Source organism: Tomitella gaofuii (assembly GCF_014126825.1).
In the GTDB taxonomy this organism is placed as follows: Bacteria; Actinomycetota; Actinomycetes; order Mycobacteriales; family Mycobacteriaceae; genus Tomitella; species Tomitella gaofuii.
Window position 1 is genome coordinate 225,935 of sequence record NZ_CP059900.1, and the last position, 113,356, is coordinate 339,290.

A 113,356-nucleotide genomic window follows, 5' to 3' on the forward strand; every position below is an offset into this window, starting at 1 on the left:
TCCCGGCCTCGCGGGCTCGGGGAACTTCGGTCTGGCGGACCAATTCGCGTCGCTCGAATGGGTCCGGCGCAATGCTGCGGCCTTCGGGGGCGATGCGGGCAACGTCACGGTGTTCGGCGAATCGGCCGGCGGAATGTCGGCCTGCGCGGCGCTGGCCAGCCCGCGCGCGGAGGGGCTGATCGACAAAGCGATCATCTCCTCCGGCTCGTGCATGCTGGACTGGCCTGCGGGCACGCAGTTTCCCCGGTCGCCGGCGCAGCGGCCGTACGTCCCGGTCGCCCAGGCGCGCGCCGACGGACTGGACCTGGCGGGGCGGTTGGGCTGCACCGAGGACGTGCTCGCGTGCATGCGCGCGCTGGGCGTGGACGCACTGACGCCGCACACGCAGGAGTTCGCCAACCACCTGGCCTATGGGACGGAATTGCTGCCCGCCGACCCGGCGGAGGCTCTGGAGACCGGCGCGGTTCCGGACATCCCCGTGATCAGCGGCGGCAATCGCGACGAGGCCCGGCCCTTCGTGGCCGGTGCGATCATGTTCGACCCCACCACCATCACGGCGCTGACCTACCCGGATCTGCTGGCGCGCGCCTTCGGTGAGGATGCCGGCGCGGTGGCCGCCGAGTATCCGATCAGCCGCTATGGCAACGCGGCGCTGGCCTGGGCCACGCTGGTCACCGACGCGACCTGGTCCTGCCCCACGCTGCGGGGCGACCGTGCGCTGGCGCGGCGCGGCCCCACCTACTCCTACGAGTTCGCGGATCCGCACGCGCCCAACGTCAACTTCACGTGGGTCCCGCAGTTCCCGATGGGCGCCGCGCACGCCAGCGACCTGCCGTACATCTTCGACCTGGGCGGGCAGAACATGCTGCTGCCGGGCGGCCAGCAGGCGTTGGCGGACTTGATGGTGGGGTACTGGACGGCGTTCGCGCACACCGGCGACCCCAATCATGCGGGCGCACCACGCTGGGCGCCGGCCGCACCGGAAACGACCACTGTGCAGCAGCTCGCGCCGGGGGCCGTGGGCCCCGTCGACGCGGGGGCGGCGCACCGGTGCGCGTTCTGGGACGGTCTGGAGTAGGCGATGCACAGGGTGGGGCGCGAAGCGATCCTGGCAGCGGGGGCGGCGTCCGCGGCCGTCGCACTATCGGCGGCGACGGCGGGTGTCGCGCAGGCCGAGCAGCCGCGCGACACGGACCCCGGTGCGGCGGCGGAAGCGATCGTCGACGCGATCGTGCCCGGTCAGCTTGCCGACGACCGCATTCCCGGGGCCGCCGTGGCGGTGGTCGCCGACGGGCGGATCGTGTTCTCACAGGGGTACGGCCTCGCCGACGTCGAAGAATCGCGTCCGGTCGACGCCCAGCACACCGGGTTCTTCCCGGCTTCGGTGGCGAAGACTTTCACGGCCATGGCGCTGAGCCGGCTGATCGGGCAGGGCGCGCTGGACCCGCACGCGGACGTCAACCGGTATCTGGACGATTTGCAGGTGCCGGACACGTTCCCCGGGCAGCCTGTGACCGCGGCGGACCTGCTCACGCACACGGGGGGTTTCGACAACGACGTGGTCGGTCGCGCCTCCGCCAGCGGCGCGGGGCTGCCGTCGCTGGGCCGGAGCGTGGCCGACGCTCCGCCGGCCAGGGTGCGCGCCCCCGGCAGCGTCGTCGCGTACGACAACTACGGCTTCGCGCTGGGAGGCCACTTGGTGGAGGAGGTCACCGGGCGCCCGTTCGCTGAGTACGTGCGCGAGACGGTGCTGGCGCCCGCCGGCATGCATTCCACGACGCTGGCCCAACCTCATCCGCCGGCCGTGGACGAGTCGCTGGCCACCGGCTACCGCCCCGCCGGGGACGGCTACGAGGAGGCACGCGGGCAGTTCGGAGCCTGGACCCCGACGGGCGCCGGCGTTGTCACCACGGCGGCCGACGTGGGGCGGTTCATGCTCGCCCAGCTCGGCCCGGATCCGGCGCTGGGACGAGGTGTCACGGAACGCGTTCAACGGCAGCACTATGCGCAGGACGACCGCGTGCCCGGGATGGCCTACGGGTTCGCGGAACGTGCATGGTCCGGGCACCGCGTGCTGGTGAAGGACGGGGATCTGCCGGGCTTCCACAGCAATCTCGCGCTGGTGCCCGACGCCGGCGTCGGGGTCTTCATCACTTACAACGGCGACGGCGAGGACGGGGCCGCGTTCTGGGACGCCAAGGAGCTCACGCGCGCAGTCGTCCGTGGCCTGGTGCCGCCCGCGCCGGACCATGCAGGCGCGGGCGGCGCCGGTGCCGCGTCCGGCGCGCAGGTCGACGACACGTCCCGCTACGCCGGGACCTACCGCCCGTCCACGGTGAGCAGCGATTCGGTGATGCGGTTCGCCGGCCTCACCTCCTCGGTGCAGGTGCGCGCTGACGGCGCCGGGCGGATCACCACCACCGGGCTGTCGATGGACCCGTCAGTGCAGGAACAGCATTGGGTGCAGCAGACCCCGGGCGTGTTCACCGAGGAGGGCGGCCCCGGTCGGATCGCCTTCGACGACGGGGTCCTCGCGGGCGGCGGACCCGAGGCCACTGCGTACGAGCGGCTGTCCTGGTACGAGGATCCCGGGTGGCATCTGATCGCGATCGGCACCGCGGCCATCGTGCTTCTGCTCGCGGCCGCCGGATACCCGGCGGTCGCAGGGTGGGAACGATGGCGCCGCGCGAGGTCTCCGGTACCCGCCCGGATCGCGCGCGGTGCCATCTGCGCACGCCTGTCCGCGTGGCTCACCGGTGTGCTGGGCACGGCCTTCGCCTGCCAGTTCGCCGTGCTCGTCGCCGACGGCAACCTGCTTTCCGAGCGCGTGCTGCTGGGCTCGCCGCTGTTGACGTCGCTGCCGTGGCTGGGGGCCGCCCTGGTCCTACCGGTGGCCGGGACGATCGTCACGGCCCCGGTGGCCTGGATCCGCGGCTGGTGGACGGTGCCCGGCCGCGCGGCGTTCACCGTCGTCACGGTCGCGGGGACCGTGTTCGTGGCGGGCGCCGCCAACTACGGCCTGGTCGCGCTGCCCGGATGATGGGGCCGCCGCGTCACGACTCCCGGTGCGCGCGGAGCACGGCGTCGTGGACGGTGCACTCGTCGCCGTCGGCCCCGTGCTCGGTCCGTGCCCTCGTGGCGCAGGTGTCCACGACCCATCCCGACGGCAACGACTGCGCGAGATCCTCGGCAGTCCAGCCGATGTCGGCGAGGTCGGGCCGGTGCACCCCGGAGTCCGCGTCGCTCGGGTGGTGGCCCACGATGAGCAGGGTGCCGCCAGGGGCGACGGCCGCGGCGAGGCGGGCGAACAGGCGCGATCGCCTCTCGGTAGGCAAGTGCAGGTAGGAGGCGGTCACGAGGTCGTAGCTGCCGGGCACCGGGTCGCGGGTCAGGTCCACACGACGCCAGTCGACCGACACTTCCCGTTGTGCGGCGGCGTCCGCGGCGCGCTCGAGCGCGACGGCGGACAGGTCCGCGGCGGTCACCTTCCAGCCCCGCCCGGCGAGCCACAACGCGTCGCCGCCCTCGCCGGCGCCCGCGTCGAATGCGCTGCCGGGCTTCAGGTCCGCGAGCTCGTCGACCACCACGGCGTTGGGCCTGCCGCTCCACATCCGGCCGTGCGCATGACCGTCGGCGCCGTCGTCCCGGGTGTGATGGTGATGTGCGCCGTCCCCTCCTCGGTAGCGGTCGTCCCAGGCACGTCGGCCGTAGCGGTGTTCGTAGAGAGCGTCGTCGGCGTCGGCGGCGGCGAGGTCCGCGTTGATCATGGCGCCCGCCTTCAGGCCCGCTGCGGCGGAGGCGATCACCTGGGCGGAGGGGTCGGTGATGTTGCCCGCCGCCCACACGCCGGGCGCGTCGGTCTTACCGGTCGGATCGGCGGCGACGACCGTCCCCATGAGGGTGTCTCCGGCCAGGAAATCCTGCGGCTGCAGCCCAAGTGGGCGGAGGATCCCCGCGCGGGCGTGCGTCACCGGGGCGACGACCAGCGCGTCGAGCGCGACGACGGAGCCGTCGGCCAGGCGGATGCCGGTGAGCCCCGACGGCCCCGATTCGACGGCGGAGACGGGCCCGTCGACGACGGGGATGCCGAGGGCGGCGAACTGCTCGGACTGAGCGTCGTCGAACGGCGGCGCGCCGTGCAGGACGACGGTGACGTGCTCGCTGAGCTGCCGGAACAGCAGGGCCTGGTGGGCTGCCATCGGCCCCGTCGCCAGGACGGCGATCCGCTGGTCGCGTACCTCCCAGCCGTGGCAGTACGGGCAGTGCAGAACGCCGGAGCCCCAGTGCTCCGCCAGCCCGGGGATGTCCGGCAGCGCGTCGCGTGATCCGGTGGCGGCGAGCAGCCTGCGGGCGCGGACGGTGGCGTGGGCGTCGCCGTCGTCGTAGGTGACGAGGAAGTTCCCGTCGTCGTTGCGTGCCAGGTCGGTGACCTGCGCGGTGAGGATCGTGCCGCCGTAGCCCTCGACGTCCGCGCGCCCCGCCGCGTACAGCGCGGCGGGGGGAGTGCCTTCGCGGGTGAGGTAGTTGTGCACGTGCCCGGCGGCGGTATTGCGCGGCTCGCCGGCGTCGAGCACGAGGACGCTGCGGCGGGAACGTGCCAGGGCGAGCGCGCCGCTGAGTCCCGCGGCGCCGCCGCCGAGCACCACCACGTCGTACGTCGCGTCGCGACGTGCAGGGGTTTCCTGAAGTGAATCCGTCATGTCGCAAGGATGCGCGCCGCGCGCGGGGTTGACAAACAACGTTGCTGAAACGGCAAAATGGGGGCATGGACGACAGCGAGATCGACGATGCCCTGGAGCGTGTGGGGCCGCGGCTGCGGGAGGTGCGGGAGCGGCGCGGGGCCACGCTGGCCGACGTGTCGGCGGCGAGCGGGGTCTCGGTGAGCACGCTGTCCCGACTGGAATCGGGCAGTCGCAAGCCCACCTTGGAGTTGCTGTTCCGGCTGGCGCGGGCGCACGACGTGCCCCTCGAGGAGCTCGTGCACGGGGCGGCCACCGAGGACCCACGGGTGCGGGCGCAGCCGGTGAGCGCGGACGGGCGCACTTACCTGCCGCTGACCCGGCGGCCCGGCGGCGTGCAAGCGTTCAAGATGATCATCGGCCCGGAGGAGACGTCCGGCGAGCAGCGCAGCCACGAGGGCTACGAGTGGATGTACGTACTGAGCGGCAGGCTGCGGCTGCTGCTGGGGGAGCTGGACCTGGTGCTGGGTGCGGGCGAGGCGGCCGAGTTCGACACGCACACCCCGCACTGGTTCGGCAGCGCCGATGGGCGGCCGGTGGAGCTGCTGGTGCTCTTCGGGCCGCAGGGCGAGCGGATGCACGTGCGGGCCCGGCCGCGGAGGGCCGAGGGCTCCGGGCGGCGCGGGGGCAGTGCTTGACCGTCCGCGACCCCGCCGGGCCCGTCCTCGGGGCGGGCGGATCGACCCCGACGCGCGTACGTTGGCGTTCAGCGGCATGACCGTGAGCGCCCGGGACGCGCGTCCGCGGCGCGGGACGACCGACCTGCACGACGAGGAGGTTCTGATGGGAGTCCGGGACAAGTTTGAGAACAAGGCCGAGGAGCTCAGGGGGCGCGCCAAGGAGGCGGCCGGCGCGGCGTCCGGTGACGACGACCTCAGGGACGAGGGGCAGGCCGACCAGGCATCCTCGTCGGTGAAGCAGGGCGTGGAGAAAGCCAAGGACAAGGCTAACGAGATCGCCGACAGGCTCACCGGCGGCAAGGACGAGTGAAACGGCACCGGCAGCGCGTCAGCCCAGGCCCCGCCAGTCACGCGGCACCCGCGATGTGAACCGCGGCGGGCGGCGCTCGGCGAAGGAGGCGCCGCCCTCGCGTGCGTCCGCCGTGCCCATCACCTGCATGTGCCCCTCGGTCTCCAGTTCCGCCACGCGCTCCGGGGAGTAGCCGCGGCGCAGCGTGTCCCACAGCAGCCGCTTGGTCAGCGCGGCGGACAGCGGAGAGACGTTCGCAGTGATGTCGGCGGCGATCTCCATGGCGGCGGGCACGACGTCCGCGGCGGGCAGCGACCGGCCGGCCAGGCCCATGCGCTGCGCTTCGGGCCCGTCGAAGGTGCGGCCCGTCATCAGCACCTCGGCGGCCACCGCGGACCCGGCGATCTGCGGGACAGTCCAGTGCGCCATGGCGTCCGGCATCATGCCCCGGCGTACCTGGGGGATCGCGTACCGGGCGTCGTCGGCGACGATGCGGATGTCCGCCTGCATCGCGATCGTCAGCCCGATACCGATCGCGTGGCCGTTGACGGCGGCGATCACGGGGGTGTTCAATTCGAACGCGGGCGGGGCGATCGGCGACGCGGTGAATCCGTCACGCGGAGCATCGAACGTCGACCCCGCTGCCGACATGTCGGCGCCCGCGCAGAACGCCGGCGGGGTCCCGGTGACGACGATTGCCCGCACGTCGTCGTCCGCGTCTGCGGCACGGTACGCCTCGCTCAGGTCCACCCCCATCTCTTTCGTGAAGGCGTTGCGGCGCTCCGGGCGGTGCAGCGTGATGACGGCGACGCCGTCGGCGGTCTCGCACAGCACGGTGCTCATGCGGCCACCGCCGCTGCGAGGTCGGCGATGTGCGCGTCCGCGACGTCGTAGCCGGGGAAGTAGCAGCACACCCTGCCCGCGTGGTCGCCGAACCTGGCGATGATCTGGTCTGCGCACTCCTCGGGCGTCCCCTGCACCGACAGCGCGGCCGCCATTTCGTCGGTGATGAGCGCGCTCATCGCGGCGGTCTCGCCCGCTTTGATCAACGCGTTCAACCGGGGTTGCGTCTCGCCCCAGCCGTGCACGTCCAGGACGCGGCGGTACGCCGGCGTTGAGCCGTAGAAGGCGAGCAGCGACCGCACTCCGCGGCGGGCACGCTCCAGCTCGTCCGCAGTGCGTCCCATCGCAACCACCACCTGCGGGTAGATGGCGAACTGCCCGGGGGAACGTCCGCCGCGTCGCAGCCCTTCCTCGACCGCGGGCAGGGTGTGCTCCCGGAAGTGGCGTGCGGTGTTAAACGGCATGACCAGCAGGCCGTCGGCCACCTCGGCGGCGGTACGGGTCATGAGTGGGCCGAGCGCCCCCATGCAGACCTCCGGGCGCCCGTACGGGTTGGGGCCCGGATCGAACATCCGGGGCATGAAGGTGTGTCGGGTGAACTCTCCGTGGAAGTCCGGCCGGCTGCCGTGCTCCCACGCGTCGAGGATCGCGCGCACGGCGGCGACGGTCTCGCGCATGCGGGCGGCAGGCCGGGACCACTGCGCCCCGTACCGCTTCTCGATGTGCGGGCGGGTCTGGGCGCCCAGCCCCAGCCGGAACCGTCCCCCGCTGAGCGTGTGCAGGTCGTAGGCCATGTGCGCCAGGTGCAGCGGGCTGCGGGGCAGCGCTATGGCCACGTTCGTCATCAGATCCGCACGGACGGACTGCGTGGCGAGCGCGAGGGGCAGGAACACGTCGTGCGCGCCCTCGAAGCTGAACAGCCCGTCCACCCCGCACGCCACCAGCTCACATGCGCGCCGGGCGGAATCCTCCAGCGGCGCATCGAGTTGCACGTCCAGCTTCACGGCGGCTCCTGTCCGTCTACCTCACATGTCCACCCACTACTTCATAGCATCATCGGCCACGTGCGCACGGAAACTGCGCGGGACCACGAAGGTGAGGATGAGGGCCGTCGCGACGGCGGCGGCGAGGAGCCCGACGAAGGTGGCGTGGGTGGCGGCGTTCATCGCGATGGCCGGCGGGGCGCCCGCGTGGTCGCGGAGCACCGCGTTGGTGACGGCGCCGAACACCGCGGCACCCAGGCTCTGGCCCAGGTACCGCGCGAACATCGCCCCGCCGGTGATGGTGCCGCGTTCCGACCAGCCGACGGTGCTCTGCAGGCCCACCAGTAGCGGCGAGACGATCAGCCCCATTCCGGCGCCCATGAGCGCGCTGCCGAGCACCGCCTGCCACACCGGCGACGACACCGACAGCGTGCTGAACACGATCCCGGAGGCGACGGCGAACCCGGTGCCGATGAGCGCGGTGTTGCGGAATCCGATGCGCATGTAGAGGCGGGCGGACAGCCCCGAGGCGGTGGGCCAGGTGATGCTCATCGTCGCCAGCACGAACCCGGCGGCCACCGCGCCGAGTCCGAGCACCTGCTGGGCCCAGTTGGGCAGGTAGATCGACAGGCCGATCACCATCATCCCGGCGGTGAACGTGGCCGCGTAGGAGCCGGCGGGCAGGCGGCGCGCCCACAGGTGCAGCGGCAGGATCGGCTCGGCGGCCCGGCGCTCCACGAACACCACGGCGACCGCGGTGACCAGCGCAAGTGCGAAGACGGCGATGCTCGCTGCCGAGCCCCACGCCCACGCCGTGCCGCCCTGCAGCAGGCCGAGGATGAGCAGCGACGCGGAGACGAGCACCAGCCCGGCCCCGGCGAAGTCGATGCGGTGCCGGCGGCGCTCGACGTCTTCGTGCAGCAGTCGCGCGAGCAGCCCCAGCGCAAGCAGGCCGATGGGCAGGTTGACCAGGAAGATCCAGCGCCACGAGACGAACTCGGCGAACGCGCCGCCGATCGCCGGGGCCGTCACCGCGGAGACGCCCCACACGCTCGAGAGGTAGCCCTGGATGCGGCCGCGCTCCTCGACGCTGTAGAGGTCGCCGGCCACGGTGTTCACGGTGGCCCCGATGGATCCGGCCCCGAAGCCCTGCAACGCCCGGAAGATGATGAGCGCGAGCATGTTCCACGACAGCGCCGAGAGCAGCGAGCCGAGCAGGAACAGGCTGATCCCGAACAGCAGCACCGGCTTGCGGCCGTAGAGGTCGGCGAGCTTGCCGTAGACCGGGATCGTCACGGTCTGGGCGAGCATGTAGACGGAGAACACCCAGCCGATCAGCGAGAACCCGCCGAGATCGGCGACCACCTGCGGCACCGCGGTGGCGACGATCGTCGTGTCCATCGCGACGAGGGCCATCGACAGGACGAGGGCCAGCAGCACCGGCGTCCGCCTGTCGTTCCGCACACCCGCCATGGGTCAACCTTGGCACGTCGTCATGCCCCAGTGACTGGCACCACAGATTGATCAATGGTCAATTTGCGTCTACCGTGGCGGCATGACCTCGACACAGGGCGGGCCGCCGCGAGGCGGGTCCGTATACGGCGATGCGGTCGCGCGGCGTCGTGCCGTGCTGGATGCGGCCGTGGAGATCCTCGACGAGGGCGGATATCCGGCGCTCACCAACAGGGACGTCGCCAAGCGCGCCGGCATGAGCCCCGGGCTGATCTACCAGTACTTCGTCGACAAGCAGGACATCTTCATCACGCTGCTGCAGGAGGCGGAGACCGAGCTGGCGGAGTTCATCGAGGCGCTGCCCCGTGACAGGGGAGTCGCCGGTCTGCTCGCGGCGATCGTGCCGGAGGCGACGCGGCAGTGGAAGCGCGTCGGGTACCTCGCGTCCACGTGGCAGACGGTCGACGGGAGCGGGATGGAACGCGAGTCGGTGCGCGAGCTGCGCGCGTGCTCCGACCGCCAGTTCGCCGCGCTGCACCGTGCGCTCGCCGAGTCCGCGGACGCCGAAGGCCGCGCGCTGCGCGACGATCCCGCGATGGTGCTGTACGTGTGGGCGGGTCTCACGGGCATCGCGGACACCCTCACCAACAAGTGGCTGCGGGGCGGAGCGCGCGAGGAACTGGTCGCCTACTCCACCGCCGCGCTCGCCCGCTCCATCCTCGAATGACCGGAGACCCCCTCATGACCGACCTGGACCACCGCCCGCCGCGCGTCGCGGACGCCGCCGCGGCAGCAGAGTTCGCCGAGGCGGCGGGCGGCCTGCTGCTGCGGCTGCGCGCCGACGCGGGCACCGCGTTGGACGACGCGGAGCGCGCGGCCCTGCGGGACCGCGGCGACGCGCGCAGCCACGACGAGCTCATCCGCCTCATCGGTGCACGCTTCCCGGGCGACGCGGTGTTGTCGGAGGAAGGTGCCGACGACCGCGCCCGCCTGCACGCCGAGCGCGTGTGGATCGTCGACCCGCTCGACGGCACCCGCGAGTACGGCGAGCCGCCGCGGACCGACTGGGCGGTGCACGTCGCGCTCGTCGAGCACGGCGAGTTGGTGGCCGGCGCGGTGGCGCTGCCCGGGCTGGGCGTGACCTGTTCGAGCGCCGAGCACCCGGACCCGCTCGCGGTCCCGCCGCCGTCGTCGCCGCGGATCCTGGTGAGCCGCACGCGGCGTCCCGCGCCGATCCTGCGTCTCGCCGAGCCGCTCGGCGGAACCCTCGTGGAGATGGGGTCCGCCGGGGCGAAGGCGATGGCGGTGGTCCGCGGTGATGCGGAGGTGTATGCGCACGTCGGTGGTCAGTACGAGTGGGACTCCGCCGCCCCGGTGGCCGTCGCGCAGGCGGCCGGGCTGCACGTCTCGCGCATCGACGGCTCGCCCCTGCACTACAACCGCCCCGACCCGCAGCTTCCGGACCTGCTGATCTGCCGGCCGGAACTCGCGGCACGGACCCTGGAGGTGCTCGCCCGATGAACAACCCGACAACCGCCGCGCGGGGGCCCGCGAAAACCCTCACGCACCTGGAGCGCCTCGAGGCCGAGAGCATCCACATCATGCGCGAGACCGTCGCCGGCAGCGAGAACCCGGTGATGCTCTACTCGATCGGCAAGGACTCGTCGGTCATGCTCCACTTGGCGCGCAAGGCCTTCCACCCGTCGCGCCTGCCCTTTCCGCTGCTGCACGTGGACACCACCTGGAAGTTCCGTCAGATGTACGAGTTCCGCGACCGGATCGCCGCATCGGAGGACCTGGATCTGCTCGTCCACCGGAACCCCGAGTGCGTCTCGCGCGGGATCAACCCGTTCGATCACGGATCCGCGGTGCACACCACGATGTGGAAGACGGAGGGGCTCAAACAGGCGCTGGACAAGTACGGGTTCGACGCCGCGTTCGGCGGGGCGCGCCGTGACGAGGAGAAGTCGCGTGCCAAGGAGCGCATCTTCTCCGTCCGGTCGCCCGAGCACCGCTGGGACCCCAAGCGTCAGCGTCCCGAGCTGTGGCGGCTCTACAACTTGAACAAGGCCCGCGGCGAATCGCTGCGCGTGTTCCCGCTGTCGAACTGGACCGAGCTCGACATCTGGCAGTACATCCTGCGCGAGAGTATCCCCATCGTGCCGCTGTACTACGCGGCGCGGCGGCCGGTGGTCGAGCGCGACGGCACCCTGATCATGGTCGACGACGACCGCATGCCGCTGCGCCCGGACGAGACCCCGCAGATGCGCAGCGTCCGCTTCCGCACTCTCGGCTGCTACCCGCTCACCGGCGCGGTCGAGTCCGAGGCGGACACGCTGACCGGCATCATCCAGGAAATGCTGCTCACCACCACCTCCGAGCGGCAGGGGCGCGTGATCGACAAGGACGGCGCCGCGTCGATGGAACGCAAGAAGCAGGAGGGCTACTTCTGATGGCACAGGTATCCGAACCGGTCGCCCCGGCCCGCGCCGTGGACTCCGACCTCATCGCCGCCGACATCGACGCATACCTGGCGATGCACGCGAACAAGTCGATGCTGCGCTTCATCACCTGCGGCAGTGTGGACGACGGCAAGTCGACGATGATCGGCCGGCTGCTCTACGAGTCCCAGCTGGTGTTCGAAGACCAGCTCAGCGCCCTCGAAACGGATTCGCGCAAGTCCGGGACGCAGGGCGGCAACCTCGATTTCGCGCTGCTCGTCGACGGCCTCGCCGCCGAGCGCGAGCAGGGCATCACCATCGACGTCGCCTACCGCTTCTTCACCACCACCAAACGCAAGTTCATCGTCGCCGACACGCCCGGTCACGAGCAGTACACGCGCAACATGGTCACCGGGGCGTCCACCGCGGACCTCGCGGTGCTGCTCGTCGACGCGCGCAAGGGGGTGCTGCAGCAGACCCGCCGGCACGCGTACCTGGTGTCGCTGCTGGGCATCCGCCACGTGGTCCTCGCCGTGAACAAGCTCGACCTGGTGGACTACTCGCAGGACGTGTTCGACGCGATCGACGGCGACTTCCGCGAGTTCGCCGGGCGCATCGGCGCGGCGAATGTCGTCACGATCCCGATGTCGGCGCTCATGGGGGACAACCTCACGGGTCCGAGCCCCCGCACGCCCTGGTACACCGGCCCGTCGCTGATCGAGCACCTCGAGGCGGTACAGATCGAAGACGACCACCAGGCGCGACCGATGCGGATGCCGGTGCAGTGGGTCAACCGCCCGGACCACACGTTCCGCGGGTTCTCCGGGCAGCTCGTCTCCGGCACGGCGGCCCCCGGCGACGCGGTGCGGGTAATGCCGTCGGGGCAGACGAGCACGATCGGCCGGATCGTCACCATGGACGGCGACCTGGACCAGGCCGTCGCCGGGCAGTCGGTCACGCTCACCCTGGCGGACGAGATCGACGTGAGCCGCGGCGACGTGATCGCTGCCGCGGACGATGCGCCGGCGTTATCCGACCAGTTCGCCGCCCACGTGGTGTGGCTGGCCGAGCAGGAGATGATCCCCGAACGCCCCTATCTGTGCCGGATCGGCACCAGCGAGGTGCAGGCGCGGATCACGCGCCCCAAGTACACGATCAACGTCAACACCCTCGAGCACACGGCGACGACGACCCTCGACGTCAACGAGATCGGGGTGTGCAACGTGAGCTTCGACCGCCCGGTGCCGTTCGACGCCTACGCCGACGGCGGCGAGACCGGCGCGTTCCTCCTCATCGACCGCATGTCGGGGAACACGATGGGCGCCGGGATGATCGACTATGCGCTCCGGCGGGCCGACAACATCCACTGGCAGCAGGTGGACGTGGACGCGCAGGCGCGGGCGCGTCTCAAGGGGCACAAGCCGGCGGTCGTGTGGCTCACCGGCTTGTCCGGCGCGGGCAAGTCGACCATCGCCAACCTCGTCGAACGCGACCTGCACGCGCGGGGTGGACACACCTATCTGCTCGACGGCGACAACGTGCGCCACGGCCTGGGCCGCGACCTGGGATTCACCGAGGCCGACCGGGTGGAGAACATCCGGCGCGTCGCCGAGGTGGCCACGCTCATGGCGGACGCGGGTCTCATCGTGCTGGTCTCGCTCATCTCGCCGTTCCGGGCGGACAGGGAGGCGGCGCGCGAGACCATCGGTGCGGACCGGTTCTACGAGGTGTTCGTCGACACTCCGCTGGAGGTGGCCGAGGCCCGGGATCCCAAGGGGCTCTATAGCAAAGCCCGCCGGGGCGAGCTCGTGAACTTCACCGGCATCGACTCGCCGTACGAGGAGCCGATGGCGCCGGAGGTGCACCTGCACACCGGGGACGGCGCACCGGAGGACGCCGCGGCCGCGGTCGTGTCCGCGCTGCGCGGCGACGGCATCGTCGGATAGCCCCGATCGTTCACAGCCGCCGGATCGGTGCTGGGCCCTCAGGCGGATGCCGGGACCGGGGCCGACGAGTCGGGATCGTCGCCCTCGGTTTCGCCGCTGATCCGGCGCGCCGCCTGCACGAGCAGCGGGATGCACCATTCGCGGATCGGCACCGTGGGCCGCGCGTGAAGGGACACAGCGGCGGAGGGGCCCGTCGCTCCGAGGACGGGTGCCGCGAGGCCGACGATGTCGGACGCGGCGCTCATGCGGCCCGCGCCGGCGCCGAAGCCGGGGACCGTCGCCGCGCGCTCGACGGCAAGCCCGCCACGCCGCCGCACCCTGTCGAGTTCGCGGTGCAGCGCAGGCAGAGACGGCGGCGGCCCGCAGCGCCCGCCGCGCGGCGGCGCGGAGACCAGTTCCTCGACCTCCTCGGGCGTGAGGGCGGACAGCATCGCCCGGCCGCCGGCGGAGCGGTGCAGGGCGCCGCGCGCGCCCACCTCGAGGCCCGGCAACGCCGCGCGGCCGCCGCCCACCCTGTCCAGCACCACTGTGTCGACGCCGTCCAGGGCCGTGAGGAACACGGGCGTGCCGGTCTGCAGGTGCAGCGCGTGCAGGTGCGGTGCGGCGGTGGCGCGCAATGCGGTGTGGTCGACCGCCCCGCTGCGGAACCGCAGCCCGCGTCTCCCCAGGGCGTAGCCGAGGGGCGTCTGGTTGACCCACTCCAGCCGGATGAGCGATTCCAGAATGCGGTGGGTGGTCGAGTACGGGAGGCCCGCGCGGCGGGCGACGCTGCCGAGGGGCAAGATCTCGCCGGCACTGTGGAAGGCGTCGAAGATCAGCGTCACCCGCTCGATCATCGACGTCGCCGGCCCGGACGACGGGCCGGTGCGGTGAACGTGACTGTGCGGCAAAGGAACCTCCGGGCGCTCGGGTCCCGGACGGAACCGAGATTGGAGCAAGCGCTTGTTCTAGAATGAGGAAGATCACGTCGGAGCGCAATGCCAGTCCCACATCACACGGGGGATGGCGGTTGTCTGGCGAAGGCAGCGCGGTGGAAGGGGTTCGAGGATGGGGCCGACGACACGCACACCGACGCCTCCGCCGGTTCGCGACGAGGACGTGCGCGGAGTGCGGATGCCCGTGTTCGCCGATAGGGACCGCTCGCTGGTGGACATGCTCGAACGGTCTCGCGCGCACGGGGACGGCGTGTACCTCGCGTGCGAAGGCCGGCACGTCACCTTCGCGGAGCACCACCGTATGGTCGCCGCGCTCGCGGCAGAGCTCCGCGAGCGGTTCGGGGTGCGGCCCGGCGACAGGGTCGGCATCCTGGCGGCGAACAGTATCGAGTGGGTCGTGACCTTCTGGGCGACGGTCGCTGCGGGCGGCATCGTCGTCGCGATGAACTCGCACTGGGCGGTGGGCGAGATCGCCTATGCGTGCGGGCACGCCCGCCCGTCGGTGATCGTCGCCGACGGGCGGCGGCGCGAGCGTTTGGCAGAGGCGGCAGCGGTCGCGCCCGCGGCCCAGGTTCCGGTACTGCCGGTCGAGTCGGCGGCCGTCGACCTCGGCGCGGGCGGGGGCTCCGCAGAGCTCCCCGGCGTGCGTCCGGCGGAGGACGATCCGGTCGCGATCGTCTACACCTCGGGCACCACCGGGAGGCCCAAGGGGGCCGTGCATTCGCACCGCAACCTCATCGCAGCCCGCGACTTCCACCGGTACAACGACGCGGTGGCGGCCGCCGCGGGGGCGCCGCAGTACCCTCGCCGCTACCTGATGACCGGGCCGCTGTTCCACATCGCCGCCCTGCACAACATCGCGGTCCCGCGCCTCGACAGCGGCGAGACCGCGGTGATCGCGACCGGTCGGTTCGACGTCGGCCGAGTGCTGGAGCTCATCGAGCGTGAACGCGTCACCCACTGGACCGCCGTCCCCACCATGGCGCACCGGCTGCTGGATGAGGGCAGCGTCGCGGAACGGGACCTGACGTCGCTGCGTTCGCTCTCGCTGGGCACCGCACCCACGGCCCCCGCCATGCGTTCGGCGCTGCGCGAGCTGCTGCCGCAGGCGACGGCCTCGATGGTGGCCACGTATGGGCAGACGGAGTGTTCCACCGCCGCCACGATCGCGACTCCGGCGCAGCTTGCGGCCAACCCGCGCTCGGTGGGCAGCGCGGCGGTGAACACGCAGGTGCGGGTGTGCGACGCGGCCGGCGCGACCGTGCCGGACGGCGTCGAGGGCGAGGTGTGCGTGCGCGGGGCGATGGTGATGCTCGGCTTCTGGGACGACGACGAGGCCACGGCCAAGGCCGTCGACGTCGACGGGTGGCTGCACACCGGCGACCTCGGCGTGCTGCGGGACGGCGAACTCGAGATCAACTCGCGCCGCAGCGACCTGATCATCCGCGGCGGCGAGAACGTCTACCCGGCCGAGGTGGAGGACGCCCTGGACACCCATCCCACGGTGGCCGAGTCGATCGTCTTCGGCCGCCCCAGTGCGGAGTACGGGCAGGAGGTGTCGGCGGTCGTCGTGCTGCGCGAGGACGGCGCGGCCGACGAGGAAGCGCTGAGGCGGCACCTCGACGGCCTGATCGCCGGCTACAAGATCCCCTCGCAGTGGACGGTGACCACCGATCCGCTGCCGCGCAATGCGACCGGCAAGGTGATCCGCACCGGCTTCGCGTGACCTTCGGAAGGATGGCGCCATGACGAATCGTGACGACTGGGCGCCGCTACTCGGCGAACTGACACGCCGGCGCTCCACCGCCCGCGCGATGGGCGGCGAAGACAAGCTGCGCCGGCACCGGGCGGCGGGACGGGTGGACGCGCGCGAGCGCATCGCACGGCTGCTCGATCCCGGCACCTTCACCGAGATCGGGCTGCTCGCCGGGGCGCCGGACACGCCCGCCGATGCTTTCGTGACCGGGTCGGGCCTCATCGACGGGCGGCCGGTGTTCGTCGGCGCCGAGGACTTCTCGGTGTCGGGCGGATCCATCGGCACCGCGGCCGCGACCAAGCGGGCAAGGGTCGCCGCGCTGGCCGGTCAGGAGCGTGCGCCGCTGGTGCTCATGCTCGAGGGCGCCGGGCATCGCGCCACCAACATGCTCGAGCCGCAGCGGCCCGCCCCCAACGACCTGCAGCTGCTCGCCGACCTGGCCGGCACCGTGCCGATCGTCGCGATCGTCACCGGCCCGTCCGCCGGGCACGGGGCCCTCGCCGCGCCGCTGGCCGACTTCGTCGTCATGGTCGACGGCCTCGCGTCGCTGTTCACCGCGGGACCGCCGCTGGTGCGGGCCGCCACCGGTGAGCAGGTGACCAAGGAGCAGCTGGGCGGTCCGCAGGTGCACGCGGTCGTCAGCGGGGTCGCCCACAATGTGGCCGCGGACGTCGACGGGGCGCTGCAGCTGGCGCGTCGATACCTGTCGTACCTGCCGTCGTGCGCGGGCGACCCGCCGCCGTGCGCCGACACTGGTGACGGCGAGCGCGCCGTCGACGCATTGCTCGACCTCATTCCGCCGGACCCGCGGCGCCCGTACGACATGACGGCGGTGCTGCGCGAGCTCGTCGACGACGGCTCGCTGCTGGAGGTGCAACCCGCGCACGGGCCATCGCTCATCACCGCGCTGGCGCGCCTGGGCGGGCGGCCGGTGGCGGTGCTGGCCAACCAGCCGGCCGCGCTCGCGGGAGCCATCGATGCGGCCGCTGCCGGCAAAGCGGCCCGCTTCGTCGAGACGACGGCCGGCTTCGGCCTGCCGCTGGTGCAGCTTGCCGACAACCCGGGCGTGCTCTCGGGCGGCGCCTCGGAGCGGGCGGGGATCCTGCGCGAGGCGGCGCGGATGTTCGTCGCCCAGCACCGCGCACAGGTGCCCAAGCTGCACGTGACGGTGCGCAAGGCGTTCGGCTTCGGCAGCTCGGTGATGGGGCAGAACGCCTTCGGCGGGCAGACGGTCTCGCTCGCCTTCCCGGGCGCGATGCTGGGCGGCATCCCGGCCGCCGTGGGCGGGGCGACCTCGGGCGCCGACGACGACACGCGGCGCGCGTTGGTGGAGCACGAGGCGTCGGGGCCGTGGCAACTCGCCCGCACCGCCACCTACGACGATGTCATCGACCCGCGCGAGCTGCGCAACCGGCTGCTCGCCGCGCTCCGCACCGCGCGGGGGTGAGGGGCCCGGCGACAACTCGCCGAGCACCTTCCCGAGGCGCCCGCCTTCGCCGCGTACGAATTCATCACCGGAGCCTTGTTGTCGAATCCGGTCCGGGTCGGCAAGCGTCTCAAGGCTCCCCTCGACGACAGGTACAGCGCTCGTCGCGGCACGTATCGGGTGCTGTATCGCATCGACGACGCCGCCCGCACGGTGACGGTGCTCGACGTGGCGCACCGTCGAGATGCCTACCGCACGGGAAGTGCATGACCCGGCCGGCGGTCGGGGACGAGCAGGTCACCTACGGCGAGGTCGGCCTTGGTCCCGTACGGCAGCGAGTCCGACTCGTGCGCCTCGAACGGGATAGGGGCGTCCCTCACGCGGGATCCTTTCGTCGCGGGGCCTGCCCGACGGCCATGCCGCTGAGCAGGATGCCGGCCGATCATCTCACCCCCGCGCCGCTGCGTACCCTGACTCCATGACCACGACGCTCGGTGAGATCGGCTCGGCGAAGTACGCCCTGCTCACCACATTTCGCAAGGATGGCAGCGCGGTGCCGACTCCACTGTGGGCGGCGATGGACGACGGGGAACTGCTGATGTGGACCGTCACGGACTCGTGGAAGGTGCGCCGCATCCAGCGCACACCGCGGGTCACCGTTGCGGCCTGCGATGTGCGCGGCAATGCCCGAGGCCCCCAGGTCGAGGCGGTGGCCGAGGTGCTCGACGGCGCCGGCACCGACCGGGCCCGCGCCGTCATCGCGCGCAAGTACGGCGTCCTCGGGTGGATCCTCATCAAGGGCAGCCTGCTGCGGCGCGGTCGCGCCGGCACCGTGGGCCTCGCCGTGCGCGTGGGATGAGGGGCAGGCGCGGGGGAACCTTGGTGGTGGACGCACGCCGCGGCGGCCTTGCCGTACCCACCCCTGACGCGCTCACGCCTTCCAAGCATTGCCGAGCAGCACCATCGTGTTGGCTGATCCGACGACGCCGTGCACGTCCTGCAGCCAGGCGAGGTACTCGGGGTAATAGCCGTGCACCAGGAACGGCACATCCTCGTTGATCTGCCGCTGGATGTCGGCCATCGTCGCGCGCTGGGAGGCGGCGTCGGGATCGGCCTGGAACGCGTCGATGAGCGCATCCATTTCCGGGCTCGTATGCATTCCGTAGAGCTGCTTTCCGCCGCTGTGCATGGCCGACGACATCTTGGGGAACGGGTCGGGATCGCGCAGGCTCAGTCCCCACGACCCCAGGTCGTAGTCGCGTTCCGCCGCGATGCGCCGGATCTGGTCGCCGGTCGTCGGCATGATCTGCGAGTCGACGTCGAAGCCCACTGCGTCGAGCTGCGCCTGGATGGCCAGCGCCTGTTGCCCTTTGGCCTGCTCGGGACCGTTGACCATGACGAGCTGTCCGTCGAAGCCGTCGGCCTTCGCCTCGGCGACCAACGTGCGCGCCTCTTCTTGATCCTGCACCGGCGACGCGACGTCGGTGTGCCACCGGGAGTAGGCGCCGAAAAGCTCGCCCTCGGCGAATTCCGCAGTGCCATAGGCGCGCTGGGCGATGGCGTCGTTGTCGAGCGCCAGCTGCATCGCCTTGCGCAGGCGCGGATCAGCCCCGGGCCGGCCCGGGGCCGCATTGATGAGGGTGACATTGGCCGCCGCCGTCATGCTCACATACCCCGGCGTGTCCCGATCGAGCATCTTCTGCACGTCCTGCGGATAGCGGACATAGGTCATGTCGATGCCGCCGTTGAACATGGTCTCCATGGCGGTCTGCGTGGTCGGGAGATACACGATCTTCACCGCATCGAGCGGCGGCCGGCCGTCCCAGTAGTCGTCCCGGGCAGTGAGCGTCATCGCATCGCCCTGATGCCACTCCTGCAGCGTGAACGGGCCGGCGCCGATGGGCGTGAAGCCGTCGCCCGGCGTGCCGGCCGCCGGAGCCACGATCATCCCCGCTCCGGACGTGAGCGTGTGCGCGAATCCCGGCCAGGGGCGCGCGAGCGTGTAGACGACGGTGTGCGGGTCGGGCGCATCGATGGCGGCGACGTTGTCGTTCCACAGGGCGGCGTCGGGCCCGCCCGCCGCGCCGAACCGCTCCTGGCTGGCCTTGACCGCCGCAGCGTCCAGTGGAGATCCGTCCGAGAAGACCACCCCGTCGCGCAGGGTGAGCGTCCACGTCGAGAAGGCGTCGTCGTGGTCCAGGGCGGTCGCCATCTGCGGCACGACGGCGTCGGCCGCCGCGTCGTAGCGCATGAGCGAGCCGTAGATGTTGAGCATCTCCACGCCCCCGGTGGTCACCGCGGCGATCGTCTTGGCGGGATCGAGCGAGGTCGGCTCCGAGAAGGCGCCGTAGGTGAGCGTGCCGCCGTCGTGGGGCGCACCCTCATCCGCGGCCACGTTGATCATGCCGTCTCTCAGCGTGCCGAGGCCGGCCGCGTCGGTGCTTCCGTCGCCGCCGCCGCTCGAGCATGCGGCGAGTCCGATCGCGACGGCGGTGAGCACGGCGCCGAGTCGCAGGGGTCTGCGTGCAACGAATCCTGTCATGGTTCCCTTTCTCCGGGCGCGGAGGCGGCGAATCGGGCGACGCCGCGGGCCACCCCCGCCCAGCAGCGGTCCATCACGTCGTCGGTGATGCCCGCGATATGGGGCGTGACCACGACGTTGTCCATGGCCCACAGCGGATGTGCAGCGGGCAGCGGTTCGGGATCGGTGACGTCCAGGGCGACGTGCCCCAGCCGCGTGCGCGCGGCCTCGACCAGCGCATCCGTATCGACCAGCGGTCCCCGCCCCGCGTTGACGAAGACGGCGCCCGGGCGCATCCGTGCGAAGAAGCCGGCATCGGCCAGGTGCCCGGTCGCGGGCGTCAGCGGGACGGCGAGCACGACGATGTCGTAGCGGCCCAGGTTCTCGCGGGCCCCGCGCGTATCCAGCACACCTTTGCGGGCCGCTCTGCCGGCCAGGTCGGCTGCAGCGCCGAAGGTCGAGAGCATCGCGCGCAGGTGGGTGCCGATGTCGCCCGCCCCGAACACCAGCACGCGTGCGCCGGCGAGTGTGCCGGTGCGCTCCGCCCGCCAGTCGCGACGGCGCTGGGCCTCGGCGAAGCCCGGCAGGCGGCGGTGGTGCGAGAGCAGCTGCGCCATCACCCATTCGGCGACGGTCCGGCCGTGCACGCCGGTGACGCCGGCGACGCGCACGGTCGCGGGCGCGACGGCCTCCCAGCTGTCGGTGCCCGAGCTGAACAACTGGATCATCCGCAACCGCGGCAAGGCGGGCAGCAGCGCGGCGGTGGACGCGTCGGGGTGCCGGTCGACCACCAGGACCTGCGCGTCTTCCGCGCCTGCCGGCAAGGCCTCGGGCGCCTCCGGGGCGTACAGCATCACGTCGGCGTTGCAGGCCGCAAGCACCGCGTCGACGCCACGCGGCTGCGGCACGAGCACGCGGATCGGCCGGCCTGGCGTGGTCATCGGCGTCATCATCGCTGCCGCCCGAGCACCTCCGCCGCGAGTGCGGGTTCGTCCCGGAGGGCCTTGCGCACGGCCGCCTCCCAGAACCCGTGGTAGCCGTTGCCGTCGCTGTTGGCCTGCCGATCCATCCACCAGTCCGGCAGCGACGACTTCTCCGGGCCGCCCGCCACCCGCACCATCCACGCGTTCTTCGCCCGCTGCTCCAGCGCCACCGCGCGCAGGAATGCCGCCCGCGCGGTGTCCCCGATGACGAACACCCCGTGCCCGCCCAGGATCGCCCGATCGGCATCGCCGATCGCGCGCACCGCCGCATCCGCGGCCTCACGACTGTTCACGGCCCCCTCGTACTCGTCCACGAGCACCACCTCGCCGCCGCCGAGGCTCGAGCTCTGGTCGTACGCAGGCGGAACCGCCGTGAGGTCGCTCCACACCGTGCCGTACTCGGAATGATTGTGCACCGCGTACTGCACCTCGGGGCGGGCCACGTGCAGCGCCAAGTGCAGGGGGATCCCCAGCGGCACCGGCCAATCACCCTCGATGACGTTGCCGTCGAGGTCGATGCGCAGCACGTCCCCGGGCATCATCTCCTCCCAGGTGAGCAGCCACGGGTTGCACAGCAGCGTCCCGTCGCCCATGTTCACCGTGATGTGCCCGGCCAGGTGATCGCAGTACCCTTCCGCCCACAGCGTGCGGCCCAGCAGCACGATCTCCTCGCGCACATCGAGCTCCGGCATCAGCCGATCCCGGGCAGGGGTGAAACCATTCGACACGGCGACCACGTCAGCGCTCCTGCCCGTCGCGTGGCAGCACCGTCGCGGGAAGCGGATGCCGGTAGAGCTTCGCGGCGTTCTCGCTGCACATCATGCGCAGCTCGTTCGCCGGGATGCCCGCCCAGTACTTGTCGAGCACGTCCTGGGTGCCGGGCCAAGTCCCGTCGCCGTGCGGGTAGTCCGTCTCGAGCATGATGTTCTCCACCCCGATGACGTGCCGCAGGGCGATGGTGGACGGGTCGTCGAGGGTGCAGAACCAGAAGTTGCGGCGCAGGACGTCGGACGGTCGCTCGTCCCAGCCGAGGCCGTAGCCCGAGCGGTCGATGATGTTGTCGAGCCGGTCGATGAGCATGGGCACCCAGCCGATGCCGCCCTCGCTCATGGCGATCTTCAGCGCGGGGTTGTCCTTGGGGTAGCCCGACCACAGCCACTCCGAGCACGCGCCCAGTGACAGCTGGCCGAACATGGTCGCGCCCAGCTGCAGGCCGGGCGCCCCCTTCGGGTAGGCGTACATCCCCGAGCTGCCCACGTGCAGCGAGATGACGGTGTCGGTCTCGACGCAGGCCGCGATGATCGGGTCCCAGTGCTCGCGGTCCCATAGCGAGGGCAGTCCGATGGCGTGCGGGCGCTCGGGGAAGGTGACGGAGGTGAAGCCGCGCTCGGCATTACGGCGTATTTCCTTGACGGCCTCGACCGGGTCGGTGAGGTAGGTGATGCCGCCGGGGATCACCCTCTCGGGGTATTCGAGGTACCACTCGTTGTAGAGCCAGTCGTTCCACGCCCTGGTGGCGGCGATACCTACCTGGCGGTCCTTCGCGAAGGCGAATACGCGGCCGCAGAAACCGGTGATCTGCGACGGGAAGTTGAGCATGGCCCAGATACCGCCCAAGTCCATGTCCTTGACCCGGGCGTGGATGTCGTAGCAGCCGGGGCGCATCTGGTCGAAGCGGAACGGCTCGTACTTCACCGTCTCTTTGCGCCGGCCGGCGACAGCGTTCATTCCCACCTGCGAATAGATGTCGCCGTCGAACTCCCAGACCTGGGCGCCGTGCTCGTTCTGCACCATCTGCGGCCCGCGGTCGCGCAGGCTGGCGGGCATCCAGGTCTCGAAGAGGTGCGGCGGCTCCACGACGTGGTCGTCCACCGAGATGATCGTGTAGCGGGTGTCCTGCGGCTGCGGCTCGGGGGCGAACAGCGCGGGGTCGAGGTCTTCGGGGGTGAGCGTCATCGGATGCCTCCGGATCGTGTCGCGGGAGTTCGGGCGTCAGGGAAACGTGCATCGAGGGACATGTATCGAGAAATGTGTGAGTATCACTATGTGATAAGATCTATCACTTAGTTCAAGATTAGGAGTGATCCAGATCGCAGTCAAGACATCGGCGACGCTCGCGCGCGGCCTGCGCGTGCTGGAGGCCATCGCGGCGCGACAGCCGGCGGGCCTGGCCGAACTCACCGAGGCGCTGGGTGAGGACAAGAGCGCCCTGCAGCGCGCCCTCGCCACGCTGCACGACACCGGCTGGATCGCCCCGAGCGGGCCGGGCGTCTGGGAACTGACCACCCGCGCGCTGTCGATCGCGGGACACGCCGCCGCATCGTCGCCGGTGGTCGCGCGGGCCCGGCCGCTACTGGGCGCCCTGCGTGATGAGACCGGGGAGACGGCACACCTTGCCCTACTCGACGGCGCCGATCTCGTGGTGGTCGACATCGCCGAGGCCCGCCAGGTGGTGCGCACCGCGCTGTACCCGGGCCAGCGCATCGCCGCTGATGCCAGCGCAGGGGGGCGGGCGGTGTGCGCGGCCCTCGATGCGGCGGCGCGGCGGGCGCTGTTCGCCGATCCGTCCGGGCTGCTGCCCGACGCTGAATACGTGCGTATCGCTGCCCGCGGTTGGGCGGTGTGCGAAGGGGACGTGAAACCGGGGTGGACGAGCATCGCCAGCCCAGTCCGTACTGCGGGCGGGGCGCCGGTCGGAGCCGTCGTGACCAGCGGGCCGGCGCAGCGGCTCACCCCGGACCGCTACGACGGCATCGGTGCGCTGCTGCACGACGTGGCGCTCGAGTTGAGCCGCAGGTGACTTTGCTCGGCGCGTAGTCGGCCGTACGCCCCCGCCGAGTGGTGCAGAACCGGGTGCTCCTCCGCGGATCAGCACCCCGGACGGCCCCACTCGAGGAGCGCACACCCATGATCGACCCGTCACGCCCCGGATGGTCGCGGAGCCCCGCCGGCGCGGTGGCGCTCGACCCTGCGTTGTGGGCGGGCGGCACTTGCGCGACGGAGAACTCCGGGCGGTCTTGCACCCCGGGCGTCAGCACCCACCACGACCACGTACTGCCGGACACGATGCGGCGGTGAAGATCGGGGAGAGACTCGTGCCTGGAAGCCTCTTGGGGCGGACGCCGGCAGCGCCGAACCTGACGCCGGCGGCGCCGAACTTGATGCCGACGCCGCCGTCACCCGCGAGGACGTTCCCGGCCCGCCCTCACCGCGTGATCATCGACGCCATCATCTGCTCGAAGCCCTCGGGGTAGAGCGCGGCCGGCGGCTGCCCGGCACCGGCGGGCGCGTGGAACACCGTGCGCGCGTGGCTGAACTCCACGAATCCTTCGCGCCCGTGGTAGTGGCCCATGCCGGAATCGCCCACGCCGCCGAACGGCGCGTCCTCGAGCCCGGGATGCAGCATGAGGTCGTTGACGGTGACGCCACCGGACGTGGTGCCGTCGAGCACCGTCTGGAGCTCGTCGTCGTCCGTGCCCAGCCAGTACAGCGCCAGCGGCGCGGGCCGCTCGCCCAGGGCGCCGAGCACGTCGTCCACCGTGTCGTAGCCGAGGACCACGACGGCCGGGCCGAACAGCTCCTCGCGCATGACCGCCGTGTCCTCCGGCGGGTCGACCACGACGTGCAGCGGCGTGCGGCGTCCGTCGGGCTGCTCGTCGGGAACGGTTTCGATGCGGGCGCCGCGGGTGCGGGCGTCGTCGACGAGGCCGGCCACGCGCCGGGCATGGCGGTCGTCGACGATGCTGATCGCCCCGGGGTTGCCCTGCACGGTGGGTACGAGCTGCGAGTACGCGCCGGTGAGCGCCGTGACGAACGCGTCGACCGATTCGCGCGGCACGTACACCAGGTCCGGGCTCACGCACAGCTGCCCGCCGTTGCTCGATTTGGCGCCCGCCACCTTTCCGGCGGCTGCGGCCAGGTCCGCGCTGCGCGACACGAGTGTCGGCGACTTCCCGCCCAGCTCCAGCGTCACCGGCACCAGGTTCTCGGCGGCGCTGCGCATCACCGCCCGGCCCACCGACGTGCTGCCGGTGAACACGAGGTGCCCGAAGGGGCGCGTGGTGAACTGCTCGGCCACCGCGGGCCCGCCGGTGACCACGGCGACGTCGAGCGGGTCGATGCGCTCGGTGAAGAGCCGGGCGAGGGTCTCCGCGGTGCGCGGCACCACCTCCGAGGGTTTGAGCACCGCCCGATTGCCCGCGGCCAGCGCCGACGCGAGCGGGCTGAGCAGGGTGAACACCGGGGCGTTCCAGGTGCCCAGGATGCCGACGGTTCCCTTGGGGGTGTATCGGATCTCTGCGGTGGCGCCGTACTGGTCGTAAGGCGCGTACGCCTTGCGGTGTTCCGGTGCCATCCACTCCTCGAGACGGTCCCGCGAGGACTTCAGCGAGCCGAGGGAGCCGAGCACGTCGTTCATGATCGAGTAGCCGCGGTGGCGGCCGCCGAAGTCCTCGTCGACGGCTGTGACGATCGCGTCGTACTCGTCCACCAGAAGGTCGATCACGGCCTGGATGCGGGCGCGGCGCACAGCAGCGGACGGCATCCCCTCGGCGCGGCGCGCCGCGCGCTGGCGGGCGAGGACGTCGTCGAGCGCCGCGATGGCGGCTGCGGCGGAACCGGACTCTGCGACGGTGGTCATACGTGCTCCTCAACCTCGGGGTCGGACCGGTTCGACGCTAGAACGGCTGTGACCGACGCGACAGGGAATTCCTGCACAGTGGAACTGTGCTGCGGTGCAGGCAGATCGGGCCGGTAGACCTGGAGTACCGACTAGCCAGGAGGACACATGCGCACGCGGGGAGCAGTCATCAAGCAGGCGCCGGGGACGTTCGAGGTGGTGGACCTGGAACTGGACGAGCCGCGCCGCGACGAGATCATGGTGCGCATGGTCGCGTCGGGCCTGTGCCACTCGGACGCACACATCGCGGCGGGCGACCACGCGGTGAACAACTACCCGATATGCGGCGGACACGAGGGTGCGGGCGTCGTGGAGCGCGTGGGTCCGGAAACCGAGGGCTTCGCGGTGGGTGACCACGTGGTGTTCTCGTTCCTCGCCGCCTGCGGCAAGTGCCGGTGGTGCGCGTCGGGCATGCAGAACCTGTGCGACCGGGGCGCCGCGATCATGACGGGCGGCCGGCCCGACGCCCCGGACAGCCACCGCATGCTCCTCGACGGCGCGCCCGTGGGGCAGACGTGCGGGCTGGCGACCTTCAGCGAATACACCACGGTGCACGTGGACAACGCGATCAAGGTGCTCGACAAGTCCTTGCCACTGGACCGGCTGTGCCTGCTCAGCTGCGGCGTCGGCACCGGGTGGGGTGCGGCGGTGAACTCTGCGCAGGTGTATCCGGGGCAGACGGTGATCGTCATGGGCACCGGCGGCGTGGGCATCAACGCCGTCCAGGGCGCGGCGCACGCCGGCGCGTCGCGGATCATCGCCGTCGACCCGGTCGCATTCAAACGCGAGAGCGCGCTGCGCCTGGGCGCCACCCACGCGGTGGCCGGTATCGACGAGGCGGCCGAACTCGCCCGCACGTTCACCAACGGTCAGGGCGCCGACGCCGCGATCATCACCGTCGGCAACACCACCGGCGAGCACATCGCCCAGGCGTTCTCGTCGATCCGCAAGGCCGGGGTGTGCGTCGTGACGGGCCTGGGGAAGATGACCGACGTGGGCCTGCCGATCAGCCCGCTCGAGCTCACGCTCTACCAGAAGACGCTGGTGGGCTCGCTGTTCGGCGCCTCCAACCCCACCGCGGACATCCCCTGGATGATCGACATGTACACGGCCGGAAAGCTGGAGCTGGACTCGCTGGTCACCAGCACCTACACGCTCGACGAGGTGGCGAAGGGGTTCGAAGACATGGAGGCCGGGGTGAACCTGCGCGGCGTGCTGGTGTTCGACTGAGCGTTCCCCGCGGGTGGCCCGTCACCGGACACCCGGCTTTGGTGGACATTTGGTTGGAAATCGGCGGAATTTCGACCAAATGTCCACCAAAGCGCACGTGGGGACCGGCGCCGGCTCACAGCCAGTGCGCCAGCCCCACCGCGAACAGTGCGAAGGTGAGCAGTCCGATGGCGCCGCGGAGCGCGGCCGCCGACCGGCCGCCGCGCGCGACGTGGCCGTCGAGCGCCCCGCCGCTCTCCTCGGCCCGGCGGCGCAGCCGAGTCATGTTCCGGGCCTGCACGATCCCCCACGCCAAGGCCACCACGAGAGCGGCGGCGAGCACGGTGAGCGCGGTGCTCATGCCCGTCCACGGCGCCGTGCCCAGCAGCACCGCGCCGGCGATGAGGCCCACGAGCAGGTCGATCGTCGCGAAGATCCCGTAGGCGCGGCCGAACGCCCGGAAGAACGACACCCGCGCCATCGGCTCCAGTGTGGCGGAACTGGTGCGCGCGACGAACACCACCGTCACCATGCCCCCGATCCACAGGCATGCGGTGAGGATGAGGATGCCGGACAGGGTGCTTTCCGCGCCGGAGGACAGGCTGGTCATCGGATTCCGTTTCGCCGAGGGGGTGCGTCCGGTCTACCACCGGCCGGCCCGCGAGAGGCGCCCGGGCGGCCGCCGGGTCTGTTAGCGTCGGCGCCATGAGTGGGACAGCGAACAGGAAGGGCGTCCGGGCGGCCGCCGCGGTGATCGCGGTCGCAGCCGCGCTGGGCGCCTCGGCGTGCTCCTCGTCCGACGACGGCCAGGGCGATGCTGCGCGCACCGCGCAGACGGGTACCGCCCAGACCGGCGCCGCGCAGACCGGTACCGCGCAGACGGGTACCGCCCAGACCGGTGGTGCGACGGGGCAGCCGGCGCCGGGGGCCGGAGCGAGCGCCACCGTGACGTCGGTGGTGCTGAACGGCGCCCCGCAGGATGTCGGCTTCCCCGACGTGCGGTGCGACCACGAGCACGACGAGGGCTTTCCGCAGATCGATCTCGAGGCGCAGGACCGGGCGGCCGACAGGGAATTGCAGGTGGAGATCGTCCTCTCCGATCCGCCCAAGCTCGACGACTTCGAGCTTGAGCAGGGGCGCGACGAGTGGCAGGCCACCGACGCCGACAGGGCGGGCGCGCAGATCACCGTCGACGGGTCGCACTACCGCGTGTCCTCCGCGGTGACTCAGGACGACACCAAGGAACCGGGCCGCATGGAGGTCGAGTTCACCTGCCCGTAGGCCCGGCCCGGCGTGGCGGGCCCGCAGCGCATCATCCCGCCGGTGGTCCGATGCGGAGCATGCGCCCCACCGTTCCCTGCCAGTACACGCCGGGCCCGTCGCCGTCGCCGATGTTCGGTGCGACAGTCCCGGTGAGCTCCATCGGCTCGTCCACCGGCGCGGTGCCGACGAACGAGCGCACCACCTCGTCGCCGGTGTCCGCGTCGATGGCGGTGTAGAACACCGGACCGGTCTTCTGCGCGATACCGCTGGTGAGGACGTCTCCCAGCACGCCGGAGTCCGGCGCGTCGCCGTAGGACAGGCCGTGGATGAGCCTGTCGCCGGTGGTGGCCTTCGGCAGCGTTGCGGTGCGGGTGTTCGACGTCCACTGCCGCGTACAGCCGCTGCCGTCGGTGGCGATCGACGTCATGCCGCCCCGGTACGGTGCCTGCGCGGGCATCGCCGGTCCGTCGACGGCCATCGGGAAGTACTGGAAGCCGTAGGTGTTCGCGATGATGAGCGACCACTCGCCGCCGCCCGGGGATGCGAGCGCGATGGGGGAGTTCTCGGACTGGGCCGGGCCCTCGATGAGCCTGCCGTCTGGCGCGGCGGTCTCCGGGTGCAGGGTGGTCGCGAACGCGGGCATCGCGCAGCGCACGTCGCCGCTGGCACGGTCGAGGACGAACAGCGTCGACTGGTCTGCGGCGTCGAGGTAGGCGACGTAGTCGTCCTGGTTCGGCCCGAAGTACGTGGGCGTGGAGCCCGAGCCGTGGCTGAGCATCCCGGGGTGCCGGGCCGCGCCGGGATCGTAGGCCCGCCGCCACCGGATGTGCGGCTGACCGTCCTCACCCTGGTCCACCTCGTAGAGGGCGCGACTCGTCATCACCGAGGCGCCACCGGGCCGCACCGTGATGCCGTTGGACACGCGCTCGCCCGGGGGCTGCCCCGCGTCGGCGGGCAGGTCGAGGATCCGCGCCGACGCGGGATCGCCGGGGACCACCGTGCCGACCACCGCGTTCACGGTGACGAACCAGATGCGGCCGTCGACCCCCGGGGCGAGGCCCGTGACGTAGTCACCGTCGCGGATGAGCGGGCCCAGATCGGCGATCACCTCGTCGGTGAGGGTCCACGCACCGGAGGAGTCGCGGGCGTGCCCGACGGCGTGAAGGACGCCCGCGCCGTCCGCGACGACGACGCGGTCCTGATCGTCGAGGTAGCCGTACACGCCGCCGAGCAATGCGCCCTTCGCCAACTGCATGCGGGCGAGGGCCGCGGCGGTGGCGGGGTCGAGCAGCACGACCATGGGCGGTGTGGTCTCGAGCGGGTCGGTGCCGACGTAGGCGGTGCACAGTGCCACGGGCATGCCGTCGCTCCCGACGAACACCGACGAACATGTGCCGCCGGGGATCGACGCACGCACACCGGTCTGCGTGCCGGGGCCGACGCCGGGGATCGTGTCGGTGGAGTAGATATCGCCGTGCACGGTGGCGGTTCCGAGGGGGCCGAGGCCGGGTGTTCCCGGCACTGCCCCGGCGGGCGCGGCGACGGCGATCGCCGCAGCCAGCGCGCCCGCGCTCGCGATCGCCCCGCGGGTGACGGCTCCGGCGCGTCGTGTCATCTGTGGCTCCTGCATCCGGGTCCCGGCGGCCGCGCACGCATGGATCGGGCACGGCCGCCCCTCCGGCGGTAGTCGGTGCAGTTCGTAACGACAATGGTCGTGTCAGAATGTATCGACGAAACAATGCAAGTGCAACAGATCACAGGGGGTCGATGACCGATGCCAGTCGAGAGGACGCCCGCCGAGCACCCCGGGACGACCCCGCTGACAGGGGCGTCGTGGCGCACCGACCTGTTCGACATCCCCGGATGCCTGCGAACGATCGGGTTGGACGCCCCGGCCGGCGCAGAGCCGTCGATCGAGCTGCTCGCCGCGTTGCATGAATCGCACGTGCGCACATTGCCGTTCGCGAACACCGACGTTCTGCTGGACACGCACCCGGGGGTGGCGCCGGACGCCGTGCAGGACCAGCTGGTGCGGCGCGGGCGTGGCGGCTACTGCTTCGAGCACGCGCAGATCTTCGCGGCCGCCGCCGAGCACCTGGGCTTCACCGTGCGCAGGGCGCTCGGTCGCGTGCATTCCCTCACGAACACGCGCACGCACATGAGCGTGCAGGTGCGGGCCGACGGCCGGTGGTGGCTCTGCGACCCGGGGTTCGGGTACAGCCTCATCCGCCCGCTGCCGCTGGAGGACGGCGCGACGCAGGATCTGGGCGGGCGGACCGCGCGGCTCGACCGCGCCGACGACGACGGCGCCGCCGTGTGGGTGCTGAGTCGTGACGGCGCCGTGGAGCACTGCACCGACGGGCTGCCGGTGAAGCCGGCGGATGTGCGCACCGGGCACTTCATCACCTCATGCGAGCCGGACTCTCCGTTCGTCAACCACCTGATGGTCATGCGGCACATGCCGTACGGGCACGTGACGATCACCGAGGGTGCACGCACCGTGCGCTGTGCGGGCCGGCCCACCGAGCACTCGGAGATCTCCGTCGCCGAGGTGGTGGACGGAGTGCGCGAACTGGGGTTGCGCCTGGCCGACGGGGAACGGGATCTGCTCGCCGCGAAGGTCGGGGGACTGCGGCGGGGCGGCGCAGGCTCTGCGTAGAGGCCGAGGGCCGTCACGCCTGTGCCCATGCTTCTGGCCGGCTGTGGAAGTAGCGCCGCGGGGCGATGTCACGAACGGTCGGCCCGCCGCGGAGGGGCGTGTCGGCGATCGGCCGCTGGGCCGTGCGTGCGCGTTGACGACCGATGCGTGTTCCGGTGAGGCAGTCGGGAACGAGCGCTACGCGGGCCAGGCGGCAGACGCGTAGCGGGCTGCGTCCAACAGGCGGGCGCGGCCGGCGCCGTCGCGGGCCAGGGCGGCCATCCCGGCCAGTACGGTGTCGACGAATGCGGCCACGCCGTCGGCTTCGGTGACCGACGCGAGTTCCCCCTCGGCGGCGGCCCGGCGCAGACGTTCGCGGATCATCTCCCGTGTCTTGCCGCGTCGTTCGGCGAGGCGCGGTTCGCTCATGACGAGGCAGCCGGGGGGCTGGCCGGGGGCGGAGAAATGCTCGGCCGAGGTCCGCAGCAGGCGCTCGACCGCCTCGCGTGCCGTGGGGGCCGACAAGTCACTTTCCAGGCTCGCGTCCAGTTGCTCTGTGTAGAGTCCGCAGGCCTTGTCGAACAGCGCGACCTTGTCGCCGAAGGCCGCGTAGAGGCTGGGTGCGGCGATCTCCGCCTCTGCGCACAGCTGCGCGACGCTCACTCCGTCGAATCCGCGTTCCCAGAAGGCGCGCATCGCCATCCGGAGTACGGCGTCCTTGTCGAACGATCTGGGTCTGCCTGCCATGTCTCATAGTGTATCGCACACTAAAGAACGTGCTATCGTGATTATGTAACAACGACTAAACAATGCGGCGGCAGTGCTGAGGCATCCGCGCGGAGGAGTGCAGCAATGAGCTACGACGGCTACAAGTCCCTGGTGGTCCGCACGGAGGGTCGGATCGCCTGGGTGACCATCGACAACCCGCCGGTGAACACCGTCGACGCCACGCTGGCCGGCGATCTCCAGGCGTTCGCAGCCCGGATGGCGGACGACGAGGACATCGCCGTGATCGTCTTCCAGTCGGCCAACCCGGAGTTCTTCTCCGCCCACGCGGATTTCGAGTGGTCCTTCGATCCGGGCACCCTGGAGGCCCTGGCCGACCCTGACGCCGACGCGGACCTCAACCCGCTTCAGCAGCTCAACGAACGCCTGCGCACGTTGCCTCAGGTGACGATCGCGAAGCTGCGCGGCTACGCCCGCGCGGGAGGCGCCGAGCTGGCGATGTCCGCAGACATGCGATTCGCCGCCGCGGACCGGACCTGGATGTCCCAGCCGGAGTCCCTGATGGGCATCTTCCCCGGCGGGGGCGGCACGCAGTACCTCAACCGGCTGGTGGGCCGGGCCCGTGCACTGGAGATCGTCCTGGGCGCAGAATTGCTCGGCACCTCCGTCGCCGAGCGCTACGGGTGGATCAACCGCGCGGTGCCGGACGAGCACCTCGACGCGTTCGTCGATGCCCTCGCCCGCCGTATCGCCGGCCTTCCCCGGGGCGTGGCCGCCGCCGCGAAGGAGGCGCTGGACGCCGCCGAGGCGAGCGGACCCGTTCCGCGTCTTGCGGAAGAGGCCGCCGCCCACGCGAAGGTCTATCCCTCGCCGGACGACATCGTCCACCGACTTCGCGTGCTGATGGATCGCGGCGGGCAGACACGCGACGGCGAACTGGCATTGGAGCGTCTGCTCGAGTCCATCCCCTGGGCCCACCGCTCCTGAACGGTCGCCGGCCGCGTGCTCCGCAGGGGCGCGCGGCCGGTTCGCAGGGCGTCACGATCCCGGCGAGGTGCTATCGGACGAGAGCGTTCAGATAGAACTCGACGCACTCCACAGAGAGGTCGGCAGCGGAGTAGTCCTCGGACGGCGTGAACCATCGGCCGGTCAGCCAGATGCCGTCCTTGATCAGCTCGTATGCCGCGGCAGGGTTGATCGACGGCCGATAGGCGCCCTCGGCCACGCCGCGCTCGATGGAGGCCACCCACAGTGCGTGGTTGGCCGCCGCCAGTGCGCGGATCTCGTCGTAGCCGGCCAGGAGGCGGATGGCACCTTCCTCGTTGCGGCAGATCTGGGGCGAATACGGATCGCGCTGGACCAGGTCGAGCGATCTGCGGATGAGCTCGCCCAGTTCCTGTGCGGGAGGTAGAGAGAGCGTCACGACGTGCTGGAACTCCGTGTTCACCGCGCGAAGGTGGTGGACGATGATCTCCTGGAGCAGCGCGTCCTTCGACTCGACGTATTTGTAGAGGCTGCCCGGCTGGATGTCGATGCTCGTCGCGATCGTCCGCATCGACGTCGCCGCCAGGCCGTGCATCGCGAACAGTTCCGTCGCGGCCTGCAGCATCCGCTGCCGTTTCCGCGCGGCGTTCGTCGCTGTCTCCGTCGGCACGACCCCTCCATCGTCTTCCGTGCAGGCTGCACGATACACCGGTTCCGCCGGCGGGGCTTCCGCGTTCCGTCGCCACCGCGAACGCAGGGGCACCGCGTAGCGAGCGAACGCTCGGTTCCCGCAGGATGGGAGAAGTTGCAGCGGGGGTTCGCATGCCCGAGGCGTCATAACACCACATTGTCCGTCGTATTTCGCCAGAAGTGCGTCGGTCATCGCGGCCGGATGCGGACTTGACGTGTCAGGCGTCACCGCTCTAGCTTGCTAACAAGCAAATGCTTGGTTACGACCGAGGTCGTTGCTGGACCCGAACCTCGACGCCGGCCGGAACGGTCACGCGAGCCCGACTGATAGGTGGAGCAAGATGGAAGAACCCGGCCGGGCCTCCGGCAGCCCGGAGTCGTCGCGCGCGCAGCTGCGCAGAGTCGCGCTGTCGAGTCTGTTCGGCACCGTGCTCGAGTACTACGACTTCCTGCTCTACAGCACGATGGCGGCGCTGGTGTTCGGCGAGGTCTTCTTCCCGGGGGACAGCCGGGTGGTCTCGACGATCGCGGCGTTCGGCACCCTCGCGGTGGGGTACGTCGCCCGCCCGCTCGGCGGGATCATCTTCGGCCACTTCGGCGACCGGTTCGGCCGCAAGCACATCCTCATCGTCACGATGGCGCTCATGGGCGGCGCGAGCTTCCTCATCGGGCTGCTGCCCGGCTACGCGTCGATCGGCGTGGCCGCCCCCGTATTGCTGGTCGTACTCCGTGTCGCGCAGGGCCTGGCCGTCGGCGGCGAGTGGGGAGGCGCCGCACTGATGGTCGTCGAGCACGCGGACGCCGAGAACCGCGGAAAGTGGTCGGGCGTGATGAACCTGGGCTCGCCCATCGGGTTCCTGCTGTCGACGGTGGCGGTGGCGATCGTCAGCCTGCTGCCGGAGGAGAGCCTGCACTCGTGGGGCTGGCGGATCCCGTTCCTGGTGAGCGCCCTGCTCGTGGCCGTCGGCCTCTACATGCGCAGCAAGGTGGTCGAGAGCCCGGTGTTCCAGCAGGCGGCGGAGCGCGCGCAGGAGCAGAGCGCCGACCGCACCCCGCTGCGGGAGCTCCTCGCGAAGCCGAAGCCGGTGGTGCTCGCGTGCGCCGCGGGCATCGCGCCGTTCGCCCTCACCGCGCTCATGACGTCGCACATCATCGCGTATGCGACGGGCATCGGCTACGACGAGTCGACCGTGATGCAGGTGCTGGTGCTGCTGTCGGTGGTGTCGCTGGCCGCCATTCCGGCGGCGGCCACGCTGTCGGACCGCATCGGCCGGCGGTCCACGGTGCTCATCGGCGCCGTCGGGGCGGTCGGATTCGCCTTCCCGATGTACATGCTCATCAACACCGGCGACGTGTCGCTGATGATCGTGGGTCTGGTGATCGGGCAGGTGTTGCAGAACTTGATGTTCGCGCCGCTGGTGCCGTTGCTCTCGGAGATGTTCGGCACCACCGTCCGGTACACCGGAGCCTCTCTGGGCTACCAGGGCGCGAGCCTGATCGGCGCCGGGTTCACTCCGCTGATCGCCGCCAGCCTGCTCGCGGTCGCCGGCGAGTCGAGCTGGCCGCTGAGCCTGATCATCATCGTCACGGCCGCCGTCACGATCACCGCGCTCGCGATGATCACCGAGACGCGGGGCCGCGACCTCACCGCGGACGACGCCGCGCCGGCCCCGGCCCGTTCGGAAGGGTCCACCGCGTTGTGACGGTCCGGCGCCCGGTGCCGCTGCGGCACCGGGCGCCGGACCGTCGGACGGCTCTGCCGGCGCCTCACTGCGCCGCGGCGGCGATCCGTGCCTTGCCGGCCTCGGTGATGACGCGGTCGCCCTTCTCGGTGTCGAGCAGGCGCGGGTCGCCCTTGTAGAGCTCGGCCAACTTCTCGCGGCTGATGCCGAGCTCGCGTGCGGCCTGGTGCACGACAAGCTTGTGCATCCGGCCGCCAGGGGCTTCGGCGACGCGCCGCAGCAGCGCGTCCACCGGGTCCCCGGGTACGTCGCCGCCGGCGGGCTCGGCCGGCGTGATCTCGAGCAGCGCCTGCAGCTGCACGACGATCCCGGCGATGGCCGCCTTCATCTGCTCCACCTCGTCGCCCGCGGCGGCCGGCGCGCCGCCGGAGCCCTGCCACGTGCGCTTGGGGAAGCGGCGGATGTACTCCTGCTCCAGCTCGAGCATGCGGGCGGTGTGCGTGGCGAACTGCGCCGCCGTGCCGTGCAGGAACACCCAGTTGCGGGTGGCGTGCGCCTGCGTGCCCTGGTGCTCGAGCTCCTCGTCCGTCAACACCCGGGCCGGACGGCCCAGCGGGGCGGTCACAGCTCCGCCACCATCGGCGTGTCGACCCCGACCGGGCCGAGTTTGTGGGCTCCGCCGGGGGCGCCCAGCGGCTCGTCGCGGCCGGGCAGCACCGACTCGAAGAACTCGCGGTTGTTCGCGATGAACGCCTCCTCCTCGTCGGGGACGCGGCGGTCCTGGCTGATGGCCTCGACGGGGCAGACGGGCTCGCAGGCGCCGCAGTCGATGCATTCCTTGGGGTTGATGTAGAGCTTGCGGTCGCCCTCGTAGATGCAGTCGACCGGGCACTCCTCCGTGCAGGACTTGTCCATCACGTCCACACACGGGCTGGCGATGACGTAGGGCATGGTTCGCTCCTTTCGCGATGCGCACATGCCTGGCGCGGCAGCGGCGGGCCACGGGGCCGCGGATGCTGCTGATGAGTGGAAGGTTAAGCCGTCGCCGGCTGCGGCGCGGGCTGTTCGTCGGTCGAGTGCCCGGGGAAAAGCTGCGCGTCGGGGTCCAGGTGCACCGCGGCGTTGTTGACGGCCGTGGCGACCTCGCCGAACCCGACGGCGATGAGCCGCACCTTGCCCTCGTACTCGGTGATGTCGCCGCCGGCGAAGATGCCGGCGCGCGTCGTGCGCATGGCCGAGTCGACGACGATGTGCCGGTTGTCGCGCAGTTCGATGCCCCACTCGCGCAGTGGGCCGATGTTGGCGAGGAACCCCAGCGCGGCCACCACGTTCCCGCAGGGGACGACCTCTTCGTCGTCGGTGCCCTTGGACTTGACGTGGGCCTTGGCCAGCCGGTCGCCGCCCTCGAGGGACACCACCTCGGCGTCGGTGATCATCCGCACCGTCGACGCCTCCACCTGGGCGACGGTGGCGGCGTGGGCGCGGAACACCTTGCGGCGGTGCACCACCGTGACGGACCTGGCGTGCTCCTCGAGCATGAGCGCCCAGTCCAGCGCCGAGTCGCCGCCGCCGACGACCACCACGTCCGAGCCCGCATAGGGCAGCGGGTCGGGCACGAAGTATTCGAGGCCGCGGCCCAGATACTCCTCGCCGGCGGGGAGCTTGCGGGGCGTGAAGGTGCCGATGCCCGCGGTGAGCACGATCGCGCCGCAGTGCACCAGGTCCCCGGTGGAGGTGGTGACGGTGAACCGGCGCGCGCTGTCCCCGTCCGCGACGTCGTGTTCGACCAGCTCCTGCGCCTCCTGGCCCAGCAGGTAGACAGGGTCGGCCTGCGCCGCCTGGGTGGCGAGGGCGGTGACCAGGTCGCGCCCCTTGACCTGCGGGTATCCGGCGATGTCGAAGATCTGCTTCTCCGGGTACAGCGCGCTGACCTGCCCGCCCACCTCGGAGAGCGAGTCGATGACGCCGACTTTGAGGCCGCGCACGCCCGCGTAGTACACGCCGTACAGGCCCACGGGGCCTGCGCCGACGATGAGGATGTCGAGATCGTGTGCGGTCATCGGGCCTCTCCTGTCATTCCGGCGGGTTCCGGCTGGGGGGCGGTGAGCGCGCCGGCGAGCTGCTGCTTGACGCGGAACCGCTGGAGTTTGCCGGTGGCGGTCTTGGGGAGTTCGTCGACGAAGCGCACGGCGCGGGGCGCCTTGAAGTGGGCGAGTCCGTCGCGGCACCAGTCGATGATCTCGTGTTCGGTGATGTCGTCGTGCGGGGTCTTCAGCACCACTGCGGCGACGGGTTTGACCAGTCCCGCCTCGTCCTCGCTGCCCACGACGGCCGCCTCCAGGACGGCCGGGTGCGCGAGGATCCGGGCCTCCACCTCGCCGGGCGTGACCCAGATGCCGCCGGCCTTGAGCAGGTCGTTGGACCGGCCGAGGCAGGTGAAGACGCCCTCCTCGTCGCGCATGTAGGTGTCGCCGGTGCGCATCCAATCGCCCAGGAACACCGAGCGTTGCGCGTCGGTGCGCCGCCAGTAGCCGACGGCCAGGCTGGCGCCGCGGATGAACAGCTCGCCCGGTTCGCCCGGCGGGCAGACGTGCCCGTCGGCGTCGCGCACCTCCACGTCCCAGCCGGGGACGGGCCGGCCCGTGGTGCCGTGCCGGATGTCGTCAGGCACGTTGGAAAGGAAGATGTGCAGCGCCTCGGTGGATCCGATGCCGTCGAGGATTTCGAAGCCGAACCGCGCCAGCACCTTCTCCTGCAGGGCCTTGGGCAGCGGTTCGCCCGCCGAGACGCCCAGGCGCACCGACGCGAACGCGTCGTCCGGCACCCCGGAGTGGACCATCGCGTTGTAGAAGGTGGGAACGCCGAAGTACAGCGTGGGCCGCGCGGACAGGGCCCGCTCGGCGAAGACCTCGGGGTTGGGCCTCCGCGGCTCGAGGATCGTGGTGGCGCCGGCGGCCAGCGGGAAGAACACCGAGTTGCCGATGCCGTAGGCGAAGAAGATCTTCGCCACCGACAGGCACCGGTCCTCCGCGGTGATCCCCAGCGTCCGGCGCCCGTAGGTCTCGTAGACGTGGCGGATGTTGGCGTGCCGGTGCATCGCGGCCTTCGGCTTGCCGGTGGTGCCGGAGGTGTAGAGCCACAGCGCCCACGCGTCGTCGTCGGTGGGGGCCGGGTCCGGCATGGGGGCGGAGGGCGCGGAGGTGAGTCGGTCCCACCGGAGTACGTGCACCCGGTCCGGTACCTCGGCGGCGAAGTCGCCGGAGGTGATCAGGTGCTCCACCTCGGGCGATGCCGCGACCGCCGCGTTCACCGCGCCGGCGAACTCGGCGCTGCCCACGACGGCACGGGCGCCGGAGTCGGCGACGATCTCCGCCAGCTCGTGGCCCTCGTACATCGTGGAGATCGGCACCGCCACCAGGCCGGCGTGGAAGGCGGCCAGGAGGGTGACGACGAACTCCACGTCGTCGACCATGACGAGCAGCACGCGGTCGTCGGTGTGCAGACCCAGCCCGCGCAGGTTGGCGGCGGCGCGGGCCACGTCGTCGGACAGCTCGCCGTAGGTGCGCGTGCGCGTACCCTCCACGGCGGTCTTGGCCGCGAACCCGTCGCGGACCTGACGGTGCACCAGAAAATCTGCTGCGTTGAAAGGGGCCATCGGCTACACCCGCTTCATGTCGTAGTCGGCGCGCTGCCCGGTGCCGAAGCGGCGCAGTGCGCCCTCGGGTCCGGAAGCGTTGGGGCGGATGAAGATCCAGTTCTGCCAGGCGGTGAGACGGCCGAAGATCTTGGTCTCCAGGGTCTCGGGGCCGACGAACCGGTGGTTGGCCTCCATCCCGGTGAGGGCGTCGGGCGAGAGCGACGCCCGCTCTTCGAGGACGATGCGGAGCTCGTCCTCGAAGTCGATGTCGTCGAGGGCCATCGTGACCAGGCCGAGGCCGTCGGCGGCCGCGGCGTCCAGCGCGGTGTCCTTCTCCGCGGCGACGGCGTCCACCTGCTCGCCGTGGCCGTAGAACCGCGACTGCAGGCGGGTCAGCCCGTTGCCCATCGGGTACGGGCCGAAGTTCGAGTCGGTCAGCGTCACGCTCGCCGGCGTCGCGTCCGGGTCGATGTCCTCGTAGACGCCGTCGAGCATGTACTGGCGGTCCGAAGCCAGGGCGATCTCCGCGAGGAACCCGTCGAAGGCGCTGCCCGGCTCGATCACCGAGAACAGGCTGCGGCTCGTCACGTCGAGGCGCTTGAGCGTGCGTTTGAGGTACTGGTTGACCTCGTTGATGAACCAGTCCGCGGACAGTGCGCGCAGCTGCGCGTCGAAGGCGAGGGCCCGCTGGTGGTCGCCTCGCACGCGGAACACCCAGGTGCCGATCTCCTGCTCGTTGGTGCGCAGGCGCAGGATCGCGTCGTCCAGCTCGCGGGTCACGCGCAGCGGCCAGTACCCGGCGCCCTGTGCGAGCGCGCCGGCGGCGTCGGCGGGCGGCGCCTCGTCGGGGACGGTGATGACGATGTCGGCGCGGCGCCCGTCGCGGTCGAGGGCGACGGACACGCTGGAGTACTCGAGGGAGTCCGCGCCGACGGTCCGCTGCAGCGGGGTGAGGCGCACGCCCTGGGCGCCGCCGGGGCGCTGCGAGCCGGCGCCGGCGGCGAGGGCGCGTTCGCGGGCGTCGTCCATGAGCGCCGAGGCTTTGGCGAGCCCGTCGACGAGCCCCCAGTCCACCGCCGTCTGCCCGCGCACACCCTCCTGCCGGGTGGCGAAGATGTCGGCCCGGTCCTTGCGCACCTTGCGCTTGTCGACGACGCGGGTGAGGCCGCCGGTGCCGGGGAGCACGCCGAGCAGCGGCACCTCGGGCAGCGAGACGGCGGAGGTGCCGTCGTCGACGAGGAGGATCTGCTCGCACGCGGCGGCGAGCTCGTAGCCGCCGCCGGCGGACGTGCCGTTGACGGCCGCGATGTAGGTCTGACCGGAGTTCGCGGTGGCGTCCTCGATGCCGTTGCGGGTCTCGTTGGTGAACTTGCAGAAGTTCACCTTCCATGCGTGCGGCGAGGCGGCGAGCATCCGGATGTTGGCGCCGGCGCAGAACATGCGGTCCAGGCCGCCGGTGACGATCACCGATGTGACCTCGGGGTGTTCGAAGCGCAGGCGCTGCACCGCGTCGTACAGCTCGATGTCCACGCCCAGGTCGTAGGAGTTCATCTTGAGCTCGTAGCCGGGGACGATGCCGCCGTCGGGGTCCACCGCGAGGGTGAGCGTGGCGACGGGGCCGTCGAACTCGAGTCTCCAGTGGCGGTAGGCGGACGGTTCGGTGTCGAAGTCGACCACCGGGGCGTGGCCGCCGGCGGTGGCGGGGGCGTCGTTGTCGATGACGGTCATCGGGGGACCTCTCGTTGGTGGCGTGGCGGGCGCAGGGATGCGATGCACATCACTCTACACCGGACATAGGGAACGTCAAGAAAATGTAGAATAAGAACCGATGCGTTATCGTAGGACACGCGTCCTGCTCTGCCGGGTGACAGGGCGGTCGGGGTGCCCGGAAGTGCCTGGACCGCCGCGGTTCCGGCCACCGAAGTCCGGCGAAAGGAGCCGAGGTGTCCCTCACCGATACCGCGGGTGCGTCCCTCGCCGCGGCCCGTGCGGATCTCGGCGGGGCCAGCGCGCGCTCGCTGCTGCTCACCGTGCTGGGCGAGTTCGTCTACCCGCGCGGCACCGACGTGTGGACATCCACGCTGCTCGAATCCCTCGGCGCCCTCGGCGTGGAGGAGAAGTCGGCGCGCCAGGCCATCGCACGCGCCTCGGCGGAAGGGCTCCTGGAATCCACCCGGAACGGCCGCCGCACCCGTTGGAGTCTCACCTCGGCGGGCGCCGCGCTGCTGCGGGAGGGCACTGCGCGCATCTACACGTTCCTGGCCGACGAGCACGATTGGGACGGGTTCTGGCTTCTGCTGTCGGTGGCGGTGCCGGAGGCGCAGCGCAAGCTGCGGCACCGGCTGCGCACCCAGTTGACCTGGCTGGGCATGGGCTCGCCGGCACCCGGGCTGTGGGTGGTGCCGGACGCTGCCAAGCTCGACGAGATCGAGGGCGTGCTGGACGGACTGGGATTGCGCCGGACCGCGTTCGTGTGGACCGGGCGGTGGGCGGAGGTCGGCGAGCGCCAGGCGCTCATCGAGGCCGCCTGGAAGCTCGACGAGGTCGGTGGGAAGTACCGCGAGTTCGTCGACGTCTTCGTGCCGGAGGACGGGCTGGCCCCGGCGGACGCGTTCGCCGCGCAGGTGCGGCTGGTGCAGGCGTGGCGGCGCTTCCCGTTCCTCGACCCGGACCTGCCGGCGCGGCTGCTCCCCGACGACTGGCCGGGCCCCGCCGCCGCGCGCGCGTTCCGCGATTGCCACGCCGTCTGGCACGAGCCGGCGCAGTCGGCGTGGGAGGCCTGGGAGGCCGGCGCGGGATAGGCGCGTACCCGCGGCGGGGCGCGCTCACCGCAGGTGCGGCAGCACCCCGTCGCCGAACGTCGCGACGATCTCGTCGCGGCGCGTCCCGTCGCCGACGGGGGAGAACACGAGGGTCTCCGCGCCGGCGTCCCGGTACTCGCGGACCCGCGCGGCGACGTCGTCGGGCGTGCCGTGCAGCAGATAGCGGTCCGCGAGGTGTTCGAAATCCTGTTGGTAGATCCCGCTGACGGTGTCGACCACCTCGCGGCGGGAGCGCGCGCGGTCGGCGTCGTCGACCCCTCCCCAGCAGAACACCGCCCCGCGCACCGACGACGGGTCGCGGCCCGCGCGCTCGGCCTCCGCGCGCACCTGCGCCAGCGATACGGCCAACTGCTCGGGGCTGTACATGTAGGGGAACCACACGTCGGCGAAGCGGCCGGCCCTGCGCATCGCGATCGGCTTCCGCCCGCCCAGCCAGTCGGGCGGCCCGGGGCGCTGGACGGGCCGAGGCTGCAGCGCCTCGCCGCGGATGCGGGTGAACGCGCCGTCGAAGTCCACCGGTGCGCCGGTGAACAGCAGCTGCAGCACCTCGAGCGACTCGTCGGTGCGGCGGCCCCGGGTGCGCACGTCCACCCCCGCGGCCTCGAACTCGGCGGGGTACTCGCCGCCGACGCCAACACCCAGGTCGAGCCGGCCGTTGGACACCCGGTCGAGGGTCGCGGCCAGCTTGGCGGCGAGCGCCGGCGGATACAGCGGCAGGATCACCACGGAGGTGAGCAGCCGGATCCGGGAGGTGGCGCCGGCGGCCGCAGCGAGCGCGACGAACGCGTTGGGCGTGGCGCCGTGGAAGAACAGGTGCTCGCCCAAGGATACCCCGTCGAAGCCCGCGTCCTCCGCCGCTGCTGCGACGGAGGACGCGGACTCCTGGTCGGGGCCCAGGGTGACGTAGACGTCCATGGCGCCGGCCGTCAGGCCAGCCCCTCCTCGGCCAGGTGCACGTAGTCGAACTCCACCGGCTGGTCGTTAATGCCGGTCTGCGGCGGCGCGATCCAGCCGGCGAACTTTCCGGGCTCGTACTGGGGGACCATGAGCGCGGCCACCTTGGCGCGGGTCTCGTCCGACGGCAGCCACGTGCCGACGCCGGCGTTCCACTCCTCCTCGGAGATGACCTTGCCGTCGGGGCTGACGAAGTGGCCCGCGTAGTTGCCGACCTGACGGTTGAAACCCTCGTGCGGCAGGGTCAGCCGCTCGTCGAGGCCGGCGTCCTCGAGCGCCTGGTTCCAGCGGCGCACGCCGTTCTCGCAGTCGGCCGTGTACTCGTCGCGCAGGTCCAGGTTGAGCGCGGTCAGGTAGGGCACCTGCTTCTCGACGATCGCGCCGTCCTCGATCATGCGCACCGGGTAAGTGGCGTCGGTGAGCTCGTGGTCGTCCTTGCGGCGCGTCTCTTGCCAGCGGCCCTTGAGCCCGCCGGTGTAGTAGGCGGCGACGTTGGTGGACTGCTCGGAGCCGAACAGGTCCATCGACACCGAGTACTGGAAGTTGAGGTACTGCTGGATCACCTCGAGGGGGATGCCGCCGTACTGCCAGATGTCGTGGGTGCCGTGCTCCTTGATGAGCTCCGCCGTGCGCTCCACCGTGCGCTGCACGCCGGTGGTGCCCACGAACATGTGGTGCGCCTCCTCCTTGAGCATGAACTCGCAGGTGCGGGCCAGCGGGTCGAAGGCCGACTCCTTGAGCGTGCCCAGCTGGTACTTGCCGTCGCGGTCGGTGAAGTAGGTGAACATGAAGAACTGCAGCCAGTCGGTGGTCTCCTCGTTGAACGCGCCGAGGATGCGGGGCGAGTCGACGTCGCCGGAGTTGCGCTTGAGCAGCTGCTCGGCCTCCTCGCGGCCTTCGCGGCCGAAGTACGCCTGCAGCAGGTACACCATGGCCCACAGGTGTCGACCCTCCTCCACGTTGACCTGGAAGAGGTTGCGCAGGTCGTAGATGGACGGCGCCGTCATGCCCAGCACACGCTGCTGCTCGACGGAGGCGGGCTCGGTGTCGCCCTGCACCGTGATGAGGCGCATCAGCTCGGCGCGGTACTCACCGGGCACCTCCTGCCAGGCGGGCTCGCCCTTGTGCTGGCCGAAGTTGACCACGCGGTCCTCCTTGGCCTCGGCCAGGAAGATGCCCCAGCGGTACTCCTCCATGGGGACGAAGTCGAAGTGCGCCCAGCCGTCCCGGCCGACGGCCACCGCGGTGCGCAGGTAGACGTCTTCGGTGGGTAGCTGCGGGCCGAGGTTCTTCCACCAGTCGAGGAACTTGGGCTGCCAGCGCTCGAGCGCGCGCTGCAGGCGGCGGTCGCCGGCGAGGTCGACGTTGTTGGGGATGCGCTCGCTGTAGTCGATGGGGCTGAGCTTGCCGGTGGGTGCGGGGGCCGCGCCGATGCGGTCGTCCTTGACGGTCATGGTGAACTCCTTGCTGTGTGCGCTGTGGGGCCGTGTGCGCTGTCTGCCGGTTGTGCGGCGTCACTGCAGAGGCGGAGTGTGACGCCGGATACGCATAGTCTACAGAAGAATGACGTGACGTCTAGGAAAATGTAGAACGTTATGTGTTTGCGCTGGTGGCCGTGAGCGTGCCCCGGGCGTTGATGACGCCCTTGGGTGCGCCGGTGAAGCCGGAGGCGAAAGGGTGTCGCGGGGTGGCGTGGTGCCCTCGTGGGTCATGGTGGGCTCTCCCCGGATCGCGGTTCCCGTCACTCGCCTTTTGTTCTACGATTGTGTGACGACACGAGAACGACATGTAGCAGTATGGGCCGGTGGCACCGTGCCGGCCCGATCCGCCGCACACCGTGCTCGAAGGGAGCCCCCGATGACGGACACCAGCCCCGCCCCCGCCGCGATCCCGCCGATCGCCCTCGACACGGTCGACTGGATCATCGTGGGCTCCGGGGTGTACCTCGCGCCGCTGCACGAGATCGAGGAGGGTGCGGGCACGGCATTCCTGCGGTTCGACGAGGGCGCGGTGAGCCATCAGCACACGCATCCGGCGGGCGAGGAGATGTACGTGATCTCCGGCAAGCTCAAGGTGGGGGACGTGACCATCTCCGCCGGCGACTACCTGCGCACCCCGCCCGGGGTCGTGCATGAGGCGCGGGCGCTCACCGACGCGGTCACGCTCATCATCGTGCCGGAACCGCTCGAGTTCCTGTAGCGGCCGCTGCGCCCGACCTGCCCCGCCGAGTGGGGTGATTTTCGGTGCTCCATCCGAGCTCTGCCACCGAAGATCACCCCACTCGGGGTGCGCGTCAGCGCCCCACGAGGGCGCCGAGCAGTTGCGGTCCGCCCTGGACGGCGCTGCGCTGCAGGTAGTGGGGCAGGGCCCGCAGTCCGCCGAGTTCCTCGCCGCCGCCGGCGCGCCCCGGGCCGCCGTGCACGGCCTGGGCCAGGGCCGCGCCGTGCCCGGTGCTGTCGCCCGCGTTGTCCCGGTCCACCACGAGCATCCGGCCATGCCAGGGTGCCGTGGCCGCGACGAGCCCGGCTGCGAAACCCTCGTCCCCGGTGACGACAGATGCGACGAGGCTGCCGCGGCCGCGGGCGATCAGCTCCGCCGCCTGCTCGAGGCCGTCGTAGGGCATGAGCGTCGCGACGGGGCCGAAGGCCTCCACGCTGTGGAGCTCCTCGCGGTCCGGGTCGTCGGCCCGCAGCAGCACCGGCGACATGAACGCTCCCGCGTCGAAATCGGCATCGGCGGAGAAGTTCGCGGGGCGACCGTGCGCGTCGCCGAAGACGACCTTCGCCGCCGCCGCGAGCGTGTCGACGGACCGGCGCACATCGTCGCGCTGCGCCTGGCTGGCCAGCGCGCCCATGCGGGTGTCCTCGGCGCCGGGGTTGCCCACCTGCACCTTCGCGAGTCGCGCGGTGAGCGCGTCCTGCACGGCGTCGAGACGCTCCGCGGGGACGAACACGCGCCGGATCGCGGTGCACTTCTGGCCGGCCTTCTGCGTCATCTCGGTGGCGACCATCCTGACGAACACGTCGAACTCGGGGTCGCCGGGGGACACGTCGGGGCCGAGCACCGAGGAGTTGAGCGAATCGGCCTCCGCGGTGTAGCGCACGGCGTTGGCGACGACGGCGTCGTGCCGGCGCAGGGCGGCCGCGGTGTCCCGGGATCCGGTGACGGCCAAGGAGTCCTGCGGTCCCAGCTGGTCGATCAGGCCGTCGGGACGGGCGCACACCAGCTGCACCGCCCCCTCGGGGAGGATGCGGGACGCGACGATCTCGCGGAACACCATAGCGGTGAGGTAGGCCGTCTGGCTGGCCGGTTTGACGATGCTCGGGACGCCCGCCAGGAGGGCGGGCGCCAACTTTTCGAGCATCCCCCACACAGGGAAGTTGAATGCGTTGATCTGTACGGCGACACCCGGACGTGGGGTGAGGATGTGCTGCACACCGAAGGCGCCGCTCTTGCTCAGCGGCTCGAAGTCGCCGTCGGACAGCACGTTCGAGTCAGGAAGCTGCTTGACGCCCTTGCTGCCGTAGACGAACAGCGCGTTGACGCCGCCGTCGATGTCCACCACCGCATCGCGCCGGGTGGCGCCGGTGGACAGGGACAGCTCGGTGAACTCGGGGATGCGCGCGCTCAGGTGTTTGCCCAGCGCCTTGAGCATCTCGGCTCGGCGATGGAAGGTCAGGGCGCGCAGCGCGGGGCCGCCCACCTCGCGGGCGTGGTCGACGACGGGCCCGTAGTTGAGCGGGCGCGCGGAGATCCTGGCGATCGGCGCGCCGGTGGCCGCGTCGTGCAGCACGGTGCCCTCGTCGGCGGGCGCGAGCCAGGACCCGCGAACGTAGCTTTCCAGCGTCGTGATCATCGCTGCTCCTCAGTGTCTCGTGGTGTGGTCCGGTCGTGCAGGCGCCGTCCGCGCGGATGCTCCAGCGCCTCAGCGCTTCTTGCGTTCGAGGAAGTCGGTCATGCGCCGGTGCTTCTCGCCGTCCTCGAACAGCAGCGCCTGGATGGCGAGGTCGATCTGCGGATGCGCGGCCTCGTCGGCGTCGACGGCGAGCTTGGTCATGCGCAGGGCGAGGGTCGAGCTGCGCGCCATCGTCTGCGCGAGGGCGCGCGCCGCGTCCTGCAGCCCGGCCGGGTCGACGACGGAGTGCACCAGGCCCAGCGCCAGCGCGCGGTCGGCGTCGATCCACTCCCCGGCCAGCAGGATCTGCTTGGCCACGCTCTCGCCCAGCAGCCGGACCAGGCGGAAGGTGGCCCCGGCGCCGGCGATGATGCCCAGGGCCGGCTCCGGCTGGCCGAACTTCGTGCGCGGCGTGGCGATGCGCAGGTCGCAGGCGTAGGACAGCTCGGCGCCGCCGCCGAGCGCGTAGCCGTCCACCGCGGCGAGGGTGGGCATCGGCAGCGCGCGGATCCGATTGAACAGATGCAGGTTGATGCCGGCGAGGGCGTCGTCGCGGCCGCGGTCGCGCAGCTGGCCGATGTCGGCGCCGCCGGCGAACACCCCGTCGGACCCGCCGGTGAGGATCATGATCCGCGGCCGCTGCTCCAGTTCCGCGCACAGCGCGTGCAGGTCGGAGATCATCGCGGCGTCGATGGCGTTCCTGGTGTCGGGCCGGTCGAGGGTCACCTCGACGTGGTCGCCGTGTTCCTCGATGCGCAGAGTGGAGTGTTCGGGGCCTGCGCTCGTGGCGTCGTCCTGCATCGCGTCGGGCATCGTGCGGTTCACCGCCTGCGGATCTACAGCCCCACACGCGGGTACACGCGTGCGAGGTTGCCGGAAAGGATGTTGTCGAGGGTCTTGTCCTCCAGCCCGAGCCCGGCGAGCGCGCGCACGTTGTTGCGCGTGCCCGGCACTCCCGGCCAGTCGGTGCCGAAGATCATCTTCTGCGCGACGCGCTCGAAGGTGTAGCCGCTGTAGTACTCGGGCAGCTTCTTCGGCGGGAGCCCGGCCAGCTCCAGCCACACGTTGGGCTTGCTCTGCGCGAGGAACGCGGCCGTCTGATACCACCAGCCGCGGCCGCCGTGCGCGAAGACGAAGTCGAGCTCGGGGAAGCAGTCGATGGCGTCGAGATACAGCTCCGGGTTGCCGAAGCGGGTCTTGGAGCCGGGGAAGCTCGACGTGCCCGAGTGGTAGATGACGGGGATGTTCCGCTCGACGCAGCGGGCATAGACGGGGAAGAGCTCCTTGTCGCCGGGATCGAAGCAGCCGTGCACCGGGTGCAGCTTGAGGGCCACCGCGCCCAGGTCAAGCTGCCGCTCCAGCTCGTCTACGAGTGGGAAGTGCAAGTGCGGGTTGAGGTTCGCCACCGGATGGAAACGCCGCGGATTGTGCCGGACCAGCGGGAGCAGGTCGTCGAACGGCTGGATCCCGGTGGCGCGGGGGCTGTACTCGGAGAACAGCAGCGCGTGGTCGACGCCCTGCTCCTCGAAGAGCGCGTCGAGCAGTGCGGGGACGGGGGCGCCGGAATCGTCGAAGACGTCGCGCCACGGCTGCTCGCCGGAGAACGTGTCCGCCCAGTCCAGCCACGCCGGCCGCAGCGTGCCCAGGTGCGGTGCGTGCACGTGCGCGTCCACGACCACTCGTCCGTCGATCATCGGCTCCGCCCTCTCCTCGGATGTGCGGGCGCGACCGCCCGGCACCTAATACTCTACAATCGTACAACGTGTGATCGTAAAAATGTAGAGCAATGCGGTGCCGGGTGGCGGCATGGTCCGTGTCAGTCGGTGTGCCCGCGCTCCTCGACGGCGTCGAACTCGGCACCGTGCGGGGCGTGCTCGGGCTCGACGGCCCGCATCAGCCGCTCGTAGGCGAGGTAGTAGATGGGCAGGGCGGACGCCAGCGCCAGCCAGCCGACGGCCTTGCCGAGCCATGACACGTCGGTGTTGAGCAGGGCCAGGCCCAGGAACACCTCGAGGCCGATGAGGAAGATGAACGCCAGGATGATCGCTGTCGCCCGGGTGCGTACCGCGGGCACGGCGAGGAACAGCGATGGGATGACGAGGGCGAACGACCACCATGCGCGTGCGTTGGTGCTGCCGAGATCGTTGAGGGAGAGCAGGAAGAAGCCGATCAGCCAGATCCCGTAGGTGAGCAGCAGGTTGCCCAGGTAATTGTCCTTGCGCAGGATCGCGATGATGCCGCCGAGCGTTTGGCCGATGCCGCCGACGAGCAGTCCGAACACCAGCGCGCCCGTGGCGTCGTGGTCGACGACCTCCGCGATGAAGACCCAGGTGAGCGCGAGTCCGAAGGTGAACAGTGCGGCGCCGCCGGGGTCGCCGATGATGTGGCCGATCCCGTCGGGCCTGCGTGCGGGGGCGGGCGTGCGGGAGAGGGTGGGCGTGGTCATGGGGCGCCTCCTGGGTGCGCGCCGGCTGCGGGCGCGGCGTGGTCGAGGGGGACGTCACGGCGATTCCGGATGCGCGGTGCTGCGGTGCCCCGGGGGCGTGCCGCAGTCGGGTTACGCTACAAAACAATGACGTGACGAAAACTGAGTGTAGATCAACGCAGGTGAGATGTACACCACTTCGGGCGACGGGATGCGCGGTCACGCTGGCGGAACCTCTGCCGGTCACGTCCCGATTACCGGAAGGGGCCGACGGATGCGGGATCCGCGGTTGCACACTGCGCGGGTCCCCGCCGCCAGCACAGTGAGGTAGCCATGCCGCATCGCATCGACAGTTCCGCCATCGCCCACCGGAAGCTGCTGCGAGGCAGGAGGTTCATGTGCTGTGCGGCGGCCGTCGCAGTGACCGCCGGCGTTGCGGCGGCGTGCTCGTCGGGCGGTGCGCCGGGCACCGGCGGCGACAGTGATGTCGCCGCCGCACGGGCACAGGCGGCCGGCACGCTCCTCACTGCGGAACCGATCGCCACGGCGGCGGCGCTGCCCAGCGCGGAGAGCACCCGGATGGTCACATACATGTCCGAGGACGCCGCGGGGAAGCCGATCGTCGTGTCCGGCACGGTGTCCGTGCCGCGCGGACCCGCGCCGGACGGCGGATTCCCGGTGCTGAGCTGGGCGCACGGCACCAGCGGCTACGCCGACATCTGCGCGCCGTCGCAGGACACCGTCGACGGGCCGGACCACGACTACTTCGCGGGCGTCACCGCCGAACTGGACGAGTGGGTGCAGCGCGGGTTCGCGGTGGTGCAGACCGACTACGAGGGGCTCGGCACACCCGGCGGCCACACTTACATGAACGGCGACAGCGCCGCCCACACGGTGACCGACATCGTGCGGGCCGCGCGGCAGCTCGACGGGCGCATCGGCGGCGAATGGGTCGTCGCCGGCCACAGCCAGGGCGGCCAGGCCGCGCTGTTCACCGCGCAGAACGCGCCGGAGCGCGCGCCCGAGCTGGACCTGCAGGCCGCCGTGTCCATCGCCCCCGGCGGCACGACGCTCCGCGACACTGTCGACTACATCCGCGCGGGCGGCCCGGGGGCGGAGGCCGCCGAGGCGTTCGTGCCGATCATCCTGCTGGGCGCCGAGGCCGCCGACCCGGCCATCGACGCCGGGTCGCTGCTCACCGACACGGCGCGGCCCATGCTCACCGCGACCCGGACGGGATGCCTCGCCCAGATCCGCCAGGCGGAGACCGTCCCCCCGGAGCAGTTCTTCCGGCCCGACGCCGACCTGGCGCCGCTCACCGACTACCTGGCCCGCCAGGAGCCGGGCACGGTGGTGCCGGCCGTGCCGACGATGATCGCGCAGGGCGGCGCCGACGCGATCGTGCTGCCGGAGCGCACCGGCGAGCTCGTGGACCAGCTGTGCGACGTCGCGCCCGTGACCTATCGCCTGTACGAGGGCGAGGACCACCGCGGTGCCGTGCCCGCCTCCGAGGCCGACGTGCGCGGATTCGTCGCTGCGGCGATGGCGGGGGAGGCGACGCCGGGCTCCTGCGGATAGCGGCCGCGGGGCCGGCGGCGTCAGGCGGGGGTGCCGGCGGGGGCGGTGCCGGAGGCTGCCGGATCGGAGCGATCGAACTGCTTGCGCAGCTCCCGCTTGAGCACCTTGTGGCTGGGGCCCAGGGGAAGCGCGTCGACCACCTCGATCCGGCGCGGGTACTTCTGCTTGCCCAGGTGCTCGCGGGCCCACGCGTAGAGGGCGTCGGCATCGACGGATCCGCCGGGGCGGGGGACGACGATCGCACACACCTCCTCGCCGACGTCCGCGTCCGGAACGCCGATCACGGCGGCCTGGGAGACGGCGGGGTGCCGCATGAGCACCTCTTCGAGTTCGCGCGGGTAGACGTTGTATCCGCCGCGGATGATGAGGTCCTTCTTGCGGTCGACGACGAACAGGAACCCGTCGTCGTCCTTGACCCCGATGTCGCCGGTGCGGAACCAGCCGTCGACGAGCACCTCCGCGGTGGCCTCGGGCCTGCCGTGGTACCCGGAGAACACGTTGTGCCCGCGCACCACGATCTCGCCGCGCCGGCCGGTGTCGAGCAGCGCGATGCGGCCCTCCACGTCCGGATCCGCGATCTCGACGTCGACACCCCAGATGGAATGCCCGATGGACCCGGGGCGCACGCCGAAATCGGGCTGGTTCACCGAGGCCGTGGGCGAGGTCTCCGACAGTCCGTACCCCTCGTAGATCGTGGTGTGGAAAGCCTCCTCGAACGCGGACAGCGCGGCGACGGGCAGCGACGCGCCACCCGAGATGCACATGCGCAGCGACGTGACGGCCTCCGCATGCCGCGCCGCTTCGGTGAGGCGGATGAACATGGTGGGAACGCCGAAGAACGCGGTCACCGACTCGCTGCGCATGAGCTCGACGGCCTCCGCGGCGTCGAAGCGCGGCTGCAGCACCAGTGTGGCGCCGATGCGGAAGGTCGAGTTCATCGACACCGTCTGGCCGAAGGTGTGGAACAGCGGAAGGCAGCCGAGCACGATGTCGTCGCGCTCGAACGGGTTGGCGTCGATCGCATTGGCGGTGGCGCACATGACCAGGTTCAGGTGTGTCAGCAACGCACCCTTCGGCTTTCCGGTGGTTCCCGAGGTGTAGAAGAGGACGGCGACGTCCTCCGGGCTGCGGGTGGCGTAGGTGCTGACGGCCGGGGTGTCCGGCGGGCAATGGGCGGGAAGCACGGTGGCCCCGGTGCAGGCGGCCGCGGTGCGGGCCGTCTCGTCGGGGCCATCGGGCACGATCAGATGCCCCGCGCCGGAGTCGGCGAGCATGTACTCGACCTCCTCGGGGCGCAGCATCGTCGGCACCGGGACCACCACCGCCCCGGCCGCGAGCGCCCCGTAGTAGGCGCGGACGAACTCGATCGTGTTGGGGCACATGATCGCCACGTGGTCGCCGGGGGCCACGCCCTGGTCTGCCAGATACCGCGCATACCGCCGCGCCTGCAGCCACAGGTCCGCGTAGGTCACGCGGCGGTCCCCCTCGATCACGGCGGTCTTGCCGGGGAGGCGGCGGGCGGGCTCGGCGAGAACAGCGGCGAGCGACAATGTGGACATAGGTGCGGTGCCCTTCCTGATGCGGCGGTGACGGGGACCACTCCAGCATGGACCGCCCGCGCGCGCCTGCGCCAAGACCGTCGGCCTATGGCTGCCTTAGCGTCGCGACGATGGATCATCGGCACCGGTCACGCGACCGCCAGGGGTGCATAGTCTGCGGCTATCGGTGCATGAGCCTGCAGATCTTTGCCAGTGAGGCACGTCACGAGTGAGGATGGACACAGTCGACGGGGCACGGTGTGCCACGACATACGTCCCCCGGCTTCCGCGGCGCATTCGCCGAAGCGACCGCCGCCCCACCATTTCGACCACAGCGAGGTGCACGTTCATGACCATTCTCGACGAGACGACCCACTACGACGCCCGGCCGGGCGCCGAGGGAGGAGTCGGGCGAGCACCGAGTTCCCAGCCGACCGCCGCCGCCGGACGCGGGTCCGCCGCCGGACGGTTGAGCGGCCTGATCGACCCGACCCCTGTGGCGGTGGCGCTTCTGGCCGTGCAGTTGGCGGTCTTCGCGGTGCGGTGGCTGGGCGCCACCCCGGCGAGCCTCGGCAATGCGGCACTGGAGACCGCCCTGATCGTCGCGACTCTCGCCGCCGGCGGCGCGCAGCTCCTCGCCGGGATCTTCGGTTACCTGCGCGGCGACAAGTACGTCTCGCACGTCGCCGCCGTCGTGGGTCTGTGGCTGTTCGGGCTGTACTTCCTGACCAGTAACGAAGCGATGGAACCCGCATCAGTCGGCTGGTACAACATCTTCCTGGCCGTGCTGCTGGTGATCATCATGGTCCCCTCGGTCATCAAGCGCATGTACGCGTTCATCTGCGCATTCAGCTCGATCAGCGCCGTTCTCGTGCTGTCCGGCCTGGGATTCCTCAGCCTGCAGTCGGCCGAGGACGCGGAGGGGGCGGCCGACCTGTCGACCGCGGCCGGACTGTTGAGCGCGTCGGCGTGGTTCGCGTTCATCGGCGCTGCCAGCCTGCTGTGGATCCTGGCGAAGACGCTGTACGCGGAGTCGGGAGTGCTGGGGTTCGGCGGCTCCGAAGACGACTGAAAGACCGCGCCGACCCCGCGAGGGCGGAGCTCGGGCGTGCCGGTGCAGGATCCGGCACGCCCGAATCGTCATTCGAGATCGGATTCCCGCTGGCGCCGAAGGTGATCCCGGGTGAACTCGAGAAACGTCGCGCCGACGGGGGACAGGTTTCGCGGCCGGAACGCCAGCCCGAAGCTGCGCGCCAGCGGAGGGTCGGTGGGGCGCACCACGGCGTCGTCGGCCGCGTACTCGACGAGGGACCTCTCGAGCAGCGTGCCGCCGACGCCCGCGAGCACCAGGGCACCCCATGCTTCGCGGTGCGCGGCGAGCACCGCGACCGGCGGCCGGCGCCCGCCCCGGCGGATCGTCGCCGCGAACTCGTCGGCGACGGAGGATCCGCGCGGGGCGAAGATCATCGGAATGTCCGGCAGGTCCGCCAGCGGTACGGACCCCTCCGGCACCTCCGTCCCCGGCGGGTAGGCCAGCCAGTACTCCTGCAGCCCCAGCGGCAGCACCTCGACGGCGTCGTCTCCGTCGTCCACGGCATGCGCCCCGTCGCCGGTGCCCTGTCCCCGGCCGTCGGCCTCGAAGGAGTCCAGCGGCAGGTGCGCCGCGATGAACTCGCAGTGCCCCTCGCGCAGCAACCCCGCGGCGTCGTCCTCGTCGCGCAGGGCGCCGAAACCGATCGCCACCCGGGGATGCGCGCGCCGGAACCGGCCGAGGACGTCGACGATGAGCCCCGAGGCGATGGCGGGGAACGCGAGGATGTCGAGCCGACCGGTGAGCGGGCCGGAGCGCGGCGCCAGCAGGTCCTCGGCGGCGGCGGTGTCGCGGAGGATGCGCCGGGCCGGGCCGACCATGGCGCGGCCGGCGGCGCTGAGCATCATGCCGCGTCCCAGGCGCTGGAACAGCTGCACGGCCAGCTCCCGCTCCAGGCGGCGCAGCGATTGCGACACCGTCGGCTGGGAGACGCCGAGGGCGGCGGCCGCGCCGCCGATGCTCTCGTGCTCGACCACGGCGAGGAAGTACTCCACCTGACGCAGCTCCATCGCCTACCTCCCGGACCATGCGCGTGCGACGGAGGCGAAGGCGGCCGCCGCCGGAGAGGGCTTCCCCGCGCGGAGCGTGAGGCCTACCGCGCGCGCCGCGGGCGGTGACAGCGGGCGGTGAACGAGCTGCGCAAACGCGGCCCGGGCCACCGGGCGCGGCACGATCGTCGCGCCCGCCCCGGCCAGGACGAGCTCGCGCGTCGCGTTGGCGTGCGTGCAGTCGAGGACGGGACCGCCCCCGCGCACGCCGCCCGTGGCGACCAGTTCTGCGTAGACGGTGTCGGTGAGGTCTATGACCAGGGGAATGTCCGCGAGGGCGGCGCGGGGGACCGGGTTGGGGAGCCGGGTGGCGAGCGCCGTCGGGACAACGAGCACGAGCTCCTGATCGCACAGGTGGAGGGTTCGCTGCGCGCCGCGCGGGGCGTCTTGCACCGCCACCTCGGCGTCGCCGCGCCGCATGGTCGCGTCCACCTCGTCGGGGCCGGCCGCGTCGAGGACCCGCACGACGACCCCGGGGTGCCGCTGCCGGAAGCGGCGCAGGAGGTCGACGAGTGGATCGATGGCGAACGCGGGGTAGGTCACCAGGTCCACCCGCCCTGCCCGCAGCGCGCGCACCGCTTCGACCCGCTCCTTCGCGCGCTCGACGTCGGCGAGGATGCGCCGCGCCGCGGTGTCGAAGGCGCGGCCGTCCGCGGTGAGCTCCAGGCGTCCCCCGCGACGGTCGAACAGTGTCACCCCGAGCCTGCGCTCGAGCGTGCGGATCGATTGGGACAGCGACGGCTGCGAGATGTACAGCGACTCGGCCGCCCTCGTCACGCTCCCGCGGTCGACGACCGCGGCGAAGTAGGTGAGCGATTGCAGGTCCACGGACTCATGCTAAGACCACGGGTTCCTGCCGGTGCCGAGGCCGACGGATTCGGTGCAGACCCGATCAGCGGCCCGTGCCCTTCACGCGGTCCAGCGTTCGGGGCCGGCCTCGCCGAGACCCGCGACGCGGCGCGTCCGGCCGCGGTCGGCGAGGATGAGCAGGTGCGCGTCCGTCTCGCGGACGGCGAGCCTGCGTTGCTGCAGCCCCAGCGTGTCGAACGGGCGCGACCACCCGATACGCGTGCTGATCTCCCAGGCCGTCGATCCGGGATGAGCGGCCACGTCCGCGGCGATCTCGTCGAACCGCGCCTCGTGGTGTGCGATGAGCGCGCGGGAGCGCGCCGCGAGCCCGCGGAACCGGTACTCGTGCGCCGGCAGCACCTCCGCGTCCGGCAGAGTCGCCGTCGCGTGCAGCGAGAGCAGGTACCGGTGCAGTGGATGCTCGAGCTGGCCGGGGGCGGTGGAGATGTTGGGGCTGATCCGCGGCAGCAGGTGGTCGCCGCTGAGCACGACGCCCGCGTGCGCGTCGACGAAGCACGCGTGGCCCGCGGTGTGGCCGGGCGTCCACAAGGCGTGCAGGTCCCAACCCGGCAGCCCCAGCGGGTCGCCGTCGCCGAGGACCACGTCGACGTGCTCGCCGCGCGGCAGCCGCACCAGGTCCACCTGCGGCGGCGTCACCGCGGCCGGCGGCGCGCCCAGCGCGGTCAGCTGGCGGGCCCACAGCGCATCACGCTTCTGCGTCTGCGCGGCGGTGTGGTGTCCCAGCAACGCGGCGTCCGCGGCGTGGACGGCGAGCGTCGCGCCGGTGGCCTCGCGTAGCCGCGGCGCCAGGCCGAAGTGGTCCGGGTGCAGATGGGTGATCGCCGCGTAGCGGACGTCGGCGATGTCGTGGCCGGTGCAGCGGATGCCCGCCACCAGGGCCTGCCACGCGTCCTCGGTGGGCCAGCCGACGTCGACCAGCGCCAGGCCGTCGTCCAGGGCGAACGCGTACACCAGCACGTACCGCAGCGGATTGCGCGGCATCGGGACGGGGATCGACCAGAGGCCGGGGCGCACCTGTTCGACGGGCGGCAGCGTGCCGCGCACCCACGCCTCACGCTGGGCGACGCCCGTGATCGCGATCGGCGCCGCGTCGCGGGCGGGCATCGTGTCGGCATCATGCACTGCGGCGTGGGAAGTCACATGCCCATTCGAGCATCGGCCGGATCGGCCGGGCAAAGATTTTGCGCCACATGCTCCGATCACCGGGGCCTATGGGTACGGCTGCCCCGATGGCCGGAGTATCGGTTCTGGCTATGCGCCCGAGCGGGCGAAACGTATTGGACGACCCCGGCGGTGCACGGCAGGCTGAGGACATGACCACCACCGCGTCCGCATCGCATCCCGGAACTCTGCACTCCCCGTCCGCGGGGGAGCCCCCCGAGGTGGACGACGAGGACCTGCGGGCGATCCTTGCGCAGGCCCGCGACTTCGTCCGCACCGTCGTGGTCCCGCGCGAGCAGGAGATCGCCGACGCCGATGAGATCCCCGCGGACCTGCGCGAGCAGGCGAAGGCCATGGGCCTGTTCGGTTTCGCGATCCCGCAGAGCTGGGGCGGCCTGGGGCTCGATCTGGCGCAGGACGTGGAGCTGGCGATGGAACTCGGCTACACCACTCTCGCGCTCCGCTCGATGTTCGGCACCAACAACGGCATCGCCGGCCAGGTTCTCGTGGGCTTCGGCACCGAGGAGCAGAAGGTCCGGTGGCTCGAGCGGATCGCCTCCGGCGAGGTCGTCGCCTCGTTCGCACTCACCGAATCCGGTGCCGGATCCGACCCGGCCGGGCTGCGCACCACCGCGGTGCGCGACGGCGAGGACTGGGTGATTACCGGCGACAAGCGCTTCATCACGAACGCGCCCGTCGCGGATCTGTTCGTCGTGTTCGCCCGCACCCGCCCGGCCGACGAGACCGGGCCGGGCATCGCGGTTTTCCTGGTGCCGGCGGACAGCCTCGGGCTCAGCGTGGGGGCGAAGGACCGCAAGATGGGGCAGGAGGGCTCGTGGACCGCGGACGTGCATTTCGACGGCGTGCGGGTGCCGGGCGATGCGCTGGTGGGCGGCAGCGAGGACGTGGGGTTCCGCGCGGCGATGACGTCGCTGGCGCGCGGGCGGGTGCACATCGCCGCCATGGCGGTGGGGCAGGCGCAGCGGGCGCTCGACGAATCCGTCGCCTACGCTGCCGCGGCGACGCAGGGCGGCACGCCGGTGGGGGAGTTCCAGCTGGTGCAGGCGATGCTCGCGGACCAGCAGACCGGCGTGATGGCGGGACGCGCGCTGGTGCGGGACGCCGCGGCCAAGTGGGTCTCCGGCGAGGACCGGCGGATCGCCCCGTCGGTGGCGAAACTGTTCTGCACCGAGATGGCCGGGGATGTCGCCGACCTCGCGGTACAGGTGCACGGCGGAACCGGGTACATGCGCGACGTCCCCGTCGAGCGGATCTACCGCGACGTCCGTCTGCTGCGCCTGTACGAGGGCACCAGCGAGATCCAGCGGCTCATCGTGGGCCGCGGGTTGGTGCGCGCCGCGCGCCGCGGGCGGTAGTGCACGTGCGCCGCCTGCCGCTCAGGCGTTCTCCAGTTCGGCGATGACGATCTTCGTCATCGCCATCATGGCCTGGATCTGGGCGGGCCGGGCCAGCAGTGCGCCCATGGTCGCCGGGATGATCTGCCAGCTCACGCCGAAGCGGTCCTTGCACCAGCCGCACTGTTCGGACCCGGGCACGTGCGAGAGCGCCGCCCAGTAGCGGTCGATCTCGGCCTGGTCCGCGCACGTGACGACGAAGGACACCGCCTCGTTGAACGTGAAGATAGGTCCGCCGTCGAGGCAGACGAAGTTCACGCCGCGCAGCGTGAACCGCCCGTTGAGGACATTCCCGGACATCCCCCGGAAGTGCTCGTCGAGCGACTCGTCGGGGTACTCGATGACCTCGTCGATCCGCGAATCCGGGAACACGGACACGTAGTACTCCATGGCCTCGCGCGCCTGGTCGTCGAACCAGAGGCAGGGTTGGATTGCGGCGATCGCAGGTGTGTTCATGATGGTGCCTTCCTATGCGGGTCCTCGCACAGGAGGACCGCCTGCGCGGCACCGATTCATCGGCGCGCACTCATCGGCGCTGCGCACCGCGTATCCGCTGCGCACGGGTCTTTACCGGAGGCCGCGGACACGGCAGACTGGGAGCATGGAGGCCGCAGAGACCGCGACCGGGACGGTGGACCCTGTGACTGTGGAGCCTGAAACCGTGGAAGCCGAAGCGGCGAACCCCGCGAAGGCGGATTCCGCGTCGCCGGACTTCTCGGCCGTCGCCGCCAGATACCGGCGCGAGCTGCTCGCGCACTGCTACCGGATGACGGGATCCGTCGGCGAGGCCGAGGACCTGGTACAGGAGACCTACCTGCGGGCGTGGCGCGCCTACGACGGGTTCGAGGGGCGTTCGTCGGTGCGCACCTGGCTGTACAGGATCGCCACCAACGTCTGCTTGACCAACCTCGACGGCCGCGCACGTCGTCCGCTGCCCACCGGCCTCGGCACCGCCGATTCGCGGGCGGCGGACGAGCTTGTGGAGGACCACGAGATCCCCTGGCTCGAGCCGATCCCCGACGCCGCGGTGGCCGTGACCGAGCGCGAGTCCATCCGGTTGGCGTTCGTCGCGGCCCTGCAGCACCTGCCGGCGCGCCAGCGCGCGGTGTTGATACTGCGCGACGTCCTGCGCTGGACCGCCAAGGAGACGGCGGCGGCTCTCGGCACCACGGCCACCGCGGTCAACTCGGCGCTGCAGCGCGCACACCGCGAGATGAAAGCGGCGGGGCTCAGCGAGGACTCCGTCGTCGGCGAGCTCGACGATGCGCAGCGACGGATGCTCGACGCCTATGTGGATGCCTTCTGGCGCAAGGACATCGACGCCATTGTCGGAATGCTCACCGACGACGCCGTGTGGGAGATGCCGCCCTACACGGGCTGGTATGCGGGCCCGCAGCAGATCGGCGAGCTCATCGACACGCGGTGCCCCGGGGGACCGCGCGACATGCCGATGCTCGCCACGAGCGCCAACGGTCAGCCCGCGTTCGGGCTGTACATGGCCCAGCCCGACGGCACGTACACCCCGTTCCAGCTGCAGGTGCTGCGGCTGGATGGCGACAGGGTGGCGAAGGTGGTCGCATTCTTCACGCCGGGTCTGTTCGAGCGGTTCGGGCTGCCCGCCCGGCTGGACGCGCCTGCGGGGTGACGGCCAGGCGATGATTCCCCGGACGGGCGCGGTCTGCCCTGGGGTAAGGACTTGCAGCCATCGAAGGAACGGGATCCGTCATGTCCGAACTGAAGACCCTCTCCACCGTCGACAGCCTCGCCGCCGTCATGTTCACCGTCGCCGACCCGGACGCGGCGTGCGCGTTCTACACCGAGAAGCTGGACTTCAAGGTGCGCGCCGACGTGCGCTTCGGGGAGAACGGCGAGAACCGGTGGCTGGAAGTGCAGCGGTGACCGCCGGGCGGCCGCGTCACGACGCGCCCGGCGCGTCCGCGCCGCCCTCGTCGGAACGAGTCTCGCCCGTTCCGGCGGCCCTGCCCTCCGGGGCGTCGGCGGCATCGGCGCCCAGCACCCCGCGGGCGGCCTTCGCCGCGCCCGCCGTCGTTTCGCCCACACGCGTGGCGTGCGAGGCGACGGCGTCGTCGACGGCGGAGATGCCGGTGGAGCCGAACATCTTCTTCTGCGTGTCCATCGCGGTCTCGACGGACTTCTCGTAGGCGTCGACGCCTGCGATCCCGGCCTTCTTGCCCGCGCCGAGCGCGGCCGACCCGGCCTTGCGGCCTATCCCCACTGCGGTTGTGCCGGCCTTCCATCCCGCCCCGAGCGCCGCGACGCCGAGCCGCTTGCCCGTGTCGAGCGCTGCGGCGGCGGTGCCGTGCGGCTGCTCCTGGGCGGCCGGCGTCTCCGGGGACTGCGCCTGCGACGACGGTGTGCCGGTCCGCCGTGCGGTGTCGGCGGCCCCGCCGCCGGGGCGCTGCGATCCTGCGCCCCGGGCTGCGCGCTGTCGCCGGCGCCCTGCCCGGCCGCCCCGCGCGCGGCCCGCCGCCGCGCCCGTGCGTCGCCGACGTACTTGCCCACGCCCTTGATCGCCGGGCCAGCGGATGTCTTCGCCGAGCCCGCCAGCGAGGACAGGCGGGCGCGGGCGCGCGCCCCTTTGCCGTGGGCGTCGCCGCCCTCTGGGGCCTCCCGGGGTGCTGGATCCGTCATCGCAGACTCCTGACCGTGCGGTGTGCGCCCGGGCGGGCCGCCGGGGCGTGCGCTCAGCTGTGGACGTACGTGCCGGGTGCTGCCACCAGCGGCGGGTGCGTCGCACTGCCCATGCGCGGCGGGGCCTGCATCGCTCCTGCGCGCGCGGAGCCCCACTGCGCCCAATCCTCCCACCACGTGCGGTCGGTGCGGGTGGCTTTCTCCGCCCATCCCTCCGCGCTGTCGGGCAGCGGCTCGAGCGTGGCGGCGTCGGGGGCGCCGAGGGCCTTGCACCAGCTCTTCTTGCTGGGCGGGTTGACGATGCCCGCGATGTGCCCGCCGTTGGACAGCACGTACCGCGCGTCCTTGCCGAACAGCCGGGCGCCCTTGTACGACGATCGCCACGGAACGATGTGGTCCACGTCGGCGCCGACGATGTAGACGTCGCCGGAGAAATCGCGCAGGGAGATCGTGCGCCCGCAGATCTCGAACTCCTCCTTGCACAGCAGGTTCTCGCCGTACAGGTCGCGCAGGTATTCGGTGTGCATGGCCGCGGGCATGCGCGTGGAGTCCTCGTTCCACACCAGCAGGTCGAAGGCGGGCGGCGCCTCGCCGAGCATCCACCGCGACACCCAGTAGCCGAAGATGAGGTCGTTGGCGCGCATGAGGTCGAAGGTGGTGGCCATGTCCGTGCCCGGCAGGTAGCCCTTCTTGGCCATGAGCACCTCGACCTTGTCCAGCGTGTCCGGGTCGGTCATGAGACCGAGCTCGCCGGGCTCGCTGTAATCGAGCAGCGTGTTGATGAGCGTGAGGGTGCCGATGCGGGTGTCGCCGCGGCCGGCGAACAGCGCGGTGGCGATGCTCGCGAGTGCCCCGCCCAGGCACAGCCCCACGACGTCCACCGTGGGGGCGCCGGTGATCTCCTGCACCGCGTCGATGGCGGCGTCGATGCCGTCGGTGATGTAGTCGTCGAAGGTCACCGACCGCATGGAATCGTCGGGGTTGCGGTAGGAGATGACGAACACGGTGCGCCCGTGCTGGACGGCCCATTCGAGGAAGCTGCGGCCCGGGCCCAGGTCCATGATGTAGTACTTGTTGATCCACGGCGGGCTGGCGAGCATCGGAACGGCGTGGACCTCTTCGGTCTGCGGCCGGTACTGGATCAGCTCGATCAGCTCGTTGCGGAACACGACCTCGCCCGGCGTGGCGGCCATGTTCTCGCCCAGGGTGAAGGCGTCCGAGTCGACGCGCAGCGGGCGGCCTTTGCGCTTGAGCAGGTCGGACACCGCGTACCCGGTGCCGCGTGCGAGCGACTTGCCGCCGGATTCGATGGCGCGGGTGAGCACCTTCGGGTTGGTGACGGGGGTGTTGGTGGGGGAGGCGGCATCCCAGAACAGCTCGGCGAACTGGCGGGCCTTCGCCGAGGTGGGCCGATCGGCGTCGGCCGCGTCCACCAGGTCGAGCGTGAACGCGCGCGCGGCGAAGTACGACTGCACGAGCGCGAAGTAGACTGGGTTCTCCTGCCACGCCTTGTCGGCGAAGCGCCGGTCGCCGCGCAGCTCGGGCGCGCCGTCGACGTGGCCTCTGCCGAGCGCCACGCGTGCGGCGTCGCCGGGGATCTTGGCCAGGCGCGATGCGAGGTTCTCGGCGGCCGAGGCGATCCCCATCGGATTGCGTGCGGCACCCGCGGCCACCGTGGCCGTCGAGCCGAGCCAGCCGACCGGGTCGAGCTCGGCGGCGATGCGGGTCTTGACGGGGAATTTCGGCCCGGCGGCCTTCGTACCGGTCGTCGTCGTTGCGGCGCTGCCGTTCGTCTTCGTCGTGTCGGTTTTGTTCGTACTGTCGGTCATCGCCTTCGTCTTCTGCTGGTGGTTGAGGGTGCTGGTGGCAAGGGAAACGTCGATGGCCGCAGGTGCGGCCGGGGCGTCAGGAGTCGGTGTCGCCGAGGTAGCGCAGGATCATCCGGCACACGCAGACGGGGCGCTCGATGCCGGGCACGTCGAACACGAGGGACACGGCCACCTGGTAGCCGCCCTGGATGGGGTCGACCGCGTCGACGGTCGCGGTGGCGCCCACCTCGGAGTCCACGGGTACCGGCGCAGGGAAACGGACCTTGTCGAGGCCGTAGTTGATGACCTGCTCGGAGCCGGTGACCTCGAGGATGTCCCAGAACAGCTCCACGGCGAGCGAGAGCGTGAGGTAGCCGTGGGCGATGGTGGTGCCGAACGGACCGTTCTTCGCGCGTTCCGGGTCCACGTGGATCCACTGGTGGTCGCCGGTCGCGTCGGCGAAACCGTCGATGCGCTGCTGGTCGATGAGGACGCGGCGTGACGCGCCCAGTTGCCGGCCGGCGAGGGAGGGGAGATCGGTGAGACGGACTCGGCGCAGGGGCGATCGTGTGTCGGCCGGTGCGGAGGAGTGCGGGGTCATCATGTCCTTCGGGTGGTGGGCGGTCGGTGGGCACCGGCGCATCGCCGGGACGACTGCCGGTGTGGCACGCAGTGCGTGGCGGGAGAGCGGTGATCACGCGGTTCGGCGGAGCAGGAGCGGATGCGCGTGGACCGCGCGGAGGCGGTCACGGCTGCTTTCCCGGGCTTCGCGGACGAATCGGCATGCCGGCGGGGGCGGAAGTGCGACCCCGGGAATGCACTCTCCGGGGACGACGCATTCCATGCTAAATGTCATAACGAACGCAATCAATGGTGTGTGATCTAATTCATCACCGGCCCCGGAGTGCATACTCGCAGGTAACACTGCCTTCGATGGCGAATGAAATCAATTCTCGAATGCGCCATGTCCGCGCCGGCATCACTACCGGAAGGTAGGGTATCGCCGGATTTGGCGAAGGGGAATGGATTGGACGTCCGATAGGCAAAAATCGAATGGAATCGTCGCCCGAAAACGTGGACGAATCGGAAAGGGGGCGCGGAATCGCTCCGCTCAGAGGGTGGGCACGCCGTCGGCGAGCAGCGAGTGGACGGCGGCGTCGCAGATTTCGAGCATCCGGGCGCGGGTGATGCGCGACGAGCGGATGAGGGCCTGGATGGCGAGTCCGTCGAGCATGCCGATGAGCATCTCGGTGATGTCGGACCGGTCGAGGCCCGGACGGGTGAGGCCGGCGTCGCACACCGCGTCGACCGCGTCGCGCACGATCGCACGCCAGCTGTCGTACACGGCGTCGTTGAGCCGCTGCAGTTCCGGGCTGCCCAGTGCCGCGGCCCAGAGCTCGATCCACACACGCCACGCCGTAGTGGTGGCGGGGCCGTGGGGCAGGTAGGAGGCGAGCAGGGCGTCGAGGCGTCGCAGCGGGTCGGCGGGCGGATCGTGCATCCACTGGCGTCGGCGCAGCGAGCTGTCGAAGTTGAATGCGAACGCGGCGCGCAGCAGCGCGTCCTTGCCGTCGAAGTAGTAGTGCACGGTGCCGCTGCTGACGTCCGCGCGTCGGGCGACGTCCGCCACGCGGACGCCGCGGAAGCCGAGCTCGGCGATGGCCTCGCACGCGGCTGTGAGTATCTGCCGCCTGCGCTCCGCCTCGACACTGGGCCGTGCCATCGTCTCCGTCCCGCCTCTCCGTCCCCGCTTGTCCGCCCCTGCGGTCCCCAACCGGCGGCGGCGCCGGAGCCGGGGTCGAGGACCCTGGCCCCGGCGCCGCCTGCGCGCCGTGCCTCAGAGGTTGCGGGAGATCACCAGCCGCATGATGTCGGAGGTGCCCTCCTCGATCTCCTCGAGCTTGACGTCGCGCATCCACTGTTCCACCGGGTACTCGCGCGAGTAGCCCCAGCCGCCGAGGGTCTGCACCGCGGCGTGCGTGACGAACATGGCCGTTTCGGACGCGGTGAGCTTTGTCATGGCGGCGAGGCCGTTGACATCGTGCCCGGCGTCGAGCGCCCGTGCGGTGTGCAGCACCATCAGGCGCGCGGCAGTGATCCGGTTGGCCATGTCGGCCAGCCGGAACGCGACGGCCTGGTGCTCGATGATGGGCTTGCCGAACTGCGTGCGGGTGCGCGCGTAGTCCAGCGCGTACTCGTAGGCGGCGCGGGCGGCACCCACGGCGGCGGCGCCGAGCACGGTGCGCGAGATGTCGAAGGTGCGCATGAGCCCGTAGAAGCCCTGGCCCTCCTCGCCCAGGCGGTTCTCCTCGGGGACGAAGACGTTGTCGAAGAACAGCTCGCGGCACACGATGGCGCGCTGGCCCATCTTGCGCATCGGCTCGCCCCAGGTGAAGCCCTCGGTGTCCTTGGTGAGCAGGAAGGCGGTGACGCCCTTGGAGCGCTCGCTGCGGTCGGTCTTGGCGAACACCACGTACTGGTCGGCGGCGCCGGCGTTGGAGATCCACGCCTTCTGGCCGTTGATGCGGTAGCCGCCGTCGACCTTGTCCGCGTAGGTGACGATGGACGCGGCGTCGGAGCCGGAGCCCGGCTCGGTGGTGGCGAGCGAGGTCATCAGCGGCGAGGTGCCGGTGAGCGGGCGCAGCCACTTGTCCTTCTGCTCGTCGGTGCCGAGCGCCATGAGCGGGTCGGAGAAGAATCCGTTGGAGCACACCAGGTTGCCGATGCCCGGGTCGCCCCAGCACAGCTCCTCCTGGACGAGGCACTGGGTGAACACGTCGGTCATGCCACCGCCGCCGAACTCCTCGGGGATCATGAAGTCGGTGATGCCCACCTGGGCGGCCTTGGCGAAGATGTCGACGGGGGTGACCACGTCGGCCTCGTCCACCTCACGGCCGCGGGGGCGGATCTCCTTCTCGGCGAAGTCGCGGCAGAGCTTGACGATCTCGCGCTGCTCGGTGGTGAGGGGCCAGGGCTCGAACTCGAAGGCGTTCACGGGACGTCCTTTCTTGACTGACTGATTAATCAGTATTGTAGGCGAAGATGTAGTGCACGTCACTGGTGCGCGACGGGCAGCTCGGGATCGGGGGCGTGCGGGAGGCGGTGGCGTTCAGCGGATCATGACTGCACCGCCGTCCACTCGACGCACTCGTCGAGGCCTGCCCGGCCGAGCTCGCGGCCCAGGCCGGACGTCTTCCACCCGCCGAACGGCGCGTGCACATTGAACTCGGCGCCGTTGATGTCCACCTGGCCGGTGTCGATGCGCAGGGCCACCGACTCCGCGCGCGCCACGTCCGCCGACCACACCGCGCCGGCCAGGCCGTACTCGGTGGCGTTGGCCAGCTCCACGGCATCGTCGTCGCCGTCGTGCGCCTCGACCACGAGCACCGGGCCGAAGACCTCCTCGCGCGTGATCGGGTCGCCACGCTCGACGTCGGCCAGGACGGTCGCGCGGTGGTAGTGGCCGCCGGGGAACCCCTCGACGGGGGCGGTGCCGCCCGCGGCCACGCGCGCTCCGCGGGCGACGGCCTCGTCGACCATGGTGCGCACGGCGTCTAGTTGCGCCTTCGACACGAGCGGCCCCAGGTCGGTGGTGCGCTCCGCCGGGTCGCCCGGCCGCAGTGCGTCGGCCGCCTCGGCTGCGACGGCCACCGCTTCGTCGTACCGGTCGCGGGGGACCAGCAGTCGGGTCCAGGCGCTGCACGTCTGGCCGGTGTTGAGCATCGCCGACGCCACCGTGGCGCGCACGGCCGTCGGCAGGTCGGCGTCGTCGAGGACGACGGAGGCGGACTTGCCGCCGAGCTCCAGGCAGGCCCGCTTGATCAGTGCGCCGGCCTGCGCCCCCACCTGGCGGCCCACCGCGGTGGAGCCGGTGAAGGAGACGACATCGACGCCCGGGTGCGCGATGAGCGCCGGGCCCAGCACCGAACCGCGGCCCGGCACCAGGTTCACCGCCCCCGCGGGCAGGTCGGTCTCCTGGACGGCGTCGCAGAACAAGTAGGTGCCCAGCGGCGTGATCTCGGGGGGCTTGACCACCACCGTGCACCCGGCGGCCAGTGCGGCGCCGACCTTGGCGGCCAGCTGGTAGACGGGGTAGTTCCACGGGGTGATGCAGGCGATCACACCCGCGGGCCGGCGGGCCAGCGTGGAGTTGCCCACCTTCTCGTGCAGCGGGGTCTCGGCGGCGAGCCGCGCGAACGCGTCGATGATCGCGATGGCGAGGTCGATGTGCGCCTCCTCCGCCACCGTCACCGGCGCGCCCACCTCGGCGACCGTGGCGGCCACGAGGTCGGCGCGGCGTTCACGAAGCCGTTGTGCCAGCCCGGCCAGCGCCGTGCCGCGCTGCGCGGCGGTGCTGCGGCCCCACAGGGCGCCGGCGGACTGCGCGGCGGCGACGGCGTCGGCCGCGTCGGCCTCGGTGGCAACGGCGGCCCTGCCGATGATCTCGCCCGTCGCGGGGTTCTCGACGTCGACGGTGTCCGGGCAGTCCCGCCACCGGCCGCCGATGAGCACGGCGGACCGGTACCAGGCCGGTGATGTGGTTGTCATGCGGTTCCCCTCCTCGGAGGTCGCGGCGTGCGGGACGCCTGGGCCGGTCACGCGCCGGCGCCGGGGTCGGTGTAGATGGACTTGCCCAGCCACTGGCCACCATCGACCACGAGTACCTCGCCGGTGATGTAGGCGGCGCGGTCGGACAGTAGGAAGGCGGCCGACTCGGCGACCTCCTCGGGCGTGGTGAACCGCGCGGCGGGGACGCTGGAGAGCACGCGGGTGCGCGCCGCCTCGTCCGGCCACAGCGCGGCGCCGGCGCCCTCGGTCTCGGTGGGGCCGGGGGCGATGCAGTTCAGGCGCACTCCCCGCTCTGCCCACTCGACCGCGAGCGTGCGGGTCATCGCCACCACGCCGGCCTTCGCCGCAGCGCTGTGGACGGTGCCGGGGTGGCCGTGCCAGGCGTAGGTGGCGATGGTGTTGAGGATGGCGCCGCGCCCGGCCGCGAGCATGTGCTTCGACGCGGCGCGGGTGCCGTAGAAGGTGCCGTTGAGGACGATGTCGATGACGGCCTTCCAGCCGTTCGGCGACAGGTTCTCGCCGGGCACCACGAAGTTGCCGGCGGCGTTGTTGACGAGGGTGTCGATCCGGCCGAAGCGGTCGACGGTGCCGTCGATCGCCGCCTCGACGGCCGCGGGGTCGCGCACGTCGCAGGTCACCGCGACGCCCTTGCCGCCGGCCTCCTCGGCCAGGCGGACGGTCTCGTTGAGCGGCTCCTCGCGCCGGCCGACGACGGCGACGGTGCCGCCGGCGGCCGCGTAGCGCACGGCCACGGCGCGGCCGATGCCCGAGCCGCCGCCGGTGACGACGGCGACGCGCCCGGCGAATTCGGAGCGGGTGTCGGGTGCGGTCATGGTGGGGTCCTCCTGTGGTCTTCGTGTGCGGGAGTACGGGGGTGCCGGGGGGCGGTCCCGAGGCGGGGGTTATCGCCTGTCCGAGGCGATGACCAGGGCGTCGACGGCGACGACCCCGTCGGGGCCCACGCGCAGCGGGTTCACCTCGACGTCGTCGACGTCCGGCGCGGACACGGCCCGCTGCGACACCGCGACGATGAGGTCGACGAGCGACTCGACGTCGACGGCGGGACGTCCGCGCCAGCCCAGCAGCAGGGGACGGCTGACGAGCCGGCGGAGCATGCCGTGCGCGGTGGCCCGGTCGACGGGCGCCATCTCGACGGCCACGTCCTTGTACAGCTCGGCCTCGGTGCCACCGGCGCCGACGAGCACGACGGGCCCCATGTCCGGGTCGCGGCGGACGCCGAGGATCACCTCGACCACGTCGGAGCGTCCGTCCATCTCCTCGACCACGTAGTCGCCGTCGCCCAGCCGCGCGTGCATCGCGTTGAACGCGGCCGCGAGCGCGTGCGCGTCGGGGAGGCCGATCCGCACACCGCCCGACTCGCTCTTGTGCTCGAGCCACGAGGCCTTGAGCACGTAGGGCGCGGTGAGCACCGCCGCGGCCGCGGCGGCATCGGACTCGGAGTGCACCGTGCGCCCGGCGGGGAAACGGATCCCCGTCGGGGCCAGGAACTTCTGCGCGGCCAAGTACCCGGTGCCTTCGAGCTCCGCGTCGCGGGCGGGCGGTACCGCCAGCGAACGGGGCGGCGTGGACAGTCGCGCCGCTGCGGCCACGGCGCCCACCGCGGTCTCGATGCTGGGATAGGCGGGGAGCCCGTGCCGCCACATCGCGTCGATCGCCGGGCCGCCGGCGGCCATCGAGTGGATGACCAGGGGCTTGCCGGCCGCGCGCGCTGCGGCGGCCATCTGCTCGACGAGCGCGGTCTCCCGCTCGGCCAGCGCCGGATTGTCCACCGCGTAGCTGCCGAAGTAGCCGGTGAGGACCACCGCATCGGCCTCGTCGGACTCGAGCAGGTCGCGGACGATCCGCAGATAGTTCGCCAGGTCCTGCTCGCCGGCGCCGGCGAGGTCCACCGGGTTGGCGCAGGCCGCGCCCGCGGGCAGCTGCGCGGCCAGCCCGTCCGTGAGCTCGCGGGAGAACTCGGCCACCGCCAGCCCGGCGTCGTGCGCCACGTCGGCGGCGATACCCGTCTGGCCGCCGCTGTCGCCTACGATCGCGACCCGGCCGCCCGCGGGCGGCTCGGCGGTCATGAGCAGCCGCGCCACCTCGACGATCCGGCTGGGCGTGTGCACGCGGACGGCGCCCGCCGCGCGCGCCGCGGCGTCGACCACGTCGAGCGCCGAGGTCATCGACCCGGTGTGCGAGCGGGCCAGCCGGGTGCTGGCGTCGGACGCGCCGACAGTGAGCAGCAGCGTCGGCTTGCCCGCCTTGCGCAGGGCCGCGAGCGTGCGGATCATCTGCTCGCCGCCCGCGAAGCTCTCCAGGTAGAGCGCCACCACGCGGGTGCGTTCGTCGTCGACGAGGTCCTCGAGCAGCTCGGCGGCGATGACGTCGGTCTGGTTGCCGATGGAGATGAACCGAGAAATGCCCATCCCGGCCCGCTCGGCCAGGCCCGCGATCTCCGATCCCAGCTGCCCGCTCTGCGAGATCACCGCGATGCCGCCGGGTGCGAAGTGGCCCCACGCCAGCTGCAGGTCGGTGGACGCGTCGAAGATGCCGAGACTGTTCATGCCCACGATGCGGGCCCCGGCGGCGCGGATGCGCGCGGCGATGGCCGGCTCGTCGGCGACCCCGGCGGTGATGCCGAGGAACCCGCGCACGCCCATCGCCAGCGCCTCGTCGACCACGGCCGGCACCGCGGCGGGCGGCACGCACAGCGCCACCAGCTCCGGCACCGCCGGAAGGTCCGACAGCGACGGGTAGGCGGGCTCGCCCAGCACGGTGCCGCCGCCGCGGTTGACCAGGTGGACCTCCCGGCGGTCCCGGCCCTTGAGCGCCCCCTGGGCCAGCCAGTAGCCCCACTTGGCAGGGTCGTCCGACGCGCCGACCACCGCGACCGAGGCCGGGTCGCGGAAGGCGCGCAGGGCCCCGCGGCGCCGCGGTGACGGTGCCGCCGCGCCCGGCGCATCCCCGGGGGCGAGGGTGGTGGTGTCAATCATGATGGCGTCGTGTCCTTTGCACAGTGGTCTTGCGGATTGCTGCCGGCGGCCGTCGGGGGCGCTGTCGGCGGTCAGCCGGCGGCCTGTTCCCGCACGTGGATGAGGGTGGGGCGGTCCGCCGCGAGCGCCTCGCGGACGGCGGGGCCCACCTGGTCGTACGAGTCGACGGCGACGCCGCCGCAGCCCAGGGCGCGGGCGAGCGCCGGGAAATCAGGCGTGAGCAGGTCGACGGCGTGCACGTTGCCATCGCGGTCGACCATCTCGTTGCGGATCTCGCCGTAGCCGCCGTTGTCGACGATGACGAGCGGCAGCGCCAGCCCGGCCTCAGCGGCCGAGGCGAGCTCGGCGATCGTGAACATCACGCCGCCGTCGCCGAGCACCGCGACCACCTCGCGCTGCGGCTCGGCCAGCTTGGCGCCGATGGCGGCGGGCAGCCCGTAGCCCAGCGTGCCCAGGCCGGCCGGGTACAGGAACGACCGGGGCCGGTGCAGCGGCAAGCTGCCGAGCAGGCCGTAGTAGCAGGACATCGAGCTGTCGGCGGCGATCACCGCGTCGTCGCCCAGCGCCGCGTCCAGCGAAGCGCACAGGCCCAGGTAGGCGGCGCCGATCTCCCGCGCGTCGGCCTCCAGGCGGACGCGCCACTGCGCGGCGCGCTCGGCGCCCGCCCCCGACTGGGCCGCGGGCAGACGCTTGGTCAACGCCGCGAGGGCCGTCCCGGCGTCGCCGATGACGCCCACGGCGGGGCGTGCATTGGTGGCGATCGCGAGTGGGTCGATGTCGATGCGGATCAGCGGCGCCTCGGGCATGGGGCCCCACCACCAGTCCGCCGGCGAGAGCTCCGTGCCCACCGCGACGACGAGGTCGGCTTCGGGGACGATCTCGAGCAGCGATTGATGCTGCACGCCGGCACCGAGCGACAGCGGGTGGTCCTCGTCGAGCACGCCCTTGCCGTTGGCGGAGGTGACGACGGGCGCGCCGGCAGCCTCGGCGAAGGCCCGCAGTTCGCCCGACGAGGTGCTGCAGCCGCCGCCCGCGATGATGAGCGGACGCTGCGCCGCGCGGAGCAGGTCGGCGGCCGCGGCCAGCGCCGACTCGTCGGGCACGGTCAGGGCGTGGGCGACGGGCGCCTCGGCGGCCACCTCGGCCTCGGCCTCGAGCAGGTCCAGCGGCACCTCGAGGTAGGCGGGGCGGGGCCGGCCGTCTGTCATCGCGGCGAAGCACTGTGCGACGGCGTGCGGGATCTCCTCGACGCTCGTGACCCGCTGGGCGTGGCCGACGACGGCGCTCATCGCGTCGAACTGGCTCTTGACCTCGTGCAGCAGGCCGTTGTGCCCGCCGGGGTGCGCCAGGGGCATGCCGGGGGCGATGAACAGGACGGGGATCGAGTCCGAGTACGCCTGGGACGCGGCGGTGGCGGCGTTGAGAATGGCCGGCCCGGTGGTGGTGACGACCACGCCGGGGCGCCCGCCGGCCCGGGCGTACCCGTCGGCCGCGTAGCCGGCGCCCTGCTCGTGGCGGGGCGAGACGTGCCGGATGGGCGAGCTTTTGAGCGCCGAGTAGACGGCGAGGTTGTGGGTGCCGGGGATGCCGAAGACGGTGTCGACACCGTGGGCGACCAGGGCATCGACGATCGCCTGGCCACCGTTGACGAGTGGTCGGGACATCATTCACTTCACTTTCTGGCGCGCCGCCGGCCGCGGGGGCGCGGGCAAGGCGGGGATCTTCCGGGGGTGGGGCGTCAGTAGACGGGGAACGTGGCGGTGATGGTCTCGAGGCGCTGCGAAGCCAGGTTGAAGGCGGCCTCGCGCAGGGTCATGTCCTTGTTGTCCGCGAGGTCGAACATCTCGTGGCTCAATGTCTCCAGGCGCTCGGCGATCTTGCGGAACGACTGCTCGGGGGTGCCGTCGACGTCGCCGAAGAACACCCACCACCACCACGCGTTGGTGGCGGAGTTGGCCACGAAGTCCGGCGATACCTCGACGCCGCGGGCGGTGAGCAGCGCCTCCGCCTCCGGGGTGACCGGCATGTTGGCGGCCTCGGCGATGAGCGTCGCGCGGATCTGCGCCTGGTTCTCCTCGGTGATGCAGTAGGAGATGGCGGCGGGGACGAGCACGTCGGTCTCGAGACCCAGCCACTGGTCGGCCGGCAGCTGCTGGTCCTCGGCGCGCAGCGCGGCGCGGTCCACATTGCCCTTGGCGCTGCGGGTGCGCAGCAGCTCCTCCACATCGAGGCCCCGCGGGTTGAAGACGACGCCCTCGACATCGACGATGCCGACCACGCGCACGCCGGCCTCGGCCAGGTAGCGGGCCGTGGCGCCGCCCATCGAGCCGAAGCCCTGGATGACGGCGGTCGACTCGGCGGGGACGAGCCCGCGGCGTTCCATGGCGGCCAGGGCCGAGCGGGCGACGCCGTAGCCGCCGACGAGCTCGTCGAGCCGGATCCCGCCGACGACGCTCGCGAACGCGGTCTTCATGCGCAGCTGGGCGGCCTCCGGCGCGTCGACGACCTGCTCGGCCGCCTTGATCGAGGTGGAGATGCCGATCTCCGGGAGCATGGCGTCGATGGTGGTCTGCTGGACGCCGAAGTCCTCGCCCATGGTCCAGCGCTTCTCGATCAGCGGCGCCATCGCGGTGAGGAAGCGGCGAAGCACACCGTCGGCCTCCGGGCTGTACGGGTCGAAGTCGATGCCGCCCTTGGCGCCGCCGAGCGGGACGTACTGCGCGCCGTCCTCGAAGTGGATCGACTCCTTGAGCGTCATCCCGCGGGCGAGGCCGCGGACTTCGTCGAGGGTGCAGCCGGCACGCATGCGCAGGCCGCCGGAGGACACCCCGCGCACCAGGCGGTCGATGACGAGGTAGCCGGTGGCGTCGCTCTCGGTGTCGCGCCAGACCGACTCGAAGAAGGCGCCGTCTCCGTCGCCGTCGCTCGCGCCGATCGCGTTAGGAAGGGTCATCGGCATGGGGGTTCTCCTGACTGCGGTGCTCGGGGGATTCTGCTCAGCGGCTCCTACCGGGTGGTGCCTCTTACTGAGTGCTCAGTCAGTATGGCATGCATCACGAGGGGGGTCAAGGGGTGATCTGCGTGGGTATTCGCCGGCCGCGGCGGCGTTCGCGGCCCTCAGATTCCGAGCTCGCGCCGCACCGTGAGCGTGACCCAGTCCGCGACCTGCTCGCGGGTGACGGCCTCGTCGAACACGACCTGTTGCACGGCCAGGCCGTCGAGCATGGCGGTGAGCCGCCACGCGGCGCCGGCCGGGTCGGGGCAGTGGAACTCGCCGGCGGCCGTGCCCTCGTCGATGAGCCGGATGAGCACGTCCCGCCAGCCGGCGTCGAGCGTGCGGATCACGCCGCGCAGCTCGGGGTTGCGCAGGCTCGCGGACCACGACTCCACCCACATGCGCCAGCCGAAGGCGGTGCCGGTCGGGCCGTACTCGCGGAGCACTGCGCGCAGCCGCGTGGTCACGTCGCCGGCGGTGCCGTCGAGGACCGCCTGCAGGTGCGCCATGTCGTGGGCGGCGGCCGAGCGCAGGGCGGAGATGATGAGGTTGTCGAGATTGTCGAAGTGGTAGAACACCAGCCCGGCGCTCACGCCCACTCGCTTGGCGATGTCCGCACCGCGGACCTGGTCGATCCCCTTGTCCTCGATGGCCTCGAGGGTTGCGCCGAGGATGTCCTCGCGCCTGTCCGCAGATTCTTTTTTCACACGTGGCACGCCGCAATCGTACTGGTGACCGCGATAATGGTCGGTATGTGACCGATGACGGGGGTTGACAAGTCTGTGATGCGCACCGCACAGTTGGCGTAGCTGACTGAGTGGCTAGTCAGTTTCAAGGAGGTTCCGGAGCTGCGGTCGGGGGGCCGCGCCCGCACCGATGCCACGAACCGTGGAGGAGCGTTCGCAGTGCCCGATACATTGCCCATCGGCTCCGCAGAGGAGTCGCCAGATATGAGTACACCGCCCGCATCACCGGCGCCGCACGACCCGGCCGCCGCCTCCGCTGCCGCGGAGCCGCCGCCCGTCGGGGAGGGGGAGTACGCCGACCGCCATCTCAAACGCGTGATGAAGAGCCGTCACCTGTTCATGATCACGCTCGCCGGCGTCATCGGGACGGGCCTGTTCCTGGGGACCGGCCAGGTGATCGGCCAGGCCGGGCCGGGCGGCACCATCGTCGCCTACATCATCGGCGGCGTCATGCTGTACCTGACGATGGTGTGCCTGGGAGAGATGTCCGTCGTCATGCCGGTCTCCGGCTCGTTCCAGGCGCACGCGACCAAGTTCATCGGGCCGGGCACCGGTTTCAGCATCGGCTGGATCTACTGGCTGAGCTGGGCCAGCTTCATCGGACTGGAGTTCCTGTCCGCCGGGATCATCATGAAGTACTGGTTCCCCGACACCCCCACCTGGATATGGTCGGCGATCTTCATCGTCGTGCTGTTCCTCATCAACTGCTTCACCGCCCGCTCGTTCGCGGAGACCGAATACATCCTGGCCGGCATCAAGGTTCTGGCGGTGGGACTGTTCATCGGCCTCGGGGCGCTGGCCATGTTCGGCGTCATCTCGATGGACGGCGAGCCCGCCCCCATGCTGTCGAACTTCACCGGCAACGGCGGCTTCTTCCCCGCCAGCATCGGCGCCGTGTTCGCGGCGATGATGACCGTGGTCTACACCTTCATGGGCTCCGAGGTGCTCGGCGTCGCCGCGGGAGAGACGGAGAACCCGGCCAAGGCCGTCCCGCGGGCCGTGCGCACCATCGTCTTCCGCCTGGTGTTCCTGTACCTCGGAGCCATCGTCATCCTCATCGGCCTCATCCCGTGGACCGAGGTGGGCCTGGACGAGAGCCCGTTCGTCACCGTCTTCGAATCCATCGGCATCCCGTTCGCGGCGAGCCTGATGAACTTCGTGGTGCTCATCGCCGTGCTGTCCGTCGGCAACACCGGCCTGTACATGTGCACCCGCATCCTGTGGTCGCTGTCCAAGGAGAAGGCCGCGCCGAAGGCATGCGGGCGCACCACCAGTCGGGGCATCCCCATCGTCGCACTGGTCATCACGCTGGTCTTCGGCCTGTTCTCGCTGCTGTCGAGCGTCGTCGCCGCCGACACGCTGTTCGTCTTCCTCATCTCCGTCAGCGGCATCGGCGGCGCGCTGAGCTGGATGACCATCGCCTGGTCCCAGTACCGGTTCCGCCGCCAGTACGTGCGCGGCGGCGGCGACGTGCACGACCTGCCGTATCACGCGCCGATGTTCCCCGTCACGCCGATCCTCGTCATCCTGCTCAACATCGGGGTGTTCATCGCGATGGCCTTCGACTCCACCCAGCGGCTCTCGCTGATCCTGGGGCTCGGCGTGGTGCCCGTCTGCTACGCGTTCTACTACCTGGTGGTCCGCAAGCGCGCCGAGGCGTCCGCCCCGGTGCAGGCGGCGTGACGCCCGAACCCCGCAGCACGCACCCGCATCCCCGCTCCGCCGCCGTCGTCGGCGCAGGAATGGCAGGCCTGTCCACCGCCTGGTTCCTGCAGGAGCGCGGGGTGCGGGTGTCCGTGTTCGACCAGGCGTGGCCGGGCGCGGGCGCCTCGTGGGGCAACGCCGGCTGGATCACGCCGACGCTGACCACGCCGCTGCCTGAGCCGGGTCTGGTACCGCGCGCGGTGCGGGGGATGCTGCGGCCGGGCTCGCCGCTGTTCATTCCGCCCACGGTCGACCCCGCGCTCGCCGCGTTCCTCGCCCGCTTCGCCCGTAACACCACGGCCGCCCGCTGGAGCGCCGGGGTCCGCGCGTTCGCGCGGATCAACCGCCTCGCCCTCGGGGCCTATGACGTGTTGACCGCGGGCGGCGTCGACTGCCCGCTGCGCGAGGCCGAGCCGTTCGTGCTCGCCTTCGCGGACACCGGCGGCCTGCGCGACGAAATCGCCGCGGCGGACCGGCTCGCCGCCCTGGGGCAGCCCGTGGATATCGAACCGGTGCCCGCGGACCGGGCGCGCGCGTTGGCGCCGATGCTCACCGGCCGCGTCCACGCCGCCGCGCTGCTCCACGGGCAGCGGTTCCTCGACCCGCCGGCCTACGTCGCGGCCCTCGCCCGGGCGGTGCGCGACCGGGGCGGGACGATCCACGACGACGTGCACGTGGCGTCGGTGCGCGAACTCGGCGGACGGGTCGAGCTGACCGGGACGGACGGCGCGATCGGCTCTGCCGACGCTGCCGTGATCGCGACCGGTGCGGCGCTGCCCGCGCTCGCCCGGCACCATGGGGTGCGGTTGCGCATGCGTGCCGGCCGCGGCTACAGCTTCGCGGTGGCGCCCGACGACCCGCCCGTAGGCCCGGTGTATTTCCCCGGCGCCGCGGTGGTGTGCACGCCGTTGGGCCAGCGGATGCGGATCGCCGGGATGATGGAGTTCCGTCGGCACGGCGCGCCCCTCGATCCGCGTCGCATCGACGCGATCGCCGCCGCCGTGCGCCCGCTACTGCGCGGCGTCGACCTGGACGACCGCGCCGACGAGTGGGTGGGCTCGCGGCCGTGCACCGTCGACGGGCTGCCGCTGATCGGCCGTACCCGCACGCCCCAGGTGTACGTCGCGGGCGGGCACGCCATGGAGGGCATGACGCTGGGGCCGGCGACGGGCCGGCTGCTCGCCGAATCGATCGTCACCGGCACCGTGCCCGCGGCGATCGCGCCGTTCGACCCGCTGCGGTAGGGCGGGAGCCGCGCCGGGTGGAGCTCTGCGGGGTGGCCGTCGTGGAGTGGGGCAAGGCTGGCTGGCGAGGCCCCGTCGAGTGGGGCCGTGCGGGGCGGGTTTCCGCGCGCGGGCGCCCGGATCAGCCCCACTCGACGGGGGAAGCACGGGGACCCACATGGAAGCACGCCCGCCGCGGCCCGTCCGGTTCGTTCCGGACGGGCCGCGGCGGGCGGTGCGTTCTCTCGGGTGGGCGATGCCCGCGTCAGGCCTTGTCGCCCAGCACCACGAGGTCCTCCACCGGCCACGACAAGTTCACCGCGGCGCCGGGAACGACGCCGTCGGGCGCGTGCGGCACCGGCGTGCGGGCGATGATGTGCCGCCCGTACGCGTCCAGGATCTGCACCTGCCGGCAGTTACCGAAGTACACGCTGTCTTCCACGGTGCCGGTGATGAAGTCGTGGTGCGACGGCACCGGGATCTCGCGGGCGGTCACTGAGATCCGCTCGGGCCGCAGCATCACCCGGGCCGGTCCGTGGCCTTGCCCGTCAGTGTCGGCCACGCGGAAACCGCCGCTGATCGGGTCGTGGAAGCCGTCGGGCCCCAGCGTCCCCTCGAAGATGTTCGACGCGCCGATGAACTCCGCGGTGAACTGCGAGTTGGGCTTGCGGTAGAGCTCCTCGGGGGTGCCCACCTGCACGATCTTGCCGCCGCGCAGCAGCGCGATGCGGTCGGACATCGCCAGCGCCTCGTCCTGGTCGTGGGTGACGAAGATGAACGTGATGCCCAGTTCGCGGTGCAGCCGCCGGATCTCCAACTGCAACTGTTCGCGCAGCAGTTTGTCGAGCGCGCTCAGCGGCTCGTCCATGAGCAGCACCGACGGCTGGAACACGACGGCACGGGCGAATGCGACGCGCTGGCGCTGCCCGCCTGAGAGCTCGTCGGGCCGTCGCTTGCCCAGGTGGCCCAGCTCCACCATCTCCAGTGCGTCGGCCACCGCCTTGCGGGTCTCGGCCTTGCCGCGCCGCTGGCGGCGCAGTGGGAATGCGACGTTGTCCGCGACGCTCATGTGCGGAAACAGAGAGTAATTCTGGAAGACGACGCCGAAGCCGCGCTTGTGCGCCGGCACTTTGTTCAGCGGCCGCCCGTCCACCTCGATCGTGCCGGAGGTGGCGCCGGTGAACCCGGCGATCACATTGAGCAGAGTCGACTTGCCCGAGCCGCTCGAGCCCAGCAGCGTCATGAACTCGCCGCCGCGGATCTCCAGGTCCAATCCGTCGAGAACAGTGTTGGACCCGTAGGACTTGCCGACGCCGCGGATCGAGATGGCGGCGCCCGGCCGGCGGTCGGACGTGGACGGCGCGGGGGACGGGGTCGAAACGGTGGTGCTCACGGTTGGACTCCAATCGCCGCCGGAACACGGCGGTCAAGGTATTTGCGCACGGCCTTGCGGGAGAGCGAGGTCAGGCCGTACAGGACGAAGGATGCGACGATGACGAACAGCGTCAGGCTCGCGATGGCGGCGACGGTGGGCTCCACCTGCACACGGATGCCGGACCAGATCTGCACCGGCAGCGTCCGCATCATGGGGCCGGACAGGAAGATCGCGCTGACCACCTCGTCCCAGGAGGTGATGAAGGCGAACAGGGCTCCGGCCAGGACGCTGGGCGCGATGTTGGGCAGGGTCACGCGGAAGAACGTCGACACCGGGCCGGCGCCCAGGCTGTGGGCGGCCAGCTCCAGGTCGCGGTCGTAGCCGGCGAGCCCGGCGGCCACGTTGATGGTCACGTACGGAACGGCAAGCGCGGTGTGCACCAGGATGAATCCCAGCGGTGTCTCCGTCAGTCCGATGCGCAGGAACACGATGTACACCGCGAGCCCCACGATGACGTACGGCACGATGATGGGCGCCAGCAGCACCGCGGTGACGGCGCCCCGGAGCGGATACCGCCCGCGCACGAGGCCCATCGCTGCCAGCGTGCCCAGGACGACCGCGCAGATGGTGGCGAACACGGCCACCTCAAGGCTGTTGAGGGCGGATTCGATCCAGACGGGGTCGTCGATGAGCTGGTGGTACCAGCGCGTGGAGAACTCCTTCGGCGGGAACTTCAGGAACGCGCTCTTGGCGAACGACATCGGGACGATGATCAGCACCGGGAACAGCAGGTACAGGACGGTGAGTGCGGCCAGCAGCGACAGGCCGGCGCGGGTGAGGATGCGTGTCATGATGCCTGCCCCAGGATGTACTTCTTCATGTCGACGAACCGCCCGGCGATGGCCAGGAGGACGAACGTGCTCACGAGTAGGAGCACGCCGAGTGCGGCGGCGAAGCCGAACTGCAGCACGGAGGACACCTGCTGCACGATGAGCTCGCCGATCATCGTGTTACTGGGTCCGCCGAGCAACGCCGGGGTGATGTAATAACCCAGCGCCTGGATGAACACCAGCACGATGCCGGCGAACAGCCCGGGGAGGGTGAGCGGTGCGTACACCTTGATGAACGCGAGCGACGGGCGTGCGCCCAGGCTCTCCGCTGCCAGCAGGAGGCGCCGGTCGATCCCGCGCATCGTCGCGTACAGCGGCAGCACCAGGAACGGCAGGGTGATCTGCACCATGCCGAACAGCACTCCCGGCATATAGCGCAGCAGCGGCAGCGGGCCGTCGATCACCCCGGCCGACTCGAGCGCGGTGTTGATGACGCCGGTGTCGCGCAGCACGATCACCAGCGCGAAACTGCGGATGAGCAGACTGGTCCAGAACGGCACCAGCACGCCCACCAGCATGACCGCCCGCCAGAACGGCGTGGCCAGCGTCATGAGATACGCATAGGGGAAACCGATGAGCACGGTGAGTGCGGTGGTCGACAGCGCGATGACGAAGGTGTTGCGCAGCACCTTCAGGTACAGCGAGTTCTCCCAGATGGCGCGGTAGTTCTCCAGCCCGACTGTCGGATCGGTGAAACTTTTCGCGAGCATCACCACGAGCGGCAGCAGGAACACGAGGGTGAGGAACACGAGCACGGGGAGCAGCAGCATGCCCCAGCGGTCGACGGCGAACCGACGCGGCCAGGTGCGCGGCCGTGCGGGGGCTTCGTCGTCTGTGCGGCCGCGTCCCAGGTCCGGGCTCTCGATGACGGCGGTCATGACAGGGTCCACTCATTCAGTCGTTCGGAGACCTCGGCGTAGTGCTCGGCCCAGTACTTGTAGTCGATGACCACTGAGGACTTGTCGAGGTTGGGCGGGTAGGTGGACAGCTCGCGCGCGAGCTCCGGCTCGACGAGGTCCAGGGCGTGCGGGTTGACAGGTGAGAACTGGCTTTCCTCGGCGTCGCGCGCCTGGCCTTCGGTGTCGCCGAGGAAATGGGTCATCCACCGCATCGCGGTGTCGGTGTTGGGATAGCCGCGGGGAATGACGATCTGGTCGTAGGAGACCATGTTCTGTCCCCACTCGTTGGCCACCGGTTCGCCGTCCATCGCGGCCTGGGCGATGCGGCCGTTCCATGCCATGACCAGGGGCGCCTCGCCGCTCGCGACGAGCTGCGTCTGCTCGTCGCCGGTGTTGTAGAACACGATGCTGTCCTTGATCGTGTCGAGTTTGCGGAACGCGCGGTCGATGTCGAGCGGATAGAGGTCCTCGGGGGCGACGCCGTCGGCGAGCAGGGCCGCCTCGAAAATGCCGCCGGTCGCATAGTTCCAGAACCCGCGTTTTCCGGGGAAGCGCGCGGTGTCGAAGAATTCGGCCCAGGTCGTGGGGTGACCGTGGGGGAATGCGTCGGTGTTGTACGCGATGTTGAAGGCGTACAGCAGGTTCGGGACCGCGCATTCCGAGACGTAGCGGGAATCGATGCCGGCGGATCGCGCGGCGTCGAATATCTCCGGGGATAGTGGGGTGATGAGGCCGGAATCGCAGGCGTTCTCCGCGAAGTTCGGCTCCACCTCCACCACGCCCCACGACACATTGCCGGATTCCACCTGCGCACGCAGCTTGGCGTAGTCGGTGGGCGAGTCCTGGAGGATCTTGATCCCGTTCTGCTCGCCCCAGGGGCGCACGTAGCTGGCGAGGTGCACGCGCTGTGAGGCGCCGCCCCACATCGTCACCTCGAGCGTGTCCGCGGGGTCGACGCTGCTGCATGCAGTGAGGGCCGCGAGGGCGACGAGCCCTGCCGCCGCCCCCGCTCTTCGTCTTGGGTGGGCCACTCGCACTCCTAAACTGACTGAACACTCAGATAGCTTTCATGAAGTGTGATGTGCTGCACCCGATAAGTCAAGTGTGGGCGGCGGCACCGCATGGGTGAGCCCCCCGCGATCAGCGGGCGATTGACCAGGGCGGACGTCCGTCTGTCGCGTGCGGTGCGGGGCGTGGCCTACACCGACGCCCGCCTATTGCGGCGCCGAGGCGGAGCGCCGGTGCCGGCGGAAACGCTGTGCTCCTGCCGATCGGGCGGCCGTCACGGGAACGGCGTGCGTCGCGCGTGCGAGTCCGACGGCCCGGCTGTCGTTGTACACCGACTCGGCGCGGTCGACCACGTACGTTTCGTGCCAGATGCCCACCGCGCCCGGGTTCTTCCGGGCCCGGCGATGGAACGCACGCCATGCCGGCAGGTGTCGGCCTTCCGGGGCGGCGGCGTAGGCGTAGAGCGCCTGCTGTGAATCCCAGTACTGCAGGACTGTGGGGCCCGTGCGCATGGCGAGGTACTCGTAGCCGAGCAGGCCGGAGTGCTCCTGCGTCTCGAGCTCGCGGAGCATGCGCGGCATCGCGGTGAATACGGGCAGCCACAGGTCCGGGCGCCAGGGCTTCGTAATGGTCATCCCGATGAGGAAGACGACGAGATCGCCGTCGTGATCGTGGGTGAGGCGGCTGGACCGCATGGCTCCTCCTTGGTTGGAGAGTGACGCTATCCAGTATTGGAGAGTGTTACTATCCAAGTCAAGGGTGAAGGGGGCCGGAGTGCAGATCTCGGAGCTGAGCAAGCGATCGGGCGTTGCCGTCGCGACCGTCAAGTACTACCTGCGCGAGGGCCTGCTTCCAGAAGGCGAGCGCGTCTCGGCGACGCGGGCCGAGTACGACGACGCGCACGCGCGACGGCTGGCGCTCATCCGTGCGCTGATCGGCGTCGGCGGGCTCAGCGTCGCGGGGGCCAAGGCCGTGCTCGAGGAGATCGACGACCCGCCGGAATCGCTGCACGACGTCATCGGATCGGCCTACATGCGGCTGCCGAGTGCGGTTCCGGGCGCCGGAGCCGCACCCGAGGGTGCCACGGACCGGGCATCGCTGCTGCTCCGCGACCTCGGATGGGATGCGGCGGAGCGCGAATGCGCGGACGAGGTGGCCGGGCTCGCCAGGGCGATCGGCGCGATCGATGCGGCCGGGCTCGCGGTGTCGCGCACGGACCTGGCGGAGTATGGGCTCGCGATGGGTGAAGTGGCTCGGCGCGAGGTGGGGCGGACGCCGACCGAGTCCATTCCCGCCGCCGTGCGCTACGTGGTCCTGGGCACCGTCGTGGTCGAACCGCTGCTACTGGCGCTGCGGCGGCTCGCGCACGTGGAGATGTCGCGCCGGCTGCTCGGCGCGCCCCCGCAGTGAGGGATCGCGTGGATGCCCGCGCGCAGCCCCTCAGGTCCGGGCGAGGAGGAAATCCTCACCGCTCGACGGGTGCAAACCGTCCGGGCGTTCGTCGAAGTACCGCTCGCCCAGGTCGGTTCCTGTGACGTGCTCGACGCTGCGGAAACCGGCGGTACGTGCCAGGTCCAGCATGTCTTCGGGTGTGAAGAAGCTGACGAACGGCGTCCCCGACGACCGTGCTCCCGCACTGCTCGCCTCGAGCCCGTCCTTGTCGCCGGCGTCGATGAGCTCCATCGGGAGCAGGAACGACAGTATCAGCGTCGAGCCGGGGGCGAGGCGCGCCGCCGATTGCAACGTCGAGACGGTCGCCTCGCGCGTGAGGTACTGGGCGACTCCGGTGGACGCGACGACGGCCGGACGCGCGGCGTCGAACCCGGCGCGCGCAAGCGCCGACCACCAATCCTCGGTCTCGAAGTCCACCGGGACCATACGCAGGTTCCCCGGCACGCCGTACCCGGCTTCGTCGAGTCGCCGCCGCTTCCAGCCCTGCGGGCCGGGCTGATCGACCTCGAACACCGTCATCCGCGCGGCAGGATCCGGGCGGCGCAGCGCGAAGGTGTCCAGGCCCGCGCCGAGGATCACGTATTGATCGACCCCGGCAGCGGCCTGCTCGGCGACGATCTCTTCGACGAATCGGGCCCGCGCAACGATCGACGCGCGGAAGCCCGCAGAGAACTCCGCATCCATATCCGGCCTGCCGCGCCACCCCGCCGGCGGATCGACGAGGGCCAGGCCGACGGTGTCCTCGAAGACATGCGGGGGCGCGTCCGCGAGCACGTGCAGCGCCCGCCACAGGGCCACCCGCTCCGCGGTGTTCTCGGGTCCGGCCGGGGCGTGGTCGGATGCGGTGCGCGGATCGTCGCTCATATCGATCCAGTACACCACGGATGCGGGGCGGCTGCCATCGTCGACGGCGCAGGATCGTGGAATCGGCTTCCGCGTAGAGCCCGCCGCTATACGCTGAGCGTCAACCGGGAATTCAATGATGCGAGGGGCGGCGATGACCATGGTCCGGATCGCGCGATCGGCCGCAGTGTTCGTGGCCGCAGGCGCGCTGCTGTGCGCCGGCGCGGGAACGGCCGCCGCCGACAGCTCCGCCGCCACGTCGTCCAGCGGGTCTTCGGGCAGCGCGGGGTCGTCGGGCAGCGCGGGGTCGTCGGGCAGCGCGGGGTCGTCGCTGGACCTGTCACGGCTCGAGGATCTGGGCGTGCAGGTGGGCGTGGACACCGGGTCGCTCGGCGACTGGGACGTCACCGGGTCCCTGGGCATCGAGACCTCCGCGCCGGGACTGCGCACGGAGATCGACGACGCCGGGCGCATGCGTGTGTGGGTCACCCGGCCGCAGTCCGCGCCGCTGCTGTCGACGTGCACCCCGGTCCTCGTCGACGCCCGCCACATTCCGGAGCTGTTGGACAGCCTCGATGACCCGTCCGCGATCCTCGGCGGCGGACTGCCGGGGGTCACGCTGTTCGCCCCGCCGATCCCGTTCCCGCCGTCCCAGGCGCGCGACTACTGGCAGACTCGCGCCGCCGTCGGGCCGGGCGTGTACGTCCTGGCGGGGGTCTGCCTGCCGCAGGGCGCCACCCACATCGCGGCACTGGTCATGACGGTTCCCGGCAGCGGCTGGGGCAGCGTGGCGGAGACCGCCGGATTCGGCAGCGAGGCCGGTTCGATGCTGATCCGCGAGCAGCTGGGCTCCGTGACCGACTCGGCCGGCAGCGGCTCCGGGAGCAACAGCGGTTCCGGCAGCAACGGATCCGGCAGCGGCAGCGGTTCGGCGAGCTGACCGCGGTGCGGCGCCTCAACCGAGGTGCCAGTGCTCCCGTAACCGCTGCATCACCCAGGGCCACGGTATGCGCTCCTGCTCCAAGCGCAGGCCGCCGCCGCGCACCAGCTCGAAGGCGGCGGTCTCGCCGCCTGTGAGCCGGTCGAGGCCGTCCCGGGCGGCGGGGGACGGCTCGTGGACGGCCAGGCCGGACCAGCGCGTCAGAGTGTCCGCGTCCATGAGGAGGCTGCGCACGGCGGGCAGGTGGGCGCGCAGCCGGTCGAGGATCGCGAACCCGTGCGTGTCCAGGTCGCCCCAGTACCAGGTTTCGGCTTCGCGCATCCACGGCAGGGCGGCGAGCTCGGGCACGGCGTAGCCGCCGCCATGCACCGCGACCGTGTCCGCCAGCGGAGGGAGAGCGTAGAGCCCTTCCTTGTTCTCCAGCATGAGCACGCGGCCGGGGTGCAGGGGCAGCGCTGCGAGCTCGTCGAGCGAGGCGGCGAAGATCCGTGGGGCGCCCGGCAGCAGCGCGGGGTGGCACACCGCGATCCCGCATTCCCGGGGAACGGTGCGCACCCCGAGCCCGACAGCGGCGCCCTCCGCGCCGTATCCGTCAGGGCCGCCGTCGTCGGCCATCCCCCGCAGCAGCTCCTCCAGCAGCCCCCGATGCCCGGTGACCCACTTCGTGTCGACCCCGGGAATCGGCAGCTGCCGGATGTACAGACCTGACGACGGATTCTCGCGCAGCCACCGCAACACCGCGGTCAGCGCGTCGAAGTCCTTCTCCGCCAGTGACGACCAGCGGGAGGCGGTGCGGCCGAGGGTGGCCGGCAATGCGGGGGCTCCTGCCGTGACGGCGGCGAGCGCCTCGCGGCGTCGCACGATGGTCCGCCACTCGCGTGCGGCCCCGGCGGCGTCCGCCACCTGCTCCGCGCCCGTGAGGGTGAGCCGCACGGGCACGGTCTGGGTGCCGTAGCTGCGCCAGCGCCGCTCCTCCCAGTCGACGGTGCCGGGCCCGCGCCGCGATCGCCACGCGCGCACCCAGGCGACGGCGGCATCCGGGTCGGCGGCCACCCGTCGTTCCGTCGGCGGGTGCAGGGCGATCGTCACCGGATCGTCGGCGGCGAGCGTGGGCGATGCGATCCAGCGACTCCGCCGATTCCGGTAGGAGGCCGCGGCTTTCGCGGCGACGGCGCCCGGGGCTACGGGTTCGGCCATCAGGGCGCGTCCGAGGTTTCGATGAGCAGGTGGGACAGTTCGGTGCGGTTGCGGTCGCGGATGGCGACGGTGACGACGCCGCCGATGTAGTCGTCGAGCGTCTGCAGCAGTTTGAGCGGCGTGGCCAGCACCATGTGGAATCCGAACTGGTCGAAGACGTCGAGCGCGCGCCGCGTGTAGGCCGGGTCGGCGCGGTCGAAGGCCTCGTCGAGCACCACGGTGGCGTACCGCGGCAGGTCCGCGCCGTCCTCGGCGAGCTGGTATCGCAAAGCCGCTGCGAGGCAGAAGAACACGAGCTTCTGCGCCTGTCCTCCTGAGAGGCCCGCGCTCGAGTCGTGGTAGTTGGCCTCCCGCCCCTCGGGATCCAGCTCCACGCCGATGAAGCCGACGTGCATGCGGGTGTCGAGAACGTGGCGCTGCCAGCGCTGATCGGCCGGGTCGCCGGAGTCGAGCCGCTCGAGCAGCGCGGCCATCGCGGCGAAACGGTTCTCCGCGGCCGCGCGGTCCTCGTCTTCGAAGGCGCCGCTGGCGATGCGGTGGAGGTCGGCGAGGAACTCGGCGGCGACGGCGGGGCGGCGGTCCTTGACGTCGATCCGCAACGTGCGGTCGGTGTCGAACGGGGAGCGGCTCAGCGACCGGTTGACGGGTTCGATGCGGGCGCGGATCTCACTGGGCGCCTTGCGGATCAGGTTTGCGAGTTCCCCGATGTTGCGGTGCGACTGCTCGCGCAGCATGTCGAAGAACGCGTCCTCGTACTCCGGCAGCCCCTCGCCGCGCAGTTGCGCGAGGACGGCGAGCGCGTCGCCGACGTAGTCGGCATCCGCGCGCAGGTCGGCCCGGCGCTCCTCCCAGGCGCCCAGGTACTCGTGGAGCACGGCGACGATCCGCTGCCCCGCGTCCATCGCCTGCTGCTGCGCCCGGCGCAGGCCGGCGTCGATCTGCTGGCCCACCCGGGCGAGGGTGCGGTCGATGTTGTCGACCGTCACCCGGCGCACCGCCTCGTCGAAACGCCGGCGGATGCGCGCGTCGACCCGCCCGGGGACGGGCGCGGCGGCGGCATCGGCCGCCTCGGCTTCGGTGATCTTGTCGCGGACCTCGGCGATCCGGCCCTCGTGCGCCGTGCGCGCGGCCTCGGCGGTGGACCGGGCCGTGGTCGCTGCCTCGTTCACCGATTCGGCGCGGGCGAGCTCGGCGGTGAGCGCGGAGTACTCCGAATCGGCTGTGGTGAGCGTGTGGATCCGGTCGGTGAGCTGGTCGCGATGCGCGCGGGCCCCGGCGGCGTCGATCTCCTCCCACCCGACGTCCAGGACGGTGCGGGCGGCCGACTCCCGTTCGCGCAGGCGCGCGTCGTCGGCGTCGATGACGGACAACGACTGCTCGAGCCGCGCCAGTTCCCGCCCTGCCTCGTCGATGCGCCGCCGCAGGTCGTTGAGCTTGGCCTCGTTGTCGAAGCCCAGCACCCACCGGCTGCGGTCGTCGATCCGGTGCCGGTCGTCCTTCTCGTGCCGTTCGCCGCCGTGCCGGATCTGCCCGGACAGCGTCACCCCGCGTGCCACGTCCCGCAGTGCGGCGGCATCCTCGACGCACACGTAGTCGAATCCGCGGCTCAGGTGCGCGTGCAGCCAGTCGGCGAAGGGGCCCGGCTTGACCGCGAGCTTGCGCACCAGCGATCCGTCCGTGGTGGGCTCGGCGGCCAGGCGCGCGCCGGTCCGGATCCTGCGGTAGACCAGCCTGGTGCCCAGGTGCGTCGCATCCACGGCGTCGGCCAGTCGCGGGTACACCTCGTCGGGCACCAGCATCGTCCGTGCGAGGCCGTGCAGCACCCGTTCGACGGGGCCCGTCCACCGGGCCTCCTCCTCTCGCACCTCCAGCAGCTCACCGACAAACGGAACGGCGTCCTCGGCGATGCCGATCGCGCCGCAGAGCCGCTCGCGTGCACGGAGTATCGCCGGATCGAGGTTGGAGCGGCGGCGGGCCAGCGTCTCACGGTCGGCCACGAGCGCGTCGCGCTCATCGCGTGCCGCGGCCCTGCGGGACTGCACGTCGAACAGCGCGTCGCGGCGCTCCTCGCGTTCCGCGTCGATGCGCTGCAGCTCGGCGCGCAGCTGGCCGGCGACGTCGGCGAAATCGTCGCCGGTCGCCGGCACCTCGGCGTCCCATACCGCCAGAGCGGCGGCGACCTTCGCGCGGCGCGCCTCCGCGCGCGCCACGCCGTCCGCGGCCGCGTCGCGCTGCGCCCGCAGCGTGGACACGCGCCCGCCGCCCGCGCCGTCGAGCCGCGAACGCACGTCCAACACCACGTCCTGGGCCCGGTCCGCATCGGCCCGCGCCGCCGCGGCGGCGGTGTCGAGCTGTGCGCTGCGCGACTGCAACTGCTCGTGCGAGTCGCGCAGCAGAGCGAGCGTCAGCGACGCGTGCACGGCGTCGAGATGCTCACCCTCCTCGGTCAGCGCCGCGTGTTCGTCGACGGCGGCGGCCCGGTCGCGGGCCAGGGCCACCAACGGCTCCAGCGTCTCGATCTGGCGGCGCGCGTCGACCACCGTGCGGTGCGCCTCGCGCAGGTTGCGGAACTGCTCGACCGCGTTGTCGCGCGTGGCGAACGTGCGCGGCTCGTCGAGCATGTACTCGCGGAACAGCTGGTCGAGGCTGCTCAGGCTCTTGGCCGACAGGGTGCGGTGCAACAGCCTCTGCGCTGACTCGAAGGCGATGCCGAGCCGGTTCCGGAAGGCGCGTGCGAACGGCGCGTACGAAGAGTGCACCGTCGCATGGGGGAAGGCCTTCTTTATCGCCCGGGTGTCCAGCCCGCGCAGGGCGTGCCGCTCGAACTCCGGCAGGTCGGCGTCGCCGTCGACGAGCAGGTGCAGCTGCTTGACGTCGCCGTACGACGATCTGCCGCGTCCCACGTGCATGAGCTTGACCAGCGTGGCGGTGCCGCCGGCGGCTTTGGTGGAGGTCGTGACGGCGTCGCGCGGTGCGGTATCGACGCCGGTCGCGTACGTGAGCGCGATGGCGCTCCAGGTGGCGCCGGGACGCAAGTACGACGAGGTGAGGGCATCGCTGTCGGCGTCGGCCTCGCGCCGCCACGCGCCGCGCATGTAGGTGATGAGGCTGCGCCCGGACTGCCGCGACGACTCCTGCGCGGCCGCGTTGAACCGCACAGCCGAAGCAGGCATGAGCACCGCCGACACCGCGTCGATGAGGGTCGACTTGCCGGAACCGGAGGGGCCCGTGATGAGCAGACCGCGGCGCGGCACGGCGATGTCGTGATGGCCGTCGAGCGTGCCCCAGTTGACCACCTGGATCCGCGAGAGCCGGTATTGGCCGGGGTGGAGCGTCCCCGGGGATCCCTCCGAGAGGGCCGGGGACGCGACGCCGTCCAGCTCGAGCTCGCCCTGCACGGTCACTGCGGCACCTCCTCGCCGGTCGGTTCCGCATCCGACCGTCCGTCCCCGTCCCCGCCTGCCCCGGCCTTGTCGCCGGTGCCCCCGTCGGCGAGCCGCGCCATCTCCGCGCGCACCACCGCGACCTGCTCGGCGTCGAACAACTGCGCCAGCACGGGGGAGACCTCCATCCGGCCCTCAGTGGAGGTGGTCGCCAGCAGCGACTTGTCCTTGAGCTTGTTCCACGAGGCGCCGACCCGCTTGCGGAACCCGGCCGCGTCGGTGCTCGCCGCCTGCCGGTACATGTCCAGCTGCTCGACCATCTCGTCGAAGTCCACCACCACCCGTTCACCGGACTGGGCGCGGAGCAGACGCTGGCGCAGCGCCAGGACCATCACCGTGTCCATGAAGGTGAGCGGCGACGTGCGCAGGACGGCGGGGGCGTCCACCTCGCCGGTGTCGGCGTGCCGGGTGAACGCCAGTTGCGCGTCCTCGTCGACGATGAGGTCGAGGAACACGTCGGCCAGGCGTGACCGCAGCAGCTGCTCGTCGCGCAGCACCGTCCGCCACACCGACGGGTGTTTCGCGGCGGTGATGAGCGGGCCCTTGAGCAACTGGACGAGCGCGCGCCGGGCGTCCAGTTCCAGCGTGCCGCGGTCGCCCGGATAGCGCGGCGTCGCGCCGGGGTCCCCGTCGCCGGATGCGGTGGCGTCGGCTACGGACTCGGCATGCTCTGTGTCGGGAAGGCTCACGGGCGGTCACGTCCAGTCTTCGTCGGGGGTGAACACGCGGCGCTGCACCGTCGCCGCCCGGTGCGTGCCGGACGACGACGTCCATGTGACGGTGTCCTCGCCGGGGACGGGGTGCCCGTGGTCGAAGGCGAGGACCAGCAGGCCGACGACGCTGGCCAGGCCCTGCGTGGCGGGGCGGTCCGCGAGCACCTCGGCGACGGTGGCACGCCCGCGGGCGGCGAGCACTGTCCGCACGTTGCCGGACAGTTCGTCGAAGTCGATCTCGGACTCACGCACCAGCTGCCGCAGCGCGGCGAGGTCGGCGGTGCCCGGGGCATGTGTTTCGATGCGCCCGGCGACCCGGTCGTCGCCCGGGTTGTGCAGCCGCAGGGCCGACACCGAATCGATGGTCATCCCCACCTGCACCAGCTCCAGCTCCAGCTGGTGGAACGGTTTGACGTGCCCGGCCGCCCGCAGCGCTGCGCGCTGCGCGGCGCGCAGCTCGTGCTGCATGCGGCGGTGCTCCTCGTAGTGGCGCGACTGCACGAAGTGCCGCAGAGACCGCGCCAGCGACGTCATCACCCGGTGCACCTCGGCGCCGGACTCCTCCATCTCGGTGAGCAGCCTGCGGAAACGCGACCGTTGACGTGCGGAGAGCCCGCGCGCGAACTGGCGATCCAGGATGGTGTCGATCCACTCGTCGATCCGCGCCGACCGTTCGGGGTCGATGATCATGTCGTAGAAGCCGCTGAAGCTGCGGCCCGCGTCGGATCGGCCGATCACGTCCACCCCGCGGAACACCTCGCCCAGCGTGTCGGCGCGGTCCTCGGTGTCCTCGAGGATGCGGGCACGCAAGTCCCGGTTGAGCCGCTCGAGCTCTGCGCGCACCCGGGCGAAATCGCCGGGCACCTCGGAGGCGAGGGCGAGGATCTCCGCGACCCGCTCCGCGGCCCGGTCGCCGTCGAGTACCGGATAGTCGCCGGACTCGACGGCGGCGATCTGCCGGTCGATCTCGGCGCGCTCGGCGTGCAGCGCCCGCAGGCGGGTCTCCGCGCGGGGGTCGGAGTCGCGGGCCAGCGCCTGGAGCTGCGCGGACAGGGTGGTCAGCCGCGACTCCGTGACGGTGCTGGTGGACGACTCGAGCCCCGTCACATAGGAGATGGCGGCGAGCAGCCCCTCCGACGGCTCCACCGTCTCCTCGCGCGCCGCGGAGCTGGCCCTGCGCACCAGGTAGCCGGAGCGGATCCAGTCGGTGCAATAGGCCTGGCCGCTGCGGGGCAGGTCGAAACCCTCGTCGCGCAGCGCCTGCAGGTCGGCGTCGACCAGGCCGAACAGCTCGGGGGCGGCCATCCTGCGGGTTCCGGAACCGGAACTGAAATGCCGCGAGAGCATGGCGACGACGGCGGGGCCGGAATCGGCGCGCAGCAGCGTCCAGGCCGGGTCTGCGCGCGAGAGCCGCTGCAGCCGGTGCAGGTCTGCGACGACGGACACAGCGGCGGATCCCCTTCCGTCGACCCCGGAGACGAATCGATAGGCGAAGCGTCGATATACGACGAGTCGATACGCCATGGTACCGACGGCGACGACGTCCCACCTGCGGCGTGCCGGGAGCCGCCCGGCCGGGGATACTGGTGTGCGGCGGTGCGACGGCGAGCAAGGATCGGAGCGACGGGTGACCGGGACGGCGAGCACACGCCCGGATCAGGCGGCAGGAGATCCGCCCGTCCGGGGCGGGGCGCTGCGCCGCCTGGCTGCGCCGCTGGCGGTGGCCGCGGGGGGCGCTGCGGCGTGCGCATTCGTCTGGGCGGCCGATCCGACCACCCCGGGCGGCGCCGTCCCGGTGTGCCCCAGCAAGCATTTCCTCGGTGTGATCTGTCCCGGATGCGGGAGCGCGCGGATGATCTACTCGCTGCTGCACCTCGACGTCGCGTCGGCGCTGCGGTACAACGCGGTCGCGCTGGTCGTGCTCGCCCTCCTGGTCTGCTTTCTCGCGCGGTGGACGTGGCGCCGCGCGCGCGGGATCGACGGTCCGGTCATGCGGCTGGGCGCCGGCCCGGCGTGGTGCAGCGCGGCGGTGGTGATCGCCTGGCTGGTGGTGCGCAACATCCCCGTCGCACCGTTCACCGCGCTGCGGGTGTGAGACGCGGCGACACTCGCGCGGCCGCCGGCCGCCCCCGTCGGCCCGTCTGGGTAGGTTTGCACCGTGCCGACCACCGATCCAGGAGCAGCAGCGCAGCCTGCGCCGTCGCCCCGGCATCGCGGCCGCTCCGCCGTCGGTGCGCGGGCGATCGCCGTAGTCGCAGGTCTCGTCGGACTGCTGCTGGCGCTGGCGGTGCCGTTCCTGCCGGTCACGCAGACCACGGCGCACCTGTCCTGGCCGCAGGGAGGCACCGTCGCGCCGGTGACGGCCCCGCTGGTCACCTACGCGCCGACGGACCTGCGGGCGACGGTGCCGTGCTCGGCGGTGGCGGATCTGGCGGCGCACCCGTCGGACGCGCCGGGAGGCGGGCGCACGGTCCTGTCCACAGCGCCCGCAGGCTCCCTCGGCGCCGCGCAGCGCGCCCTTCTCATCACCACCGGATACGGCGAGGTCACCGTCCGTACGGCGGGGGAGGTCCTCGCGAGCGTGCCACTGGCCTCGGTGGCCGGCGGCGGATGCGACACGATCACGGTGACGGCCACCGCCGCGGAGACCACAGTGCGCGTCGCCGGGCCCGACGGCGCCGCACCGGCCGCGATGGTGACCGACCACGACGCGCGTCCGCAGGTGGTGGGAGTGTTCACCGACCTCACCGGTCCGGCGCCGGACGGCCTGTCGGTGGAGGCGACGGTGGACACCCGCTACATGGTGTCGCCGACGCTGCTCAAGTGGCTGGCGATGGGCCTGGCGGCGGCGCTCACCGCGGTCTCGTTGGCGGCGCTCGCCCGCATCGACGCGGCCGCGCGGGGCGGGGGCCGGGCGCGGTGGCGTGCACTGCGGTGGTGCGGGGTGCGCGGTCCGCCCGGCCTGCGGCGGACGGGTCGTCGGGTGCGGCTGTTCCCGCGGCGGTGGCGGCGCATCGGCGCGGCGGACGTCACCGTGGTGGCGGTGCTGCTGATCTGGCACATCATCGGCGCCAACACCTCGGACGACGGCTACGAGCTGGCGATGGCCCGCGCGGCCGAGCACGCCGGCTACATGCCCAACTACTTCCGCTGGTTCGGGGCGCCGGAGGCGCCGTTCGGCTACCCGTACTACGTCTTCACCCTCCTCGACCAGATCAGCCCGGCGTCGGTGGTGCTGCGCCTGCCCGCGCTGGCGGCGGCGCTGCTGTCCTGGCTGCTGATCTCGCGCGAGCTCATCCCGCGGTTCGGCCGGGCGGCGCGCCACGACACGGCGGCGCTGTGGACGGCGGCGCTGGTGCTGCTCGCCTTCTGGCTGCCCTACAACAACGGCCTGCGCCCCGAGCCGTATATCGCTGCGGGCATCCTCGTCACCTGGGTGTGCGTGGAACGCGCCGTGGCCACGGGCAGGTTGATGCCCGCGGGGCTCGGGCTGGCGGTGGCCGTTCTGACGCTCACGGGCGGACCGACGGGCACCATCTGCGCGGCCCCGTTCCTGGCGGCCGGGCGGCCGCTGCTGCGGCTCATCCGGAGTCGGGGCAGGCGCTTCGGCTATGCGCCCACGCTCGCGCCGCTCGCCGCCGCGGCCTCGGTGGTGCTGGTGGTGGCGTTCAGCCGGGCCAGCATGGGCCCGCTGGTGATGGCGACGCGGATGAAACCGGTCGTGGGACCGTCGGAGCCCTGGTACTTGGAATACCAGCGGTACATCCACCTGCTGCTCCAGGGCGGCCCCGACGGCTCCATCGCACGGCGGTTCGCGGTGCTGGTGATGCTGCTGTGCCTGGTCGTGTGCGCGGTCCTGCTGGTGCGCCGCCGGGCAGGTCTGGTGGGGCGTGCGGGGAAGGCCGCGCAGGCGGGCGGATCGCCGCGCGGGCGCATCGTGGGCCTCGCCGCCGGTCCGGCGCTGCGCGCGGTCGTCGTCGTCGCGTTGGGGATCGCGCTGATGACCTTCAACCCCACCAAGTGGACGCACCACTTCGGCGTGTTCGCGGGGGTCGCCGCGGTGCTCGCCGCGCTCACCGTGGTGGCGTTGCGCGGGGCGCTGCGCGAAACGGGCCGGCCGCGCAGCCGTGCGCGCACGCTGTTCTCGGCGGGCCTCCTGCTGATCCTCGCCGTCACCTTCACCTCCACCAACAGCTGGTGGTACGTCTCCAACTACGGGGTGCCCAACGGGCTGTGGGTGACCATCGCCGGATGGGTGCTGGCGCTCGTGTGCTTCGTCAACGCCGTCGTCCGCCTGGTCCGGGTGTGGCGGTGGAGCGACGGACCCGCGCCGGAGGAGTCCGCCGCACACGACCGGCCCGCCGGGCGTATCCCTCGCCTCGTGCCCGCCGGTCTGCGCAGGCGGCTCGAAGCGCTGCCGTCGTACGCCCCGCTGCCGATCGCCGCTGCGGGCGTCGTCGCCTTCACCGTGGTGTCGTTCGTCGTGGCGATCGCCGCCCAGTACCCGTCGTACTCGGTGGGGCTGGGGAACCTGCGCGCGCTGGCGGGCAAGCCGTGCAACCTGTCCGAGTCGGTGCTGGTGGAGCGTGATCCGAACGCCGACATGCTCGCGCCGGTCGCGCCCGTGGAGAATCCGCTGGGTGCAGTGGAGTCGAGCGGGTTCACCCCCAACGGGATCCCCGCGGACGTGACCTACCGGCACGACAACCTCAATGGCCTCGTCGGACACGCCCAGGTGGCGCCGGCCGTCAACCCACCGGGCACGGGCGGCGGCGTGCTCGACGAGCCCGGCGTCAACGGCTCGCTGGCGGCCCTGCCGTTCGGGCTCGACCCGGCCACCACCCCCGTGCTCGGCAGCTACAACCCGGGCGACCCGGAGGCGGTCGCCGACGCCACCTCCACTTGGTACGCCCTGCCGCCGCGCAGCGACGACCGGCCGGTGCTGACGCTCGCCGCCGCCGGCGAGGTGAAGCGCGAGAACCTGGGGGTGGAGTTCGGCCGCCGCATCGCCGGGGGATCCGGCGGAGCCGCCGGGGCCGCGGAATACGAGGTGCTGGGCGACCACGAGCTGTACGACATCGGGCCGGCGCCGTCGTGGCGCGACATGCGGGTGCCGTTCTCCGAGATCCCCGACGACGCCGACGTGGTGCGCATCGTCGCCCACGACGACGAGGAGGACGTGGACGACTGGATCGCGTTCACGCCGCCGCGCGTGCCGCGCCTGACCACGATGCAGGAGGTACTGGGCTCCGAGCAGCCGGTGTTCATGGACTGGCCGGTGCCGCTCATCACCACGTGCCAGCACCTGCCCGACTACCTCGACGGTGTCGCCGAGGTGCCCGGCTACCGGATCCGCGCCGAGAGCGGCCTCGCGGTGGTGGCCACCAACTGGCAGAGCGCGCAGGGCGGCGGGCCGCTGGGGCGCATCCGGCTGCTGCAACGCGCCGTCACCCTGCCGACCTACCTGGAGGAAGATTGGAAACGGCAGTGGGGCGACCTGGTCCGCTACGACCCGCGCGTACCGGACGCGGCGCCCGCGCACCTGGACACGGGCACCGCCACGCGGTCCGGAATGTGGACGCCGGGGCCCATCAAGGCGCTGTGGACGGAGTAGGACCGGTTGCACGTGCGGGTGGGCCGCCGGGCGTGGGGGCGGTGCGCCCGCGTCACCGGACGGTGAGCACCGCGCCGGGGTCGGCGGCCACCAGCTCGCCGATCACCGGCGCTCCGGGAACCTCGCCGGCCACCAGCAGCCCCCCGGACGTCTGCGCGTCGGCGAGCAGCAGCAACTCGTCCTCGCCCACCATGGAGCGCAGGTGCGGGCGCACCCAGTCCAGGTTGCGCCGGGTCCCGCCGCTGACGAACCCGTCGCGCAGGGCCTCCCGCGCGCCGTCCAGATAGGGGACCGCGGCCGCGTCGATCACCGCGGACACTCCGCTGGCCCGCGCCGCCTTGAACAGGTGCCCCAGCAGCCCGAAGCCGGTGACGTCCGTGGCGCAGGTGACCCCCGCGGCGAGCGCGGCGCGGGCGGCGTCGGCGTTGAGGCGGGTCATCGCGTCGACGGCATGGGGGATCGGTTCGCCGGTGTTCTTGTGCAGGCAGTTGAGCACTCCGATGCCCAGCGGTTTCGTCAGGCTCAACGGCATCCCTGGCCGGCCGGCGTCGTTGCGCATGAGCCGGGCGGGGTCCGCAGTGCCGGTGACGGCCATGCCGAACTTGGGCTCCGGATCGTCCACGCTGTGCCCGCCGGCCACGTGGCACCCGGCGGCGCCTGCCACGTCGCGGCCCCCGCGGAGCACCTCCGCGGCCATCTCGTAGGACAGCGAGCCGGTGGGCCAGCACAGCAGGTTCACCGCCACCAGCGGCGTGCCGCCCATCGCGTACACGTCCGACAGCGCGTTGGCGGCGGCGATCCGGCCCCAGTCGTACGGGTCGTCGACGACGGGGGTGAAGAAATCCGCGGTGGAGATCACGGCGATGTCGTCGCGGATGCGCACGGCCGCAGCGTCATCGCCGTCGTCGAGGCCCACCATGAGCTCGCCCGCAGGCTCGGCGACCGGCGCGCCGACGAGCCCCGCGACGACGTCCTCGAGCGCCCCGGGCGGGATCTTGCAGGCGCAGCCGCCGCCGTGTCCGAACGACGTGAGGCGCGCCGGCGCCGGAACCGTGTGCGAGTGCGTGGTCGGGGACGTCATGGCACCGACGATAGGCCGACTCCGTCCTGTCCGTCGGCTTGACGAACGGAACCGCGGCGGGGCTTACTTGTGACGGAGGCGTCAGGGCTCCTGGTGGACCCCGCGGTCTTCAAAACCGACGTGGCCGGGCATCCCGGTCAGGCGGGTTCGATTCCCGTCCGCCTCCGCCACAGCAACCGGTGCGTGCAGAGAGGCGGTGCCCGCCATAGCAGCCGAACCTGGCGAGGGCGGCGCCGACCCGCGCCGACGCGTCCCGTCCACCGACGCGCTGTTGCGCGACGAGCGGATGCGGCCCGCCATCAACGCGCTCGGAGCCCCCTACGTCAAAGCGTGGTTGAAGGGCGCCCAGAATGCGGTGCGCGCGGGCGAGCTGGCCCCGGCCGACATCGTCGACACGGTGCTCGGGCAGCTCCCCGACGCGCCGATCACCTCCGTGCGCGTCATCAACGCCACCGGGGTGCTGCTGCACACCAACCTGGGCCGCGCGCCCCTGTCGGAGGCGGCCGTGCGCGCGGTGGGGGTCGTCGCCGGCGCCACCGACGTGGAACTGGACCTGGCCACCGGCCGCCGGGGCGCACGTGGGCGCGGCGCGCTGGAGACCCTGCTGGCCGCCGTGCCGGACGCCGAGGATGCCTACCTGGTGAACAACGGCGCCGCGGCACTGGCGCTCGCCGCCACCGCACTCACTCCGGCTCACACGCGGGCACCCGGGTCCATCGTCATCGCACGCGGAGAGATGGTCGAGATCGGCGACGGGTTCCGGCTGCCCGACCTGCTCGAATCCACAGGGGCGACGCTACGCGAGGTGGGCACCACCAACCGGGTGACCGCCGACGACTACGCCCGTGCCGTCGACGAGACGACCGCCTTCATCCTCAAGGTGCACCCGTCGAACTTCGTCATCAGCGGATTCACGGCGGGTGCGGGGGTCCACGAACTGCGGGGGCTGGGGGTCCCCGTGGTGGCCGACATCGGCTCGGGGCTGCTCGCGCCGCACCCGACTCTGCCCGATGAGCCGAGCGCCGGCGGCACGCTCCGCGCCGGCGCCGACCTTGTCACCGCCAGCGGCGACAAACTGCTCGGCGGGCCGCAGGCGGGCGTGTTGGTGGGCCGCGCCGACCTGATCCACGTGATGCGACGGCACCCCCTCGCGCGGGCGATGCGGGTGGACAAGCTCACGCTCGCCGCGTTCGAGGCCACCGTCGGCGGGCCCCGCACCCCCACCGTCGCGGCGCTCGAGGCCGACCCGCGCGGTCTGCGGGCACGGGCGGAGCGGCTCGCGGAGGCCCTGCGCGGCGACGGCATCGACGCTGTGGCCGTCGACTCGCGCGCCACGGTGGGCGGCGGCGGGGCGCCGGGGGTGGAGCTGCCCAGTGCGGCGGTATCGCTGCCCACCCGGTTCGCCGCGCCTCTGCGCGCCGTGCGTCCCGCGGTGCTCGGGCGGGTGACCGAGGGCCGGCTGATGCTGGACCTGCGCGCGGTGGCCGCGGCGGACGACGACGTGCTGCTGAACCAGGTGCGGACGGCCCAGTGAAGGGCCGCTCGGCGACGGGGGACGGTTCGGCGCCCGCCGTCATCGCCACCGCCGGGCACGTCGACCACGGCAAGTCCACCCTGGTGCGCGCGCTCACCGGCACCGAGCCCGACCGCTGGGCCGAGGAACGCCGCCGCGGGCTCACCATCGACCTGGGTTTCGCGTCGACCGTGCTCGACGGCGGCGTGACCGCCGCATTCGTCGACGTGCCGGGGCACCGGCGCTTCGTCGCCAACATGCTCGCGGGCGTTGGCCCGGTGCCGGCCGCGCTGTTCGTGGTCGCCGCCGACGACGGGTGGATGCCGCAGTCCCAGGAGCACCTGGAGGCGCTCGCGGCGTTGGGGGTGCGCCGGGGCGTTCTGGTGATCACGCGCTGCGACCTGATGGAGCCGGACCTGGCGCTGGCCGAGGCGCGCGACGCGCTGGCCGGCACCCCGCTCGCCGGCATTCCCGCGGTGGCGGTGTCCGCGGCGACCGGCGCGGGCATGGACGCGCTGCGGTCGGCGCTCGCGGACCTGGCGGGCGGGCTTCCCCGGCCGGATCCGGGCGCCGATGTGCGCCTGTGGGTGGACCGGTCGTTCACGATCGGCGGGGCGGGGACGGTGGTCACCGGCACGCTCGGCGACGGAACCCTACGGGTGGGGGACGCGCTGACCGTCGGTGCCGACGGACGGCGCGTGACCGTGCGGGGCATGCAGTCCCTGGGCCGCGACAAGCGATCGGTGACGGGCACGGTGCGTGTCGCCCTCAACCTGCGCGGCGCCGCCGTCGACGAGGTGCCGCGCGGCACGGCGTTGCTGAGCCCCGGGCGCTGGCGGCGAACGTCCGTTGCGGATGTGCGCCTCGCACCTGGTCCGGGGGCGCCGAAGCCGATCCGGCTGCCGGAGAACATGACCGCGCACGTCGGTTCCGTATCCACCCCCGTGCGGGTGCGGATGCTTGCCGATTCGCCGTTCGCCCGGCTCCACTTCGGCGATTCGCTGCCGCTGCGGGTGGGCGACCGGCTGATCCTGCGCGATCCGGGCACGCACCGCATCCCCGCCGGCGCTGCGGTGCTGGACCCATCGCCGCCTCCGCTCACCCGCCGCGGCGATGCCCGCCGCCGCGCCGAGACGCTGGCGGGCCAGCCGGAACGGCCGGATGCCGGATCCGAACTGCGGCGCCGGGGCTGGGCGCGGATCAACGACCTGCGCGCATGGGGCGTGCCGGTGCCCGAGGGCGCGGGGCGCGGCGGTTGGCTCATTGACGACGCCGTGGCCGACGCGCTCGCGACGCGGCTGGTGGCGTTCGTGCAGGAGGAGGACCGGCGCGACCCGCTCGAACCCGGCGTTCCCGCGGAGGCGGCCCGCCACGCCTTGGCCCTGCCCGACGCGCACTTGCTGGAGGCGGTGCTCGCGCGGCCCGCAGCGTCGGCGCTGCGGAGCGCGGCCGGGCGCATCATCTTGGCCGGCGCCGACGGGGGACTGCCGCCGGAGGTGCGGGCCGCGGCGGACGAACTGCGGGAACGCCTGCGCCGGAATCCGTTCGCGGCGCCCACGGCGAGAGAGCTCGACGAGCTGGGCTTGGGCCGGCGGGAACTGGCCGCGTGCGCCCGAGACGGGCTGCTGGCCGAGATCGGACCGGGGGTGTGGCTGGCGCCCGATGCGGTGGAGTCGGCGGCGGCCGCCCTGCGCGAGCTGCCCGCCCCGTTCACCCCCAGCGAGGCGCGCGGACGCCTGGAAACCTCGCGCCGGGTGATGATGCCGCTGCTCGAGCTGCTGGCGCGGCGAGGGCTGACCCGCAGGGTGGGCGACGACGGGCACGAAGTGGTGTGAGTCCGGCGAGCGGCCGGTACCGGCGGCGCTGCCGGCTATGCCCCCTCTCCTGACCGCGAACTGCCATGCTTGGCACATGACCCTGTTCGCCGTGCTGATCTTCATCGCCGCCACCGCGCTCCTCGCGCTGGTGTTGTACGTGATGATGCGACGTGAACAGCCTTCTAGGCTGGCCCGCGCGGTGGAGGCATACGGACTCGTCGTCCTCGTGGCGGCGTGGGTTTTCCTACTGATCGGGCTGGTACGCGGAATCTTCGCGGGGTGAAGTGTCCGGTCGCCCATGCCGCGCCGACGTCCTGAACGGAATGGCGATCCGCTCACCCGACACAGAGTGTTTCGTCGCGCCGAGTCGCATCGTCGTGTTGAGTTCTTTGGTGGAGTGAGGGGACCTGACACAGGACAGAGGGCAGGCCAGTGGAGAGGACCCGAGGCGCTCGGTGCGCGGTCGTGCTCGGAGGCGCGGTCGCCGCGGCGACGCTCTCGGTGACCGTATGGCAACCGGCGTCAGCGGCGCCGCAGACGGACATGACGTGGTCGGGAACGGATGCGGCGCAGGCCACAACGCTGTCGGCCGGACCCAAGGAGGCTGTGCGCCGCGACCTGGGCATCAGCCCGCGCGAATACGTCGAGCGCGCGCACGATGCGCGAGCGGTGTCAGCCGAGGCGCAGCGGCTCCGGGAAGACGATCCCGGAGCGTTCGGTGCCGCCTGGCTCCGGCAGGACGGGACGCCGACCATCGCCGTGACGGCTGCGGCGGCAGCACAGGAGGTGCACGGCGGCGGCGACGGCGTGCCGGGTGTGCCGAAGGGCAGCCTCGCGTCGCTGGGCGCCTCCTGAACGGGGCCGGTCAGGAGGTGGACGCCCCCCGGGCCTCGCGCCGCTCGCGCTGCGGCACCACGGTGTAGCGGGGGTCGTGCGCGGAGGCCTGCCCGGCGTGGAAGATCGCGAACCGTGTGCAGGCGGACCCGGCGGTGAGCGCCAGGCCGGACAGGACCGACGCGATCCTGCTGCGCTGCCCCGCCACGGCCCCCACGGCACCGGCAGTGGTGAGCGTGGTGGCGGCCGTGTGCAGGTTGCCGGCCGTGCCCTGGTGCAGCGGCTCGGCCGTGATACCCATGCTGTGCTGCATGATCCGCGAGGCGCCGAGCTCCAGCACCGCCCCGCCGACGGCGAGGTTCCGCGCCGGTCCGGACTCGCCGAGCGGCCCGGCCACCAGTCCCATTCCGCCGGTGGCCGCCGCGGCGGAGCCCACGAACACGAACGGCAGCTCCCGCTTGGCCGCGTGCCAGGTGGGCGTCGCGGTATCGGTGAGCAATACCGCGGTGTAGGAGGCGACGGCGGGCGCGATGAGAGCGGCGACCATCCCGCCGGGACGTCCCGCTACCCCGAGCGTCCGCCCGATTCTGCTGCGGCGCACCGACTCCGGCATGAGCCCGATCAGCTCTCCGGCCGTGGCCAGTGCGTTGAACGGGCCGTAGGCGGACAGGATCCAGGTGCCCACGCTCATCGGCGAGGTCACCTTGGCCACCCGCAGCATGTGGTGGAACCGTGCCGGCCGGCCGAGGTCGTGGATGAGAGCGTAGAGGCTGCCCGCGATGGCGCCGGAGGCGACCAGGCGCGCGGACCGGCGCTGGCGCGGCAGCCCGGCCAGGTCGGCGCCGGCCGCGAGCAGCGAGGAACCGCCCGCGAGGCCGCCGAGGAACAGGTAGGCCGGGATGTCCGCCTGCCACGGCGAGGCCTTGACGACGGGACGCCCGTAGTAGGAGGTGAACTCGGCGTCGGGCACCATGGCCTGCTCGCCGCGGCCGCGCCGCCGCCTGCGCTTGCCGCCGCCCCGCCGTCGCACATCCTGTTCGGTCACCGTCGCCCCCCTCCGGCCCCGATGAAGGCCGCTGCGGCGCCGCCGAGTAGTGCGGCGGCCGCCAGCGCCGCCTGGCGCCACATGCCCGGCAGGTCCTTAGTGGTCACCACCGGGTCCGGCGGCAGCCCGTACACCTCCGGCTCGTCGAGCAGCAGGAAGAACGCCCCCGTGCCGCCGACACCGTTGCCCGGGTCGTGCCCGTAGAGCTGCGCGGTGGTCTCCCCGGATTCGACGAGCATGTCAAGCCGGCCCTGCGCCCGTTCGCGTAGCTCGTCGAGGTCGCCGAACTGGATCGACTGGGTGGGGCACGCCTTCGCGCAGGCGGGTTCCATGCCGTCGGAAAGCCGGTCGTAGCAGAGCGTGCACTTCTGCGCCAGGCCCACCGCAGGGTCCCCGGCGGGCCCGTCGCGGCGGTCGATCACCCCGTACGGGCAGGCAGGCACGCAGTAGCCGCAGCCGTTGCAGATGTCGTCCTGCACCACGACGGTGCCGAACTCGGTGCGGAACAGCGCGCCCGTGGGGCACACGTCCAGGCACGCGGCGTGGGTGCAGTGCTTGCACACGTCGGATTCCATGAGCCACCGGAAGTCCGCGTGCTCGCGGTGCTCCGGGTCGGCGCCCGGGAGGGTGGCGGTGGGCATGCCCAGGTCGACGGTGTCAGGACGCCCGCCGCCCTGCCCGGGGGCCGGCAGCTCCTGCTCGATGAAGGCGACGTGCCGCCAGGTGGAGCCGCCCAGCCCGCCGGTGTTGTCGTAGGACATGCCGGTGAGCGCGATCCCGTCCTCGGGCACCGCGTTCCACTCCTTGCACGCCACCTCGCATGCCTTGCATCCGATGCACACCGACGTGTCGGTGAAAAAGCCCTTGCGCGGCGGCGGGTCGGTGTAGCCGGCGTCGCGGGCCGGGTCGAACGGTCCGGTACCGGTGCCACCCGACCCCGGGCTGAAGAATGACCGGCCCAGGCTCGACAGGAACCCGGCACCGCCTGCGGATGCGTCGTCCACGTCCGTCACACCTCCGTTCCGGTCTGCGGCGTCACGCCCGCGCGGCGCCGGTATTCCTCGACGAACTCCAGTAGCGCGGGACCCCGCGGGCGCCGGCCCGGCTGCACGTCGCAGCTGGTGGACTTGGTGGCCGGGATCGACACGTTGGGGTCCAGCGCCTGCGGCAGCAGGTCGTTGGCGGCGTCGCCGGTGGCGATCCCGTTGGGCCCCCAGTGATACGGCAGCCCCACTTGGTGCACGGTCTGCCCGCCGGCGCGCAGCGGCTTCATCCGCGGGGTCACGAGCACGCGTGCCTCCACCGCGGTGCGGGCGGTGACGATGGTGGCCCAGCCGCCGTTGACCAGCCCGCGTTCCCGGGCTAGCTCGGGACTGACCTCGCAGAAGAACTCCGGCTGCAGCTCCGACAGGTACGGCAGCGTCCGGCTCATCGCGCCCGCGGTGTGGTGTTCGGTGAGCCGGTAGGTGGTGAACACGTACGGGAACACCGCGCTGCCTGCCGCGCCGTGCGCAGGGTTGTAGCGGTTGTAGCGGCCGGGGTGCGTCTTGCGTGCCGGGTTGGACTGCTGCGGGTACAGCGGGTTGCGCAGCGGCGACTCGGGCGGCTCGTAGTGGGTGGGAAGGGGGCCGTCGGCCAGGCCGGTGGGCGCGTAGAGCCAGGCCCGCCCGTCGTCCTGCATGATGAACGGCTCGTCACCGCCGATCGCGTCCTCGGCGAGCGCGCCCGCCGGGGGCCGGTAGTCGGGCGGCTTGGTGGCCTCGAAGTCCGGCACATCCACGCCCACCCAGCGGCCGGTGCGCCCCGAGCCGTCAGAGTTGCCGTCGGCGGGAGCGTCCGGGTCCCACCAGACGTGCTTCTTGCGTTCGCTCCAAGGCCGGCCCTCCGGGTCCGCCGAGGCGCGGTTGTAGAGGATGCGCCGGTTCGCCGGCCACGCCCAGCCCCACTCGGCCGCCACCTGGTCCTGCTCGGTGTGCGGTGTGCGGCGGTCCGCCTGGTTGACGCCGTCCGCGCCGACCCCGCAGTAGATCCAGCAGCCGCAGCGCGTCGAACCGTCGTCCTTGAGCTGGGTGTAGCTCGACAGCGGTGCGCCGTCGGAGTCGGTGCCGTTGATCTCCTCGAGCACCGCGACCGCGTCCGGCTCGTCGGTGCCCGGCTCCAGCCGGTAGTTCCACGTGAGGTCCTGCAACGGCCGGTCGCGCTCGTCGGTGGACCCGGCCACGCGCTGCTTGAGGATGCGGCCCAGATGGTAGTAGAACCACAGCTCGCTGCGCGCGTCGCCCGGCGGGTTGACGGCCTGGCGGTGCCACTGCAGCAGCCGCTGCGTGTTGGTGAAGCTGCCCTGCTTCTCCACGTGGTTGGCGGCGGGGAAGAAGAACACCTCGGTGCCGATGTCCTCGGTCCGCATCTCGCCGGTTTCGATCTCCGGTCCGTCCTTCCAGAACGTGGCCGACTCGATGAGCGAAAGGTCGCGGACCACCAGCCAGTCCAGGTTGGCCAGGCCGGCGCGCTGCATGCGGCCGTTGGCGGTGCCGACGGCGGGGTTCTCGCCCACCAGGAAGTAACCGCCCCCGCCCTCGTTCAACTGCCGCTCCACGGTGGTGGTGGAATCGTGCACCCCGGTCATCCGCGGCAGGTAGTCGAAGCAGTACTCGTTGTCCTCGGTGGCGGCGTCGCCCCACCACGACTTGAGCAGGCTGACGGCGTAGGAGCGCATGTTGCCCCAGTAGCCCTTGGCGCCGGCGTCGGCGCCCACGAACTCGTCCAGGCCCTGGTGCTTGTGGGCGTGCGGCATGGGCACGTACCCGGGCAGCAGGTTGTAGAGGGTGGGGATGTCGGTGGAGCCCTGGATGCTGGCGTGCCCGCGCAGCGCCATGATGCCGCCGCCGGGCCGGCCGATGTTGCCCAGCAGCAGCTGCAGGATCGCCGCGGTGCGGATGTATTGGACGCCCACCGTGTGCTGGGTCCAGCCGACGGCATAGCAGAACGCGGTGGTGCGATCGCGGCCCGAGTTCTCCGTCAGCGCGCGGGCCACGCGCAGGAACTGCTCGCGCGGAACGCCGCACGTCTCCTCGACCGTCTCGGGTGTGTACCGGGCGAAGTGGCGCCGCAGGATCTGGAATACGCAGCGCGGATCTTGCAGCGTGGGGTCGACGTGCGGATGCTGCACCTCCCGGGTGGCGCGGGCGCCGCCGCTGCCGGCGGACTCCGGCTCCGCATGTTGTCCGGGGGCGCCGCCAGGGCTGCGCTCGGAGTCCTCGTGCGGGCCCACGTCGCGTTTGCCGGCGGCGGCCGTCTTCTCCGCGCCCTTGTACTGCCAGCTGGAGGTGTCGTAGCTGCGCGAGTCCTCATCGAACCCGGAGAAGAACCCGGCCAGTTCCTCGGTGTCGCGGAACTCGTCCGAGACGATGATCGGCGCGTTGGTGTAGGCGGTCACGTACTCGTGGAAGTACGCGTTGTTCTCCAGCACCTGGTGGATCAGCCCGCCCAGGAATGCGATGTCCGCGCCGGCGCGGACCGGCACGTGCTCATCGGCCATCGCCGAGGTGCGGGTGAAGCGCGGATCCACGTGGATGACCTTCGCGCCCTTGCGCTTGGCCCTCCATCACCCACTGGAAGCCCACCGGGTGGCATTCGGCCATGTTCGAGCCCTGAATGATGATGCAGTCCGCGTTGGCGAGGTCCTGCAGGTAGCTTGTGGCGCCACCACGTCCGAACGAGGTTCCCAGACCGGGAACGGTGGAGGAGTGTCAAATGCGCGCCTGGTTCTCCACTTCCAGCGCCCCGAGCGCCGTGTAGAGCTTCTTCATCAGGTAGTTCTCTTCGTTGTCCAGCGTGGCGCCGCCGAGCGACGCGAACCCGGACGTGCGGCGCACCCGGGTGCCGTCGTCGGTCTCCCACTGCCAGAACCGGTCGCGCGCGTCCAGCACGCGGTCCGCGACCATCTCCATGGCCTCGTCCAGGCCGATCGGCTCCCACTCCGCGGCGTGCGGGCGGCGGGGTAGAGCACCGTCTCCGGGCGGCCGGGATTGGTGACGAGCTGCTTGGAGGCCGAGCCCTTGGGGCACAGGCGCCCGCGGGAGACGGGACTGTCCGGATCGCCCTCAATCTGGGTGACCCGCCCGTCTTTGACGTAGACGTTCTGCCCGCAGCCGACGGCACAGTACGGGCAGATGCTCTTGACCACCTTGTCCGCCGACGCGGTGCGCGGTGTGATCTCGAGGCTCCGGCGCGACTGCGCAGCGGCCCCGCGGCCGAGCGGGTCGCCCCCGGCGAACTGGCGCCACACGGGCCACCCGCCTGACGATCGGCGTCCTGACACGGCGCACCTCCCGGCTCGTACTCCACGCGCTCCGCCGCCCCGCGGGCAGCGGCTGCCTCACACGCTACCCGGCGGGCGGAGGCGCCGGGAGCGTATTGCTTCGCGCGATGACGCCAGACTAAGGGCAGGGCCGTGGTGTGTTGTGGTGATCCGGCTAGGAGGGGGCGAAGCCGCCGAGCTCGAAGCTGATGACCGCCGCGGCGAGCAGTCCGCCGAGCACCGTCGCGGTGATCGCGTATCCGGCGGCGGCACGTCTGGACCTGCGGAATACGGCCATCACCAGTGCCGGCGTGAGCAGCAAGGCGAAGCAGAGGGCCCACGTCCACCAGTACGACTCGGCAATCTCCGCAGTGCTTCCGGGGGTGGGGTCGATGGGTGGCACGTTCAGGGCCTTTTGGATCCTGAATGTTGCGGGGACAAAGACGAATACGGCGATGATGCTCGCCGCAATGACCCCCCACCCGGCGCTCCAACGCGGCGGGTAGCGGGTGGGGGGTGCAGTTGCGGAAGGCATGGTTCCAGGGTTGCACGTGGCGCTCATCGGTGGCGGGCTCAGTTCATCGCCCCTACTCGTTCGGATGGGAGTCGATGATCTTCTTGAGGTACTTGACTTCTTTAGCTAGCTCGGTGCGGCCGGTATGGGTGATGGCCACCCAGGTGCGCGGCCGCTTCCCGACGTAGCCCTTCGACGTCTTGACGAGTCCCGCATTCTCGAGTATAGCGATGTGGCGTGACAGGTTGCCCGCGGTCAGGTTGAGCGTGCTGGCGATGAGCCGGAACTCGGCCGAGCTGGCCTCGCGGAGGAGGGCCATGATCCCCAGCCTGGTCTTCTGATGGATCAGCTCGCTCAATTGCGTCGCCGGATGGTCCATGTCACCGCCGCTCTGTCAGAGCCAACAAGAGAGCGCCAATAAGGAGGACTATTGCAGTGAGCCCCACGTTCACCATGAGGCGGTTCTCCAGTGCGATGTCGACGCCGGAGGCGACAAGCGGGTTGGCGACGTCGTAGAGGTTCGACACCAAGCTCGCGGACAAGGACACGGCGCCCACGCCGACCATGCTCCAACGCCTGAGGATCAGTCCCCATGCGAGGATCACGAGAGCAATCAGGATCAAGGGAGTCAGGCCTCGAACCAGCAGGTCCCCCGGTGCGTTTGCTTGTAGGAAATCAGGAAGAAAGACAGTCAGCACGAAGTACAACCCGTACAGGGCAAGGCCGAGAATTGCGGCGCCGGCCGCGTTGATCCGCACTCCGCGGACCCGGTTCCACGACATCAGGTAGACCGCGATCAGCGCATACGCGATGGGGAGCGCCACGAGCCAGTACCCGGCAGCAGCGGCCGGGTACTGCAACCCGCCGAAACCGAGCAGGACGCCGCTCCTGTCGTGTTCGCCCCACTCCGACATCGGCAGCCGCCGATACAGAGGTGATGCTGCTGCGACAACAATGCCCAGCAGTGCAACGGGAATCCACAGACGTGGACGGGAGCGTCTTGCGAACCGCCGGCTTCGCTGCACCTCGGTCAAGAGTCCCAGGGCGTCTTCCTGCGGGTGCATCGTCCACCTCCAGAGTGTGCGCTGCAAGTGACTTTGTCTCGCAAACCATATCCGCACCGATCTCCGTGTGTGCGGCGAATGGCCTGTTTGTCACAGATCGATCTGCAAATCGAGAGGTCACGCCGCCCCGGCCCCCAGGGACGTCCCCCACGGAACCCTGAGCGATCTCATACTTTCGGCGGCGGGGAATCAGGCTCCCGACCGATGTGCCCGGGCGCCGAAGTGCGTCACAGTGCTTTGTATACGCAGCGCGTCCAGCATCGGTCGCGGTCTTCGTGCACCCGGCCCGGGGTGACGTTGCGCACGCGCTGCCCGCGTCCGGCCTGGTCGCGCCAGGGCATCCATGGCTGGACTCACTAACAAGTGGTACCAACTAACACGAACCCGCAGCAGTCGTCACCGCCGCGCCATGCGCGGACGGTGCAGTACGGAGAGGCCGCCCGCATGGCATCGATACTGTTCCGCGTCGGAAGGTTCTGTTTCCGGCACAAGTGGTGGATCATCGCGGCGTGGCTGGCGGCCCTGATCGCCGTGGCCTCGATGGTGCAGGCGTTCGCGCCCAAGTTCGCCAAGGACTTCTCGCTTCCGGGCACCGACGCGGGCATCGCCACCGAGCAGATGCAGGACTACTTCCCGCAGGTGATGACCAAGCAGGAGAACGCGTCCACTTCCGTGCTCATCCAGGCGGACGACGGGCTGTCGCACCACACCGAGCAGATCGACGCGCTGGTGGCTGACCTCAAGGGGCTGCCGGAGGTCTCCGATCCGGCGTCCATCGCGAACCCGGTCGCCGTCGCGGAGGCCCAGCCGCAGCTGGCGCCGAGCGTGCTGGGCGACGACGGGCGCGTGGGGCTCATCCAGGTGGACCAGGACATCAACATGATGGACCTGACCGTCGACAACAAGACCGAGCTCACCGACATCCTCGACGAGCACCGCGGCGGCGGGCTGCAGGTGGAGGCGACCGGCGCGCTCATGCAGGTGATGTCGCCGGGCGGATCGGCCGAACTCATCGGTTTCGCGGTGGCCTTCGTCGTCATGGTCGTGGCGTTCGGGGCGCTGATCGCGGCGTTCATCCCGCTCGTCACCGGGCTCCTGGGCGTGGGCCTGACCATCATGCTGTTCACGTTGGGCGCGGAGTTCCTGTCCATCAACGAGTCCGCAATCAGCATCATCACCATGCTCGGCATCGCGGTGTCCATCGACTATGCGCTGTTCATCGTCTCCCGCTACCGCAGTGAACTGCAGCGCGGCGGCACCAAGGAGGACGCCGCGGGCCGCGCCGTGGGCACCGCGGGCAGTGCCGTCATCTTCGCCGGGCTCACCGTCATCATCGCCGTCGTCGCGCTCAGCGTCGTCGGCATCCCGATGATCACCCAGATGGGCGCCGGCGCGGGGATGGCCGTGGCCGTCGCCGTGCTCGCGGCCATCACGTTCATCCCGGCGCTGCTCGGCGCGTTTGGCCGCGTCGCATTCCTGCCGCGGATCCCGTGGATCAAACATGCCGACCCGAGCGCGGGCGGCGAGACCAACGGCGTGCGCTTCGGCCGCACGATCGTGCGCCGGCCCATTCCCGTCATCATCGGCGGGCTCGTGCTGTTGGCCCTCGCCGCGATCCCCATGTCCAAGCTGGAACTGGGGCTGTCGATGGAGAGCGACGACGAGGTGGCCGCGCTGGATCTGATGTCCGAGGGCTTCGGCGAGGGCGTCAACGGTCCGCTGTTCGCGGTGCTGCACAGCGACGACGGAAACGTGGCGGGTGCCGCCGACGCCGCGGTGAGCACGATCGCCACCCTCGACGACGTGGCCAACCCGCAGGCGCTCACCTGGGTGGGCAACGGCACGACGGATCCGGCGAACCCCAATGTGGGCGCCGACTCCGCGCTGATCATGATCACCCCGGAAAGCGCGCCGGCCTCGCAGCAGACGCACGACCTGATGGAGAACATCCGCGACATCGCCCCGGAGATAGAGGCGCAGGGGGCCGAGCTGCACGTGGGCGGCCAGACGGCGATCATGTCGGACTTGTCCGCCAAGCTCGATACCGCGCTGATCCCGTATCTGGTCGTGGTCGTGGGGCTCGCGTTCCTCATCATGATCGGCGTGTTCCGCTCGCTGTGGGTGCCCCTGGTCGGCACCGTCGGGTTCATCTTCTCGGTGCTCGGGGCCTTCGGCGTGACGGTGGCCGTGTTCCAGGAGGGATGGCTGGGGATCATCAGCCACACGCAGCCGATCCTGTCGTTCCTGCCGATCATGCTCATCGGGCTCGTGTTCGGCCTGGCCATGGACTACCAGGTGTTCTTGGTGACCCGCATGCGCGAGGAGTACATGCACGGCATGAACGCCAAGGACGCCATCATCGCCGGCTACCGGCACGGCGCCCGGGTGGTCACCTCCGCTGCGCTCATCATGATCAGCGTGTTCGCGGCGTTCATCCTCTCGCCGGACACCACCGCCAAGATGATCGGCTTCGCGCTGGCCATCGCCGTGTTCTTCGACGCCTTCATCATCCGCATGATGGTGGTGCCCGCGGTGCTCGCACTGCTCGGGGACAGGGCCTGGCGCCTGCCGAAGTGGCTGGACAAGCTGGTGCTCAACTTCGACATCGAGGGCGGCGCCATCAAGGACCGCGGATTGGAGGCCGTCCCCGCGGGCGAGGGCGGCGCGGACGGAAACGGCGGACAGCCCGTGCCGGTAGGGTCCCGTTGATGTCCGGATCCCAGGCGCCCGCCCGGCCCGCCCCTGCGGCGGGCCGGGCGGGCGCACCCGCGAAAGTGTCGTTGCGCGAGAAGCAGAAGATCCGCACCCGCGGGGCGATCCGCGCGGCCGCCATGCGCCTGTTCACCGCGCAGGGATACGGCAACACCACGGTGGAGCAGATCGCCCACGAGGCCGAGGTCTCGCACACGACCTTCTTCCGCTACTTCCAGACGAAGGAGCAGGTGGTGCTCTCGCACGACCTGGACGACGCCATCGACGCGGCGCTCGCCGGGATCCCGCCCGGCCTCGGCCACTTCGATCTGCTGCGCCGGCTGATCCGGGAGATGTACCAGGTGCACGCGGCAGACGAGTGGACCAGCGACCCGCAGCGCATGGCGCTCATCGACGCCGAAACCGCGCTGCGCGAGGCCTACCAGCTGCAGAAGGAACAGAGCATCGCGGAGGCCGCGGAGTTCTTCGCCGACTACTTGGACGTGCAGAGCGACGACTTCGCGTTGCGCGTGTTCATCGCCGCCGTCGGCGGGGTGGCCTTCCGGCTCATGGGCGAAGACGACTCGGGCTGCGTGCCCGACGGCACCGACCTCGACCGCATGATGGCGGCCATCGACCTGCTCGAACGCGGGCTGCCGTTGGAATAGTGGCGCGCTACGGCCACCGCCCCCACGCGGCGAGCACCCGCGCGGTGAGGTCGGCCTCGGCGCCCGGATCGTGCTCCGGCCCCAGCGCGCCGTGGTCCCGGAGCAGCGTGCGCACCGACGCGCCCCGCTCGAGCAGGAACACGCCGAGCGCGGGATCAATCGTCACCGACGGCGCGGCGACGGACGCGATGTCCCACCCGTGCAGCACGAGCTCCTGCACCCGCAGCACCAGCAGGGTCGGCACGTCGATGTCGGCGAGCGGGTGGTGCAGCGTGATCGCGCTGCCGCGGTGTTCGGTGATGCGGTCATTCAGCATCGCCGACACCCGGCGGTGTGCCGCCGCCGCGTCTCCGCCTGCGTGATCGGCGGTCCTGCTCCACGCCACCTCGGCGGGGTCGCCGCCGGAGAAGTAGTGCTGGTAGCGGATCGCCCCGCCGAGCACGTGGTTGGCGACGTCGCGCAACGTCCATCCCGCGCAACGGCCGGCATCGTCGCCGGTGAGGTCGGTGCGCGCGAGCACGGCGCCGAACCCGTCCGTGGCGCGGGTGAGCAGGCGCAGGTCGGCGTCGGTGATCGTCACGGCTCCGACATGCCCCGTTCCAGCTGGCCTGCGATCTGGGCCTCCAACCGCTGCAGCCCGATCTGCGGCATGACGATGAGCCCGTCGAGTTCCTTACGGGCCCGCTTGTAGGCGGCCTGCCGCTCCTGGGCGGTGGCCCCGTCGTCGAAGGCGAGTCGCAGCAGGTGCTGGGCCCGGGTGAGCCGCTCCTGTTCACGGGGGTCGAAGCCGCCGTGGCGGCGGCGCTTCGCCTCCGTCTCAGCCACGTCGAAGGCGATCGCGTAGGCGTGGACGGCGTCGCGGTACTCGGTCTGCGCGTCGAGGTCGTCGAGCAGCGTGTCGGGGTCGTCGGGCTTGAGCAGATCCGCCCGGCGCTTGGTCTTGTGAAACTCGACGGTGAGCGGCTCGCGCAGGTCGATCATCATCGGGTAGTCGAGCAGGGTGACCAGATCGGTCTCGTAGGCGAACCAGCGCGTATCGGTCTGCCGGTGCTCGTCGAGGGCGCCGGCGATGTCGCGCTTCTGCGCCTGGCGGTCCTTGTGCTGCCGGGCGTTGGCCTGGGCGACGGCCACCTTGGTCTCCTGCTTGATGCGGAAACGCTCCTGGCGCCGCTCCGCGCGGCGCTGGTTGGCGGCGCTGATGCCCTTGGCGACTCCACCGATGCTGCCGCCGAAGACGAAGACGAGCCACCAGTAGTTCCCGGCGAATTCGAGCAGTGCGTCCACGTCCCCATCCTGCCAGCCGGTGGCGCGGGACACAGCATCGGCGTTGCGGTTGCATCATCCCGCACTGTGCTTGCCTCCGTGTCTCCGGCTGCCCGCACTGCCCCCGTCGACCAAGTGGATTCTGCACGTTCCGTCGCGTGATCCGGCGAAAAGCACTTGCTCGGCGAGGGTGGCGCGGCCCGGTTGCCACCGGGAGTCGGGATCATGCCTCCGCGAGCCGCGGGATGATCCCGCCCGCCAGCACGTCCGCCACCTGGCGCTCGCTGAGCCGGTGCCGGGTGGTGAACGTGCTGTCCTTGGTGGCGTTGCGCACCGTCACCGTGTCGCCGTCGGCGATCGCCGAGCGCAGTCCCTCGAATTCGAGGACGTCGCCCGAGCCGATCGCGTCGTAGTCGGCGGGGTCGTCGAACTCGAGTGCCAGCACCCCGAAGTTGGCGAGGTTCTGCCAGTGGATGCGGGCGTAGGACTTGGTGATCACCACCCGCAGCCCCAGATACCGGGGTGCGATGGCGGCGTGCTCGCGCGAGGACCCCTGCCCGTAGTTCTCGCCGCCGATGATCACGTGCTCCCCGCCGGAGTCGCGCTGTTCCAGCGCGCGCTGCGGGTAGGTCTCGTCGAGCTGGGTGAAGCTGAACTCGGCGAGCTTGGGGATGTTGGAGCGGAACGGCAGCGCCCGGGCGCCGGCGGGCGAGATCTCATCGGTGGAGATGTCGTCGCCCGTCATCAGCAGGACGGGGGCGGAAAGCCGGTCCGGCAACGGGTCGAGCTCCGGCAGGCTGGAGATGTTGGGCCCCTTGACGGGCGTGACCTCGCGCGCCGCGGCAGGCCCGAGCGGCGGCACCAGCATCGCGGTGTTCACTGCGGAGACCTCCGGCAGCCGCAGCTCCGGATATTCCTGTGCTTCCTTCTCGGCCCAGTCACGGGGGTCGATGATCTCCCCGACGAGCGCCGACGCGGCGGCGGTCTCGGGCGAGCACAGCCATACCGAGTCCTCCTTGGTGCCCGAGCGGCCCGGGAAGTTGCGCGGCATCGTGCGCAGCGAGTTGCGTCCGGTGGCCGGAGCCTGGCCCATGCCGATGCACCCCATGCAGCCGGCCTGGTGAATGCGCGCACCGGCGACGACGAGCCGCGTGGCGGCGCCCATCGTCATCAGATCGGACAGGATCTGCCGCGAGGTGGGGTTGACGTCGAAGCTCACGTCCGGCGCGGTCTGCCTACCCTCGACCATCGCGGCGGCGATGGCGAAGTCGCGCAGCCCGGGGTTGGCGCTCGAGCCGATGACGACCTGAGCGATGTCGGTGCCGGCCACCTCGCGCACCGGCACCACGTTGCCGGGCGACGACGGCTTGGCGATCAGCGGCTCGATCTGCGACAGGTCGAGGGACTCCTCGACGTCGTATCGCGCGCCGTCGTCCGCGAGGAGTTCGACGAAGTCGTCCTCGCGCTGCTCGCCGCGCAGGAACGTGCGCACGGCGTCATCGGAGGGGAACACGGTGGTGGTGGCGCCGAGCTCGGCACCCATGTTGGCGATCACGTGCCGGTCCATCGCGGTGAGGTGTGCGAGACCGGGGCCGTGGTACTCGATGATCCGGCCCACACCTCCCTTGACGCCGTGGCGCCGCAGCATTTCCAGGATCACGTCCTTGGCCGAACACCACTGCGGCAATTCGCCTTCCAGGCGCACTCCCCAGATCTCGGGCATCCTGATGCGAAGGGGATTCCCCGCGATGGCCAGCGCCACCTCCAGGCCGCCCACGCCGATGGCGAGCATGCCCAGCGAGCCGGCCGCCGGGGTGTGCGAATCGGAGCCGACCATCGTCTTGCCGGGGATGCCGAAGCGCTGCATGTGCGTCGGGTGCGAGACGCCGTTGCCGGCCTTGGAGAACCACAGTCCGTACCGTTCGCAGGCGGTGCGCAGGTACTCGTGGTCCTCGGCGTTCTTCTGGTCGGTCTGCAGCAGGTTGTGGTCCACGTACTGGACGCTGACCTCCGTTTGCGCGCGGTCCAGGCCGAGCGCCTCGAGCTCCTGCATGACCAGTGTGCCCGTGGCGTCCTGGGTGAGGGTCTGATCGATCCGGATCCCGATCTCCTCGCCCGGGGACATCTCACCCGATTCGAGGTGGGCGGCGATCAGCTTGCGCGCAACGTTCTCCGGCATGGGGTGTTCCTCCGTCCCGTCG

At 71.5% G+C, this 113,356-nt stretch carries 99 protein-coding genes, 1 tRNA gene and 2 pseudogenes (1 of these 102 only partly in view); 39 read left to right on the top strand and 63 right to left on the bottom strand.

Annotated features, from left to right (window positions below):
- Both H4F70_RS01125 and H4F70_RS01130 read left to right on the top strand, forming a co-directional pair.
- Positions 1 to 1,078, top strand: partial view of a carboxylesterase/lipase family protein gene (locus tag H4F70_RS01125; RefSeq protein ID WP_182358697.1) — the 3' portion only. 560 nt of this gene lie to the left of the window's left edge; 1,078 of the gene's 1,638 nt are visible here — the last part of the coding sequence; its start codon lies beyond the left edge, outside the window; the stop codon is at positions 1,076 to 1,078.
- Positions 1,079 to 1,081: 3 nt separating this feature from the next.
- On the top strand, positions 1,082 to 3,040 hold the full coding sequence (locus H4F70_RS01130; RefSeq protein ID WP_182358698.1) for a serine hydrolase domain-containing protein: 1,959 nt from the start codon (positions 1,082 to 1,084) through the stop codon (positions 3,038 to 3,040).
- 13 nt (positions 3,041 to 3,053) lie between these two features.
- On the opposite strand, the gene H4F70_RS21250 is transcribed toward H4F70_RS01130, so the two are convergent.
- Together H4F70_RS21250 and H4F70_RS21255 are read right to left on the bottom strand one after the other, a co-directional pair.
- Positions 3,054 to 3,611: a class I SAM-dependent methyltransferase gene (locus tag H4F70_RS21250; RefSeq protein WP_443735773.1), complete on the bottom strand. Its 558-nt coding sequence runs from the start codon at positions 3,609 to 3,611 to the stop codon at positions 3,054 to 3,056.
- Between the two features lie 126 nt (positions 3,612 to 3,737).
- Positions 3,738 to 4,700, bottom strand: a pseudogene (locus H4F70_RS21255) (NAD(P)/FAD-dependent oxidoreductase); the annotation flags it as partial.
- Between the two features lie 65 nt (positions 4,701 to 4,765).
- On the opposite strand from H4F70_RS21255, the gene H4F70_RS01140 reads away from it, so the two are divergent.
- Positions 4,766 to 5,377 (top strand): helix-turn-helix domain-containing protein, encoded by a 612-nt coding sequence (locus tag H4F70_RS01140; RefSeq protein WP_182358700.1) that lies wholly within the window; start codon positions 4,766 to 4,768, stop codon positions 5,375 to 5,377.
- 145 nt (positions 5,378 to 5,522) lie between these two features.
- Positions 5,523 to 5,729, top strand: a complete 207-nt coding sequence (locus H4F70_RS01145) for a CsbD family protein (RefSeq protein WP_182360078.1) — start codon at positions 5,523 to 5,525, stop codon at positions 5,727 to 5,729.
- An 18-nt stretch (positions 5,730 to 5,747) separates the two neighbouring features.
- Here the strand turns inward: H4F70_RS01145 and H4F70_RS01150 are convergent, their stop codons facing one another.
- The 3 genes from H4F70_RS01150 to H4F70_RS01160 are packed head-to-tail and all read right to left on the bottom strand — an operon-like array spanning position 5,748 to position 9,007.
- Positions 5,748 to 6,551, bottom strand: coding sequence for an enoyl-CoA hydratase/isomerase family protein (locus H4F70_RS01150; protein WP_182358701.1), 804 nt, complete (start codon positions 6,549 to 6,551; stop codon positions 5,748 to 5,750).
- Positions 6,548 to 7,555: a TIGR03617 family F420-dependent LLM class oxidoreductase gene (locus tag H4F70_RS01155; RefSeq protein WP_182358702.1), complete on the bottom strand. Its 1,008-nt coding sequence runs from the start codon at positions 7,553 to 7,555 to the stop codon at positions 6,548 to 6,550. Before H4F70_RS01155 ends, H4F70_RS01150 begins: the two co-directional genes overlap by 4 nt.
- A gap of 36 nt (positions 7,556 to 7,591) precedes the next feature.
- Positions 7,592 to 9,007: an MFS transporter gene (locus H4F70_RS01160; RefSeq protein WP_182358703.1), complete on the bottom strand. Its 1,416-nt coding sequence runs from the start codon at positions 9,005 to 9,007 to the stop codon at positions 7,592 to 7,594.
- Positions 9,008 to 9,089: 82 nt separating this feature from the next.
- Here H4F70_RS01160 and H4F70_RS01165 point away from each other — a divergent pair, with 82 nt between their 5' ends.
- Genes H4F70_RS01165 through cysN form a run of 4 tightly spaced genes read left to right on the top strand, consistent with a single transcriptional unit; the run spans position 9,090 to position 13,373 of the window.
- The gene (locus tag H4F70_RS01165) at positions 9,090 to 9,713 is read left to right on the top strand and encodes a TetR/AcrR family transcriptional regulator (RefSeq protein WP_182358704.1); all 624 of its coding nucleotides are present in this window, start codon (positions 9,090 to 9,092) and stop codon (positions 9,711 to 9,713) included.
- Entirely contained in the window at positions 9,710 to 10,507 is a 798-nt protein-coding gene (locus H4F70_RS01170; protein ID WP_276521080.1) for a 3'(2'),5'-bisphosphate nucleotidase CysQ, read from the top strand. Before H4F70_RS01165 ends, H4F70_RS01170 begins: the two co-directional genes overlap by 4 nt.
- The gene (gene cysD / locus H4F70_RS01175) at positions 10,504 to 11,439 is read left to right on the top strand and encodes a sulfate adenylyltransferase subunit CysD (protein ID WP_182358705.1); all 936 of its coding nucleotides are present in this window, start codon (positions 10,504 to 10,506) and stop codon (positions 11,437 to 11,439) included. The genes H4F70_RS01170 and cysD overlap by 4 nt, the downstream gene beginning before the upstream one ends.
- Positions 11,439 to 13,373: a sulfate adenylyltransferase subunit CysN gene (cysN, locus tag H4F70_RS01180; RefSeq protein WP_182358706.1), complete on the top strand. Its 1,935-nt coding sequence runs from the start codon at positions 11,439 to 11,441 to the stop codon at positions 13,371 to 13,373. Before cysD ends, cysN begins: the two co-directional genes overlap by 1 nt.
- Positions 13,374 to 13,411: 38 nt before the next feature.
- Here cysN and H4F70_RS01185 read toward each other — a convergent pair whose 3' ends face one another.
- Positions 13,412 to 14,209: an IclR family transcriptional regulator gene (locus tag H4F70_RS01185; RefSeq protein WP_182358707.1), complete on the bottom strand. Its 798-nt coding sequence runs from the start codon at positions 14,207 to 14,209 to the stop codon at positions 13,412 to 13,414.
- Positions 14,210 to 14,420: 211 nt separating this feature from the next.
- Between H4F70_RS01185 and H4F70_RS01190 the strand changes: the two genes are divergently transcribed.
- The 3 genes from H4F70_RS01190 to H4F70_RS01200 all read left to right on the top strand — a co-directional run bounded on the left by H4F70_RS01190 (position 14,421) and on the right by H4F70_RS01200 (position 17,760).
- A complete protein-coding gene (locus H4F70_RS01190) occupies positions 14,421 to 16,034 on the top strand; it encodes a class I adenylate-forming enzyme family protein (RefSeq protein ID WP_182358708.1) in 1,614 nt (537 codons plus the stop codon).
- Between the two features lie 19 nt (positions 16,035 to 16,053).
- Positions 16,054 to 17,511: an acyl-CoA carboxylase subunit beta gene (locus H4F70_RS01195; protein WP_182358709.1), complete on the top strand. Its 1,458-nt coding sequence runs from the start codon at positions 16,054 to 16,056 to the stop codon at positions 17,509 to 17,511.
- A gap of 78 nt (positions 17,512 to 17,589) precedes the next feature.
- Positions 17,590 to 17,760 (top strand): type II toxin-antitoxin system RelE family toxin, encoded by a 171-nt coding sequence (locus tag H4F70_RS01200; RefSeq protein ID WP_372497630.1) that lies wholly within the window; start codon positions 17,590 to 17,592, stop codon positions 17,758 to 17,760.
- On the opposite strand, the gene H4F70_RS20310 is transcribed toward H4F70_RS01200, so the two are convergent.
- Positions 17,739 to 17,870 carry a hypothetical protein gene (locus H4F70_RS20310; RefSeq protein WP_372497629.1) on the bottom strand — a complete coding sequence of 44 codons (132 nt, stop codon included), beginning with the start codon at positions 17,868 to 17,870 and terminating at the stop codon, positions 17,739 to 17,741. The genes H4F70_RS01200 and H4F70_RS20310 overlap by 22 nt on opposite strands.
- Before the next feature lie 98 nt (positions 17,871 to 17,968).
- Between H4F70_RS20310 and H4F70_RS01205 the strand changes: the two genes are divergently transcribed.
- Positions 17,969 to 18,349, top strand: coding sequence for a PPOX class F420-dependent oxidoreductase (locus tag H4F70_RS01205; protein ID WP_182358710.1), 381 nt, complete (start codon positions 17,969 to 17,971; stop codon positions 18,347 to 18,349).
- A gap of 72 nt (positions 18,350 to 18,421) precedes the next feature.
- On the opposite strand, the gene H4F70_RS01210 is transcribed toward H4F70_RS01205, so the two are convergent.
- The 4 genes from H4F70_RS01210 to H4F70_RS01225 are packed head-to-tail and all read right to left on the bottom strand — an operon-like array spanning position 18,422 to position 22,950.
- Positions 18,422 to 20,032, bottom strand: a complete 1,611-nt coding sequence (locus H4F70_RS01210; protein WP_182358711.1) for an ABC transporter substrate-binding protein — start codon at positions 20,030 to 20,032, stop codon at positions 18,422 to 18,424.
- Positions 20,029 to 20,952, bottom strand: a complete 924-nt coding sequence (locus H4F70_RS01215) for an NAD(P)-dependent oxidoreductase (RefSeq protein WP_182358712.1) — start codon at positions 20,950 to 20,952, stop codon at positions 20,029 to 20,031. Before H4F70_RS01215 ends, H4F70_RS01210 begins: the two co-directional genes overlap by 4 nt.
- An 8-nt stretch (positions 20,953 to 20,960) precedes the next feature.
- Positions 20,961 to 21,686, bottom strand: coding sequence for a class II aldolase/adducin family protein (locus H4F70_RS01220; RefSeq protein ID WP_182358713.1), 726 nt, complete (start codon positions 21,684 to 21,686; stop codon positions 20,961 to 20,963).
- Between the two features lie 46 nt (positions 21,687 to 21,732).
- Complete coding sequence (locus tag H4F70_RS01225; RefSeq protein WP_182358714.1) at positions 21,733 to 22,950, bottom strand: amidohydrolase family protein; 1,218 nt, start codon at positions 22,948 to 22,950, stop codon at positions 21,733 to 21,735.
- 124 nt (positions 22,951 to 23,074) lie between these two features.
- Here H4F70_RS01225 and H4F70_RS01230 point away from each other — a divergent pair, with 124 nt between their 5' ends.
- The gene (locus tag H4F70_RS01230; protein WP_182358715.1) at positions 23,075 to 23,794 is read left to right on the top strand and encodes an IclR family transcriptional regulator; all 720 of its coding nucleotides are present in this window, start codon (positions 23,075 to 23,077) and stop codon (positions 23,792 to 23,794) included.
- 107 nt (positions 23,795 to 23,901) lie between these two features.
- On the top strand, positions 23,902 to 24,072 hold the full coding sequence (locus H4F70_RS01235; RefSeq protein ID WP_182358716.1) for a hypothetical protein: 171 nt from the start codon (positions 23,902 to 23,904) through the stop codon (positions 24,070 to 24,072).
- 127 nt (positions 24,073 to 24,199) lie between these two features.
- On the opposite strand, the gene H4F70_RS01240 is transcribed toward H4F70_RS01235, so the two are convergent.
- On the bottom strand, positions 24,200 to 25,633 hold the full coding sequence (locus H4F70_RS01240; RefSeq protein WP_182358717.1) for an aldehyde dehydrogenase family protein: 1,434 nt from the start codon (positions 25,631 to 25,633) through the stop codon (positions 24,200 to 24,202).
- Between the two features lie 147 nt (positions 25,634 to 25,780).
- On the opposite strand from H4F70_RS01240, the gene H4F70_RS01245 reads away from it, so the two are divergent.
- Positions 25,781 to 26,902, top strand: coding sequence for an NDMA-dependent alcohol dehydrogenase (locus H4F70_RS01245; protein WP_182358718.1), 1,122 nt, complete (start codon positions 25,781 to 25,783; stop codon positions 26,900 to 26,902).
- 115 nt (positions 26,903 to 27,017) lie between these two features.
- Here the strand turns inward: H4F70_RS01245 and H4F70_RS01250 are convergent, their stop codons facing one another.
- On the bottom strand, positions 27,018 to 27,491 hold the full coding sequence (locus H4F70_RS01250; RefSeq protein WP_182358719.1) for a hypothetical protein: 474 nt from the start codon (positions 27,489 to 27,491) through the stop codon (positions 27,018 to 27,020).
- A 95-nt stretch (positions 27,492 to 27,586) separates the two neighbouring features.
- Between H4F70_RS01250 and H4F70_RS01255 the strand changes: the two genes are divergently transcribed.
- On the top strand, positions 27,587 to 28,162 hold the full coding sequence (locus H4F70_RS01255) for a lipoprotein LpqH (protein WP_182358720.1): 576 nt from the start codon (positions 27,587 to 27,589) through the stop codon (positions 28,160 to 28,162).
- A gap of 31 nt (positions 28,163 to 28,193) precedes the next feature.
- On the opposite strand, the gene H4F70_RS01260 is transcribed toward H4F70_RS01255, so the two are convergent.
- Positions 28,194 to 29,759: a hypothetical protein gene (locus tag H4F70_RS01260; protein WP_182358721.1), complete on the bottom strand. Its 1,566-nt coding sequence runs from the start codon at positions 29,757 to 29,759 to the stop codon at positions 28,194 to 28,196.
- Positions 29,760 to 29,918: 159 nt separating this feature from the next.
- On the opposite strand from H4F70_RS01260, the gene H4F70_RS01265 reads away from it, so the two are divergent.
- Entirely contained in the window at positions 29,919 to 30,803 is an 885-nt protein-coding gene (locus H4F70_RS01265) for an arylamine N-acetyltransferase family protein (protein WP_182358722.1), read from the top strand.
- A gap of 177 nt (positions 30,804 to 30,980) precedes the next feature.
- Here H4F70_RS01265 and H4F70_RS01270 read toward each other — a convergent pair whose 3' ends face one another.
- A complete protein-coding gene (locus tag H4F70_RS01270; protein ID WP_182358723.1) occupies positions 30,981 to 31,529 on the bottom strand; it encodes a TetR/AcrR family transcriptional regulator in 549 nt (182 codons plus the stop codon).
- A gap of 105 nt (positions 31,530 to 31,634) precedes the next feature.
- Between H4F70_RS01270 and H4F70_RS01275 the strand changes: the two genes are divergently transcribed.
- On the top strand, positions 31,635 to 32,495 hold the full coding sequence (locus tag H4F70_RS01275; protein WP_182358724.1) for an enoyl-CoA hydratase/isomerase family protein: 861 nt from the start codon (positions 31,635 to 31,637) through the stop codon (positions 32,493 to 32,495).
- 70 nt (positions 32,496 to 32,565) lie between these two features.
- On the opposite strand, the gene H4F70_RS01280 is transcribed toward H4F70_RS01275, so the two are convergent.
- Positions 32,566 to 33,162 (bottom strand): TetR/AcrR family transcriptional regulator, encoded by a 597-nt coding sequence (locus H4F70_RS01280; RefSeq protein WP_182358725.1) that lies wholly within the window; start codon positions 33,160 to 33,162, stop codon positions 32,566 to 32,568.
- A 361-nt stretch (positions 33,163 to 33,523) separates the two neighbouring features.
- Here H4F70_RS01280 and H4F70_RS01285 point away from each other — a divergent pair, with 361 nt between their 5' ends.
- On the top strand, positions 33,524 to 34,885 hold the full coding sequence (locus H4F70_RS01285) for an MFS transporter (protein ID WP_182358726.1): 1,362 nt from the start codon (positions 33,524 to 33,526) through the stop codon (positions 34,883 to 34,885).
- 64 nt (positions 34,886 to 34,949) lie between these two features.
- Here the strand turns inward: H4F70_RS01285 and H4F70_RS01290 are convergent, their stop codons facing one another.
- The 5 genes from H4F70_RS01290 to boxC all read right to left on the bottom strand — a co-directional run bounded on the left by H4F70_RS01290 (position 34,950) and on the right by boxC (position 40,229).
- Positions 34,950 to 35,489: a DUF6158 family protein gene (locus H4F70_RS01290; protein ID WP_182358727.1), complete on the bottom strand. Its 540-nt coding sequence runs from the start codon at positions 35,487 to 35,489 to the stop codon at positions 34,950 to 34,952.
- On the bottom strand, positions 35,486 to 35,815 hold the full coding sequence (gene fdxA / locus H4F70_RS01295) for a ferredoxin (protein WP_182347032.1): 330 nt from the start codon (positions 35,813 to 35,815) through the stop codon (positions 35,486 to 35,488). The genes H4F70_RS01290 and fdxA overlap by 4 nt, the downstream gene beginning before the upstream one ends.
- A gap of 83 nt (positions 35,816 to 35,898) precedes the next feature.
- A complete protein-coding gene (locus H4F70_RS01300) occupies positions 35,899 to 36,924 on the bottom strand; it encodes an NAD(P)/FAD-dependent oxidoreductase (protein WP_182358728.1) in 1,026 nt (341 codons plus the stop codon).
- Entirely contained in the window at positions 36,921 to 38,519 is a 1,599-nt protein-coding gene (locus H4F70_RS01305) for a benzoate-CoA ligase family protein (protein WP_182358729.1), read from the bottom strand. The genes H4F70_RS01300 and H4F70_RS01305 overlap by 4 nt, the downstream gene beginning before the upstream one ends.
- Positions 38,520 to 38,522: 3 nt before the next feature.
- Complete coding sequence (gene boxC / locus H4F70_RS01310; RefSeq protein ID WP_182358730.1) at positions 38,523 to 40,229, bottom strand: 2,3-epoxybenzoyl-CoA dihydrolase; 1,707 nt, start codon at positions 40,227 to 40,229, stop codon at positions 38,523 to 38,525.
- A gap of 215 nt (positions 40,230 to 40,444) precedes the next feature.
- On the opposite strand from boxC, the gene H4F70_RS01315 reads away from it, so the two are divergent.
- Positions 40,445 to 41,302 carry a PaaX family transcriptional regulator gene (locus H4F70_RS01315; protein WP_182358731.1) on the top strand — a complete coding sequence of 286 codons (858 nt, stop codon included), beginning with the start codon at positions 40,445 to 40,447 and terminating at the stop codon, positions 41,300 to 41,302.
- Positions 41,303 to 41,326: 24 nt separating this feature from the next.
- On the opposite strand, the gene H4F70_RS01320 is transcribed toward H4F70_RS01315, so the two are convergent.
- Positions 41,327 to 42,238, bottom strand: a complete 912-nt coding sequence (locus H4F70_RS01320; RefSeq protein WP_182358732.1) for an LLM class flavin-dependent oxidoreductase — start codon at positions 42,236 to 42,238, stop codon at positions 41,327 to 41,329.
- Between the two features lie 11 nt (positions 42,239 to 42,249).
- Positions 42,250 to 43,731 (bottom strand): benzoyl-CoA 2,3-epoxidase subunit BoxB, encoded by a 1,482-nt coding sequence (gene boxB, locus H4F70_RS01325; RefSeq protein WP_182358733.1) that lies wholly within the window; start codon positions 43,729 to 43,731, stop codon positions 42,250 to 42,252.
- A 403-nt stretch (positions 43,732 to 44,134) separates the two neighbouring features.
- Between boxB and H4F70_RS01330 the strand changes: the two genes are divergently transcribed.
- Entirely contained in the window at positions 44,135 to 44,476 is a 342-nt protein-coding gene (locus tag H4F70_RS01330) for a cupin domain-containing protein (RefSeq protein WP_182347040.1), read from the top strand.
- Between the two features lie 94 nt (positions 44,477 to 44,570).
- On the opposite strand, the gene paaZ is transcribed toward H4F70_RS01330, so the two are convergent.
- From paaZ to H4F70_RS01350, 4 genes are all read right to left on the bottom strand, one after another.
- Positions 44,571 to 46,133, bottom strand: a complete 1,563-nt coding sequence (gene paaZ / locus H4F70_RS01335; protein ID WP_182358734.1) for a phenylacetic acid degradation bifunctional protein PaaZ — start codon at positions 46,131 to 46,133, stop codon at positions 44,571 to 44,573.
- Positions 46,134 to 46,202: 69 nt separating this feature from the next.
- A complete protein-coding gene (locus tag H4F70_RS01340) occupies positions 46,203 to 46,973 on the bottom strand; it encodes an enoyl-CoA hydratase/isomerase family protein (RefSeq protein ID WP_182360081.1) in 771 nt (256 codons plus the stop codon).
- 35 nt (positions 46,974 to 47,008) lie between these two features.
- On the bottom strand, positions 47,009 to 47,866 hold the full coding sequence (locus tag H4F70_RS01345) for an amidohydrolase family protein (RefSeq protein WP_182358735.1): 858 nt from the start codon (positions 47,864 to 47,866) through the stop codon (positions 47,009 to 47,011).
- A gap of 122 nt (positions 47,867 to 47,988) precedes the next feature.
- Positions 47,989 to 48,618 carry an acetate uptake transporter family protein gene (locus tag H4F70_RS01350; RefSeq protein WP_182358736.1) on the bottom strand — a complete coding sequence of 210 codons (630 nt, stop codon included), beginning with the start codon at positions 48,616 to 48,618 and terminating at the stop codon, positions 47,989 to 47,991.
- A gap of 375 nt (positions 48,619 to 48,993) precedes the next feature.
- Here H4F70_RS01350 and H4F70_RS01355 point away from each other — a divergent pair, with 375 nt between their 5' ends.
- Positions 48,994 to 50,175: an alpha/beta hydrolase family protein gene (locus H4F70_RS01355; protein ID WP_182360082.1), complete on the top strand. Its 1,182-nt coding sequence runs from the start codon at positions 48,994 to 48,996 to the stop codon at positions 50,173 to 50,175.
- A gap of 20 nt (positions 50,176 to 50,195) precedes the next feature.
- On the opposite strand, the gene H4F70_RS01360 is transcribed toward H4F70_RS01355, so the two are convergent.
- Entirely contained in the window at positions 50,196 to 51,734 is a 1,539-nt protein-coding gene (locus H4F70_RS01360; protein ID WP_182358737.1) for a long-chain-fatty-acid--CoA ligase, read from the bottom strand.
- 328 nt (positions 51,735 to 52,062) lie between these two features.
- Between H4F70_RS01360 and H4F70_RS01365 the strand changes: the two genes are divergently transcribed.
- A complete protein-coding gene (locus H4F70_RS01365; protein WP_182358738.1) occupies positions 52,063 to 52,785 on the top strand; it encodes a hypothetical protein in 723 nt (240 codons plus the stop codon).
- Between the two features lie 68 nt (positions 52,786 to 52,853).
- Here H4F70_RS01365 and H4F70_RS01370 read toward each other — a convergent pair whose 3' ends face one another.
- From H4F70_RS01370 to H4F70_RS01380, 3 genes are all read right to left on the bottom strand, one after another.
- Positions 52,854 to 53,813: a LysR family transcriptional regulator gene (locus H4F70_RS01370; RefSeq protein ID WP_182358739.1), complete on the bottom strand. Its 960-nt coding sequence runs from the start codon at positions 53,811 to 53,813 to the stop codon at positions 52,854 to 52,856.
- Positions 53,814 to 53,816: 3 nt separating this feature from the next.
- A complete protein-coding gene (locus H4F70_RS01375) occupies positions 53,817 to 54,680 on the bottom strand; it encodes a LysR family transcriptional regulator (RefSeq protein WP_182358740.1) in 864 nt (287 codons plus the stop codon).
- An 81-nt stretch (positions 54,681 to 54,761) separates the two neighbouring features.
- Positions 54,762 to 55,826 carry an MBL fold metallo-hydrolase gene (locus H4F70_RS01380; protein WP_182360083.1) on the bottom strand — a complete coding sequence of 355 codons (1,065 nt, stop codon included), beginning with the start codon at positions 55,824 to 55,826 and terminating at the stop codon, positions 54,762 to 54,764.
- A 209-nt stretch (positions 55,827 to 56,035) separates the two neighbouring features.
- Between H4F70_RS01380 and H4F70_RS01385 the strand changes: the two genes are divergently transcribed.
- Positions 56,036 to 57,259, top strand: a complete 1,224-nt coding sequence (locus tag H4F70_RS01385) for an acyl-CoA dehydrogenase family protein (RefSeq protein WP_182358741.1) — start codon at positions 56,036 to 56,038, stop codon at positions 57,257 to 57,259.
- Positions 57,260 to 57,280: 21 nt separating this feature from the next.
- Here the strand turns inward: H4F70_RS01385 and H4F70_RS01390 are convergent, their stop codons facing one another.
- Positions 57,281 to 57,754 (bottom strand): VOC family protein, encoded by a 474-nt coding sequence (locus tag H4F70_RS01390; protein ID WP_182358742.1) that lies wholly within the window; start codon positions 57,752 to 57,754, stop codon positions 57,281 to 57,283.
- Between the two features lie 145 nt (positions 57,755 to 57,899).
- Here H4F70_RS01390 and H4F70_RS01395 point away from each other — a divergent pair, with 145 nt between their 5' ends.
- Together H4F70_RS01395 and H4F70_RS01400 are read left to right on the top strand one after the other, a co-directional pair.
- Positions 57,900 to 58,943: a sigma-70 family RNA polymerase sigma factor gene (locus H4F70_RS01395; protein WP_182358743.1), complete on the top strand. Its 1,044-nt coding sequence runs from the start codon at positions 57,900 to 57,902 to the stop codon at positions 58,941 to 58,943.
- Positions 58,944 to 59,023: 80 nt separating this feature from the next.
- Positions 59,024 to 59,197: a VOC family protein gene (locus H4F70_RS01400; RefSeq protein WP_182358744.1), complete on the top strand. Its 174-nt coding sequence runs from the start codon at positions 59,024 to 59,026 to the stop codon at positions 59,195 to 59,197.
- A 16-nt stretch (positions 59,198 to 59,213) separates the two neighbouring features.
- Here the strand turns inward: H4F70_RS01400 and H4F70_RS01405 are convergent, their stop codons facing one another.
- From H4F70_RS01405 to H4F70_RS01455, 11 genes are all read right to left on the bottom strand, one after another.
- Positions 59,214 to 59,534, bottom strand: a complete 321-nt coding sequence (locus H4F70_RS01405; RefSeq protein ID WP_182358745.1) for a hypothetical protein — start codon at positions 59,532 to 59,534, stop codon at positions 59,214 to 59,216.
- A 469-nt stretch (positions 59,535 to 60,003) separates the two neighbouring features.
- A complete protein-coding gene (locus tag H4F70_RS01410; protein ID WP_182358746.1) occupies positions 60,004 to 61,779 on the bottom strand; it encodes a PHA/PHB synthase family protein in 1,776 nt (591 codons plus the stop codon).
- Positions 61,780 to 61,855: 76 nt separating this feature from the next.
- On the bottom strand, positions 61,856 to 62,359 hold the full coding sequence (locus tag H4F70_RS01415) for a MaoC family dehydratase (protein WP_182360084.1): 504 nt from the start codon (positions 62,357 to 62,359) through the stop codon (positions 61,856 to 61,858).
- 510 nt (positions 62,360 to 62,869) lie between these two features.
- Positions 62,870 to 63,481 carry a TetR/AcrR family transcriptional regulator gene (locus tag H4F70_RS01420; protein ID WP_182358747.1) on the bottom strand — a complete coding sequence of 204 codons (612 nt, stop codon included), beginning with the start codon at positions 63,479 to 63,481 and terminating at the stop codon, positions 62,870 to 62,872.
- Between the two features lie 114 nt (positions 63,482 to 63,595).
- Positions 63,596 to 64,753 (bottom strand): acyl-CoA dehydrogenase family protein, encoded by a 1,158-nt coding sequence (locus H4F70_RS01425; protein WP_182358748.1) that lies wholly within the window; start codon positions 64,751 to 64,753, stop codon positions 63,596 to 63,598.
- A gap of 122 nt (positions 64,754 to 64,875) precedes the next feature.
- Positions 64,876 to 66,306 carry an aldehyde dehydrogenase family protein gene (locus H4F70_RS01430; protein ID WP_182358749.1) on the bottom strand — a complete coding sequence of 477 codons (1,431 nt, stop codon included), beginning with the start codon at positions 66,304 to 66,306 and terminating at the stop codon, positions 64,876 to 64,878.
- 47 nt (positions 66,307 to 66,353) lie between these two features.
- Entirely contained in the window at positions 66,354 to 67,160 is an 807-nt protein-coding gene (locus H4F70_RS01435; protein ID WP_182358750.1) for an SDR family oxidoreductase, read from the bottom strand.
- Positions 67,161 to 67,229: 69 nt separating this feature from the next.
- Entirely contained in the window at positions 67,230 to 69,323 is a 2,094-nt protein-coding gene (locus H4F70_RS01440; RefSeq protein ID WP_182358751.1) for an acetate--CoA ligase family protein, read from the bottom strand.
- A gap of 71 nt (positions 69,324 to 69,394) precedes the next feature.
- Positions 69,395 to 70,990, bottom strand: a complete 1,596-nt coding sequence (locus H4F70_RS01445) for a thiamine pyrophosphate-binding protein (protein ID WP_182358752.1) — start codon at positions 70,988 to 70,990, stop codon at positions 69,395 to 69,397.
- 71 nt (positions 70,991 to 71,061) lie between these two features.
- Positions 71,062 to 72,276, bottom strand: coding sequence for a Glu/Leu/Phe/Val dehydrogenase dimerization domain-containing protein (locus tag H4F70_RS01450; protein WP_235681275.1), 1,215 nt, complete (start codon positions 72,274 to 72,276; stop codon positions 71,062 to 71,064).
- 164 nt (positions 72,277 to 72,440) lie between these two features.
- On the bottom strand, positions 72,441 to 73,034 hold the full coding sequence (locus H4F70_RS01455) for a TetR/AcrR family transcriptional regulator (protein ID WP_235681276.1): 594 nt from the start codon (positions 73,032 to 73,034) through the stop codon (positions 72,441 to 72,443).
- 234 nt (positions 73,035 to 73,268) lie between these two features.
- On the opposite strand from H4F70_RS01455, the gene H4F70_RS01460 reads away from it, so the two are divergent.
- Positions 73,269 to 74,747 (top strand): amino acid permease, encoded by a 1,479-nt coding sequence (locus tag H4F70_RS01460; protein ID WP_182358754.1) that lies wholly within the window; start codon positions 73,269 to 73,271, stop codon positions 74,745 to 74,747.
- Positions 74,744 to 76,012 (top strand): NAD(P)/FAD-dependent oxidoreductase, encoded by a 1,269-nt coding sequence (locus H4F70_RS01465; protein ID WP_268968349.1) that lies wholly within the window; start codon positions 74,744 to 74,746, stop codon positions 76,010 to 76,012. The genes H4F70_RS01460 and H4F70_RS01465 overlap by 4 nt, the downstream gene beginning before the upstream one ends.
- Before the next feature lie 244 nt (positions 76,013 to 76,256).
- Here H4F70_RS01465 and H4F70_RS01470 read toward each other — a convergent pair whose 3' ends face one another.
- The 5 genes from H4F70_RS01470 to H4F70_RS01490 form a co-directional block, all read right to left on the bottom strand.
- Positions 76,257 to 77,384, bottom strand: a complete 1,128-nt coding sequence (locus H4F70_RS01470; protein WP_182358755.1) for an ABC transporter ATP-binding protein — start codon at positions 77,382 to 77,384, stop codon at positions 76,257 to 76,259.
- A complete protein-coding gene (locus H4F70_RS01475; RefSeq protein ID WP_182358756.1) occupies positions 77,381 to 78,217 on the bottom strand; it encodes an ABC transporter permease in 837 nt (278 codons plus the stop codon). Before H4F70_RS01475 ends, H4F70_RS01470 begins: the two co-directional genes overlap by 4 nt.
- Entirely contained in the window at positions 78,214 to 79,134 is a 921-nt protein-coding gene (locus H4F70_RS01480) for an ABC transporter permease (RefSeq protein WP_182358757.1), read from the bottom strand. Before H4F70_RS01480 ends, H4F70_RS01475 begins: the two co-directional genes overlap by 4 nt.
- Positions 79,131 to 80,186, bottom strand: a complete 1,056-nt coding sequence (locus H4F70_RS01485; RefSeq protein WP_220471751.1) for an ABC transporter substrate-binding protein — start codon at positions 80,184 to 80,186, stop codon at positions 79,131 to 79,133. Before H4F70_RS01485 ends, H4F70_RS01480 begins: the two co-directional genes overlap by 4 nt.
- 183 nt (positions 80,187 to 80,369) lie before the next feature.
- Positions 80,370 to 80,858, bottom strand: a complete 489-nt coding sequence (locus H4F70_RS01490; RefSeq protein WP_182358758.1) for a DUF4188 domain-containing protein — start codon at positions 80,856 to 80,858, stop codon at positions 80,370 to 80,372.
- Between the two features lie 79 nt (positions 80,859 to 80,937).
- Between H4F70_RS01490 and H4F70_RS01495 the strand changes: the two genes are divergently transcribed.
- A complete protein-coding gene (locus tag H4F70_RS01495) occupies positions 80,938 to 81,573 on the top strand; it encodes a MerR family transcriptional regulator (protein WP_182358759.1) in 636 nt (211 codons plus the stop codon).
- A gap of 30 nt (positions 81,574 to 81,603) precedes the next feature.
- On the opposite strand, the gene H4F70_RS01500 is transcribed toward H4F70_RS01495, so the two are convergent.
- The gene (locus tag H4F70_RS01500) at positions 81,604 to 82,479 is read right to left on the bottom strand and encodes a class I SAM-dependent methyltransferase (protein WP_182358760.1); all 876 of its coding nucleotides are present in this window, start codon (positions 82,477 to 82,479) and stop codon (positions 81,604 to 81,606) included.
- Between the two features lie 133 nt (positions 82,480 to 82,612).
- Here H4F70_RS01500 and H4F70_RS01505 point away from each other — a divergent pair, with 133 nt between their 5' ends.
- A complete protein-coding gene (locus H4F70_RS01505; RefSeq protein WP_182358761.1) occupies positions 82,613 to 83,398 on the top strand; it encodes a hypothetical protein in 786 nt (261 codons plus the stop codon).
- 15 nt (positions 83,399 to 83,413) lie between these two features.
- Here H4F70_RS01505 and H4F70_RS01510 read toward each other — a convergent pair whose 3' ends face one another.
- The 4 genes from H4F70_RS01510 to H4F70_RS01525 form a co-directional block, all read right to left on the bottom strand.
- A complete protein-coding gene (locus tag H4F70_RS01510; RefSeq protein WP_235681277.1) occupies positions 83,414 to 84,595 on the bottom strand; it encodes a DUF3322 domain-containing protein in 1,182 nt (393 codons plus the stop codon).
- Entirely contained in the window at positions 84,595 to 87,999 is a 3,405-nt protein-coding gene (locus H4F70_RS01515; protein WP_308317018.1) for an ATP-binding protein, read from the bottom strand. Before H4F70_RS01515 ends, H4F70_RS01510 begins: the two co-directional genes overlap by 1 nt.
- On the bottom strand, positions 87,996 to 88,622 hold the full coding sequence (locus H4F70_RS01520; protein WP_235681459.1) for a DUF4194 domain-containing protein: 627 nt from the start codon (positions 88,620 to 88,622) through the stop codon (positions 87,996 to 87,998). The genes H4F70_RS01515 and H4F70_RS01520 overlap by 4 nt, the downstream gene beginning before the upstream one ends.
- Positions 88,623 to 88,733: 111 nt before the next feature.
- Positions 88,734 to 90,275 carry a DUF3375 domain-containing protein gene (locus H4F70_RS01525; protein ID WP_182358763.1) on the bottom strand — a complete coding sequence of 514 codons (1,542 nt, stop codon included), beginning with the start codon at positions 90,273 to 90,275 and terminating at the stop codon, positions 88,734 to 88,736.
- Between the two features lie 169 nt (positions 90,276 to 90,444).
- Between H4F70_RS01525 and H4F70_RS01530 the strand changes: the two genes are divergently transcribed.
- Positions 90,445 to 90,846: a DUF2752 domain-containing protein gene (locus H4F70_RS01530; RefSeq protein WP_235681460.1), complete on the top strand. Its 402-nt coding sequence runs from the start codon at positions 90,445 to 90,447 to the stop codon at positions 90,844 to 90,846.
- A gap of 63 nt (positions 90,847 to 90,909) precedes the next feature.
- On the top strand, positions 90,910 to 94,365 hold the full coding sequence (locus H4F70_RS01535) for an arabinosyltransferase domain-containing protein (protein WP_182358765.1): 3,456 nt from the start codon (positions 90,910 to 90,912) through the stop codon (positions 94,363 to 94,365).
- A 52-nt stretch (positions 94,366 to 94,417) separates the two neighbouring features.
- Here the strand turns inward: H4F70_RS01535 and selD are convergent, their stop codons facing one another.
- Positions 94,418 to 95,446: a selenide, water dikinase SelD gene (gene selD / locus H4F70_RS01540; RefSeq protein WP_182358766.1), complete on the bottom strand. Its 1,029-nt coding sequence runs from the start codon at positions 95,444 to 95,446 to the stop codon at positions 94,418 to 94,420.
- A gap of 74 nt (positions 95,447 to 95,520) precedes the next feature.
- On the opposite strand from selD, the gene H4F70_RS01545 reads away from it, so the two are divergent.
- From H4F70_RS01545 to H4F70_RS01565, 5 genes are all read left to right on the top strand, one after another.
- A tRNA-Sec gene (locus tag H4F70_RS01545) sits at positions 95,521 to 95,616 on the top strand.
- Between the two features lie 116 nt (positions 95,617 to 95,732).
- Complete coding sequence (gene selA / locus H4F70_RS01550; protein WP_235681461.1) at positions 95,733 to 96,980, top strand: L-seryl-tRNA(Sec) selenium transferase; 1,248 nt, start codon at positions 95,733 to 95,735, stop codon at positions 96,978 to 96,980.
- Positions 96,977 to 98,794 carry a selenocysteine-specific translation elongation factor gene (gene selB, locus H4F70_RS01555; RefSeq protein WP_182358767.1) on the top strand — a complete coding sequence of 606 codons (1,818 nt, stop codon included), beginning with the start codon at positions 96,977 to 96,979 and terminating at the stop codon, positions 98,792 to 98,794. The genes selA and selB overlap by 4 nt, the downstream gene beginning before the upstream one ends.
- 76 nt (positions 98,795 to 98,870) lie before the next feature.
- Positions 98,871 to 99,059 (top strand): hypothetical protein, encoded by a 189-nt coding sequence (locus H4F70_RS01560; protein ID WP_182358768.1) that lies wholly within the window; start codon positions 98,871 to 98,873, stop codon positions 99,057 to 99,059.
- A gap of 182 nt (positions 99,060 to 99,241) precedes the next feature.
- Positions 99,242 to 99,631: a hypothetical protein gene (locus H4F70_RS01565; RefSeq protein WP_182358769.1), complete on the top strand. Its 390-nt coding sequence runs from the start codon at positions 99,242 to 99,244 to the stop codon at positions 99,629 to 99,631.
- A 10-nt stretch (positions 99,632 to 99,641) separates the two neighbouring features.
- Here the strand turns inward: H4F70_RS01565 and nrfD are convergent, their stop codons facing one another.
- The 6 genes and pseudogenes from nrfD to H4F70_RS01600 all read right to left on the bottom strand — a co-directional run bounded on the left by nrfD (position 99,642) and on the right by H4F70_RS01600 (position 106,533).
- The gene (gene nrfD / locus H4F70_RS01570; RefSeq protein ID WP_372497617.1) at positions 99,642 to 100,655 is read right to left on the bottom strand and encodes an NrfD/PsrC family molybdoenzyme membrane anchor subunit; all 1,014 of its coding nucleotides are present in this window, start codon (positions 100,653 to 100,655) and stop codon (positions 99,642 to 99,644) included.
- Positions 100,652 to 101,626, bottom strand: coding sequence for a 4Fe-4S dicluster domain-containing protein (locus H4F70_RS01575; protein ID WP_372497618.1), 975 nt, complete (start codon positions 101,624 to 101,626; stop codon positions 100,652 to 100,654). Before H4F70_RS01575 ends, nrfD begins: the two co-directional genes overlap by 4 nt.
- Positions 101,627 to 101,664: 38 nt before the next feature.
- Positions 101,665 to 104,976, bottom strand: a pseudogene (gene fdh, locus H4F70_RS01580) (formate dehydrogenase).
- Positions 104,977 to 105,130: 154 nt separating this feature from the next.
- Positions 105,131 to 105,358, bottom strand: coding sequence for a hypothetical protein (locus H4F70_RS01590; protein WP_182358770.1), 228 nt, complete (start codon positions 105,356 to 105,358; stop codon positions 105,131 to 105,133).
- 184 nt (positions 105,359 to 105,542) lie between these two features.
- Positions 105,543 to 105,827: a transcriptional regulator gene (locus H4F70_RS01595; protein WP_220471752.1), complete on the bottom strand. Its 285-nt coding sequence runs from the start codon at positions 105,825 to 105,827 to the stop codon at positions 105,543 to 105,545.
- A 22-nt stretch (positions 105,828 to 105,849) separates the two neighbouring features.
- Complete coding sequence (locus H4F70_RS01600) at positions 105,850 to 106,533, bottom strand: hypothetical protein (RefSeq protein WP_182358772.1); 684 nt, start codon at positions 106,531 to 106,533, stop codon at positions 105,850 to 105,852.
- A 444-nt stretch (positions 106,534 to 106,977) separates the two neighbouring features.
- Here H4F70_RS01600 and H4F70_RS01605 point away from each other — a divergent pair, with 444 nt between their 5' ends.
- A complete protein-coding gene (locus tag H4F70_RS01605; protein WP_182358773.1) occupies positions 106,978 to 109,242 on the top strand; it encodes an MMPL family transporter in 2,265 nt (754 codons plus the stop codon).
- Positions 109,242 to 109,892, top strand: a complete 651-nt coding sequence (locus H4F70_RS01610; RefSeq protein WP_182358774.1) for a TetR family transcriptional regulator — start codon at positions 109,242 to 109,244, stop codon at positions 109,890 to 109,892. The genes H4F70_RS01605 and H4F70_RS01610 overlap by 1 nt, the downstream gene beginning before the upstream one ends.
- 7 nt (positions 109,893 to 109,899) lie before the next feature.
- On the opposite strand, the gene H4F70_RS01615 is transcribed toward H4F70_RS01610, so the two are convergent.
- The 3 genes from H4F70_RS01615 to H4F70_RS01625 all read right to left on the bottom strand — a co-directional run bounded on the left by H4F70_RS01615 (position 109,900) and on the right by H4F70_RS01625 (position 113,334).
- Entirely contained in the window at positions 109,900 to 110,472 is a 573-nt protein-coding gene (locus H4F70_RS01615) for a maleylpyruvate isomerase N-terminal domain-containing protein (RefSeq protein ID WP_182358775.1), read from the bottom strand.
- Positions 110,469 to 111,176, bottom strand: a complete 708-nt coding sequence (locus H4F70_RS01620; protein ID WP_182358776.1) for a hypothetical protein — start codon at positions 111,174 to 111,176, stop codon at positions 110,469 to 110,471. The genes H4F70_RS01615 and H4F70_RS01620 overlap by 4 nt, the downstream gene beginning before the upstream one ends.
- A gap of 202 nt (positions 111,177 to 111,378) precedes the next feature.
- Positions 111,379 to 113,334, bottom strand: a complete 1,956-nt coding sequence (locus tag H4F70_RS01625) for an aconitate hydratase (protein WP_182358777.1) — start codon at positions 113,332 to 113,334, stop codon at positions 111,379 to 111,381.
- Between the last annotated feature and the right edge of the window lie 22 nt (positions 113,335 to 113,356).

Bases quoted from the DNA above. Each gene is read 5' to 3' on its own strand.
- H4F70_RS01440 (WP_182358751.1), bottom strand. From the start codon at position 69,323: ATGATTGACACCACCACCCTCGCCCCCGGGGATGCGCCGGGCGCGGCG.
- H4F70_RS01385 (WP_182358741.1), top strand. From the start codon at position 56,036: ATGACCACCACCGCGTCCGCATCGCATCCCGGAACTCTGCACTCCCCG.
- H4F70_RS01330 (WP_182347040.1), top strand. From the start codon at position 44,135: ATGACGGACACCAGCCCCGCCCCCGCCGCGATCCCGCCGATCGCCCTC.
- H4F70_RS01300 (WP_182358728.1), bottom strand. From the start codon at position 36,924: ATGACCGCACACGATCTCGACATCCTCATCGTCGGCGCAGGCCCCGTG.
- selD (WP_182358766.1), bottom strand. From the start codon at position 95,446: ATGACGTCCCCGACCACGCACTCGCACACGGTTCCGGCGCCGGCGCGC.
- H4F70_RS01150 (WP_182358701.1), bottom strand. From the start codon at position 6,551: ATGAGCACCGTGCTGTGCGAGACCGCCGACGGCGTCGCCGTCATCACG.
- H4F70_RS01235 (WP_182358716.1), top strand. From the start codon at position 23,902: ATGATCGACCCGTCACGCCCCGGATGGTCGCGGAGCCCCGCCGGCGCG.
- H4F70_RS01450 (WP_235681275.1), bottom strand. From the start codon at position 72,276: ATGACCCTTCCTAACGCGATCGGCGCGAGCGACGGCGACGGAGACGGC.
- H4F70_RS01500 (WP_182358760.1), bottom strand. From the start codon at position 82,479: ATGAGCGACGATCCGCGCACCGCATCCGACCACGCCCCGGCCGGACCC.
- H4F70_RS01365 (WP_182358738.1), top strand. From the start codon at position 52,063: ATGACCATTCTCGACGAGACGACCCACTACGACGCCCGGCCGGGCGCC.
- H4F70_RS01205 (WP_182358710.1), top strand. From the start codon at position 17,969: ATGACCACGACGCTCGGTGAGATCGGCTCGGCGAAGTACGCCCTGCTC.
- H4F70_RS01560 (WP_182358768.1), top strand. From the start codon at position 98,871: ATGACCCTGTTCGCCGTGCTGATCTTCATCGCCGCCACCGCGCTCCTC.
- H4F70_RS01360 (WP_182358737.1), bottom strand. From the start codon at position 51,734: ATGTCCACATTGTCGCTCGCCGCTGTTCTCGCCGAGCCCGCCCGCCGC.
- H4F70_RS01345 (WP_182358735.1), bottom strand. From the start codon at position 47,866: ATGATCGACGGACGAGTGGTCGTGGACGCGCACGTGCACGCACCGCAC.
- H4F70_RS21250 (WP_443735773.1), bottom strand. From the start codon at position 3,611: ATGTGGAGCGGCAGGCCCAACGCCGTGGTGGTCGACGAGCTCGCGGAC.
- H4F70_RS01130 (WP_182358698.1), top strand. From the start codon at position 1,082: ATGCACAGGGTGGGGCGCGAAGCGATCCTGGCAGCGGGGGCGGCGTCC.
- H4F70_RS01270 (WP_182358723.1), bottom strand. From the start codon at position 31,529: ATGGCAGGCAGACCCAGATCGTTCGACAAGGACGCCGTACTCCGGATG.
- H4F70_RS01390 (WP_182358742.1), bottom strand. From the start codon at position 57,754: ATGAACACACCTGCGATCGCCGCAATCCAACCCTGCCTCTGGTTCGAC.
- H4F70_RS01370 (WP_182358739.1), bottom strand. From the start codon at position 53,813: ATGGAGCTGCGTCAGGTGGAGTACTTCCTCGCCGTGGTCGAGCACGAG.
- H4F70_RS01445 (WP_182358752.1), bottom strand. From the start codon at position 70,990: ATGATGTCCCGACCACTCGTCAACGGTGGCCAGGCGATCGTCGATGCC.
- H4F70_RS01460 (WP_182358754.1), top strand. From the start codon at position 73,269: ATGAGTACACCGCCCGCATCACCGGCGCCGCACGACCCGGCCGCCGCC.
- H4F70_RS01225 (WP_182358714.1), bottom strand. From the start codon at position 22,950: ATGACGCTCACCCCCGAAGACCTCGACCCCGCGCTGTTCGCCCCCGAG.
- H4F70_RS01415 (WP_182360084.1), bottom strand. From the start codon at position 62,359: ATGACCCCGCACTCCTCCGCACCGGCCGACACACGATCGCCCCTGCGC.
- H4F70_RS01305 (WP_182358729.1), bottom strand. From the start codon at position 38,519: ATGGCCCCTTTCAACGCAGCAGATTTTCTGGTGCACCGTCAGGTCCGC.
- H4F70_RS01340 (WP_182360081.1), bottom strand. From the start codon at position 46,973: ATGCAGGACGACGCCACGAGCGCAGGCCCCGAACACTCCACTCTGCGC.
- H4F70_RS01220 (WP_182358713.1), bottom strand. From the start codon at position 21,686: ATGCCGGAGCTCGATGTGCGCGAGGAGATCGTGCTGCTGGGCCGCACG.
- H4F70_RS01505 (WP_182358761.1), top strand. From the start codon at position 82,613: ATGACCATGGTCCGGATCGCGCGATCGGCCGCAGTGTTCGTGGCCGCA.
- boxB (WP_182358733.1), bottom strand. From the start codon at position 43,731: ATGACCGTCAAGGACGACCGCATCGGCGCGGCCCCCGCACCCACCGGC.
- H4F70_RS01195 (WP_182358709.1), top strand. From the start codon at position 16,054: ATGACGAATCGTGACGACTGGGCGCCGCTACTCGGCGAACTGACACGC.
- H4F70_RS01320 (WP_182358732.1), bottom strand. From the start codon at position 42,238: ATGGACGTCTACGTCACCCTGGGCCCCGACCAGGAGTCCGCGTCCTCC.
- fdxA (WP_182347032.1), bottom strand. From the start codon at position 35,815: ATGCCCTACGTCATCGCCAGCCCGTGTGTGGACGTGATGGACAAGTCC.
- H4F70_RS01170 (WP_276521080.1), top strand. From the start codon at position 9,710: ATGACCGGAGACCCCCTCATGACCGACCTGGACCACCGCCCGCCGCGC.
- H4F70_RS01245 (WP_182358718.1), top strand. From the start codon at position 25,781: ATGCGCACGCGGGGAGCAGTCATCAAGCAGGCGCCGGGGACGTTCGAG.
- boxC (WP_182358730.1), bottom strand. From the start codon at position 40,229: ATGACCGTCATCGACAACGACGCCCCCGCCACCGCCGGCGGCCACGCC.
- H4F70_RS01625 (WP_182358777.1), bottom strand. From the start codon at position 113,334: ATGCCGGAGAACGTTGCGCGCAAGCTGATCGCCGCCCACCTCGAATCG.
- H4F70_RS01475 (WP_182358756.1), bottom strand. From the start codon at position 78,217: ATGACACGCATCCTCACCCGCGCCGGCCTGTCGCTGCTGGCCGCACTC.
- H4F70_RS01165 (WP_182358704.1), top strand. From the start codon at position 9,090: ATGACCTCGACACAGGGCGGGCCGCCGCGAGGCGGGTCCGTATACGGC.
- H4F70_RS01185 (WP_182358707.1), bottom strand. From the start codon at position 14,209: ATGATCGAGCGGGTGACGCTGATCTTCGACGCCTTCCACAGTGCCGGC.
- H4F70_RS01395 (WP_182358743.1), top strand. From the start codon at position 57,900: ATGGAGGCCGCAGAGACCGCGACCGGGACGGTGGACCCTGTGACTGTG.
- H4F70_RS01350 (WP_182358736.1), bottom strand. From the start codon at position 48,618: ATGACCACGCCCACCCTCTCCCGCACGCCCGCCCCCGCACGCAGGCCC.
- H4F70_RS01275 (WP_182358724.1), top strand. From the start codon at position 31,635: ATGAGCTACGACGGCTACAAGTCCCTGGTGGTCCGCACGGAGGGTCGG.
- H4F70_RS01190 (WP_182358708.1), top strand. From the start codon at position 14,421: ATGGGGCCGACGACACGCACACCGACGCCTCCGCCGGTTCGCGACGAG.
- H4F70_RS01255 (WP_182358720.1), top strand. From the start codon at position 27,587: ATGAGTGGGACAGCGAACAGGAAGGGCGTCCGGGCGGCCGCCGCGGTG.
- H4F70_RS01210 (WP_182358711.1), bottom strand. From the start codon at position 20,032: ATGACAGGATTCGTTGCACGCAGACCCCTGCGACTCGGCGCCGTGCTC.
- H4F70_RS01140 (WP_182358700.1), top strand. From the start codon at position 4,766: ATGGACGACAGCGAGATCGACGATGCCCTGGAGCGTGTGGGGCCGCGG.
- H4F70_RS01285 (WP_182358726.1), top strand. From the start codon at position 33,524: ATGGAAGAACCCGGCCGGGCCTCCGGCAGCCCGGAGTCGTCGCGCGCG.
- H4F70_RS01380 (WP_182360083.1), bottom strand. From the start codon at position 55,826: ATGCCCGCCCGCGACGCGGCGCCGATCGCGATCACGGGCGTCGCCCAG.
- H4F70_RS01420 (WP_182358747.1), bottom strand. From the start codon at position 63,481: ATGGCACGGCCCAGTGTCGAGGCGGAGCGCAGGCGGCAGATACTCACA.
- paaZ (WP_182358734.1), bottom strand. From the start codon at position 46,133: ATGATCACGACGCTGGAAAGCTACGTTCGCGGGTCCTGGCTCGCGCCC.
- H4F70_RS01605 (WP_182358773.1), top strand. From the start codon at position 106,978: ATGGCATCGATACTGTTCCGCGTCGGAAGGTTCTGTTTCCGGCACAAG.
- H4F70_RS01490 (WP_182358758.1), bottom strand. From the start codon at position 80,858: ATGCGGTCCAGCCGCCTCACCCACGATCACGACGGCGATCTCGTCGTC.
- H4F70_RS01410 (WP_182358746.1), bottom strand. From the start codon at position 61,779: ATGACCGACAGTACGAACAAAACCGACACGACGAAGACGAACGGCAGC.
- H4F70_RS01265 (WP_182358722.1), top strand. From the start codon at position 29,919: ATGCCAGTCGAGAGGACGCCCGCCGAGCACCCCGGGACGACCCCGCTG.
- cysN (WP_182358706.1), top strand. From the start codon at position 11,439: ATGGCACAGGTATCCGAACCGGTCGCCCCGGCCCGCGCCGTGGACTCC.
- H4F70_RS01400 (WP_182358744.1), top strand. From the start codon at position 59,024: ATGTCCGAACTGAAGACCCTCTCCACCGTCGACAGCCTCGCCGCCGTC.
- H4F70_RS01435 (WP_182358750.1), bottom strand. From the start codon at position 67,160: ATGACCGCACCCGACACCCGCTCCGAATTCGCCGGGCGCGTCGCCGTC.
- H4F70_RS01480 (WP_182358757.1), bottom strand. From the start codon at position 79,134: ATGACCGCCGTCATCGAGAGCCCGGACCTGGGACGCGGCCGCACAGAC.
- H4F70_RS01510 (WP_235681277.1), bottom strand. From the start codon at position 84,595: ATGGCCGAACCCGTAGCCCCGGGCGCCGTCGCCGCGAAAGCCGCGGCC.
- H4F70_RS01610 (WP_182358774.1), top strand. From the start codon at position 109,242: ATGTCCGGATCCCAGGCGCCCGCCCGGCCCGCCCCTGCGGCGGGCCGG.
- H4F70_RS01600 (WP_182358772.1), bottom strand. From the start codon at position 106,533: ATGCACCCGCAGGAAGACGCCCTGGGACTCTTGACCGAGGTGCAGCGA.
- H4F70_RS01215 (WP_182358712.1), bottom strand. From the start codon at position 20,952: ATGACCACGCCAGGCCGGCCGATCCGCGTGCTCGTGCCGCAGCCGCGT.
- selA (WP_235681461.1), top strand. From the start codon at position 95,733: ATGCGGCCCGCCATCAACGCGCTCGGAGCCCCCTACGTCAAAGCGTGG.
- cysD (WP_182358705.1), top strand. From the start codon at position 10,504: ATGAACAACCCGACAACCGCCGCGCGGGGGCCCGCGAAAACCCTCACG.
- H4F70_RS01145 (WP_182360078.1), top strand. From the start codon at position 5,523: ATGGGAGTCCGGGACAAGTTTGAGAACAAGGCCGAGGAGCTCAGGGGG.
- H4F70_RS01250 (WP_182358719.1), bottom strand. From the start codon at position 27,491: ATGACCAGCCTGTCCTCCGGCGCGGAAAGCACCCTGTCCGGCATCCTC.
- H4F70_RS01525 (WP_182358763.1), bottom strand. From the start codon at position 90,275: ATGGCGTATCGACTCGTCGTATATCGACGCTTCGCCTATCGATTCGTC.
- H4F70_RS01430 (WP_182358749.1), bottom strand. From the start codon at position 66,306: ATGACAACCACATCACCGGCCTGGTACCGGTCCGCCGTGCTCATCGGC.
- H4F70_RS01160 (WP_182358703.1), bottom strand. From the start codon at position 9,007: ATGGCGGGTGTGCGGAACGACAGGCGGACGCCGGTGCTGCTGGCCCTC.
- H4F70_RS01355 (WP_182360082.1), top strand. From the start codon at position 48,994: ATGTGCTGTGCGGCGGCCGTCGCAGTGACCGCCGGCGTTGCGGCGGCG.
- H4F70_RS01260 (WP_182358721.1), bottom strand. From the start codon at position 29,759: ATGACACGACGCGCCGGAGCCGTCACCCGCGGGGCGATCGCGAGCGCG.
- H4F70_RS01240 (WP_182358717.1), bottom strand. From the start codon at position 25,633: ATGACCACCGTCGCAGAGTCCGGTTCCGCCGCAGCCGCCATCGCGGCG.